The 114,183-nt window shown below is 67.0% G+C and carries 96 protein-coding genes, 3 tRNA genes and 2 pseudogenes (2 of these 101 running past the window's edge); 39 read left to right on the top strand and 62 right to left on the bottom strand.

Annotation, left to right across the window (positions count from 1 at the left end; genetic code table 11):
- A protein-coding gene (smrA, locus tag IMX13_RS01630) for a multidrug efflux ABC transporter SmrA (protein WP_128990033.1) crosses the window boundary here: on the top strand, positions 1 to 768 show its end. 1,065 nt of this gene lie to the left of the window's left edge; only the last 768 of its 1,833 coding nucleotides appear in the window; the start codon falls outside the window, past its left edge; the stop codon is at positions 766 to 768.
- Positions 769 to 868: 100 nt separating this feature from the next.
- Here smrA and IMX13_RS01625 read toward each other — a convergent pair whose 3' ends face one another.
- Positions 869 to 2,677, bottom strand: a complete 1,809-nt coding sequence (locus tag IMX13_RS01625; protein WP_193395608.1) for a DUF885 domain-containing protein — start codon at positions 2,675 to 2,677, stop codon at positions 869 to 871.
- 112 nt (positions 2,678 to 2,789) lie between these two features.
- On the opposite strand from IMX13_RS01625, the gene IMX13_RS01620 reads away from it, so the two are divergent.
- Both IMX13_RS01620 and IMX13_RS01615 read left to right on the top strand, forming a co-directional pair.
- Positions 2,790 to 3,146, top strand: a complete 357-nt coding sequence (locus IMX13_RS01620; protein ID WP_053518787.1) for a GFA family protein — start codon at positions 2,790 to 2,792, stop codon at positions 3,144 to 3,146.
- On the top strand, positions 3,143 to 3,940 hold the full coding sequence (locus tag IMX13_RS01615) for a DUF4349 domain-containing protein (protein WP_319637156.1): 798 nt from the start codon (positions 3,143 to 3,145) through the stop codon (positions 3,938 to 3,940). Before IMX13_RS01620 ends, IMX13_RS01615 begins: the two co-directional genes overlap by 4 nt.
- Positions 3,941 to 3,973: 33 nt before the next feature.
- Here the strand turns inward: IMX13_RS01615 and IMX13_RS01610 are convergent, their stop codons facing one another.
- Both IMX13_RS01610 and IMX13_RS01605 read right to left on the bottom strand, forming a co-directional pair.
- The gene (locus IMX13_RS01610) at positions 3,974 to 4,267 is read right to left on the bottom strand and encodes a hypothetical protein (RefSeq protein ID WP_053518791.1); all 294 of its coding nucleotides are present in this window, start codon (positions 4,265 to 4,267) and stop codon (positions 3,974 to 3,976) included.
- Positions 4,268 to 4,338: 71 nt separating this feature from the next.
- Positions 4,339 to 5,283 carry a LysR substrate-binding domain-containing protein gene (locus IMX13_RS01605; RefSeq protein WP_053518793.1) on the bottom strand — a complete coding sequence of 315 codons (945 nt, stop codon included), beginning with the start codon at positions 5,281 to 5,283 and terminating at the stop codon, positions 4,339 to 4,341.
- A 115-nt stretch (positions 5,284 to 5,398) separates the two neighbouring features.
- Between IMX13_RS01605 and IMX13_RS01600 the strand changes: the two genes are divergently transcribed.
- Positions 5,399 to 6,271 carry a DMT family transporter gene (locus IMX13_RS01600; protein ID WP_065174688.1) on the top strand — a complete coding sequence of 291 codons (873 nt, stop codon included), beginning with the start codon at positions 5,399 to 5,401 and terminating at the stop codon, positions 6,269 to 6,271.
- Positions 6,272 to 6,848: 577 nt separating this feature from the next.
- On the opposite strand, the gene IMX13_RS01595 is transcribed toward IMX13_RS01600, so the two are convergent.
- Both IMX13_RS01595 and IMX13_RS01590 read right to left on the bottom strand, forming a co-directional pair.
- Positions 6,849 to 7,751 carry a peptidylprolyl isomerase gene (locus IMX13_RS01595; protein WP_193395607.1) on the bottom strand — a complete coding sequence of 301 codons (903 nt, stop codon included), beginning with the start codon at positions 7,749 to 7,751 and terminating at the stop codon, positions 6,849 to 6,851.
- Positions 7,752 to 7,881: 130 nt separating this feature from the next.
- Complete coding sequence (locus IMX13_RS01590; RefSeq protein WP_193395606.1) at positions 7,882 to 8,355, bottom strand: lytic transglycosylase; 474 nt, start codon at positions 8,353 to 8,355, stop codon at positions 7,882 to 7,884.
- 214 nt (positions 8,356 to 8,569) lie between these two features.
- Between IMX13_RS01590 and IMX13_RS01585 the strand changes: the two genes are divergently transcribed.
- Both IMX13_RS01585 and IMX13_RS01580 read left to right on the top strand, forming a co-directional pair.
- Complete coding sequence (locus IMX13_RS01585; protein ID WP_111185797.1) at positions 8,570 to 8,935, top strand: PadR family transcriptional regulator; 366 nt, start codon at positions 8,570 to 8,572, stop codon at positions 8,933 to 8,935.
- On the top strand, positions 8,932 to 9,921 hold the full coding sequence (locus IMX13_RS01580) for a sensor domain-containing protein (RefSeq protein ID WP_193395605.1): 990 nt from the start codon (positions 8,932 to 8,934) through the stop codon (positions 9,919 to 9,921). The genes IMX13_RS01585 and IMX13_RS01580 overlap by 4 nt, the downstream gene beginning before the upstream one ends.
- 111 nt (positions 9,922 to 10,032) lie before the next feature.
- On the opposite strand, the gene phaZ is transcribed toward IMX13_RS01580, so the two are convergent.
- Positions 10,033 to 11,337, bottom strand: coding sequence for a polyhydroxyalkanoate depolymerase (gene phaZ / locus IMX13_RS01575; RefSeq protein WP_053519900.1), 1,305 nt, complete (start codon positions 11,335 to 11,337; stop codon positions 10,033 to 10,035).
- 93 nt (positions 11,338 to 11,430) lie between these two features.
- Positions 11,431 to 12,021: a class I SAM-dependent methyltransferase gene (locus IMX13_RS01570; protein ID WP_193395604.1), complete on the bottom strand. Its 591-nt coding sequence runs from the start codon at positions 12,019 to 12,021 to the stop codon at positions 11,431 to 11,433.
- Positions 12,022 to 12,165: 144 nt separating this feature from the next.
- Between IMX13_RS01570 and IMX13_RS01565 the strand changes: the two genes are divergently transcribed.
- Both IMX13_RS01565 and IMX13_RS01560 read left to right on the top strand, forming a co-directional pair.
- Positions 12,166 to 12,621, top strand: a complete 456-nt coding sequence (locus IMX13_RS01565) for a CopD family protein (protein ID WP_193395651.1) — start codon at positions 12,166 to 12,168, stop codon at positions 12,619 to 12,621.
- 230 nt (positions 12,622 to 12,851) lie between these two features.
- On the top strand, positions 12,852 to 15,227 hold the full coding sequence (locus IMX13_RS01560) for an autotransporter outer membrane beta-barrel domain-containing protein (RefSeq protein ID WP_193395603.1): 2,376 nt from the start codon (positions 12,852 to 12,854) through the stop codon (positions 15,225 to 15,227).
- Between the two features lie 121 nt (positions 15,228 to 15,348).
- Here IMX13_RS01560 and IMX13_RS01555 read toward each other — a convergent pair whose 3' ends face one another.
- The 23 genes and pseudogenes from IMX13_RS01555 to IMX13_RS01445 all read right to left on the bottom strand — a co-directional run bounded on the left by IMX13_RS01555 (position 15,349) and on the right by IMX13_RS01445 (position 42,619).
- Positions 15,349 to 16,308 carry an acetyl-CoA carboxylase carboxyltransferase subunit alpha gene (locus IMX13_RS01555; RefSeq protein WP_053519898.1) on the bottom strand — a complete coding sequence of 320 codons (960 nt, stop codon included), beginning with the start codon at positions 16,306 to 16,308 and terminating at the stop codon, positions 15,349 to 15,351.
- Between the two features lie 150 nt (positions 16,309 to 16,458).
- Positions 16,459 to 20,049 carry a DNA polymerase III subunit alpha gene (gene dnaE / locus IMX13_RS01550; protein WP_193395602.1) on the bottom strand — a complete coding sequence of 1,197 codons (3,591 nt, stop codon included), beginning with the start codon at positions 20,047 to 20,049 and terminating at the stop codon, positions 16,459 to 16,461.
- 218 nt (positions 20,050 to 20,267) lie between these two features.
- Positions 20,268 to 20,927 (bottom strand): ribonuclease HII, encoded by a 660-nt coding sequence (locus IMX13_RS01545; protein ID WP_065181173.1) that lies wholly within the window; start codon positions 20,925 to 20,927, stop codon positions 20,268 to 20,270.
- A pseudogene (lpxB, locus tag IMX13_RS01540) lies at positions 20,924 to 22,087 on the bottom strand (lipid-A-disaccharide synthase); the annotation flags it as partial. The pseudogene lpxB and the gene IMX13_RS01545, both read right to left, overlap by 4 nt.
- Positions 22,088 to 22,179: 92 nt before the next feature.
- On the bottom strand, positions 22,180 to 22,971 hold the full coding sequence (lpxA, locus tag IMX13_RS01535) for an acyl-ACP--UDP-N-acetylglucosamine O-acyltransferase (RefSeq protein WP_053519894.1): 792 nt from the start codon (positions 22,969 to 22,971) through the stop codon (positions 22,180 to 22,182).
- Positions 22,972 to 22,989: 18 nt separating this feature from the next.
- Entirely contained in the window at positions 22,990 to 23,448 is a 459-nt protein-coding gene (fabZ, locus tag IMX13_RS01530; protein WP_053519893.1) for a 3-hydroxyacyl-ACP dehydratase FabZ, read from the bottom strand.
- Positions 23,445 to 24,467: a UDP-3-O-(3-hydroxymyristoyl)glucosamine N-acyltransferase gene (gene lpxD / locus IMX13_RS01525; protein WP_193395601.1), complete on the bottom strand. Its 1,023-nt coding sequence runs from the start codon at positions 24,465 to 24,467 to the stop codon at positions 23,445 to 23,447. The genes fabZ and lpxD overlap by 4 nt, the downstream gene beginning before the upstream one ends.
- Positions 24,468 to 24,909: 442 nt before the next feature.
- Positions 24,910 to 27,330 carry an outer membrane protein assembly factor BamA gene (bamA, locus tag IMX13_RS01520; RefSeq protein WP_193395600.1) on the bottom strand — a complete coding sequence of 807 codons (2,421 nt, stop codon included), beginning with the start codon at positions 27,328 to 27,330 and terminating at the stop codon, positions 24,910 to 24,912.
- 74 nt (positions 27,331 to 27,404) lie between these two features.
- Positions 27,405 to 28,763 carry an RIP metalloprotease RseP gene (gene rseP, locus IMX13_RS01515; protein ID WP_053518305.1) on the bottom strand — a complete coding sequence of 453 codons (1,359 nt, stop codon included), beginning with the start codon at positions 28,761 to 28,763 and terminating at the stop codon, positions 27,405 to 27,407.
- Between the two features lie 60 nt (positions 28,764 to 28,823).
- The gene (dxr, locus tag IMX13_RS01510) at positions 28,824 to 30,014 is read right to left on the bottom strand and encodes a 1-deoxy-D-xylulose-5-phosphate reductoisomerase (RefSeq protein ID WP_193395599.1); all 1,191 of its coding nucleotides are present in this window, start codon (positions 30,012 to 30,014) and stop codon (positions 28,824 to 28,826) included.
- Between the two features lie 2 nt (positions 30,015 to 30,016).
- Positions 30,017 to 30,853, bottom strand: coding sequence for a phosphatidate cytidylyltransferase (locus tag IMX13_RS01505; RefSeq protein WP_193395598.1), 837 nt, complete (start codon positions 30,851 to 30,853; stop codon positions 30,017 to 30,019).
- A complete protein-coding gene (uppS, locus tag IMX13_RS01500; protein WP_065174698.1) occupies positions 30,850 to 31,617 on the bottom strand; it encodes a polyprenyl diphosphate synthase in 768 nt (255 codons plus the stop codon). Before uppS ends, IMX13_RS01505 begins: the two co-directional genes overlap by 4 nt.
- A gap of 5 nt (positions 31,618 to 31,622) precedes the next feature.
- Positions 31,623 to 32,177 (bottom strand): ribosome recycling factor, encoded by a 555-nt coding sequence (gene frr, locus IMX13_RS01495; RefSeq protein WP_053518312.1) that lies wholly within the window; start codon positions 32,175 to 32,177, stop codon positions 31,623 to 31,625.
- Positions 32,178 to 32,274: 97 nt separating this feature from the next.
- Positions 32,275 to 33,003 (bottom strand): UMP kinase, encoded by a 729-nt coding sequence (gene pyrH, locus IMX13_RS01490; protein WP_053518314.1) that lies wholly within the window; start codon positions 33,001 to 33,003, stop codon positions 32,275 to 32,277.
- 120 nt (positions 33,004 to 33,123) lie between these two features.
- Entirely contained in the window at positions 33,124 to 34,659 is a 1,536-nt protein-coding gene (locus IMX13_RS01485; protein WP_053518316.1) for a GGDEF domain-containing protein, read from the bottom strand.
- 203 nt (positions 34,660 to 34,862) lie between these two features.
- The gene (gene tsf / locus IMX13_RS01480; protein WP_053518318.1) at positions 34,863 to 35,741 is read right to left on the bottom strand and encodes a translation elongation factor Ts; all 879 of its coding nucleotides are present in this window, start codon (positions 35,739 to 35,741) and stop codon (positions 34,863 to 34,865) included.
- Positions 35,742 to 35,866: 125 nt separating this feature from the next.
- On the bottom strand, positions 35,867 to 36,673 hold the full coding sequence (rpsB, locus tag IMX13_RS01475; RefSeq protein WP_053518321.1) for a 30S ribosomal protein S2: 807 nt from the start codon (positions 36,671 to 36,673) through the stop codon (positions 35,867 to 35,869).
- A gap of 220 nt (positions 36,674 to 36,893) precedes the next feature.
- Positions 36,894 to 37,592: a molecular chaperone gene (locus IMX13_RS01470; RefSeq protein ID WP_193395597.1), complete on the bottom strand. Its 699-nt coding sequence runs from the start codon at positions 37,590 to 37,592 to the stop codon at positions 36,894 to 36,896.
- A 5-nt stretch (positions 37,593 to 37,597) separates the two neighbouring features.
- Positions 37,598 to 37,846: a hypothetical protein gene (locus tag IMX13_RS01465; protein ID WP_229765838.1), complete on the bottom strand. Its 249-nt coding sequence runs from the start codon at positions 37,844 to 37,846 to the stop codon at positions 37,598 to 37,600.
- Between the two features lie 85 nt (positions 37,847 to 37,931).
- On the bottom strand, positions 37,932 to 38,978 hold the full coding sequence (locus IMX13_RS01460; RefSeq protein ID WP_193395596.1) for a spore coat protein U domain-containing protein: 1,047 nt from the start codon (positions 38,976 to 38,978) through the stop codon (positions 37,932 to 37,934).
- The gene (locus IMX13_RS01455; protein WP_164150838.1) at positions 38,975 to 41,329 is read right to left on the bottom strand and encodes a fimbria/pilus outer membrane usher protein; all 2,355 of its coding nucleotides are present in this window, start codon (positions 41,327 to 41,329) and stop codon (positions 38,975 to 38,977) included. Before IMX13_RS01455 ends, IMX13_RS01460 begins: the two co-directional genes overlap by 4 nt.
- A 7-nt stretch (positions 41,330 to 41,336) precedes the next feature.
- Positions 41,337 to 42,089, bottom strand: a complete 753-nt coding sequence (locus IMX13_RS01450; RefSeq protein WP_193395595.1) for a molecular chaperone — start codon at positions 42,087 to 42,089, stop codon at positions 41,337 to 41,339.
- Positions 42,089 to 42,619 carry a spore coat U domain-containing protein gene (locus IMX13_RS01445; protein ID WP_053518329.1) on the bottom strand — a complete coding sequence of 177 codons (531 nt, stop codon included), beginning with the start codon at positions 42,617 to 42,619 and terminating at the stop codon, positions 42,089 to 42,091. Before IMX13_RS01445 ends, IMX13_RS01450 begins: the two co-directional genes overlap by 1 nt.
- Before the next feature lie 240 nt (positions 42,620 to 42,859).
- Between IMX13_RS01445 and map the strand changes: the two genes are divergently transcribed.
- The 8 genes from map to IMX13_RS01405 all read left to right on the top strand — a co-directional run bounded on the left by map (position 42,860) and on the right by IMX13_RS01405 (position 53,243).
- Positions 42,860 to 43,636, top strand: a complete 777-nt coding sequence (map, locus tag IMX13_RS01440) for a type I methionyl aminopeptidase (protein ID WP_111185881.1) — start codon at positions 42,860 to 42,862, stop codon at positions 43,634 to 43,636.
- A gap of 2 nt (positions 43,637 to 43,638) precedes the next feature.
- Positions 43,639 to 46,269 carry a [protein-PII] uridylyltransferase gene (locus IMX13_RS01435; protein WP_193395594.1) on the top strand — a complete coding sequence of 877 codons (2,631 nt, stop codon included), beginning with the start codon at positions 43,639 to 43,641 and terminating at the stop codon, positions 46,267 to 46,269.
- On the top strand, positions 46,269 to 47,318 hold the full coding sequence (gene dapD / locus IMX13_RS01430) for a 2,3,4,5-tetrahydropyridine-2,6-dicarboxylate N-succinyltransferase (RefSeq protein ID WP_053518332.1): 1,050 nt from the start codon (positions 46,269 to 46,271) through the stop codon (positions 47,316 to 47,318). Before IMX13_RS01435 ends, dapD begins: the two co-directional genes overlap by 1 nt.
- Positions 47,319 to 47,320: 2 nt before the next feature.
- Positions 47,321 to 48,187 carry a hypothetical protein gene (locus IMX13_RS01425; RefSeq protein WP_193395593.1) on the top strand — a complete coding sequence of 289 codons (867 nt, stop codon included), beginning with the start codon at positions 47,321 to 47,323 and terminating at the stop codon, positions 48,185 to 48,187.
- A 31-nt stretch (positions 48,188 to 48,218) separates the two neighbouring features.
- Complete coding sequence (locus IMX13_RS01420) at positions 48,219 to 48,590, top strand: arsenate reductase (protein ID WP_180875666.1); 372 nt, start codon at positions 48,219 to 48,221, stop codon at positions 48,588 to 48,590.
- Positions 48,587 to 49,714 carry a succinyl-diaminopimelate desuccinylase gene (gene dapE, locus IMX13_RS01415; RefSeq protein ID WP_193395592.1) on the top strand — a complete coding sequence of 376 codons (1,128 nt, stop codon included), beginning with the start codon at positions 48,587 to 48,589 and terminating at the stop codon, positions 49,712 to 49,714. The genes IMX13_RS01420 and dapE overlap by 4 nt, the downstream gene beginning before the upstream one ends.
- Positions 49,715 to 50,080: 366 nt before the next feature.
- Positions 50,081 to 51,772 carry an asparagine synthase B gene (gene asnB / locus IMX13_RS01410; protein ID WP_193395591.1) on the top strand — a complete coding sequence of 564 codons (1,692 nt, stop codon included), beginning with the start codon at positions 50,081 to 50,083 and terminating at the stop codon, positions 51,770 to 51,772.
- A gap of 82 nt (positions 51,773 to 51,854) precedes the next feature.
- Positions 51,855 to 53,243, top strand: coding sequence for a cation:proton antiporter (locus IMX13_RS01405; protein ID WP_193395590.1), 1,389 nt, complete (start codon positions 51,855 to 51,857; stop codon positions 53,241 to 53,243).
- 82 nt (positions 53,244 to 53,325) lie between these two features.
- Here IMX13_RS01405 and IMX13_RS01400 read toward each other — a convergent pair whose 3' ends face one another.
- Complete coding sequence (locus IMX13_RS01400; protein ID WP_193395589.1) at positions 53,326 to 55,653, bottom strand: penicillin acylase family protein; 2,328 nt, start codon at positions 55,651 to 55,653, stop codon at positions 53,326 to 53,328.
- A gap of 123 nt (positions 55,654 to 55,776) precedes the next feature.
- On the opposite strand from IMX13_RS01400, the gene bfr reads away from it, so the two are divergent.
- Complete coding sequence (bfr, locus tag IMX13_RS01395; RefSeq protein WP_053518345.1) at positions 55,777 to 56,265, top strand: bacterioferritin; 489 nt, start codon at positions 55,777 to 55,779, stop codon at positions 56,263 to 56,265.
- A gap of 429 nt (positions 56,266 to 56,694) precedes the next feature.
- Entirely contained in the window at positions 56,695 to 58,011 is a 1,317-nt protein-coding gene (locus tag IMX13_RS01390; protein WP_193395588.1) for a hypothetical protein, read from the top strand.
- Positions 58,012 to 58,285: 274 nt separating this feature from the next.
- Here the strand turns inward: IMX13_RS01390 and parC are convergent, their stop codons facing one another.
- Positions 58,286 to 60,529, bottom strand: a complete 2,244-nt coding sequence (gene parC, locus IMX13_RS01385) for a DNA topoisomerase IV subunit A (protein ID WP_193395587.1) — start codon at positions 60,527 to 60,529, stop codon at positions 58,286 to 58,288.
- Between the two features lie 59 nt (positions 60,530 to 60,588).
- Positions 60,589 to 61,497 (bottom strand): helix-turn-helix transcriptional regulator, encoded by a 909-nt coding sequence (locus IMX13_RS01380; RefSeq protein ID WP_164150816.1) that lies wholly within the window; start codon positions 61,495 to 61,497, stop codon positions 60,589 to 60,591.
- A 145-nt stretch (positions 61,498 to 61,642) separates the two neighbouring features.
- Here IMX13_RS01380 and emrR point away from each other — a divergent pair, with 145 nt between their 5' ends.
- From emrR to emrB, 4 genes are read left to right on the top strand one after another with little or no spacing between them, the layout of a single operon-like run.
- Complete coding sequence (gene emrR, locus IMX13_RS01375) at positions 61,643 to 62,086, top strand: multidrug efflux system transcriptional regulator EmrR (RefSeq protein ID WP_053518351.1); 444 nt, start codon at positions 61,643 to 61,645, stop codon at positions 62,084 to 62,086.
- A complete protein-coding gene (gene emrC / locus IMX13_RS01370) occupies positions 62,083 to 63,576 on the top strand; it encodes a multidrug efflux transporter outer membrane subunit EmrC (protein ID WP_193395586.1) in 1,494 nt (497 codons plus the stop codon). Before emrR ends, emrC begins: the two co-directional genes overlap by 4 nt.
- A gap of 11 nt (positions 63,577 to 63,587) precedes the next feature.
- Complete coding sequence (gene emrA / locus IMX13_RS01365) at positions 63,588 to 64,766, top strand: multidrug efflux MFS transporter periplasmic adaptor subunit EmrA (protein ID WP_053518354.1); 1,179 nt, start codon at positions 63,588 to 63,590, stop codon at positions 64,764 to 64,766.
- 7 nt (positions 64,767 to 64,773) lie between these two features.
- Positions 64,774 to 66,360 carry a multidrug efflux MFS transporter permease subunit EmrB gene (emrB, locus tag IMX13_RS01360; RefSeq protein ID WP_053518356.1) on the top strand — a complete coding sequence of 529 codons (1,587 nt, stop codon included), beginning with the start codon at positions 64,774 to 64,776 and terminating at the stop codon, positions 66,358 to 66,360.
- Positions 66,361 to 66,536: 176 nt separating this feature from the next.
- Here emrB and IMX13_RS01355 read toward each other — a convergent pair.
- Positions 66,537 to 66,621: transfer RNA gene (locus tag IMX13_RS01355), tRNA-Leu, on the bottom strand.
- A gap of 50 nt (positions 66,622 to 66,671) precedes the next feature.
- Positions 66,672 to 67,571, bottom strand: coding sequence for a LysR family transcriptional regulator (locus tag IMX13_RS01350; RefSeq protein ID WP_193395650.1), 900 nt, complete (start codon positions 67,569 to 67,571; stop codon positions 66,672 to 66,674).
- A gap of 100 nt (positions 67,572 to 67,671) precedes the next feature.
- Between IMX13_RS01350 and IMX13_RS01345 the strand changes: the two genes are divergently transcribed.
- Positions 67,672 to 68,418: a sulfite exporter TauE/SafE family protein gene (locus tag IMX13_RS01345; RefSeq protein WP_193395585.1), complete on the top strand. Its 747-nt coding sequence runs from the start codon at positions 67,672 to 67,674 to the stop codon at positions 68,416 to 68,418.
- Between the two features lie 63 nt (positions 68,419 to 68,481).
- Here IMX13_RS01345 and IMX13_RS01340 read toward each other — a convergent pair.
- Both IMX13_RS01340 and IMX13_RS01335 read right to left on the bottom strand, forming a co-directional pair.
- Positions 68,482 to 68,566: transfer RNA gene (locus IMX13_RS01340), tRNA-Leu, on the bottom strand.
- Positions 68,567 to 68,696: 130 nt separating this feature from the next.
- Positions 68,697 to 68,781 (bottom strand) — tRNA-Leu (locus tag IMX13_RS01335).
- 356 nt (positions 68,782 to 69,137) lie between these two features.
- Between IMX13_RS01335 and rnr the strand changes: the two are divergent.
- From rnr to rlmB, 3 genes and pseudogenes are all read left to right on the top strand, one after another.
- Positions 69,138 to 71,369: pseudogene (gene rnr / locus IMX13_RS01330) on the top strand (ribonuclease R); the annotation flags it as partial.
- Between the two features lie 30 nt (positions 71,370 to 71,399).
- The gene (locus IMX13_RS01325; RefSeq protein ID WP_193395584.1) at positions 71,400 to 71,894 is read left to right on the top strand and encodes a GFA family protein; all 495 of its coding nucleotides are present in this window, start codon (positions 71,400 to 71,402) and stop codon (positions 71,892 to 71,894) included.
- Between the two features lie 92 nt (positions 71,895 to 71,986).
- Complete coding sequence (gene rlmB, locus IMX13_RS01320; protein ID WP_053518184.1) at positions 71,987 to 72,730, top strand: 23S rRNA (guanosine(2251)-2'-O)-methyltransferase RlmB; 744 nt, start codon at positions 71,987 to 71,989, stop codon at positions 72,728 to 72,730.
- A gap of 93 nt (positions 72,731 to 72,823) precedes the next feature.
- Here the strand turns inward: rlmB and IMX13_RS01315 are convergent, their stop codons facing one another.
- From IMX13_RS01315 to IMX13_RS01305, 3 genes are read right to left on the bottom strand one after another with little or no spacing between them, the layout of a single operon-like run.
- Entirely contained in the window at positions 72,824 to 74,263 is a 1,440-nt protein-coding gene (locus IMX13_RS01315; RefSeq protein ID WP_193395583.1) for an efflux transporter outer membrane subunit, read from the bottom strand.
- Positions 74,260 to 76,218, bottom strand: a complete 1,959-nt coding sequence (locus IMX13_RS01310; RefSeq protein WP_193395582.1) for a MacB family efflux pump subunit — start codon at positions 76,216 to 76,218, stop codon at positions 74,260 to 74,262. Before IMX13_RS01310 ends, IMX13_RS01315 begins: the two co-directional genes overlap by 4 nt.
- Positions 76,215 to 77,459 (bottom strand): efflux RND transporter periplasmic adaptor subunit, encoded by a 1,245-nt coding sequence (locus tag IMX13_RS01305; protein ID WP_193395581.1) that lies wholly within the window; start codon positions 77,457 to 77,459, stop codon positions 76,215 to 76,217. Before IMX13_RS01305 ends, IMX13_RS01310 begins: the two co-directional genes overlap by 4 nt.
- A gap of 205 nt (positions 77,460 to 77,664) precedes the next feature.
- Between IMX13_RS01305 and IMX13_RS01300 the strand changes: the two genes are divergently transcribed.
- From IMX13_RS01300 to IMX13_RS01270, 7 genes are all read left to right on the top strand, one after another.
- The gene (locus IMX13_RS01300; RefSeq protein ID WP_053518224.1) at positions 77,665 to 78,393 is read left to right on the top strand and encodes a response regulator; all 729 of its coding nucleotides are present in this window, start codon (positions 77,665 to 77,667) and stop codon (positions 78,391 to 78,393) included.
- Between the two features lie 6 nt (positions 78,394 to 78,399).
- Complete coding sequence (locus IMX13_RS01295; protein WP_053518188.1) at positions 78,400 to 79,809, top strand: ATP-binding protein; 1,410 nt, start codon at positions 78,400 to 78,402, stop codon at positions 79,807 to 79,809.
- Between the two features lie 213 nt (positions 79,810 to 80,022).
- The gene (locus IMX13_RS01290) at positions 80,023 to 81,741 is read left to right on the top strand and encodes a PAAR domain-containing protein (RefSeq protein WP_227255207.1); all 1,719 of its coding nucleotides are present in this window, start codon (positions 80,023 to 80,025) and stop codon (positions 81,739 to 81,741) included.
- A gap of 9 nt (positions 81,742 to 81,750) precedes the next feature.
- Positions 81,751 to 82,512, top strand: coding sequence for a PoNe immunity protein domain-containing protein (locus tag IMX13_RS01285; RefSeq protein WP_193395580.1), 762 nt, complete (start codon positions 81,751 to 81,753; stop codon positions 82,510 to 82,512).
- A gap of 185 nt (positions 82,513 to 82,697) precedes the next feature.
- Entirely contained in the window at positions 82,698 to 83,468 is a 771-nt protein-coding gene (locus IMX13_RS01280; RefSeq protein ID WP_193395579.1) for a PoNe immunity protein domain-containing protein, read from the top strand.
- Positions 83,469 to 83,583: 115 nt separating this feature from the next.
- Positions 83,584 to 84,351 (top strand): PoNe immunity protein domain-containing protein, encoded by a 768-nt coding sequence (locus IMX13_RS01275; protein WP_193395578.1) that lies wholly within the window; start codon positions 83,584 to 83,586, stop codon positions 84,349 to 84,351.
- Between the two features lie 331 nt (positions 84,352 to 84,682).
- Positions 84,683 to 87,709, top strand: a complete 3,027-nt coding sequence (locus tag IMX13_RS01270) for a ligand-binding sensor domain-containing diguanylate cyclase (protein WP_193395648.1) — start codon at positions 84,683 to 84,685, stop codon at positions 87,707 to 87,709.
- A 63-nt stretch (positions 87,710 to 87,772) separates the two neighbouring features.
- On the opposite strand, the gene rnt is transcribed toward IMX13_RS01270, so the two are convergent.
- From rnt to IMX13_RS01195, 15 genes are all read right to left on the bottom strand, one after another.
- Positions 87,773 to 88,357, bottom strand: a complete 585-nt coding sequence (gene rnt, locus IMX13_RS01265) for a ribonuclease T (protein WP_053518226.1) — start codon at positions 88,355 to 88,357, stop codon at positions 87,773 to 87,775.
- A gap of 140 nt (positions 88,358 to 88,497) precedes the next feature.
- A complete protein-coding gene (locus IMX13_RS01260; protein WP_111185747.1) occupies positions 88,498 to 89,028 on the bottom strand; it encodes a DoxX family protein in 531 nt (176 codons plus the stop codon).
- Positions 89,029 to 89,051: 23 nt separating this feature from the next.
- Positions 89,052 to 89,807, bottom strand: a complete 756-nt coding sequence (locus IMX13_RS01255) for a putative DNA-binding domain-containing protein (RefSeq protein WP_128987826.1) — start codon at positions 89,805 to 89,807, stop codon at positions 89,052 to 89,054.
- The gene (locus IMX13_RS01250; RefSeq protein ID WP_193395577.1) at positions 89,800 to 90,678 is read right to left on the bottom strand and encodes a DUF692 domain-containing protein; all 879 of its coding nucleotides are present in this window, start codon (positions 90,676 to 90,678) and stop codon (positions 89,800 to 89,802) included. Before IMX13_RS01250 ends, IMX13_RS01255 begins: the two co-directional genes overlap by 8 nt.
- Positions 90,665 to 91,015: a hypothetical protein gene (locus tag IMX13_RS01245; RefSeq protein ID WP_053518199.1), complete on the bottom strand. Its 351-nt coding sequence runs from the start codon at positions 91,013 to 91,015 to the stop codon at positions 90,665 to 90,667. Before IMX13_RS01245 ends, IMX13_RS01250 begins: the two co-directional genes overlap by 14 nt.
- 257 nt (positions 91,016 to 91,272) lie before the next feature.
- Complete coding sequence (gene phoU / locus IMX13_RS01240; RefSeq protein ID WP_053518201.1) at positions 91,273 to 91,980, bottom strand: phosphate signaling complex protein PhoU; 708 nt, start codon at positions 91,978 to 91,980, stop codon at positions 91,273 to 91,275.
- Between the two features lie 67 nt (positions 91,981 to 92,047).
- The gene (pstB, locus tag IMX13_RS01235; protein ID WP_053518202.1) at positions 92,048 to 92,878 is read right to left on the bottom strand and encodes a phosphate ABC transporter ATP-binding protein PstB; all 831 of its coding nucleotides are present in this window, start codon (positions 92,876 to 92,878) and stop codon (positions 92,048 to 92,050) included.
- Positions 92,879 to 92,897: 19 nt separating this feature from the next.
- Positions 92,898 to 93,761 (bottom strand): phosphate ABC transporter permease PstA, encoded by an 864-nt coding sequence (gene pstA, locus IMX13_RS01230; RefSeq protein ID WP_053518203.1) that lies wholly within the window; start codon positions 93,759 to 93,761, stop codon positions 92,898 to 92,900.
- Entirely contained in the window at positions 93,761 to 94,729 is a 969-nt protein-coding gene (pstC, locus tag IMX13_RS01225; RefSeq protein ID WP_053518204.1) for a phosphate ABC transporter permease subunit PstC, read from the bottom strand. Before pstC ends, pstA begins: the two co-directional genes overlap by 1 nt.
- An 82-nt stretch (positions 94,730 to 94,811) precedes the next feature.
- On the bottom strand, positions 94,812 to 95,900 hold the full coding sequence (gene pstS / locus IMX13_RS01220; protein ID WP_053518206.1) for a phosphate ABC transporter substrate-binding protein PstS: 1,089 nt from the start codon (positions 95,898 to 95,900) through the stop codon (positions 94,812 to 94,814).
- Positions 95,901 to 96,249: 349 nt separating this feature from the next.
- Entirely contained in the window at positions 96,250 to 97,269 is a 1,020-nt protein-coding gene (gene pstS / locus IMX13_RS01215; protein ID WP_053518207.1) for a phosphate ABC transporter substrate-binding protein PstS, read from the bottom strand.
- A gap of 208 nt (positions 97,270 to 97,477) precedes the next feature.
- Complete coding sequence (locus tag IMX13_RS01210; RefSeq protein ID WP_065174723.1) at positions 97,478 to 98,689, bottom strand: OprO/OprP family phosphate-selective porin; 1,212 nt, start codon at positions 98,687 to 98,689, stop codon at positions 97,478 to 97,480.
- A 192-nt stretch (positions 98,690 to 98,881) separates the two neighbouring features.
- Positions 98,882 to 99,571, bottom strand: a complete 690-nt coding sequence (gene nth / locus IMX13_RS01205; protein WP_193395576.1) for an endonuclease III — start codon at positions 99,569 to 99,571, stop codon at positions 98,882 to 98,884.
- A complete protein-coding gene (locus tag IMX13_RS01200) occupies positions 99,571 to 99,924 on the bottom strand; it encodes a hypothetical protein (RefSeq protein ID WP_053518210.1) in 354 nt (117 codons plus the stop codon). The genes nth and IMX13_RS01200 overlap by 1 nt, the downstream gene beginning before the upstream one ends.
- A gap of 4 nt (positions 99,925 to 99,928) precedes the next feature.
- Positions 99,929 to 100,711, bottom strand: a complete 783-nt coding sequence (locus IMX13_RS01195; RefSeq protein WP_065181203.1) for an enoyl-CoA hydratase-related protein — start codon at positions 100,709 to 100,711, stop codon at positions 99,929 to 99,931.
- A 167-nt stretch (positions 100,712 to 100,878) separates the two neighbouring features.
- Between IMX13_RS01195 and IMX13_RS01190 the strand changes: the two genes are divergently transcribed.
- The 3 genes from IMX13_RS01190 (at position 100,879) to IMX13_RS01180 (ending at position 103,458) form a co-directional block, all read left to right on the top strand.
- On the top strand, positions 100,879 to 101,580 hold the full coding sequence (locus IMX13_RS01190; RefSeq protein ID WP_005408797.1) for an FKBP-type peptidyl-prolyl cis-trans isomerase N-terminal domain-containing protein: 702 nt from the start codon (positions 100,879 to 100,881) through the stop codon (positions 101,578 to 101,580).
- Positions 101,581 to 101,755: 175 nt separating this feature from the next.
- Positions 101,756 to 102,559, top strand: coding sequence for a CoA pyrophosphatase (locus IMX13_RS01185; RefSeq protein WP_193395575.1), 804 nt, complete (start codon positions 101,756 to 101,758; stop codon positions 102,557 to 102,559).
- The gene (locus IMX13_RS01180; RefSeq protein ID WP_053518214.1) at positions 102,556 to 103,458 is read left to right on the top strand and encodes a sulfurtransferase; all 903 of its coding nucleotides are present in this window, start codon (positions 102,556 to 102,558) and stop codon (positions 103,456 to 103,458) included. Before IMX13_RS01185 ends, IMX13_RS01180 begins: the two co-directional genes overlap by 4 nt.
- Positions 103,459 to 103,529: 71 nt before the next feature.
- Here IMX13_RS01180 and IMX13_RS01175 read toward each other — a convergent pair whose 3' ends face one another.
- Positions 103,530 to 104,096 (bottom strand): N-acetylmuramoyl-L-alanine amidase, encoded by a 567-nt coding sequence (locus tag IMX13_RS01175; RefSeq protein WP_065174726.1) that lies wholly within the window; start codon positions 104,094 to 104,096, stop codon positions 103,530 to 103,532.
- Positions 104,097 to 104,168: 72 nt separating this feature from the next.
- On the opposite strand from IMX13_RS01175, the gene IMX13_RS01170 reads away from it, so the two are divergent.
- Both IMX13_RS01170 and rlmKL read left to right on the top strand, forming a co-directional pair.
- Positions 104,169 to 104,696 carry an alpha/beta hydrolase gene (locus IMX13_RS01170; protein ID WP_053518227.1) on the top strand — a complete coding sequence of 176 codons (528 nt, stop codon included), beginning with the start codon at positions 104,169 to 104,171 and terminating at the stop codon, positions 104,694 to 104,696.
- Positions 104,697 to 104,841: 145 nt separating this feature from the next.
- Positions 104,842 to 106,980: a bifunctional 23S rRNA (guanine(2069)-N(7))-methyltransferase RlmK/23S rRNA (guanine(2445)-N(2))-methyltransferase RlmL gene (gene rlmKL, locus IMX13_RS01165; RefSeq protein WP_065181385.1), complete on the top strand. Its 2,139-nt coding sequence runs from the start codon at positions 104,842 to 104,844 to the stop codon at positions 106,978 to 106,980.
- Between the two features lie 31 nt (positions 106,981 to 107,011).
- Here the strand turns inward: rlmKL and IMX13_RS01160 are convergent, their stop codons facing one another.
- The 6 genes from IMX13_RS01160 to IMX13_RS01135 form a co-directional block, all read right to left on the bottom strand.
- The gene (locus tag IMX13_RS01160) at positions 107,012 to 107,338 is read right to left on the bottom strand and encodes a DUF3325 domain-containing protein (protein ID WP_065174727.1); all 327 of its coding nucleotides are present in this window, start codon (positions 107,336 to 107,338) and stop codon (positions 107,012 to 107,014) included.
- Positions 107,335 to 108,963 (bottom strand): PepSY-associated TM helix domain-containing protein, encoded by a 1,629-nt coding sequence (locus IMX13_RS01155; protein ID WP_065174728.1) that lies wholly within the window; start codon positions 108,961 to 108,963, stop codon positions 107,335 to 107,337. Before IMX13_RS01155 ends, IMX13_RS01160 begins: the two co-directional genes overlap by 4 nt.
- Entirely contained in the window at positions 108,960 to 109,274 is a 315-nt protein-coding gene (locus IMX13_RS01150) for a DUF3649 domain-containing protein (RefSeq protein WP_053518219.1), read from the bottom strand. Before IMX13_RS01150 ends, IMX13_RS01155 begins: the two co-directional genes overlap by 4 nt.
- A 274-nt stretch (positions 109,275 to 109,548) precedes the next feature.
- A complete protein-coding gene (locus IMX13_RS01145) occupies positions 109,549 to 110,835 on the bottom strand; it encodes a DUF445 family protein (protein ID WP_128987861.1) in 1,287 nt (428 codons plus the stop codon).
- A gap of 115 nt (positions 110,836 to 110,950) precedes the next feature.
- Complete coding sequence (locus IMX13_RS01140) at positions 110,951 to 111,829, bottom strand: plasmid replication/partition related protein (RefSeq protein ID WP_111185731.1); 879 nt, start codon at positions 111,827 to 111,829, stop codon at positions 110,951 to 110,953.
- Between the two features lie 63 nt (positions 111,830 to 111,892).
- Positions 111,893 to 113,245: an aspartate aminotransferase family protein gene (locus IMX13_RS01135; protein ID WP_193395574.1), complete on the bottom strand. Its 1,353-nt coding sequence runs from the start codon at positions 113,243 to 113,245 to the stop codon at positions 111,893 to 111,895.
- A gap of 147 nt (positions 113,246 to 113,392) precedes the next feature.
- Between IMX13_RS01135 and IMX13_RS01130 the strand changes: the two genes are divergently transcribed.
- Positions 113,393 to 114,183: the 5' portion of an aldehyde dehydrogenase gene (locus tag IMX13_RS01130; RefSeq protein WP_111185727.1), read on the top strand. It continues 706 nt past the right edge of the window; the window shows 791 of its 1,497 coding nt (coding positions 1-791); its start codon is at positions 113,393 to 113,395; the stop codon falls past the right edge of the window.

Below are 114,183 nucleotides of genomic sequence, written 5' to 3'. Positions count from 1 at the left end.
GTCACCCAGGGCGGCGTGCACTTCCAGGATGTCCATTTCCACTACGGCAAGAAGGGCGGCGTGATCGCCGGCCTTGACCTGGTGGTGAAGCCGGGCGAGAAGATCGGCCTGGTCGGGCCCTCCGGTGCCGGCAAGTCGACCCTGGTCAATGTGCTGCTGCGGCTGTATGACCTGGAAAGCGGCCGCATCCTGATCGACGGCCAGGACATCGCGCATGTCACACAGGAGAGCCTGCGCCAACAGATCGGCGTGGTGACCCAGGACACCTCGCTGCTGCACCGCTCGATCCGCGACAACCTGCTGTACGGGCGCCCGGATGCCACCGATGATCAGTTGCGTGCTGCGGTCGCCAAGGCGCGTGCGGAAGCGTTCATCGACACGCTGGTGGACGGGCAGGGGCGCCGTGGCTACGACGCACATGTCGGCGAGCGTGGGGTGAAGCTGTCCGGCGGCCAGCGCCAGCGAATCGCCATTGCCCGCGTGCTGCTGAAGGACGCGCCGATCCTGGTGCTGGACGAGGCGACGTCGGCGCTGGATTCCGAAGTGGAAGCCGCGATCCAGGACAGCCTGGACGAACTGATGGGAGGCAAGACGGTGATCGCGATCGCGCATCGGCTGTCGACCATCGCGCGCATGGACCGTCTGGTGGTCATGGACCAGGGCCGGATCGTGGAAACCGGCAGCCATGCCGAGCTGATCGCGGCCGGTGGCTTGTATGCGCGGCTGTGGGCACGGCAGACCGGCGGGTTCGTGGCGGCCGACCAGTAGCCGTTTCGGCTGCGGCCGTTCCGCGCAGGGCGTGGATGCGGCGCAAAGAAGAACGGCCCGGTTGCCCGGGCCGTTCATCATCCACATCCAGCGCAGCCGCTTACTCGATGGGCTGGTCCAGCATCAGCTGGCGGGCGAAGCGCACCGGCGGTGCGCCGTAGGACAGCATCTGGTCGTGGTAGGCCTTCAGGTTGAACTTGTCGCCCAGCTTGTCCTGCATCGCCTTGCGGGTGTCGAAGTGCTCCTGCGCGCCCACGAAGTAGGTCGGCAGCTGCGCCGAGGTCAGCTGCGCGCGCACCCACTTGCCGGCCGCTTCGCTCTCCTGCTGGAACGCGTCGTGGGTCATCAGGTGCATCGCCTTCTCGCGATCCCAGTTGTCCACGTGCACGCCCTGGTCGAGGATGGCGTTGGAGATCGTGCGCAGGTAGAACTTCAGCTGCACCAGGTGGAACAGCGGATCGTTGTCGAGGTAACCCTGCTCCTGCATCATGCGCTCGGTGTAGACCGCCCAGCCTTCGGCGAACAGGCCCGACCGCAGTACTGCGCGCAGGGTGGAGGGGAACTTGGCCGAATGCCAGCCTTCCAGGTAATGGCCCGGCGTGCCCTCATGGATGCTCAGCAGGTGGATCATGCGCGAGTTGTACTCACGCAGGAAGGAATCGACCTGCTTGTCGTTCCAGTCGTCGGGAATCGGCGACACCGCGTAGAAGGTCTTCAGGTTCTTGTCCAGCGGGCCCGGCGAATCGCAGTAGGCCACGGCCACGCCACGCTGGAATTCCGGCATCAGGATGATGTCCACCGGCGCATCCGGCAGCGTCATCAGGTCGTGCTCGCGCACGAACGCGGTGGACTGGTCCAGCGCGGCCTTGGCGTCGTCGACCACCTTGTCACGTGCCGGCTTGTCGGCGTAGGCCAGTTCCAGCGCGGCCTCGATGGCCTTCTGCTGCTGCTCGTCGGTCGGCTGCGCCGGCATCTCCGGCGCGCCCGGCTTGTCCTTCAGCACCGTCTGCGCGATGCCGTACATGTCTTCGCGCACGCGCTTGAGCTCGGCACGCGCGCGCTCACCGATCTCCTGCCGCGACAGCGAAGAACTGAGGGCGAACTTGAGCTTCTGGTCGTACTTCTCCGCGCCGATGCGGAAATCACCCTTCGCGTTCGGCACGAGGGTCTTGTCCAGCCAAGTCTGCTGCTCGTCCACGGCCTTCTTCAGGCCATCGATGGCGGCCTGCAGGCGCTGCTGGTCGGCCTGCGGCAGTTCGCCGATATGCGGGGTGATGAAGGTATCGACGATGCTGAGAATGCCCTTGTTCTGCTTGGCCACCGTCTCGGCATGGATCTTCGGCACACGCGCCGGATCGAGGTTCTCGCGGGCCTGGGCGAAGATCGCCGGCAGCTTTTCCATGCGCGCGGTGGCCGACTTCAGCCGTTCCGGCAGCGGCGCGAACTCGCGTGCCATCAGGCCGTAGATCGCGCTGCCGGCGATGCCGTTGTACAGCTGCGGATCCCACTTGCCGGACTGCAGCACTTCGGCGTTCCAGATTTCCGACTGCAGCTGGTTGCGCAGGATGGCGGCATCGACCTGGTTCTCCCGGCCCAGCTTGGCCACGTCGATCCTGTCCAGCTCGCCCAGCAATGCCTTGTAGGCGGCGACAGTCTTCTGCTGGCCGGCCGCACTCAGGTCGTCGATCTCGCTGTCGTAGCGGTGGTCGCCGATCTGGGTGGCGCTGACCGGGGACAACTGCATCCAGGTGTCCAGGGCGCGCTTGGACAGTTCGGCAAAGGCCGCATCGGCTGCCGCGTCACCGGCCTGCTGGCTGGCGGCGGAGGTGGAACCGGCGGTCGGGGCGTCGGCCTGCTGGCAGCCGGCGAGGGCGGCGACCAGGGCGAGGGCAAGAAGATGCGGGCGCATCGGCATTCCTGTACGGGGTCAAACCCCGAGCATAGGCCGCCAGGGCTGCTTTGTCCCCGTGCCATAGGATTACCATTGGCACCTACACGGACCCGCCAGCGGAGAAAAGGACATGGAATACCAGGGAAGCTGCCATTGCGGCAGAATCGCATTCACGGTGCAGGCCGAGGCCCCGATCAGCGACGTCATCGACTGCAACTGCTCGATGTGCCGCCGCCGCGGCAGCCTGCTGTGGTTTGCGCCGCGCGAGGCATTCCAGCTGCAGACCGATCCAGCCGATGTGGCCACCTACCAGTTCAACAGGCACCACATCGACCACCACCATTGCCGCGAGTGCGGCACTGCACCGTACAGCGAGGCCGTGGATCCGCGCAGCGGTGCGGCCATGGTGGCGGTCAACGTGCGCTGCCTGCCGCAGGTCGACCTGGCCGGCCTGTCGGTGACCTCCTACGACGGAGCCGCAGCGTGACGGTCCGTCATGGATGGGTGGGCGCATTGACCGTGCCGGCACTCGTGCTGGCCCTGGCGGCCTGCGCGAAGGTGGAGCACGCGGCCGGCGGCGGTGGTGTCACAGCCGAAGCCGTGGCGTCGCCCGAAGGCGCCTTCCTGGCCTATGAACACGACGTACAGGTACAGCTGGACGCGGAAGCGATCGCGCCGCGCATCCAGCAGGTCGCGCAGGCCTGCCAGAGTGCGAAGTTCGGCGACTGTGCGGTGCTGCAGGTGGACCAGCGCAGTGGCGATTCGCCCAGCGGCGAGGTCCGTGTGCGCATCGCGCCGAAGGGCGTGGAGCCCCTGATCGGCCTGGCGGGCGAGGGCGGCACACTGCAGTCGCGCACCACCCGCGCCGAGGATCTTGCACAGCAGGTGGCCGATACCGCGTTGACCAAGGCACGGTTGGAGAAGGAACACGCACGTCTGCTCGCCTACCAGGACCGTGGCGGTCTGAAGATCGAGGATCTGCTGGCGATCAGCACGCGCCTGTCGGAGATCGAGGCGGGGGTGGAGCAGGCCAGCAAGGACGCCGCGCAGCAGCGTCGCCGCATCGATACGCAGCTGCTGACGCTGCACTTCGGTACCACCTCCGGCGAGCGCGGCCGCAGCGAGATCGGCGATGCGCTGAGCGAGTCGGGCAGCATCCTCAGTACCAGTATCGCCTTCCTGATCCGTGCGGCGGCTGCATTGCTGCCGGTCGCGGTACTGGTACTGATCGCAGGATGGGGTGTGAGGGCGGGGTTGCGTCGCCGCCGTCGGACGCCGTAACGCGCGGGTTCGCCGGGCCACGCCCGGCGATGCTCAGCCTTCGTCGGTCTCGTATTCGACGAACACGTCCAGCTCCAGCGCAAGCTCCTGCACCGCGTCACGAACCTTCTGCGCGGTGCTTTCGTTGCCCACTTCCACTTCCAGTTCGTGGATGCCCGGACCGATGTCATCGGACAGTCCTGCCGAACTGGAGTCATCGTCGTCCATGTGCGGCATCAGATCGTCGGTTTCCTCGACATGTTCGATGCCTTCCAGGCCCAGCAGCAGGTCGCTGATCGCACGGGCGTCGTCTTCGGTTCCAGTAATGCGCATTCGCAGCAGGGCCATGGCAGATGCAGGTCGTTGTGGAGGTATCCGCAGCGTAGCCAGCGATGGGCAAAGACCGGGTGAGGGCCTGGTCAGCCGGGCGTGGGCGCGCGGCCGAGCAGACTGTCGGGCAGTGCCGGGATCGGTGTGCGGTCGTCCTGTGCCTGGGCCAGCAGCCAATCGATGAACAGGCGTGCGGCAGGGCTGGGCGGCTGGCCTTCGGCATGCACCACGTAATACGCATAGCGGGCCTTCAGGGCGGGCCCAGGCAGCCGCACCACCTCGTAGCGCTGCAGGTAGGGTTGGGCGATGTGGGTGCGCGCCAGCACCGCGCCCATGCCATACACCGCGGCCCGCATCGCATCGGTGCTGTCGGCGAAGGTGTGCATCGGCGGCAGCGGCGAGGGCGGGCGTACGCCCGCATGACGGAACCAGTCGCGCCAGCCCTGCGGCGAGAGATCGGTCAGCAGCGGCAGTTCGGCGATGCGCGCCGGATCGTGCAGGGCTTCCACGCCCGGCAGCGCCGGCGAGGCGACCGGGAACAGGCTGTCGTCCATCAGGTGTTGCGCATGCAGCCCCGGCCACTGGCCCAGGCCATAGCGGATGCCGACCTCCGGTCCGTTGTCGTCGTAGCGGTCCAGGCCGCTGCCGGTGTGCAGTTCCACCCGGATGTGCGGATGCGCCTGGGTGAAGCGCGGCAGGCGTGGCAGCAGCCAGCAGTACGACAGCGAGCGCAGGGTGGTGATGCGCAGCGGCACGCTGTCCGCATCCGGATGCAGATTGTGGGCGACGGCGGCGACATCGGTGAACGCCGCACTGGCGGCGTCGGCCAGCTGCCGGCCTTCGGCGGTCAGCCGCACGCCGCGGGCATGGCGCAGGAACAGGCGGGTTTCCAGCACCTCTTCCAGGCGGCGGACATGGTGGCTGACCGCGCTGGCGGTCAGGTGCAGTTCCTGCGCGGCCTGGGCGAAGTTCTGGTGGCGCGCGGCGACCGCGAACACGGCCAGGGCAGGGAGCAGGGAAGGGCGTAGCTGCATGTCCAGCCTCAAACGATATTTGTGGCTGGCAGCGATACTACGCGCTTGTGCGGCGGGCGTCTGCGTCTGATCCTGTTGCACCAACCGAGGAGTGGATGATGGACGGAGGCAGGGCATGAATGCGGTCCCACAGGCGGCCGAGCGCGACTGGCGCACGCCGCTGGAGTTGACCCTGCTGGGCGCCATCTGGGGGTGCTCGTTCCTGTTCATGCGGGTGGCGGTGCCATCGTTCGGCCCGTTCGCCCTGGTCGAGGTGCGTCTGCTGCTGGGGGCACTGGTACTGCTGCCGTTCCTGTGGCGCGCGCGGGCGCAGTTCCCGCCGCGGCGCTGGCTGTGGCTGGCGCCGATCGGCCTGGTCAACTCGGCGTTGCCGTTTGTGCTGTTCGCCTACGCCGCCGAGCACGCACCGGCGGCGATCGGTGCGATCTGCAATGCGATGACGGTCCTGTTCGCCGCGCTCATCGCCTTCCTGTTCTTCGGCGAGAAGATCGGTGTGCGTCGCGCGGGTGCGTTGCTGGTCGGCTTTGCCGGCGTGGTGGTGCTGGCGACGGCCAAGGTGTCCGGCCTGGGCATCGGCACGGCCGTGCTGGCCGGTGCCGCGGCATCGCTGCTGTACGGCCTGGGGGTGAACCTGGTGAAGCGGCACATGGCAGGCCTGCCGTCCGCTGCCGCAGCGGCGGCGACGCTGTCCTGCGCCTCGCTGTGGATGCTGCCGATGGCGGTGAGCCATTGGCCGCAGGCCGCGATTCCGCTCAAGGCGTGGGGCGCGGCGATTGCCTTGGGCGTGGCCTGCACCGGGCTGGCGTTCCTGATGTTCTACCGTCTGATCGGCCGCATCGGCCCGTCGCGTGCATCCACGGTGACCTACCTGATTCCACTGTTCGGTGCGGCGTTCGCGTGGCTGTTCCTGGGTGAGCCGGTGACGCTGCAGATGCTGATTGCGGGTGCGTTGATTCTGGGTAGCGTGGCGGTGAGTCAGAAGGGCTGAGCGGTTTCGCGCGTGACGCGTGCTGAAGGTGCTTCACTGTTCATGGGCGTCACTTTTCTTTTCGCGCGAAAAGAAAAGTAACCAAAAGAAACGCGCCGCCAAGCCGCGAGCCGCCGTGCTTCGCACGTCGGTCCCCTGCGCTTCTCGGTGAATCAGGGGACGGTGCCGAACTCGCTGCGCTCAGACATCGGCACCTCTTCGCCCCTGATTCCCCTGCGATGCTCGGCTCGCTCAAGGCGGACTGAAGATCAAGTTCAACGGCAACAGCAACAGCAACAGCAACAGCATCCACGCTTGACGTGGATCTGCTGGGTGCAGCTGTGGACTTTGATCTGGGTCCGCCTTGAGCGAGCCGAGCACCGCAGGTCCGGCGAGGGCGAAGAGGCGCGGGTGTCTGAGCGCAGCGAGTTCCCGCGCCGTCCCTCGACGGGCCGAGGAGCGCAGGGTACCGATGCGCAACGCGCATCGGCTCGCGGTCGGCGGAACGTTTCTTTTGGTTACTTTTCTTTGCGTACAAAGAAAAGTAACGCCCATGAACAGTGAAGCACCTTCAGCACGCGTCACGTGCAGGAACCCATCACCGCACCGGCACCGGAACATTGCACAGATCGATATGCCCAGCCGGACGCTTGTAGAAATCATCCACGCGATTGCGTCGCGCCTCCACCGTATCGGCGAAAGTCTTTGAATCAGTACGCAACACCTGGATCGGCGTGCGTTCGGCGGCCGCCACGTCGCTGGCACGGCGGATCGAAATGATCGGCGTGCGCAGCTTCGGGTCTTCATAGAAGCCCATCGGCGCCGGGCCGCGCGGGATCGCGCTGAGCAGTTCCATGCCCTTCAGGACGCGACCGACCAAGGTGATGTTGCGGTCCAGCTGACGTGGCGACTGCCCGGTCACCACGTACAGTTCGGCACCGATGCTGCTGTCCTCGTCGTTGTTGCGACCGGCCCCCAGCATGCCGTAGCAGTGCGCCAGCCAGGCCTTGCCGGCCTGCGGATCCTGTCCGACCGGGAAGCCATCGACGAAACCGGTCTGCGCCGCCCAGCCATCGCGGTCCGGCAGCACGCTCACCTTCAGGCCGGCGCTGGCACGCTCGAACTCGGCCGGCAGCTTGCGCGCGGCACTGCCGAACGGCCTGGCCTTGGCCGGGTCATCGGCGTCGGCATCGCCGAACTGCACGACGAAGTTGTCCTGGGAACGATAGATGCTGGTGCCGTCCCAGAAGTGCTCGTGGGCGAACGTCTGGATGTTGGCGACATGGCGTGGGGCGAACTGGGGTGCCAGCTCGATGATCACCCGCCCGGACGGCAGGTCCATGTACAGCAGGTTGGCCGGGTCCGGGGTGCGCCAGTCGCTGGCCGCCGACGCATCGAGAATCTGCTGCGGGCTGCGGTAGGGCGTGGCGGCGCTGGCCAGCGAGGGCAACAGGCAGGCCAGGGCGAGGGCGGTCAGGGCAAGGCGACGACGGTGCGGCATGGGAACCCCGGAACATGAACGAGGGTTCGATTCTGCGCGACTAGAGACCACATCGCCAAGCGGCATGTAGGGCGATCGCGTCAGCCTGCGCACGGCCTCTTGGCCGATCCAATCGGTCTGGTATCAACGTCTATCTTTCTTCTGCAAGTAGACCGGAGTAATGGCCGAAGACAGGAACAGGCTCGTAGTTGCCTACTGGGTCGTGCGTAGTCGAACACTCTTCCAGATGATGGGGCGAAAAATTTTCCTTGGTTATGGTCAGCCGACCATCTTCGCTGAAGATATAGCAGGTTCCTTCAGCAACGTTGTCGCTCTTTCCAGTGAATTCCCGGTGCACCACCATGCTCAAGAACAGCCTGTCCGGTGTCACTCGTTGGAACTGATACGTCAGACGTTCCCTTAGATGCTCATCCAGAAAGTCAACGCCAATCATTTCTTTGTCCAACAGCATTTGGATAAACGCTGATGGAGTGGTAGGGGAGCCGACGAGAACCGTATAGGGAGCCAGGCTCTCATGTCTCGATTTGGCCTCGGATTCACTGATCATGTTTCGCGCGGATTTCCTTGCAGCAAACCAGAAGTCGCAATAATAAAACTCGGTCATAAGTGGATATTCCCAGGATCGTCTAGCTTGCAGGAGCTGGATCAGCCACTGCGCTGCTGGAAGGGGACGGTATGTCGCGCCAGGAGGGGCAAGCAAGGCAAGAGTGTGACGGCCAGATGGTCTGCCGACCGATCCAAAGGCAGTGTGACTAACGACACATTCGCTATACCGAACTTCGCACTACTGTGGACTTCAACGTAGTGGAGGGCCGGGCATGTCGGAAGACGACATCCACCTGAAGAAGTTCCAGAAGGAGCTCAGCGCCGGAACGGTGTCGCTGGCCCTGCTGGCAGTGCTGGCCCGTACCGGCGAGCCGCTGTACGGATATCTCATCGCCAAGGAGCTGGAGCGCGTGGGCGAGGGCGTGCTGAGTGGCAAGCAGAGCGCGCTGTATCCGGTGCTGCGCAACCTGGAGAGCGGCGGCCTGCTGGAGAGCCATGTCGAGCCCTCCAGCAGCGGGCCTCCCCGGCGCTACTACCGCATCAATGACCGTGGCCGCGAAGTGCTGGCGCAGTGGCGCCAGGCCTGGCAGGCCACCCGTGATTCCGTCGATTCCGTGTTGGAGGGGGTACCGCAATGAACGACCCGAGCCTGGCAGGCCGCGCCCTGCCGACCACCATCCCGCAGTACCTGGCGCAGCTGCGCGCGGCGCTGCAAGGCGCCGATCCGGCGATGGTGCAGGACGCGCTGTATGACGCCGAGGAATACCTGCGTTCCGAGCTGGCCGCCCAGCCCGGCCGCAGCGAGGCGGAGGTGATTGCCGATGTGGCCGGCAGCTACGGTGCGCCAGATGAAGTGGCGGAGATCTACCGCGAAACGGAAGTCACCGTGAACCGCGCATTGCGCACGCCGCGCGCCGACACCGCGCCGGTGCTGCGTGTGGCAGCCGAGGCCAGTGGTGTGGAACCGGCCGCGGCACCGCCGGTGCCGGTGCCGCGCTCGCTGCTGTCGCGCTTCTTTGGCGTGGTGGCCGATCCGCACACCTATGGCGCGCTGTTCTACATGCTGCTGTCGCTGGCCACCGGCATCTTCTTCTTCACCTGGGTGGTGACCGGCCTGTCGCTGTCGCTCGGCCTGCTGATCCTGATCATCGGCGTGCCGTTGACGGTGCTGTTCTTCGGTTCGGTGCGCGGGCTGGCACTGCTGGAGGGGCGCCTGGTCGAGGCGCTGCTGGGCGAGCGCATGCCGCGGCGGCCGCGCTATACCGACCGCAGCCGCAGTTGGCTGCAGCGTATCGGCGACATGTTCACGGACGGCCGCACCTGGCTGACGCTGTTGTACTTCGTGCTGATGCTGCCCTTGGGCATTGTCTACTTCACCATCGCGGTGACGCTGCTGTCGCTGTCGCTGGGACTGATCTGGGCGCCGGTGGCAGCGATCTTCAGCGGGGAAATCCCGGGCGTGTACGTTGATGGCGTGAACGTGCTGCCGATGGCTGCCTCGCCGCTGGTCGGGATCGTGGTCGCCGCGGCGGGTGCCCTGCTGCTGCTGCTGACGCTGCACCTGGCACGCGGCATCGGCAGGCTGCATGGCCTGATCGCCAAGAACCTGCTGGTGCGCCTGTAAGCGACAAGGGGTGGGATCCCTGTTCGCAGAACAGGGCTCTGACTCCGTTCGAGCGGGGTGCCGGGGTCAGAGCCCTTTCTGTTGGAAAGGGATCCGACCCCCGGCGCGGGGTCAGCCCGCCTTGCGGCGCAGCGGGGTGACGTTGCTCTTCTTCTTCGCTTTTGCCGCTGGCGCTTCTGCGTGCGCTGCGAAGAAGTCGCGTACCTTCGGGTACACCACCTCGCGCCAGCGGCGGCCGCTGAAGATGCCGTAATGGCCGGCACCTTCGACGATGAAATGCTCGCGGCGCTCGGCCGGGATGCCCGTACACAGCGCCTGCGCAGCTTCGGTCTGGCCGAGGCCCGCGATATCGTCCAGTTCGCCTTCGATGCTCAGCAGCGCGGTATCGCGGATCGCCGAAGGGTCGACCTTTTCGCCGTTGACCACCCACTCTCCGCGCGGCAGCAGGAAGTCCTGGAAGACCACGCGGATGGTGTCCAGGTAGTACCTGGCAGGCATGTCCAGCACCGCGTTGTACTCATCATAGAAGCGGCGGTGCGCGTCGGCGTCTTCCAGATCGCCCTTGACCAGGTCGGCGTAGAAGTCCCAGTGCGAGCTGAAATGGCGGCTGGGATTCATCGACAGGAAGCCGGCGTGCTGGAGGAAGCCCGGGTACACGCGACGGCCTGCGCCGGGGTAGCCGGCCGGCACGCTGTGGATGACGTTGTTCTCGAACCAGGACAGCGGGTTCTGGGTCGCCAGATTGTTCACCGCGGTGGGGCTGCAGCGTGCGTCGATCGGACCGCCCATCATCACCAGCGTGCGCGGGGTGGGCTCGCCACGGCTGGCCATCAGTGATACCGCAGCCAGCACCGGTACGGTCGGCTGGCACACGCTGACCACGTGAAGGCGCTCGACGCCAAGGTGGCGGATGAACTCCTGGATGTAGGCGATGTAGTCGTCCAGGCCGAAATCACCTTCGCTGGCCGCAACCATGCGCGCATCGACCCAGTCGGTGACATAGACACGATGGTCGCGCAGCAGCGTGCGCACGGTATCGCGCAGCAGCGTGGCGTGATGGCCGGACAGCGGCGCCACCACCAGCACGAAGGGCTGGTTGAGCATGGTGTGCAGCTGGTCGGCTTCGTTGCTGTGACGCTTGAAGCGCAGCAGCTTGCAGAACGGCTTGCTCACTTCCTCGTGCACGACGATCGGCACGCGTTCGCCTTCGACCTCGATTTCGTTGATGCCCCACTCGGGCTTCTCGTAATCCTTGCCGATGCGATGGAACAGTTCGTTGACCGCCGCCAGGCGTTCGGCACCCGGCATCTGCGACCACCAGTGGCCGGGATTGGCGAAGAACTTGGCGTTGGCCTGGGCCTGGTGCACCCAGGGGGCGAGCAGGTTGCGGGTCAGTTCGTGCAGTTGATAGAGCATGACGACCGAATATGTATGGTCATATGTTGCCGCGCAGCATATCCCATCCGGGTGTCCCGCAGGTTAAGTTGGCTGAAAATAATGAATCCGGATTCACATCCGTTCCAGCGCGGCCGCATCGCCTGCCAGGGCGGGGCCGAGCCAGCAGTGCGACCCTGCCGGCTGTAGACCGTGCCGGGCCAGCGTCCGGCGATACCAGCCTGCCGGGCGGGCCTGGAAGCCCTCATGGTCGCCCTCGAATGCGTCCTCCGCGGCGAAGCTCTCCAGGAACGCGATGCCGCCGGTCAGCTCGGCCACGCCGGCCAGGCCGGCGCGCAGCTCGCGGTCGGGCACGTAGTGCATCACGTCCGAGCAGACCAGCAGGTCCACCGGCGCGCACGGCCGCAGCCAGGCAAAGTCGCCGAAGCGGGCCAGATGCAGGTTGCGGGTCCGGCCATAGCGACGCACAGCGTACTCGCTGCTGTCGAAGCCCAGATACTCGACCTTCGGACGCAGTTTCCGCAGCGGCGCGCGCCAGGCCCCCTCGCCGCAGCCGATGTCCAGCACGCTGCGGATCGGCCGCTCCAGGTAGTACTCGGCAGTGGCCACCGCCAATGCCACCTTGCGGGCGAGGCGGGCGCTGCCGCCGATGTCGGCCTGGCGGTACCAGCGCTGGAAGTAGGCGGCGTCGTAGGTCTTGTCCACGCAGAAGGAGGTTTCGTTGAAAACGGTGCCTATCGTACGGCGTTGCCGCTCGCCGTGCGTCGATCGGTCGCGCCGACCGCAGCCGGTACACCGGCACGCCATGCGAGAATGGCCGCCACCTACGCCAGCCGCTGGAGCGAGCGCATGCAGAGCTACTACTGGGTCAAGACCTTCCACATCGTGTTCGTGGTGGCGTGGATGGCGACGGTGTTCTATCTGCCGCGCATCCTGGTGAACCTGGCCGAGGCGGTGGGACAACCCGCGGTGGTCGAGCGCCTGCAGCTGATGGGCCTGCGTCTTTACCGTTTCGGCCACTCGATGTTCGGCCTGGCCTTCGTCCTGGGACTGGTGTTGTGGCTGGGCTACCGGGTCATTCCGGACTTCCCGACGATGGTCGCGCCGGGCGGTGCCGGCTGGCTGCATGCCAAGCTCGGCCTGGTGGTGCTGCTGCTGGTCTACTTCGGCTGGACCGGCCGCCTGCTCAAGGGCGTCGCCAAGGGCCGGCCTCTGCCGTCCTCGCGCGCGCTGCGCTGGATCAACGAAATCCCGCTGCTGGCCTTCATTCCGATCGTCTGGCTGGTGCTGGCCAAACCCTTCTGAGCCGGCGCACATCGCGCACCTCCAGATGAATCGCCGCGTAACCTGACGAGCGGCGCGGCGCTCCTTGCAACAAATTGCATGGGCCCCGCCCGTGCGTCTCCAGATACTGCGCGTCTTCGACACAGCGGCTGCCTGCAACAGTCCCGTCATCGCTCCGCGTGGGTGCGGGCTGGATCGCCAGGTACTGCATGCACGCTGTGCCGCTTACGTGCCCTCTCTGGAGATCCGTCATGAAACATACCCATCGTTCCGCCGCAGGCGGGCGTTCCCTTGCCCTACGTCCGCTCTCGCAGTGCCTGCTGCTGGCACTGGCCCTGCCGTTGGCGCAGCACGCGTTGGCCGGCAACCTCAACGACGAGGACCACGAGGTGGTGCAGGGTGACCCGACCGAAGCATGGTGGGTGACCAATGGGTCCAACCTGACGGTGACCGACGCGTCCACCTACGGCATCAATGCGACCTACGGTTCCAACGTCGTGCTCACCCGTACGGACGTGCTGGTCCGCAACGAGCATGAGAACGTGCACGTGCAATCGGGTTCCAGCCTGATCGCCCATGACAGCCGTTTCGATCTGGGCATGACCCAGTTCAACATCTCGGTTGATTCGTCGGCACGCCTCTACAACACGCGGATCGATTCCATCGGTGGTGCCATCGCCCTGTTCCCGGACTTCCGCGGTGGCCAGGGTGACGTTTACCTGCTGATGGACAATTCGCACCTGGCGGTGGCACACCGCGACAGCACCGCCTGGTACCACAACGTCGGTCTGAGTATGGGCGCGGGCAGGGCTGACATCGTCAACGGTTCGACGGTCCGGGCCAGCCGCAACGGCGCGGTCATGTACTTTGATTACCGCGGCGCGGACAACCTCGTGTTGAACGTCGACAATTCCACCCTGGAGTCGCAGACCGGCCCGGCGATCTGGGTCAATCCCGATGCCGACGTCGACGGCGAATCCGCCGAGATCAACATCCGCAATGGCGCGCGCCTGATTGCCGGTGACGGCACGCTGCTGCTGGTCAAGCACGGCGAGGAAGGGCAGGTCGGCAACGCCGCGGTGCGCTTCAACGTGGAGAACGCGGCGCTGACCGGCGACATCATTGCCGATCGCGCCTCCTACACGGGCCAGCTGGATGTCTCGCTGCGCAACCGCGCCACGCTGATCGGCCGCATCGTCGATGCGAGCTCGGTGGCGGTGGGTGAGCAGAGCACCTGGCAGCTGACCGGCGACAGCAGTGTCGGCCGTCTGCAGCTGGATGCGGGCAGCATGGTCAAGCTGGGCGATGGTGCGGGCGGTTTCAATACGCTGTCACTCGATGAGTTTGTTGGTAACGGCGGCACGCTGGTGTTCAACACGGTGCTTGGCGAGGACGACTCGCAGACCGACCGCCTGGTGATCGCCGGTGATGCGACCGGGCAGGCCAATGTGCGGGTGCTCAACGCCGGCGGCCAGGGCGCGCAGACTGACAAGGGCATCGAGCTGATCGAGATCAACGGCGCGTCCGACGCGCAGTTCGACCTGGTCGGCCGTGCGGTCGGCGGGCAGTACGAGTACTTCCTGTTCAAGGATGAGGCCGACGGCAACTGGTACCTGCGTTCGGAACTGCCGGTGACGCCGCCGGATCCCTGTGACCTGGATCCGTCGCTGCCCGACTGCGACCCGACCGGTCCGATCAATCCGGATCCGAAGCCGGTGCTGCGCCCGGAGACCGGCGCGTACCTGGCCAACCAGTACGCCGCAGGGCAGTTGTTCCGCCTGCAGCGCAGTGATCGCGACGGCAATGCGGCCGTTGCCGAGGGTGTGCACGGCTGGGCACGCGTGGACAGCCAGCAGGCGCGCCTGGGGGCCATGCAGGAGCAGCTGGATCTGCGCACGCAGCGCCATGTGGTGCAGGTGGGCGCAGACGTGGGGCTGTTCGATGAAGGGCGTGGCCGCCTGGGCGTGATGCTCGGTAGTGGGCGTGCTGACAGCACCAGCACCTCGGCGCTGACCGGCTTTGCGGCACGCGGCAAGGTCGCCGGCGTGGCCGCAGGGGTGTACGGCAGCTGGAACAATGACCGCGCCTATGTGGACAGCTGGGTGCAGCACGGCCGCTTCAACAACCGGGTGGAAGGCGATGGCCTGGCCGCGGAGCGCTACGACAGCGACCTGTGGCAGGGTTCGCTGGAGGCGGGTTACCGCTTCGGCGTCGGCACGCTGGGCGACAGCAGGGTCAGCCTGCAGCCGGAGCTGCAGCTGGTCTACACCAACGTCAGCACGGATCGACATACCGAGCAGAACGGCACCGTGGTGCGTGGCCTGGGCGAAAGTGGCCTGTCCGGCCGCCTCGGCCTGCGCCTGGAAGCGGAATCGACCGGCACGCATGGCGCCGTGGTGACCCCGTACCTGACCGCGAACTGGTATCGCGACGCCCGCACGGGTGGCATGGCGTTCGATGACGTGGCCATGGACAGCGACGCGCCGCGCAACCGCTACGCGCTGGGTGCAGGCGCGCGGGTGGAATTCACCAAGGGCTGGACGGGCTGGGGCGGTCTGGACGTGAGCCGCGGTGACTCCGGCTACCGCGAAGTCAGCGCCACGCTGGGCATGTCCTACAACTGGTAAGCAGATCGGCGTACGGCGGGTCCGTACGCGCAGGAACAGGGACGTATCGCCACACGGATGTGGCACCTCTGAAGCCGGGCATTGCCCGGCTTCAGGCGTTACCGTGCAGCGGAAGCAGCGATTACGCGGCCTCGTAGGTGCCGTAGCTGCGCAGGCGCTTGTAGCGCTGCTCCAGCAGTTCCCCGGTGGACAGCTTGTCCAGCGCGTCCAGCTCGTTCAGCAGCACGGCCTTCAGGCGCCGGGCCATCTGCGTCGGGTTGCGGTGGGCGCCGCCGGTCGGCTCGCGCACGACCTTGTCGACCAGGCCCAGGCTCTTCAGGCGCGGGGCGGTCAGGCCCAGCTGTTCGGCCGCGTCCTTGGCCTTGCCGGCGTCCTTCCACAGGATCGAGGCGCAGCCTTCCGGGGTAATGGTCGAATACACCGCGTACTCCAGCATCACGGTGCGGTCGCCCACGCCCAGTGCCAGCGCGCCGCCCGAGCCGCCTTCGCCGATCACGGTGCAGATCACCGGCACCTTCAGTTCGGCCATTTCCATCAGGTTGCGCGCGATCGCTTCGGACTGGCCGCGCGATTCGGCGTCGATGCCCGGCCAGGCGCCGGCGGTGTCGATCAGGGTCAGCACCGGCAGGCCGAAACGCTCGGCCATCTTCATCAGGCGCAGCGCCTTGCGGTAGCCCTCGGGCTTGGGCATGCCGAAGTTGCGCTTGATCTTCTCCTTGGTGTCGCGGCCCTTCTGGTGGCCGATGACCATCACCGCGCGGCCATTGATGCGGGCCAGGCCGCCCATGATGGCCTTGTCGTCGGCAAAGGCGCGATCACCGGCCAGTTCCTGGAACTCATCGAAGATGATGCGGATGTAATCGGCGGTGTAGGGGCGCGACGGGTGGCGGGCCAGCTGCAGCACCTGCCAGGAGGTCAGGTTGCGGAAGATCTGTGCGGTACGCATGCGCAGCTTGTCCTGCAGCGCGTGCACTTCGGCCTCGACATTGACCGCCGGACCGGCACTGGCGTTGCGCAGCTCCTGGATCTTCGCTTCCAGGTCGGCGATGGGTTGCTCGAAGTCGAGGTAGTTCGGATTCATCGGAAGCCGTCGTGTAAAGAAGGAGGAAAGTGTAGCCGAACCCGGTGAAATTCCCCGTACGCCCCTGTCTGGAGCGTACGGAGGGGCTGGCCGGCAGGCAGCGCGCTGCCTTGGCCGCGCCGGCTGGACGCGGGACCTGGCGGGGCGGGATCAGCTGGCCCAGGGCGGGCTGTAGCGCACCTTCAGGGTGCGCACGGCCGGGTCGGCGCGCAGCGCTTCCATCAGCTTCGAGTCGATGCGCACGGCGCTCTGTCCGGAGACGTCGAGCATGCCGGCGATACCGCCGTGCGGGCCCTTCAGCAGCAGGTCCAGGCGCAGGGGCGTGCGGCCGGGGCGATGGCGGTCGAGCAGGGCATCGATGCGCTCCCACACCGGCCGCTGCTGGCGCAGGTCCAGCCGCAGCGACAGGCGCGTAGCGTAGTTGGCGCAGACCTCATCGAAATCCCAGCACTGGCGGATGCGCAGGGCGTAGCCACCGTTGAATTCGTCTTCACGAAGGCCGCCCTTGACCACCAGGATGCGGTCCTTGGTCATCAGGTGGCCGAACTCGGCCAGGGTGTCGGAGAACGCGCTGCACTCCACGCGTCCACGCCCGTCCTCGAGCTGGATGAAGATCTGGCTTTCGCCCTTGCGGCGAACGCCGACCACCTGGCCGGCCAGCACGGTCTGCACTTCCGGCCGCCACCGCTTCTCACCGCCACCACCACCACCGCTGTTGGCGCTCCAGATCTTTTCCACCGCGCCCAGATCGTTGCCGACCAGATCGCGCACGTCGTCGCGCCACGGATCGAATGGATGGCCGCTGAGGTAGAAGCCCAGCGTGTCGCGCTCGCCGTTCAGGCGCTGCAGCAGGGGCCACTCTTCGGCCTCCGGCAGGTCCAGCTGGATCGTCGTCGCGGTCGGGTCCGGCCCACCGAACAGCGAGTTCTGCCCGGAGGCGCGCTCGCGTGCCATCTGCTCGGTGGCCTTGATCACTTCCGGCAGCTGCAGCATCAGCGAGGCGCGGTTGCGGCCCAGCTCATCCAGTGCGCCGCAGTTGATCATCGCTTCCAGGGTGCGCCGGTTGAGCTTGGCCGAGCCGACGCGGGTACAGAAATCGAGCAGGTCGGTGTAGTTTCCGCCCCGCAGCCGCTCGTCCACCACCGCTTCGCAGGCACCCTGGCCGACACCCTTGATCGCACCCAGGCCGTACTGGATGGTGTCCGGCGTGGCTGCCTCGAACATGAAGGCGGACTGGTTCACCTTCGGCGGCAGCACGGTCAGGCCGAGGTTGCGCACCTCGTCGAGGAAGCCGACCACCTTGTCGGTGTTGTCCATGTCCGAAGACAGCGTGGCCGCCATGAACTCGGCCGGGTAATGGCGCTTGAGCCACGCGGTCTGGTAACTGACCAGCGCGTAGGCAGCGGCGTGCGACTTGTTGAAGCCGTAGCCGGCGAACTTCTCCATCAGGTCGAAGATCTCGTCGGCCTTGGGGCCGTCGACGCCGCCCTTGGCCGCACCCTCGCGGAAGATCTCGCGGTGCTTGGCCATTTCCGCCGGCACCTTCTTGCCCATCGCACGGCGCAGCAGGTCGGCGCCGCCCAGCGAGTAGCCGCCGACGATCTGCGCCATCTGCATCACCTGCTCCTGGTACACCATGATGCCGTAGGTGTCCTTGAGGATGGCTTCGGTGCGCGGATCGGGATAGATGATTTCTTCCTGCCCGTGCTTGCGCGCGTTGAAGGACGGAATCAGGTCCATCGGGCCGGGGCGGTACAGCGACACCAGCGCGATCAGGTCTTCGAAACGGTCGGGGCGTGCGTCCTTCAGCAGGCGGCGCATGCCCGAGGATTCGAACTGGAAGACCGCACCGGTGTTGCCGTTGGCGAAGATGTCCTTGTAGGTCGGCGCGTCGTCCAGCGGGATCGCCGCGATGTCCACCGGCGGGATGCCGGCGCGCGCGTGGCGCTTGTTGATCGCCTTCACTGCCCAGTCGATGATGGTCAGCGTGCGCAGGCCAAGGAAGTCGAACTTCACCAGGCCCACTTCTTCCACGTCGTTCTTGTCGAACTGGGTGACCGGATTCTTGCCGATGCCGTTCTCGTCGTGTTCGGCGTACAGCGGGCAGAACTCGCTCAGCGGCTCGGGGCCGATCACCACGCCACCGGCGTGCTTGCCGGCGTTGCGGGTGAGGTCTTCAAGCTGCAGCGCCAGATCGATCAGGTCACGGACATCGTCTTCGGTTTCGTAACGCTGGATCAGCTCGGCCGATGCCATCTCCGAGCCCGGGCCTTCCTTGCCCTTGCCGAGCGCATCCTTCAGGTGGATGCCGAGGATGTTCGGGATCAGCTTGGAGACGCCGTCAACCAGGCCATAGGGGAAACCGAGCACACGGCCGGAATCGCGCACCACGGCCTTGGCGGCCATGGTGCCGTAGGTGATGATCTGGCTGACGCGTTCGCGCCCGTATTTGCGTGCGACGTAGTCGATCACTTCGTCGCGGCGGTCCATGCAGAAATCGATGTCGAAGTCGGGCATCGACACGCGTTCCGGATTCAGGAACCGCTCGAACAGCAGGTTGTAGGGCAGCGGATCCAGGTCGGTGATCTTCAGCGCCCACGCCACCAGCGAACCGGCACCGGAACCACGGCCCGGGCCGATCGGGATGCCCTGGTTCTTGCCCCACTGGATGAAGTCGGCCACGATCAGGAAGTAGCCGGGGAAACCCATCTTGATGATGGTATCGAGCTCGAATTCGAGGCGCTCGAAGTACTCCTCGCGGGTCTTGCCCGGCGCCAGCGGATTCTTCTGCAGGCGTTCTTCCAGGCCGTCGCGCGACATCTTCTGGATCCAGGTATCCAGGGTCTCGTCGTCCGGCACCGGGTAGTTGGGCAGGAAGTAGGTGCCCAGCCGCATCTCGATGTTGCAGCGCTCGGCCAGCGCCAGCGTGTTGTCGATCGCATCGGGGATGTCGGCGAACAGCGCGCACATCTCCTCGGCCGACTTCAGGTACTGCTGGTCACTGTACTCGCGCGGCCGCTTGGGATCGTCCAGCACGCGGCCAGTCGAGATGCACACACGTGCCTCATGCGCGCTGAAGTCCGACGGTGCAAGGAAGCGCACATCGTTGCTGGCCACCACCGGCAGGCCGCGCTGGCCGGCGGCCATCAGCGCGAAGCGGTTGAAGGCCTCCTCGCCATCGCGGCCGGTGCGGGTCAGCTCCAGGTGCAGGCCATCGCCGAACACCCGCTGCCAGTCGGCCAGATGCTGCTCGGCAAGGTCGTGCTTGCCGTCCAGCGCCAGGCGCCCGGCCAGGCTCTCGCGCCCGGCCAGCGCGAACAGGTTGGCGTTGCCCGCCTTCAACCAGTCCGGATGCACGGCGACGCCGCCTTCCGGACGATGGCCCTCCATCCAGGCACGGGTCAGCAGCCGTGACAGGCTCAGGTAGCCTTCGCGGTCGCGGCACAGCAGGGTCATCCGCCACGGGTCCTGGCCCTCCTCGGCGATCATCACGTCGGCGCCGGCGATCGGCTTGATGCCCACGCCTTCGGCTGCCTTGTAGAACTTGATCAGGGCGAACAGATTGTTGAGGTCGGTCACCGCCAGCGCGGGCAGGCCCAGCTCGACCGAGCGTGACAGCAGGTTGGCCTGCTTGGCCTTCTTCGGGTCGGCCTGGTCCGGCTTGGCCGGCACACGGATGGTCGAGTCCGCCAGCGAGAACTCGGTGTGGACGTGGAGATGTACGAAACGGGAGTTGGACATGCCGGACCAGGTTGGAGCGCGGGGGCCCCGGGTGCCGACGGGAGTTCGTCGCCGGGGTCGGGAAGCGCTGGAATGCCCGGTCAGGGTAGCGAGGGCAGGGGGAGGCGACAAGCTCTTGACGGCGCGTCGATTGCGCGAACATGCCGCCGGGCATGGCCCGGCGCTACCGCGGCAATGTGGGCGCACGATGCCGCCGGGCCATGCCCGGCGGCGGTTGTTCAGGCGATGGCCGCGGCCGCCGGGTTTTCCAGGCATTCACGCACCGGGGCGAAACTGCGCCGGTGCTCGCCACAGGGGCCGTGTTCACGCAGTGCCGCCAGGTGGGCCGGAGTGCCGTAGCCCTTGTGCTGGTCGAAACCGTAGTGCGGATGCTGTACGTGCAGGTCCTGCATGTACCGGTCGCGCGACACCTTGGCCAGGATCGAGGCCGCCATGATCGCGCGGTCGATGCCATCGCCACCAACCAGCGCCTGCGCCGGCAGTACCAGCCCCTTCGGAACCACGTTGCCGTCGATGCGGGCGAAGCCGGCCACGTGGGCCACGGCCGCCACCACGTCGCGCATGCCCTGCAGGGTGGCCTGGTAGATGTTCAGGCGGTCGATCGCTGCTACGTCCACCAGCACCACATGCCAGGCCAGGGCGCGATCGATGATTCGATCGTACAGCTGCTCGCGGCGCGCGGCGGTGAGCTGCTTGGAGTCATCCAGGCCGTTGATGCGCGGGCGGGCAGGATCGAATACCACCGCCGCGACGGCGACCGGCCCGGCCAGCGGGCCACGGCCGGCCTCATCGACACCGGCGACCAGGCGGTCCGGTTCAACCCGCAGTGAACCGTCGAACAGGGCCAGGCTGGCTGCGGCGGCGTGGCGGCGGCTCATGCCTTGTCCAGCTCGCGTACCAGCAGCTCGCCGACAGCGTCGGCGGCGCGTGCCGAGGCATTGCGGCGCAGGCGTTCATGCAGGCGCGAATAGGTTCCCTGCAGGTCGGCGGCCCGTTGCGGATGGTCGAACCACTGCTGGATGGCGGCGGCCAGCTTGTCCGGCGTGCAGTCGTGCTGCATCAGCTCCGGTGCCAGGTCCTGGCCGGCCAGGATGTTGGGCAGGGCGAAGCGGTCGACCTTGATCAGGCCCAGCGCCTTGACCAGGCGGTAGGTCAGTTCGTTGACGCGATAGCCGACCACCATCGGCCGCTTCACCAGCATGGCTTCCAGGGTCGCGGTACCGGAGGCGAGCACCACCACGTCGGCGGCGATCATGGCGTCGCGGGCCTGGCCATCAAGCACATGCGAGTAGGCGACCGGCAGCGCCGAACGCGACAGCTGTTCCTCGATCAGGCGACGGCAGGCGGCATTGGCGGCAGGCACCACGACGTGCAGCCCCGGAATCCGTTCGGAAACCTGCCACGCGGCCTCGAAGAACGGCTCGCCCAGGCGCGAGATCTCGCCCAGGCGGCTGCCCGGCAGCACCGCCAGCACCTTCGCCGTGGCCGGCAGGCCCAGCGCGGCACGGGCTTCGTCGCGGTTGCCCTGCAGCGGAATGTCATCGGCCATCGGATGACCGACAAAGCGCGCGTCGATTCCGTGCCGGGCGTAGATGGGGGGTTCCATCGGGAACAGGCACAGCACGAGGTCGGCACTGTTGCCGATCTTCTCGGCGCGCTTCTCGCGCCACGCCCAGACCGAAGGGCTGACGTAATGCACGGTGCGCACGCCACGCTGCTTCAGCCAGCGCTCGATGCCCAGGTTGAAGTCCGGCGCATCGATGCCGATGAACACGTCCGGCTGCCACTCGAGCGCGCGCTGGCGGAAGGCCGAGCGCAGCTTCAACAGGCGCGGCAGGTGGCGCAGGACTTCGGTCAGCCCCATCACCGCCAGTTCGCTGGCGTCGTGCCAGGTCTGGCAACCGGCATTGCGCATGGCATCGCCGCCGATGCCGGCGAACTCGGCGTTCGGGAAGCGGGCCTTCAACTCGCGCACCAGGCCGGCACCGAGCAGGTCGCCGGAGGCCTCACCGGCCACCAGTGCGATCCGCAACGGCCGCTCGCTGAGCACCCGCTGTGCAGGCACGCTGCCGGCCAGGGAGGCCAGCGGAATGACAGCGGCGCCGGCCGGCGCCTGGCCGGGCGTGCTGCTCATCGCAGCAGGGGCCTCTCTGCGTGTTCGATGAACTCCAGCATGGACTTCACGTCCTCGCTGTCGCGCGCCTGTTCAACCAGCTGCTGCTTGGCTTCGGCCAGCGGCAGGCCGGCCACGTACAGGGTCCGGTAGGCACGCTTGATGGCGGAGATGCGTTCGGCATCGAAACCGCGGCGCTTCAGGCCTTCACTGTTGATGCCGCGCGGGCGGCCCAGCGAATCGGAGCCCACCATGGTGAACGGCGGAACATCGCCGTTGGTCAGCGCACCCATGCCGAGGAAGGCGTGGGCGCCGATGCGGCAGAACTGGTGGGCACCGGCGAAGCCGCTGATGATCACGTAGTCGCCGACAGTGACGTGGCCGGCCAGCGTGGTGTTGTTGGAGAACACGCAGGCGTTGCCGACGTGGCAGTCGTGTGCCACATGCGTATAGGCCAGCATCCAGTTGTCGTCACCGATCGTGGTGATGCCACCGCCGCCGCCGGTACCGCGGTTGACGGTGACGAACTCGCGGAACACGTTGCGGTCGCCGATCACCAGTTCGGTGCGTTCACCGGCGAACTTCTTGTCCTGCGGCTCGCCGCCGATGGCTGCGTGGCCGATGAAGCGGTTGTCGCGGCCGATCCGGGTCGGTCCGAGAATGCTGCAGTGTGGGCCGACGACCGTGCCTGCGCCGATGTCCACATCGGCACCGATCAGGGTGAAGGCACCGACCTGCACATCGTCGGCCAGCCGGGCGGACGGGTCGATGACAGCGGTGGGGTGGATCCGTGGGGCGTTGTCAGTCATTCCTGGCTCCGTTATGGCTCAGCCCTTGGCACCGGCGCACATGACCTCGGCAGAGGCCACCACTTCGCCGTTGACCTTGGCTTCGCCGTAGTACCAGCCCATGTTGCGGATCAGCCGCTTCATCTGCACGTCCAGCAGCAGCACATCGCCCGGCACCACCTGCTTGTTGAAGCGGGCGTTCTCCACCTTGACCATGTAGAACAGCTTGGACTGCGCATCGCGGCCGAGCGAGAGCTGGGTCATCACACCGCCGGCCTGCGCCAGTGCCTCGATGATCAGCACGCCGGGCATGATCGGGCGGCCCGGGAAATGGCCCTGGAAGAACGGCTCGTTGATGCTCACGTTCTTCTGGGCAAGGATGCGCTTGGCGTCCACATCCAGCTCGAGGACCTTGTCCACCAGCAGGAACGGGTAGCGGTGCGGGATCAGCTCCTGGATCTGGAGGACATCGATCGGAAGCTGCAGCGTGTCGTTCATTCTTTCTCCTTGCTCACAGCCAGGATGCGCCGGGCCAGCGTATCGAGCTGCTTGAAGCGCGCGGCGTTCTTGCGCCACGTGCGGTTGTCGGTCAACGGGGTGCCGGACGAATACTCGCCCGGCTCATGGATGGAGTTGCGCACCACCGATTTGCCGGTGATCACGACCTTGTCGCAGATCTCCAGGTGGCCGACCACGCCTACGTGGCCGCCGAGCAGGCAGTAACGTCCGATCTTGGCGCTGCCGGCAATGCCGGTGCAGCCAGCGATGGCCGAGTGCGCGCCGATCTGCACGTTGTGTGCGATCTGCACCAGGTTGTCCAGGCGCACGTCTTCGTCCAGCACGGTGTCTTCCAGCGCGCCGCGGTCCACACAGGTGTTGGCGCCGATTTCGCAGTCGTCGCCGATGCGCACGCCGCCAAGCTGCGGCACCTTGATCCACCTGCCCGCGTCCATCGCCAGGCCGAAGCCATCGGCGCCGAGCACGGCGCCGGGGTGGACGCGCACCCGCTTGCCCAGCCGGACGCGGGTGACCAGGGTGACCCGCGCAATCAGTTCGCAGCCCTTGTCCAGGCTGCAATCCTCGCCGATCACGCTGCCGGTGCCGATGATGCAGTTCTCGCCGACCACGCTGCGGGCGCCGATGGACACGAACGGACCGATATGGGCGCTGGCTGCGACCTGGGCGGTGGGATCGATGACGGCGCTGGGATGGATGCCCGGCGGGCGCGTCGGTGCGATGTCGAACAGCGCGGCGATCTTGGCGAAGGTGGTGTACGGGTCCTTGGCCACGAGTGCGGCGCCGGGAGCCGCCTCGGCATCGTCGGCACGCAGCACCACCAGCGAGGCCTGGCTGTCGGCCAGCTGGGTGCGGTAGCGCGGATTGGCGAGGAAGGTCAGCTGGCCAGGGCCGGCATGGGCGAGGGTGGCCACGCCATGGATGGCGGTGGCGGGGTCGCCATGGACCTGCAGGCCGAACTGCTCGGCGAGTTGCTGGGCGGTGTAGGAGGGAGTATTCACGGCGGGAGTTTAACGTGTGACGCCATTGCGGTCATGCGGGGGGGCAGTTGTGCAGCCAACGGCGGGGCCCCTCGCGGCCGGCAGAGCCAGGCTCTTGGGCTGGGTCGGACGGGTCGGGGCTGCGGGGGACGGCGCAAGTACGTCCATGTAGCCTTGATCGCCGCATCCATGCGGCTCACACCCCCGCAGCCCCGACCCGCCCGACCTCTGACAGCGTGGCGCGAGTGCCAGCCGCGGAAAACAGAAAAGATCAAAAGCAGATCGTGCGCTTCAGCCATCCGGGTTAAACGAAAACGCCGGGCAGAGCCCGGCGCTTCGTACCCCGTCTGGTGGAGAGCCCCCCTTCTGTTAAGGGGGGCGCGCCAGCGGCGCGGGGGATAGGGGGTAGGTCGGGACCCGCTGCTTGCGCAGCAAGCCGCGGCGCACCTTCGGTGGTCAGTTCTTAGAACTGCCCGCCGAAGGTGAATTGCAGGCGCTCGATCTTGTCGTCGTCTTCCTTCTTCAGCGGGAACGCATAGCTGATCGAGATCGGACCGACCGGAGCACGCCACAGCAGGGCCACACCGGTGGACACGCGCAGCTCGTTGGCCTTGAAGTTCTTGGTGCCGTTGTAGACGTTGCCGAAGTCGACGAAGGCCGACACGCGCGCCGAGGGGCTGTCGAACAGGCGCGGGAAGTAGGCTTCCACCGAGCCGACCGTCTTCACCGAGCCGCCCAGCGGCTGGCCCTCCGGATAGCCGGCAGTGACTTCGCGCGGGCCCAGCGTGTTGTCCTCGAAGCCGCGCACCGAGTTGGTACCGCCGGCGTAGAAGTTCTCGTAGAACGGCAGGCCGCTGGCGGTCACCGTCTTCACGTAGTCCGGTGAGTTCGGGTTGCAGTTCACGGTCTGCACCGGGTTCGGGTTGGCCGCGGTCGGCTCGGTGTAGCAGAGATCACGCGAGGTGTCCTTGCCGTAGCTGTCGCCGTAGCCGATTTCCGCGCGCGTGTTGATCACCAGCGACGGCATGATCGGCCAGTACTTGGAGATCTGGTAGTTCAGCTTGTAGTACTCGATGGTCGAACCCGGCAGCGTGGTCTCCAGGCCGATGCGCTGGTAGGTACCGCGGGTCGGCATGAAGTAGTCGTTGCGCGAGTCGCGTGCCCAGCCGAGCTCTGTGCGCCACGCATGGAAGGTGCGGCGGCCGACGGCGTTGATGTAGTCGATGATCGATTGCGGCGTTGCGTTCTGGTACGTCGAGATCTGGTTGCTGTCGATGCCGAACATCAGCGAGACCGAGTCGGTTTCGGTCAGCGGCACGCCGAACACCACCTGCGCGGCACCGTTGGTGCTGTTGTACTGCGCGGTGTTGAAGTCGGAGTAGTCCAGTTCGCGCCAGGACAGGTTGTAGCCCAGCGACACGCCGTCATCGGTGAAGTACGGGTTGGTGTAGCTGAAGCCGTAGCGCTGCAGGTAGCTGCTGCGCGAGGCTTCCACCGACACGCGGTTGCCGCCGCCGAGGAAGTTGTTCTGCGACAGCTGCACGGAGGTGGTCATGCCGTAGGACTGCGAGTAGCCCAGGCCGAACACAAAGCTGCCGGAGGTGGTTTCCTTGACGTTGTAGACGACGTCGACCTGGTCGTTGCTGCCGCTGACGGCCGGGGTTTCCACATCCACCGATTCGAAATAGCCCAGGCGCTGCAGGCGGATCTTGGAGCGGTCGATCGCGGCCTGCGAGTACCAGCTGTTCTCGAACTGGCGCATTTCGCGACGCATCACCTCGTCGGAGGTGCGGGTATTGCCGCGGAAGACGATACGACGCACCGACACGCGTGGGCCCGGCACCACCTGCATGTTGATGGCAACGGTCTGGTCAGCACGGTTGGTGGTCGGGATCGGGTTCACCTTGGCGAACGCGTAGCCGATGTTGGACAGCGAGTTGGTGATCGTGTCCGAGCTGAATTCCAGCAGCGCCCGCGAGAAGGTGTCGCCGGACTTCTGGATCACCATGCGCTCCACGTCCTCCTGCGGGAGGATGGTGTCGCCGCTGACCTTGATCTCGGAGATCTTGTACTGCTCACCCTCGGTCACGCCGGCGGTGAGGAACATGTCGCGCTTGTCGGGGCTGATCGACACCTGGGTGGAGTCGATGCTGAAGTCGACGTAGCCACGGTCGAGGTACCACGAGTTCAGCTTTTCCAGGTCGCCGGACAGCTTTTCCTTGGAGTACTGGTCATCGCGGCGGTACCACGAGGCCCAGTTGTGCTCCTTGGATTCCCAGGTTTCCAGGATGTCCTTGCTGTCGTACTTCTCGGTGCCGACCAGGTTGACATGGCGGATCTTGGCCGCCTTGCCTTCCTTGATCGCGATGGCGATGTCCACACGGTTGCGGTCCAGCGGGCTCACCGTCGGGGTGATCTCGACGTTGTACTTGCCGCGGTCGTTGTACTGGCGGCGCAGTTCCTGGGTCACGCGGTCCAGGCTCAGGCGATCGAAGGTGCCACCTTCGGTCAGGCCGATGTCGGACAGGCCCTTGAGCAGCTGGTCGGACTTGATGTCCTTGTTGCCGGTCACGGTCAGCTTGTTGATCGCCGGGCGTTCCTTGACCGTCACCACCAGGATGTTGCCCTGGCGGTCCAGCTGCACGTCCTCAAAGAAGCCGGTCTTGTACAGGGCGCGGATGGTTTCGCCGACCTTGCTGTCGGTGACCGTCTCGCCACGCTCCACCGGCAGGTAGGTGAATACCGTACCCGAGCTGATGCGCTGCAGGCCGTCGACGCGGATGTCGCTGACAGTGAAGGGCTCGGCTGCCTGGGCCAGGGCGGGAGCGCCGGTGACGGCGGCGAGGGCGAGGGCCAGCAGGCGGCGATTGGGGAGTCGCGTCATGTCACGTCCGGTAGGAAGGTCGATTTCATTGGTGCGGGATGCCGACGCTGTAGACGGCAACAACGTGGAAAAGTTCATCGCGGGACCAGGCCGAGGATGTCGTTGTAGAACGCCAACCCCATCAGCCCGGCCAGCAACGCCAGGCCGATGTATTGGCCGGCGGCGATGGCACGCTCGCTCAGCGGGCTGCCCTTGACCAACTCGATAAGGTAATACAGCAGGTGGCCGCCGTCCAAGATCGGGATCGGCAGCAGATTGATGATGCACAGGCTCAGCGACAGCAGCGCGAGGAACTGCAGGAACCAGTCGAGCCCACGTTTGGCCGATACATTGGCCACACGGGCGATGGTGACCGGGCCGGAAACGTTCTGCAGCGAGGCCTTGCCGGTCACGATGCGGGCCATCATGCCCAGCGAGTCGGCGGCCAGCCGGCCGGTTTCACGCACCGCCACGGTGACCGCGTCCAGTGGCCCGTAACGCAGCAGGGTGTCGTAGGCCGGGCTGTAGGTCGTGGGGAAACCGACGCCGATCTGCCAGACCGGCTCGCCCTTGCCGTCCTTGCCCTGGCGCGGAGTCACTTCCAGTGCCAGCCGCTCGCCGCCACGCAGGACTTCGATCATGCCGGGGCCGCCGGTGCGGCCCAGGGCCTGGATTTCGCCGATCACCTGGTCGACGCTGTCAATGCGCTGCCCGTCGATGGCCACGATGAGGTCGCCCGGCTGCAGCTGGCCCGCAACAACGGAATCCGGTGTGAGCCTGTCGACCAGGGCGGGCTGCAGCCATGACTGCCAGTACAGGCCCGCCAGGATCGGCACCCGCCGTTCATCGAAGCCTGCCGGCAGCTGCGACAGCGGCAGGGTACGGGCATGCACCTGATCGCTGCGGTCGATCACGTCCAGCGTGACATCACGACGGTCCATCGCTGCCGCGGTCAGGGCCATGCTGGCCTCGCCCAGGGTGCTGACCGGGCGGTCGTCCACGCGCAGCACGCGGTCACCACTGTTGAGCCCCGCCGTCGCCGCGATGCCGCTGGTGCGGCCGAGGGTGGGCGAATAGTCCTGCTTGCCGATCACGAACATCGCCCACAGCAGCAGGATGCACAGCAGCAGGTTGGCGACCGGCCCGGCAGCAACGATGGCGATGCGCTGCCAGACCGTCTTGTGGTTGAACGCCTGGCCGCGTTCCTGCGGATGCACCTCGACTTCGCGCTCGTCGAGGAATTTCACATAGCCGCCCAGCGGAATCGCAGCAATGGCGAATTCGGTTCCATGCCGGTCGCGCCGTGACCACAGCGGCCGGCCGAAGCCGACAGAGAAGCGCAGCACCTTGACTCCGCACAGGCGGCCGACCCAGTAATGCCCGAGCTCGTGGAAGGTGACCAGCAGCCCCAGGCTGACAATCATCCACCAGACCGATCCGATGAAGTCAGTCATGCAGGCTCACGTTGGCGGGCAGGGGCGGCGTCGTCATGCAGGGCTGGGCAGGCGGGCGGTTCAGGCGGCGTCGATGGCGTTCAGGGTCAGCAGGCGTGCGCGCTGGTCGGCGGACAACAGGACCTCCAGTGTATCGGCTGGCTCGGTCGGCAGTGTTGAAAGAGCGTTAGCAACCAGCGCCGGGATGGTCAGGAAACCGATCCGGCCCTGAAGAAACGCTGAAACGGCCTCTTCGTTGGCGGCGTTCAGCATCGCCGGGGCGGTGCCACCGGCGCGCATCGCCTGCCAGGCCAGCGCCAGGCAGGGGAAGGCCTCGGTATCGGGCGCCTCGAAATCCAGCCGGCCCTGCGCCAGCAGATCCAGCCCGGCCACGCCCGAGGCGATGCGTTGCGGCCAGCCCAGGCCAACGGCCAGGGTGGTGCGCATGTCCGGCAGGCCCATCTGCGCCAGGGTCGAGCCGTCGACGAATTCGACCAGCGAATGGACCAGGCTCTGCGGATGGACCAGCACCTCGATGCGTTCACCCGGCACGGCGAACAGGTGGTGGGCCTCGATCACTTCCAGGCCCTTGTTCATCAGGGTCGCGGAATCGACCGAGATCTTCGGCCCCATCGACCACTTCGGGTGGGCCACGGCCTGGGCCGGGGTGACCTGCGCCAGTTCGGCGCGGCTGCGGCCACGGAACGGGCCACCGGAGGCGGTGAGCAGGATCCGGCGCACCCCGGCGCCTTCGAGGCTGGCGTCGCGCGAGCGCAGGCACTGGAAGATGGCGCTGTGCTCGCTGTCGATCGGGATGATCTCGGCCCCGGCACGTTCGGCGGTACGGGTCAGCAGTTCGCCCGCCAGTACCAGTGATTCCTTGTTCGCCAGCAGGATGAGCTTGCCCGCGGCGGCGGCGGCCAGGGTCGAGGACAGCCCTGCCGCGCCGACGATGGCGGCCACCACGGTGTCGCAGGCGTCACTGGCGGCCAGCTGGTCAAGCGCTGCCTGGCCGGCGTGGGCCTGGGTCGCCAGGCCGGCCTCGCGCAGGCCGTCGCGCAGCGCAGGGTACAGGGCCTCGTCGGCGATCACCGCGTGCAGGGGCTGATGCTGGCGGCACAGCGCAAGCAGCGCCTGCACCTGGCGGCCGGCGGCAAGCACGGTGGCCCGGTAGCGCTGCGGATGGCGCGCGATCACATCCAGGGTGGAGGCACCGATCGATCCGGTGGCGCCGAACACGGCGACCCGGCGCAGGTCTGCTGCTGCATGCATGGTCAGAATCCGAAGATTTCCTTGCCCAGCGCGAACACCGGCACGGCTGCCAGGACGCCGTCGACACGGTCGAGCACGCCACCGTGGCCCGGGATCAGGTTGCCCGAGTCCTTGGCACCGGCATGGCGCTTGATCAGGCTCTCGAACAGATCGCCCAGCACCGAGGCCAGCACGGCGACCACGGACGTGATCAGCAGGCCCGGCAGGTGGGCCAGGTCGATACCGGCCAGCCAGCCCAGGCCGACGGCCACGGCCACGCCGGCCAGCAGGCCGCCGACCAGGCCTTCCCAGGTCTTGTTCGGGCTGATGCGCGGGGCCAGCTTGTGCCTGCCGAAGCGGCGGCCGGCAAAGTAGGCGCCCGAATCGGCGGCCCAGACCAGCGCCAGGGCGGCCAGCAGCCACAGATGCCCCTGCTGGCCGGGCGGGTCGCCGCCGGCGTGGATCAGCACCAGCGCGGCCCAGGCCGGCACGATGGCCAGTGTGCCGGCCAGCAGCTTGAGGATGCGCGCGGGGCTGCCCGGCTGTGCACCGAAGTTGAAGAAGCGCAGCCAGACCAGCGCCGCCAGCCACCAGGCGACGCCGACCAGCGTGGTGATCTGGAACAGCACCAGGGTACTGCCGTCGGCCCACACCAGCAGCACCATCAGCAGCAGGTTCAATACCAGCAGCACGGTGCGCGCCAGGGTGTCTTCGACGTCGGCCAGCTTCAGCCATTCCCACAAGCCGATCAGCAGGACGGCGGCGGCCGCGGCGGCCAGCCATTGCGTCGGCAGCAGCAGGATCGCGGCAATGGCGAGCGGCGCCATGATCAGCGCGGCGAGGACTCGGGTCTTGGTCATGGGCTGGACGTCTCGGTGGCCAGGGCGGCGATCTGGGCGCTGGTCAGGCCGAAGCGGCGCTCACGGCCCGCATAGGCATCCAGCGCCTGTTGCAGCATCGCGGCGTCGAAGTCCGGCCACAGTGCCTCGGTGAACCACAGCTCGGTGTAGGCCAGCTGCCACAGCAGGAAATTGCTGATGCGGGTGTCGCCACCGGTGCGGATGAACAGGTCCGGTGCCGGCAGGTCGGCCAGGGCCATCTGCCGGCCCAGCAGCGCCTCGTCGATCTGTTCGGGCAGCAGGCGCCCGGCCGCCACTTCGGCAGCCAGTGCGCGCGCCGCGCGGGCGATGTCCTGGCGGCCGCCATAGCTGGCGGCGATCGACAGGGTCAGCGTGGTGTTGCCGGCGGTGCGCTGTTCGGCCAGCTGCATGCGGCTGACCAGCGAGGCGCCGAAGCGCTCGCGCTCGCCGATGAAGCGCACGCGCACGCCGCGGCGGTGCAGCTCGTCCACTTCGCGGTCGAGCGCACCCAGGAACAGCTTCATCAACGCATCGACTTCGTCCTGCGGCCGGCCCCAGTTCTCGCTGGAGAAGGCGAACAGGGTCAGCGCCGGGATGCCCAGTTCAAGGCAGCGCTCGATGGTGCGGTTGACCGCGCGCGCGCCGGCACGGTGGCCGATCACGCGCGGGCGGCGGCGCTGCTGTGCCCAGCGTCCGTTGCCATCCATGATGATGGCGACGTGGCGGGGCAGGGCGGCCGGCAGGGGAGGCGGGACTGAAGGCATCGACTTCAGACCGACAACAGTTCCTTTTCCTTGTCCGCGACGACCTTGTCGACATCCTTGATGTTGCTGTCGGTCAGCTTCTGGATATCGTCTTCGCCGCGCTTCTTCTCGTCTTCGCTGATCGCCTTGTCCTTGACCAGCTTGGCGATTTCCTTGTTCGCGTCCTGACGGATGTTGCGGATCGCGATCTTGGCGCCTTCGCCTTCCTTCTGCACCTGCTTGACCAGTTCCTTGCGGCGCTCTTCGGTCGGCGGCGGCATGTTGATGCGGATCGCAGTGCCCAGCGTATTCGGGGTGAACTCGGCGTTGTACAGCCCCTTCTCGATCTCCTTGATCATGCTCTTGTCGAACGGCGTGACCAGCAGCGAGTGGGCGTCGGCGTTGGAGATCGAGGCGACCTGGTTCAGCGGGGTGCTGGCATTGCCGTAGGCATTGACGGTGACGCGGTCCAGCAGGGCCGGAGTAGCACGCCCGGTGCGGATCGAGGTGAGGGTGTGCTTCAGAGCGTCGATGCTCTTGGCCATGCGCGTCTGCGCGTTGTTCTTGATGTCGTTGAGCATCGCCCGGGTCCTGGATGTAACTGGAATCGGGCGATTATAGGCGAATACGGGACGCTGCCGGGCCTGGATCGGCCCGGGCGTCGCCTTGCGCTCAGGCTCAGGCCGGGTCGCGGCCCTGGACCAGGGTGCCGATGTTCTCGCCGCTGAGGATCTTCAGCAGCTCGCCCGGCTGGCCCATGTCGAACACCCGCATCGGCAGATCGCTGTCGCGGGCCAGTGCGAAGGCGGCCGTGTCCATCACTTCCAGGCCGCGGCGGATCACTTCGTCGTAGCTCAGGCTGTCGAAGCGGACCGCGTCGCTGTGCTTGTTCGGATCCTTGTCGTACACGCCATCGACCTTGGTGGCCTTGAGCAGCAGGTCCGCACCGATCTCGATGGCACGCAGGGCTGCGCCGGAATCGGTGGTGAAGAAGGGGCTGCCGACGCCGGCGGCGAAGATCACCAGCCGGCCTTTTTCCAGGTGGCGGATGGCGCGGCGGCGGATGTAGTCCTCGCACACGTCGTTGATCTTGATCGCGCTCATCACGCGGGCCTTGGCGCCCAGCTTCTCCAGGGCGTCCTGCATGGCCAGCGCGTTGATGACGGTGGCCAGCATGCCCATCTGGTCGCCGGTGACCCGGTCCATGCCGCCGGCAGCCAGGCCGGCGCCGCGGAAGATGTTGCCGCCGCCGATCACCAGTGCCACTTCGGCCCCTGCCTGCTGGGCCTCGATCACTTCACGGGCCAGGCGGTTGATGACCTTCGGGTCGATGCCGTAGTCCTCGTCTCCCATCAGCGCCTCCCCGGAGAGTTTCAGCAGGATGCGGCGATAGGCGAGCTTGGACATGGGGACCTCGGGTGCGTGGAAATCGCGGGCGATTCTACGCGCATGCGGCGCCCGGCCAAAGTGTTTTGTGCACTGCGGCGCAAAATCGGCTGGATCGCCCCGCTCATCGGGGCGTCCCGTTCAGCCCGCTTCGAGGCCGGCAGTGGCGGACAGTTCGTCGTGGCCCAGCGCGCCGGGGGAGCGGGCGATCACCCGGTTGCGGCCCAGGTTCTTGGATCGATACAGCACGTCATCGGCGGCGCGCAGCAGGTCCTGCACGTCGGCGAAGCGTTCGTAGCCCCCCTGCGTGGCCACGCCGGCGGAGAAGGTGACGAACAGCGGCCCTCCCTCGAGTTCGGCCATCGGCGTGGCGACGATGTTCGCCAGTACGCGCCGGATCACCTCCAGCGCTACCGATTCGCTGGTATTGGGCAGCAGCGCCACGAACTCCTCGCCACCGAAGCGGGCGACGGTGTCGCTGTTGCGCAGCTGGCCCTGCAGTTTGCCGGCGAAGGCGCGCAGCACCTCGTCGCCGGTCAGATGACCGTGAGCGTCGTTGATCTTCTTGAAGTCGTCCAGGTCGATGAAGGCCACCGACAGCGGCCAGCCATGCCGGCCGGCGCGCAGGAATTCCTGCTCCAGCACCGCTTCCAGCTGGCGCCGGTTGAGTACGCCGGTCAGCGCGTCGCGGTGGGCCTGGTCGGCCAGCCGCTTGGCGCGCGCCTCGAATTCATCGGCGCGTCGGCGTGCCTGGTCGGCATCCTGCAGTTCGCGCAGGTTGCGCAGGGTGGCCAGCTCCTGTGCGTGATCGATCAGTTCGTGCACCCGCGCCGGAGAATTCAGGCCGGCTTCGAACAGGCTGGCGATATCGGGCAGGGCATCGCTGATGCGGGCCAGGACCTGGTCGAAGCGGGCGCTGTCCAGATCCAGGCGGTCATGCACCTGCTGCAGCGCCCGTTCGCGGGCCGCGTCGGCGTCGCCGTCCAGCCAGATGTCGGCGACCGCGCCGGACAGCTGCACGCACGCCTGGAAGGGCGAATCGGCGGCGTCCTCGTCTTCGCTGTGGCTGATGCTCTCCACCAGGTAGCGCGGCAGGCCCCACTGCTCGGCCACCCAGGCGCCGACATCGGCGTGGCTGCAGCCCAGCACGTCGCGCTCGCGGGCAACCAGGTCGAGGTTGTCGCGTGCTTCACGCAGCAGGGGCAGGTAGCGCTCGGCTTCGGCCTGGGCCAGGCACAGCACGCCCATGTCCTGCAGCAGTCCGGCCAGCATCAGTTCTTCCAGGCGGCGCAGCCCGCGCGCCTGGCCGAGCTGGCTGGCGGCCAGTGCACTGAGGATGCTGCGCTTCCAGGCCCGCTGCCGAAGGTCGTGATCGGCACCGCTGCCGGTCAGTCCCTGGGTGACCGTGAAACCCAGCGCCAGACTGATGGTGGCGTTGAGGCCCAGCATGGTCAGTGCCTGGCCGAGATTCTCGATGCGCCGCCGGCTGGCATACAGCGGCGAGTTGGCGATGCGCAGCATGCGGGCGCTGAGCGCCATGTCGATGGCGATGATGTCGGCGGCGGTGGCGATGTCCGCTTCCGGATCCTGGGCCAGTTCGATGATGCGCAGGGCAATACCGGGTGGCGAGGGAAGGTTGCGGCAGAGCGCCAGGGCAGCTGTCAGCTCGGGAGGCATGGCGGATCGTTCAATTCCATTAGGGCAAGAATACCTAGGAATTCATCACAGTCTGCGACTTTCTATCCTGCTATGTGACTGAGGATTCCCTGCGCCGAGTATCGGCCTGATTCGCGCGCAACGCAAAGTTCACCGACGGCATAAAAAAAGAGCCGCGGTTCCCCGCGGCTCCTTCTGGTCGCTTCACAGCCGGAAGGCTGGACTCAGACCTGCATCGCCTTGGCAACTTCGGCGGCGTAGTCTTCCACCACCTTCTCGATGCCTTCGCCGACGACCAGCAGCTGGAAACCAGCGACGTCGGCACCGGCGGCCTTGACCACCTGCTCGACGGTCTTGTCGCCGTCCAGCACATAGGCCTGGCCGTACAGGGTCACTTCGCTGACGATCTTGTTGATCTTGCCGCTGATGATCTTTTCCAGGATATCGGCCGGCTTCGACTTGTCCTTCTCGGACATCTTGGCCAGTTCGATTTCCTTTTCCTTCTCGACGAAGTCGGCCGGAACGTCGGCAGCCTTGTTGTGCGGCGGCTTCAGCGCAGCCACGTGCATGGCCAGGCCGCGGGCCAGTTCGGCGTCGCCGCCGACCAGGTCCACCAGGACGCCGACCTTGCCATTGGTGTGGACGTAGGCACCCACGGTGTTGTTGCCGTCGACCTTGGCGATGCGGCGGATCTGGATGTTCTCACCCAGCTTCTGCACGGCCAGGGCGCGGGCTTCTTCGACGGTCTCGCCGGAGGCCAGCTTGGCGGTCTTCAGCGCTTCGACGTCGGCAGCGCCCGATGCCAGGGCGGCAGCGGCAACGGCGTCGACGAAGGTCTTGAAGTTGACGTCGTTGGCGACGAAGTCGGTTTCCGAGTTGACTTCGACCAGCACGGCCTTGCCGCCGTCCTGTGCCAGGCCCAGACGGCCTTCGGCGGCCACGCGGTCAGCCTTCTTGTCGGCCTTGGCAGCGCCGGACTTGCGCAGCAGTTCCGCCGCAGCGTCGATGTCGCCGGCGGCTTCGGTCAGCGCCTTCTTGCATTCCATCATGCCGGCGCCGGTGCGCTCGCGCAGTTCCTTGACCAGGGAAGCAGTGATTTCCACGGGATTACCTCACGAAAGAAAGGGGTTGGGCCGGCATGGTGGCCGGCCCGTATGACATGGTCCTGTCACGCGCCGAGGGCGGCATGCAGGAGGGGTGGGCGCTGGGGCCCACCCCGGGGCCTGGATCAGGCCTGGGCTTCGTCGCCCTTCTTGGCGGTCTTCTTGGCCGGAGCGCGACGGGCCGGCTTCTCTTCGCCTTCAGCGGCGGCTTCAGCGAACTCTTCCTCGCGCACCGAGGCGGCGTGCGGAGCAGCGGCCTTGCCTTCCAGCACGGCGTCGGCGGCGGCACGGGCGTACAGCTGCACGGCGCGGATGGCGTCGTCGTTGCCCGGGATGGCGTAATCGACCAGCTCCGGGTTGTAGTTGGTATCAACCACGGCGATCACCGGGATGCCGAGCTTCTTGGCTTCCTTGATGGCGATGTCTTCGTGGCCGATGTCGATGACGAAGATGGCGTCCGGCAGACGGTTCATGTCCTTGATGCCGCCCAGCGAGGCTTCCAGCTTGTCGCGCTCGCGACGCAGGCCCAGCACTTCGTGCTTGACCAGCTTCTCGAAGGTGCCGTCGGTTTCACCGGCTTCCAGTTCCTTCAGGCGGGCAACCGACTGCTTGACGGTACGGAAGTTGGTCAGGGTGCCGCCCAGCCAACGCTGGTTCATGAACGGCATGCCGCAACGCTCGGCTTCTTCCTTGATGGTTTCGCGGGCGCTGCGCTTGGTGCCCAGGAACAGGACGGTGCCGCGCTTCTGGGCAACCGACGAGATGAAGTTCATCGCGTCGTTGAACAGCGGGACGGTCTTTTCCAGGTTGATGATGTGGATCTTGCCGCGGGCGCCGAAGATGTACGGAGCCATCTTCGGGTTCCAGTAGCGGGTCTGGTGGCCGAAGTGGACGCCGGCTTCCAGCATCTGACGCATGGTGACCTGGGGCATTGCAGTACTCCTGATATGGAACCAGCGATTCCGCCCGCGGGACAGGTATGCGGGACGCGTGGAAGCGCGATTGGTTCCGGGGTTGGGCTTCCCTGTTGCCTCCGTGGCCGAACTCCTTGCGGAGCACCCCGGCACGGATGGGGGCAGCAGGTGTGGATTCACCGGTGACGTCCGGTGTGGACGGGGTCCCGCGCACGGAGCGTGCAGGACATCCCGGCGATTATAGCCCGGCGGGCGGGTTCACCGCAATTGACGGGTCCCATGTGTCCAGAACGACCTCCCGGCCGTCCTGCAGGCGGGCCCGGAAGCGGCCGCCGAAATAGCCGTCGGGGCGTGCCGGCAGCATCCAGCGCCTTTCCCGTCCTGCCAGCACATAGCCGGCCAGGCCCGGCAGCAGCACGCTGCGATGGCCGCCGGCGGACTCGAATGAAAGCCCGTCCAGGCGCGCATGCAGGCGGCCCGGGTTGTCCAGTCGCAGATGAGTCTGCGACCCGTTGGTTTCGACGCGGGCACGCACGGCCGGGCGCGCTGACGACGCAGCCGCACCCTGGAACAGCGGCAGCGAGTAGCGTGGCAGGCTGCTTCTGCCGGGGGCAAGCACGATACGGTAGGCCTGCTCGGCAGCGACCGGTACGGCGCTGCGGGGCAGCAGCCAGACCCGCTGGCGGGCGCCGGGCGCCAGATCCAGTCGGGTCGGACTGGCCAGGATGCGGTCGCTCGGCTGCAGCCGTTCGGCGTCCAGCTGCTGCTCCCACGCCAGGATCTGCACCTCGCCCTGCCAGCGCTCGGGGCCGGGGTTGTGCAGCCAGAGTTCGGTGCGGCCCCCTTCGGCGGGCAGCTGCAGGGTCGTGGGCAGCAGGTCCAGTGCGGCGGCAGGCAGCCCCGGCAGCAGCAGGAACAGGGCAAGGAGTGCGCGCATCGGCATCAGTAGATGAATGTCGGCGCGGCGGAAGCGTCGTCGGTGGGCGAGGCTGGCGCGGGGGCGAGTTCACGCAGCTGTGCCGGCAGCTGCGGGGCATCGCTGCGCTGGTGCGGAACGGCACACGCGCGGCCGCCGGCATCGCCCTGGCAGGCTTCCACTACGACCAGGCGCACCTGCACCGGGGCTGCCGGCTCGGCCCAGGCCAGGGGGGCGGCGAGCATCATCGCCAGGATCGGAACTGCGCGAACCACCTGTCATCCACCGTGCCGGGATACCTGCTGGACGCTATCGGCCGGGCGCGCCGGATCTGTAGGGGCAGGTGCTCCCGGCACCGGATTAGTAGGTGATCGTCACCTGCACCACATCGTTGTAGGTACCTGCCGGCGGCTGGCCGGTGACCGGCGGCACCCGGCCGTAGATCGTCAGCTGCTGCGCACTGCCGGTACCGGTTCCGCTGGCGGTATCGACCGTGAGCGTGTTGCCCCAGCGCTGGTTGCGTGCGCTGTCGCGGTACAGTTCATAGGCCAGGTAGTAACTGCTGCCCCCGATGGTGGTGCGCATGCGCCGGGTCGGGGTGGCCGGGGGATTGTTCTGGCCGTTGTCCAGGCCGATCTGGAATGCCGTGTTCTTCAGGCAGGTCAGGGTCAGGGTGGCGGTCCGGTCGATGTTGCTGGTGATGCTGCCGGTGACGTTGCCGAAGTCCAGAGGGGTGGTGAGGTAGCTGCCGCACTGTGGCAGCACGGTCGCGGTCGCGGTGAAGCTGAAGGCCGCGCTGGCGCTGTTGGTACCGGTGGCGCCGCCGTTGCAGGTGGCCGGTACGGTGGCGTTGCCGAGCAGCACTTCGTTCCAGGCCCAGGTCAGCACCACGTCGGCGCCGCTGAAGGTGCTGCTGTAGTTGCCCGCGGCCAGCACCTGGTTGGCCGGGATCTGTGCGAACAGCTGGGTGGACTGCGCGCCGCTGCCGCCGACCACCAGCGGCACGTTGTAGGTCATGGTCAGCTCCTGCGCTGGCGGCGTACCGCGGGGAACCAGGCCGGTGACCTGGCTGTAGCCGGCATTGTTGTAGAGCTGGAAGTTCAGGGTGTCGGGAGGGGTGCCGGTACTGGTGCGCAGGGTCCGCCAGGTGCTGCTGCTGCCACCGCCGCTGCCGGCACCGATGCCCACGCACACGCGCACGCCGGTGGTGGCCAGCAGGCTCAGCGCCGCCGTCGTGCAGGTGACGGTGATGTTCAGCGTGGCCGAGGTGGGGCCGGGGGCATTGCTGTTGACGTTGCCGAACGGGAGGGTGGGGTTGGCGGTGGCCGTGCACACCGCCGCCGCGTGCGCCGGTGTGGCGGCCAGCAGGCCGAGCACGAGCAGCAGGCCGAGCAGGGGCACCTTCATGGCGCCACCTCGGGAATGCACGGTACCGGTGCCGGGCGGGGCCGGGCGCCGCTGGCAGCCACTTCCGGTGTGGCCGGCACCTTCACCCGGCACTGGCTGCGGCTGGTGGTGATGTACAGCACGCTGCCCGGCGCCACGTCCTCCAGGTACAGCAGGCCGTCGTAGCCTACGGTGGCCTGGCGACCCTGCGGCAGCTGCACTTCGCTGCCCACCTCCAGCGGTTGTCCGGCCATGTCCTGCAGGACCAGGGTCAGCGACGGCCGCGAGCGCAGATGGAACGTCACGCCGGTGCCGGCGCGCTGGCGGGGTGTCACCCAGTCCTCGACGCGGTCGGCGCGCATGTCCGCCGGCAGGTCGAGAGTGTCGATGGAGACCCGGTTGCGCTGCCACGACAGCAGGGGGCTGACCAGCAGCAGGCCACGGTCGTCGGTGACGCCGATCAGGCGGTTTTCCAGCCGTACCGGGACACCGGCGACGCCGCTGGTGCTGACCACCGCGAAGGCGTCGGAGACCTCGCGGGTGGCAAAGGTGTGCCCGTCCATCCACACCAGGCTGCCGCTGGCGCTGGCATAGGCGTAGTCAATGCCGGCCTGGCGCGATGCGCCGAGCGCGTAACGCCCCACGTCGTTGAGGATGCCGACCTCGGCCAGGCCGCCTGTGCCCTCGTCGCCCCCGCGCACCTGCGCGCGCCAGCCGATGCCGCCGGCACTGCCATCGCCGGGGACCGGCTGGGTGATGTCGGCCACCCAGGCCTGGCTGTCGCCGTTGCGCTGGCTGGAGAGGCTGGCCTGGCGGTTGTTGCCGAGGCTGGCGCTCACTGACAGGTAGATGTTGCGGTCGTCGCTGCTGTCCAGGTTCTGGTTGACCGACAGGTAGGCCGACCAGCGCTGGCTCCAGGTGCGCGACCAGAACAGGCTGGCATAGCGGTTGTCGTCGCCATCGGGGTAGCGCAGCCGCAGGTAGCTTGCGCTCAGCGTTCCCAGCCCCAGCAGATCGAGACCGGCAGTGGCCTGTTCGCTGATGCGCGGGGGCAGGTTGTCCTGCAGCGCGCCCAGATCGCGGTAGTCGCCGTGGGTGCGTACGCTGCGCACATTGAAATTGAAGCGGCGGTTGTTCCAGCTGTAGCCCAGTGCCCATTGGCCGCCCTGCAGGCCCTGCAGGCGGCTGTGCGCGTAGGCGGCATTGAACACGCCGGCCTCACCCGCCAGCCACCAGCCACCGACGCCGGCCTGCAGCAGGCCGCCACCGCCTTCGGCGTGCGCTTCGCCGGTAAAGGTGTCGCTGATGCCACCACGCCAGCTGGCACTGGCCACCGTGCGGCTGTCGTACTCGAAGGAGCGTTCGCCGAACGCTTCGCGCAGTTGTCCGGCACCGACCGACCAGTCCGACAGGCCCTTGGCCAGCAGCTGCTGGGTGCCATAGAAGCTGAAATCCAGCGTCTGCATGCGGCCGAAGGCATCGGTCACCACAACCTGCGCGGTGCCGGTGCCGCTGATGCCCGGCTGTGCCGCCAGCTGGAACGGTCCGACCGGCACCTGGCCGCTGTACTGGCGCAACCCGTCGACGTACAGCTCCACCGTTGACGGCACCACCGCCTCGCCCAGGAAGCCGGGCGTCGGTGTCAGCACGCGGTAGGGCTGCAGCCCGTAGTTGCGTCCGACCTGCACGCCGCCCAGGCGCACCGGCCGGGTCCAGTCGACAAAGCCGCTGTAGAAATCACCTATCTCCAGCGTGGTCGCCGACTCGGGAAAATCCAGTGTCCAGTGCGTATCCAGGCGCACGCTTTCGCTGCGCCAGTGACGGTCGTCCGGCTGCTGGTAGCGACGGGTGACCGCCGTGTTCTCGAAGGTGCCGCTGCCGATGCCGAACAGGCGCAGTTCCGAGCTCAGGGTAAGGTTGCCGAGTGCTTCGATGCGGCTGCCGTACACGTCGTAGTTGAGCAGCAGGCCCGGCGAGGCGCTGCCGGCCGGCGTACGCACCTGCGGGCGGCCGAGCAGGGTGGTGGGCAGGGTCAGCTGGTCCAGCGGCACATCCAGCGCCAGTGTCTGCAGCTGGGCGTCGTAGCGCGCGACCACGCCGCTGATCTGATCCAGAAACACCGGTGCATCGCCGGTGGCGCTGAAGCCGAGCTGGCGCAGCACCTCCGGACTGGCCTGCAGGCGGCCACGTGCTTCAGTGAAGGGCAGCAGGCCGCGCGGCGTGCTGTTCAGTGAGACGTCCAGGTACAGCGTCTGGCTGGCCGTCAGCGGTGTCGGGGGAGGCAGCAGGGCATCGGCGGAGACGCCGGAGATGCCGGACACGTCGGCGGCCGGAGCCGCGGGAACCCACGCGGCAGCGAGCACCGTGCCCACCACCGCCTCAGCGAGCCGGTGGCGGCGATAGCGGTGTCTGCGTCGACTCGCCATTGATCTTGGCCGTGATCTGGTCGTTGTCCCGGTCGACAGCCGTGCGCTCCACGGGCCAGCGCATCACCTGGCCGGGCAGCACATAGCCCAGCAGGCCGGGGTGGACGATACGCGGGCGTTCGACACTGCCCAGCGCCAAGTCGGCGATCTGCGCGTAGCTGTCGCCGGAATTGCCGATCTCGACGCCGCTGCGACCATCGTCCAGCCGCAGCAGGCGTGCCTGCAGGCGCGGTGCCGGCGTGCCCCCAGCCGGCTGGATGAATACCGGGATCGAATAGCGCAGCACGAACTGCATGCCGCTGGCGCGGGTGGCCAGGTCCGGCACTTCGTCGACGATCAGGCGGTAATGCTGCTGGGAGGCCGGTGCCTCGCTGTCCGTGCGCATCACCCGCACCAGCTGCTGCTGGCCTGCGGCCAGTTCCTGCATCGGTGGGGTGGCCAGCAGTCCATCGGCAGGCAGCAGCTGCTCATTGCCATCCTGCTGGACCCAGCGGAACACCCGCACCTGCAGCTTCACCGGCGAGGTCCCGCTGTTGGTCAGCCACAGCTCGGCGGCACGCTGGCGGGGCTCCAGCTGCAGGGTGGTGGGCGCGACCTGCAGACTGGTGGCGGCGGAGGTGGCCATGGCGCTGGCCAGCAGGCAGGCGAGCAACGCCACGCCGGCGGCGCGCCACAGGCGGGGTCGGGACATGGAGGCGTGCTCCATCAATAAGTGATCGTGGCGGTGATCGTATCCAGGTAGTTGCCGGCGGCCGCGTTGTTGGTGCTCAGGTTCAGGATCTGGCCGTAGACGATGTAGGGGACCGCCAGGCCCGTGCCGATGCCGGCCTGGGTATTGGTGCCGGTCGTCGACCCCCAGACCAGGCTGTGTGCCGCGTCGCGGTACAGCTGGTAACCGACGTAGTTGTTGGCGGTCACCGCCGCGTCGGTGTTCTTCATGCGCCGGGTGGTGACGTCGCCGGCCGTACCGGCGTTCGCACCCGCGTTCAGCGCGATCGTATACGGGGTCAGCGCAGAGCACTGGGCGGTCACCGTGCCCTGGCCCAGAGTAGGTATCGCGGTGGTCGATGCGGCGGTACCGAAGTCGACGTTGGTGGCGGCCGCGGCCGTGATGGTGCAGGCCTTGGTGACCACGAGGGTGACGTTGAAGGTGGTGGTATCGGCCGCCAGCGCCGGGCCGGCCAGCAGCAGCGCGGTCATGGCCCCGGCAAGGGAGGAGCGCAGTGGGATTCGCATGGACAACCTCCTTGACCCGAAGGTCCGTTGAACAAGGCGAAGGCGGCACGTTCGGGGCCGCTTCGGCGACGCTGGCGCCAGCTTAGGACCGCCAAGTGTCTGTAATCCGTGATAAACAGGGGCTGCGGAATGTGGGCGCGATCACGCTTTCGCTCGCCTTGCCGGAACTGTGCATGGCCGGGAACGTCCAGTTGGGTGGCGTTCGTTCAGATTGCGGCCGGATCGGCGATAATGGGCGCCATGAGCGTGAATCTGAAAACCCCGCAGGAAATCGAGATGATGCGCATCGCCGGCCGCCTGGCCAGCGAAGTGCTGGACATCGTCACCCCCCACGTCAAGCCCGGTGTCACCACCGAGGAACTGGACCGCATCTGCCATGACCATATCGTCAACGTGCAGGGCGCCATTCCGGCCAACGTCGGCTACCGCGGCTTCCCCAAGACCGTGTGCACCTCGGTCAACAATGTCATCTGCCACGGCATCCCGAGCGAAGGCAAGGTGCTCAAGGACGGCGACATCGTCAACATCGACGTGACCGTCATCAAGGATGGCTGGCACGGCGATACCAGTCGCATGTACTTCGTCGGCACACCGTCGGTGATGGCGCGCCGTCTGGTGGAGACCACCTACGAAGCGATGTGGCGCGGCATCCGCGCGGTACGTCCGGGGGCGACCCTGGGAGACATCGGCCACGCGATCCAGAGCTATGCCGAAGGCGAGCGCTTCAGCGTGGTGCGCGAGTACTGCGGCCACGGCATCGGCAAGGTCTATCACGACGAGCCGCAGGTGGTGCATTACGGTCGCCCGGGGCAGGGCCTTGTGCTGCAGCCGGGCATGACCTTCACCATCGAGCCGATGATCAACGAGGGCACCCGCTACAACAAGGTGCTGCCGGATGGCTGGACCGTGGTGACCAAGGACCGCAAGCTGTCGGCGCAGTGGGAGCACATGATCGCGGTCACCGAGACCGGCGTTGACGTGCTGACCCTGTCGCCGGGCGAATCGCAGGTCTCCTGAGGATGCTGCCGGCGAGTTCGCTGCTGGACACGCCGGCCGCGTCGCTCAACGACCCGGACTGGGCTTCCGCTGCACGGCAGGCCTTGCAGCAGGCCGATGCGCGGCTGTACCGCCGTTTCGACCAGGGCGACAACATCGAGCGCCTGCTGGCGCTGCGCGCGCGCGCGGCTGATCACCTGATCCGGCTGGCGTGGCAGCGCTGCCTGCCGTCCGACAGCGGGCTGTCCCTGTTCGCAGTGGGCGGCTACGGCCGTGGGGAGCTGTTCCCACGTTCTGACATCGATCTGCTGGTGTTCGGCGCGCCGCCAGCGCAGCTCGCCCACGAAGCGGGCCTGGCGCGGTTGTTCGCCCTGCTGTGGGATTGCGGATTGGCGGTCAGCCATGCCGTGCGTTCGGCGGCGCAGTGCCGCGAGGCGGCCGCCGACCAGACCGTGCTGACCGCGCTGATCGAAGCGCGCCCGATCCTGGCCGACGATGCGGCGCGCCGGGCGCTGCGCGAAGCAACCGACGACGACAGCGGACTGTGGCCGGCCCGCACCTTCTTCCTGGCCAAGCTGGAGGAACTGCGCAACCGCCACCAGCGTTTCGGCGATACCGCCGACAACCTCGAGCCCGATCTGAAGGATGGCCCCGGCGGGCTGCGTGATCTCAATACGCTGGGGTGGATGGCGCTGCGCGCGTTCGGCGTTCGCGACCTTGAGGCGCTGGTCGGGCTGGGCCATCTGGGTGCCGACGAAGCCGCGGCGCTCCAGCGGGAGCGCGCGGTGCTGGCGCGCCTGCGCTTCGGCCTGCACCTGGTGGCACGGCGGCCGGAGGAGCGCCTCCGCTTCGATTACCAGAAGACACTGGCCGCGCGGCTGGGTTTTGAGGACGACGCCGAGAACCTGGGCGTCGAGAAGATGATGCAGGGGTTCTATCGCGCCGCTTCGGTGGTGCGCCGGATCAGCGACCGCCTGCTGCAACGCTTCGAGGAGCAGTTCGACGGCGAAGCGCTGCCGGAACCGCTGACCGTGGGTTTCTCGCTGCGCCGCGGCTATCTGGCGGCGAACGAGGCGGCGTGGCCGCGCGGCGACATCGGCCAGGTGTTCGCCCTGTTCGCCGGCTGGGCCAACAACCCGCAGGTGCGTGGCCTGCATTCGCTGACCGCGCGCGCACTGGCCGAGTCGCTGCCGCTGCTGCCCGCCTATGACCAGGCCGATGCCGATGCGCGTGAGCAGTTCATGGCGCTGCTGCGTGGCCAGCGCCCCGTCGACACGCTCTCGCGGATGGCCCGGCTGGGTGTGCTGGGCGAGTGGATTCCCGCGTTCGCCCAGGTCAGCGGGCGCATGCAGTTCGACCTGTTCCACGTCTACACCGTCGATCAGCACACGCTGATGGTTCTGCGCAATATCGGCCAGTTCGCCAGCAGCCGTGCCGACGAGCGCTTCTCGATCGCGCATGAAGTGTGGCCGCGGCTGCGCAAGCCGGAACTGCTGCTGCTGGCCGGGCTGTTCCATGACATTGCCAAGGGCCGCGGCGGCGATCATTCCGAGCTGGGAGCGGTGGATGCGCGCGCGTTCTGCCAGGCGCATGCGCTCAGTGCCTCGGATACCGAACTGGTGGCGTGGCTGGTCGAACAGCACCTGCGCATGTCGGTGACAGCGCAGAAGCAGGACATCGCCGATCCGGCCGTGATCCATCGTTTCGCAACCCTGGTCGGCAGCCGCGACCGCCTCGACTACCTGTACCTGCTGACCTGCGCCGACATCGCCGGCACCAGCCCCAAGCTGTGGAACGCCTGGAAGGACCGGCTGCTGGCCGATCTGTACTTCGCCACGCGGCGCGCACTGCGTGAGGGCCTGGAGCATCCGGTGCCGGCCGCCGAGCGCGTTGCCGAGGCGCGTGACAGCGTGCGCGCGCTGGTACGCGAACAGGGCTATGACGACGCCACGATCGACCGCCAGTTCGCCGTCATGCCTGATGAAGGCTTCATCCGCCTGCGTCCGGAGCAGCTGGCCTGGCAGGCCGCTGCGCTGGTCCCGGTGAAGCAGGGCCAGGCGCTGGTGAAGGTGCGCCGCATCAGCGTCGACGACCCCGCGCTGGAAGTGTTCGTGCATTCGCCGGATCGCGACGGCCTGTTTGCTGCCATCGTGATGACGCTGGACCGCAAGGGCTACGGCATCCATCGCGCACGGGTACTGGACGGCCCCGCGGGCACCATCTTCGATACCTTTGAGGTCAGCCCCGCCGATACCTTCGCCGATGGCAGCAGCGCCAACCTGGAAGCTGCGCTGCGCGAGGCGCTGGCCGGTGACCTGGGCCGTCTGCGCCCGTCGCGGCGGGTGGTGCCGCGGCAGCTGCGTCACTTCCGCTTCGTGCCGCGCATCGAGTTCCGCGATGAGCCCGGCGCAACCCGATTCGCCCTGGTCGCACCCGACCGCCCCGGCCTGCTGGCCGACGTGGCGTTCGTGCTGCGCAACCAGGGCCTGCGCGTGCATGACGCGCGCATTGCCACGTTCGGCGAACGCGCCGAAGACACCTTCGTGATCAGTGACGAACACGACCTCCCCCTGACCGAACCCGCCCGGCAGCAGCTGCATGACGCGATGCTGGCCTGCCTGGACCCTGATCGAAACGCCGGAGACCCCACCTGATGGCCACCAAGCCTGCAAAGAAGACCGCCGCGACCGCCAAGAGCGCGGCGGCCCGAAAGACCACTGCCGCGACGGCCGCAAAGAAGACCGTTGCCCCGGTGAAGAAGGTGGCTGCCGCGAAGAAGCCGGCGCCGAAGAAGGCCCCGGCCAAGAGCGCGGAAGCCGCGCGCGCCGAGACCATCGCCCGCAAGTCGCTGCGCAGGCCGGCCGCGCCGGGCGTGGAAGAACTGAAGTTCGGTATCGAAAGCGCCTTCGAGCGCCGCGCGACGCTGACCCTGCATGAACTGGAGGGCTCGACCCGGGTGCTGGTCAACCGCGTGATCGACGGCCTGGAAAGCGGCGAGTTCCGTGTCGCCGAGCCGGACGGGCAGGGGGGCTGGAAAGTCAACGAATGGCTGAAGAAGGCGGTGCTGCTGTACTTCCGTGTCAATGACATGGCAGTGGTCGACGCCCGTCCGGCCCCGTTCTGGGACAAGGTCGAATCGCGCTTTGCCGGGTACGACGAAGCGAAGTTCCGTCGTGCCGGGGTACGCGTGGTGCCGGGCGCGATCGCGCGCCGGGGTACCTACTTCGGCAAGGATGTGGTGCTGATGCCGAGCTTCACCAACATCGGCGCCCATGTCGGCGAGGGCACCATGGTCGATACCTGGGCCACCGTCGGTTCCTGTGCGCAGATCGGCCAGCATTGCCACCTGTCCGGTGGCGCCGGCATCGGCGGCGTGCTCGAACCGCTGCAGGCCAGCCCGACCATCATCGAAGACCATTGCTTCATCGGCGCGCGTTCGGAAGTGGTGGAGGGCGTAGTGGTCGGCCACCACAGCGTGATCGGCATGGGCGTGTTCCTCAGCCAGAGCACCCGCATCTACAACCGCGCCACCGGCGAGATCACCTACGGCTACATCCCGCCGTACAGCGTGGTGGTGTCGGGCTCGCTGCCGAGCAAGGACGGCACGCACTCGCTGTACTGCGCGGTGATCGTCAAGCAGGTCGATGCCCGCACCCGCAGCAAGACCAGCGTCAACGATCTTCTGCGCGGCCTGGCGGACTGACGATGGCTGCGCCGGACGACCTGGCGCAGTCCGCGATCTACCGGCATCCGTTCGACAACGTGTTCGCGCGGATGCTGCCGCGCCTGCTGCGCGCACCGCGCTGGACCCGGCTGCGCCGCGCGCTGTCGCGGCGCTGGCCGATGCCTGCGCTGGCCAGCGATGTGCGCGATGTTATCTACGCCAGCTGGTGGGTCGATGTGCGTCATGCGCCGTCACCGCCGCCTGGCCATCACTACGTGGTCCATGCCGGTCGTACGCCTTACACCATCCTCAGCTATCGCCACGGCCACTTCGGGCCGGCCCTGGCCGGCCCTCTGCGGGCGCTGATGCCATCGCCGCAGCAGAGCAACTGGCGCTGGTACCTGCGCCGCGACGACGATCCGGACGGCACCCCGGTCGTGCTGTTCGACCGCAACGTGATGGATCAGCTGGCCTTCGTCGCCGGTGCGCGTGCCTTCAGCGATGCCATGCAACCTCATCTCTCCGTGCGCTTCGCACATGTGCTTGGGGCCGATGGCGGCGGCCATACCCTGATCGAAGGTGGGCACGGCAGCGCGCCGGCGCTTCGACTGCAGTGGCAGGTTGCCGCAGGCTGGGACGATGCCACGTGGTCGGCGGCCTTTGGCGGCCATCACGCCCTGCTGCGTTTCCTGACCTGCCAGGACGAGGCCATCGCCCGTACCTGTGACGGGCACTGGGCCAGCACCCGCATCGACCTGCCGGTGGAGCTGACCCATCTGCGGCCGCTGCACCTGCAGGGTACGCTGCAGTGTCCACGCCTGCAGGCGATGGGCGTTGCGCTGCCCGACGGGCTGGCCTTCCACCTGCCACGCGTGCCGTTCCGGGTCGTGTCCGAGCGTCTGTTGTGAGATTCTGCCCCTCTGTTTTCCAGCATTGCCGATGGCCATGAGCACCACTGTCTACGGATTGAAGAACTGCGATACCTGCAAGAAGGCTACCAAGTGGCTGGACCGCTTCGGCGTGCCATACACCTTCGTCGACTACCGCGAGACCAAGCCCGGCCCGGAAACGCTGGTCGAGTGGGCCGCGCAGCTGGGCGGCCTCTCCGCGATGGTCAACCGGTCATCGACCACCTGGCGGCAACTGCCGGACAACCGCAAGGCGGCCGCCTCCGATGCCGAGTGGAAGCTGCTGCTGCGCGAGTACCCGCAGCTGATCAAGCGCCCGCTGGTGGTGACGTCCGACGGCAAGGTCAGCCAGGGATTCAGCGACAACGGGTTCAAGGCGCGCTTCGGCGTGGGTGGCGCGTGAGCGCGGTGCTGGACCTGGCCAGCGAGCTGATCGCACGGCCATCGGTCACGCCGGACGATGCCGGCTGCCAGGCGCTGCTTGCGGAGCGGCTGCAGCGTGCAGGGTTCGACTGCGAGCACCTGCGCCTGGGCGACGTCGACAATCTTTGGGCGACCCATGGCAGCGGTGCGCCGGTGCTGGTCCTGCTGGGCCACACCGACGTGGTGCCACCGGGACCGCGCGAGGCCTGGCAGAGCGATCCGTTCGTCCCGCAGATCCGCGATGGCGTGCTGTACGGCCGTGGCGCGGCCGACATGAAGGGCAGCGTAGCCGCGTTCGTGATCGCGGCCGAGCAGTTCGCCGCAGCCCACCCGCATCATGCGGGAACGCTGGCGGTGCTGCTGACCAGTGACGAGGAGGGCGATGCGATCGACGGCGTGCGCCATGTCGCGCGCCTGTTCGCAGAGCGTGGCCAGCGCATCGACTGGTGCATCACCGGCGAACCCTCGTCGACCGCAACGCTGGGCGATCTGCTCCGCGTCGGCCGCCGCGGCAGCCTGTCGGCGAAGTTGCGCGTGCAGGGTGTGCAGGGCCATGTGGCCTACCCGGAGAAGGCACGCAACCCGATCCACCAGGCGGCGCCGGCGTTGGCCGAACTGAGTGCGCGGCGCTGGGACGAGGGTTACGAGAGCTTTCCGCCGACCAGCCTGCAGATCTCCAACATCCATGCCGGCACCGGTGCCAACAACGTGATTCCGGGCGAGCTGGAAGTGGATTTCAACGTCCGCTACAACCCGCATTGGGATGCGCCGAAACTGGAAGCGGAGATCAGCGCGGTGCTGGACCGTCACGGCCTGCAGTACACGCTGAAGTGGCACCGCAGCGGCGAGCCGTTCTACACGCCCGAAGGCACGCTGCGTGCCGCCGCGCGCGCCGTGCTGGCCGATCACATCGGCGGTGCGCCGGAAGAAAGCACCGGTGGCGGAACGTCCGACGCCCGCTTCATCGCGCCCTTGGGCGCGCAGTGCATCGAAGTGGGACCGGTCAACGCCAGCATTCACCAGGTGGACGAGAACGTGCGTGTGGACGAGCTTGAGGCCCTGCCGGGCCTGTACCTGCGGCTGGTCGAGCGCCTGCTGGTGTGAGGCACGACGCCGGGCATGGCCCGGCGCCGCCCTTGGCCGACGGTAGCGCCGGGCCATGCCCGGCGTACGACGCACCTGGTTGCCAACGCAACTGTTGCGCGGCCCCGGAAACCGGGTTAGGGTCGGGTCATGTCGATCCGCCTGGCCACCGCCGTCAACAACAACCGCAATAATCTGCGCGCGAATAATCGTGCGCGGCCGATGCGGGACTGCGCCCTGGGTAGATAGACAGCAACACACGCCCGGACACCAGAAAACCCGCATCGGCCGATGCGGGTTTTTTTGTGCCCGGGCGCAGCGCTACCCGGGCCTGGATGGCCGGTCGAACACCTTGCCCCTCGTAGAACCGACAACAGGAGTTCCCCCATGTGTTCGATCTTCGCAATCTTCGGCCTGCAGGCCGGTGATGATCTTCCCGCCCTGCGCCGGCATGCGTTGGAGCTGTCGCAGCGGCAGCGTCATCGTGGCCCGGACTGGAGCGGCGTCTACCTTGATGACGGTGCACTGCTGGTGCACGAGCGGCTGGCCATCGTCGATCCGGCGGGTGGCTCGCAGCCGCTGTTGTCGGCGGACGGTCAGCTGGCGCTGGCGGTCAACGGCGAAATCTACAACCATCAGCTGCTCAAGGCCGCGCTGGCCCACCCCTACGACTTCCAGACCGGCTCGGACTGCGAGGTGATCAACGCGCTGTACCGGCAGGGAGGCTCGCCGTCCCGCTGGCTGGAGCAGCTCAACGGCATCTTCGCCTTCGCGCTGTGGGACCGCGATGCCGGTCGCGTACTGGTGGCGCGCGATCCGGTCGGCGTGGTGCCGCTGTACTGGGGGCACGACGCGCAGGGGCGCCTGCGGGTGGCCTCGGAGATGAAAGCGTTGGTGGATACCTGTGCCGACGTTGCCCAGTTCCCGCCGGGTCATTACTACGACAGTGCCAGTGGCGAACTGGTGCGCTACTACCAGCAGCCCTGGCGCGAGTATGCGGACGTTGAAGGGCGCCAGGCCGATCTGGCCGAGCTGCGACAGGCCTTTGAACATGCGGTGGAACGCCAGCTGATGAGCGACGTGCCGTACGGCGTGCTGCTGTCCGGTGGATTGGATTCGTCGCTGGTGGCCGCCGTCGCCGCCCGCTATGCCCGCCGCCGCATCGAGGATGGCGGCCAGAGCGAAGCCTGGTGGCCGCGCCTGCATTCGTTCGCGATCGGGCTGAAGGGATCGCCCGATCTGGCCGCCGCCGCCGTCGCCGCCGAAGCGCTGGGCACCGTGCACCACGGCTTCGAGTACACCTTCGAGGAAGGCCTCGACGTGCTCCCCGAGGTGATCCGCCATATCGAAACCTACGATGTCACCACCATCCGCGCGTCCACGCCGATGTTCCTGCTGGCACGACGGATCAAGGCGATGGGGGTGAAGATGGTGTTGTCCGGCGAAGGCAGCGACGAGATCTTCGGCGGCTACCTGTACTTCCACAAGGCACCGGACGCGCGCGAATTCCACCAGGAGCTGGTGCGCAAGCTCGATGCCCTGCACAACTACGATTGCCTGCGTGCCAACAAGTCGATGATGGCCTGGGGCGTGGAGCCTCGCGTGCCGTTCCTGGACCGCGACTTCCTCGATGTGGCGATGCGCATCGACGCCGCGCACAAGATGGTAGGCAGCGGCTTCGGCGGTCGCCGTATCGAGAAGGCGGTGTTGCGTGAAGCGTTCGATGGCTATCTGCCGGACAGCATCCTGTGGCGCCAGAAGGAGCAGTTCAGCGATGGCGTCGGCTATGGCTGGATCGATGGATTGAAGGCGCACGCCGAGGCGCAGGTCAGCGACCGGGTACTGGCCGCCGCCGACAAGCGCTTCCCGCACAACCCGCCGCAGACCAAGGAGGCGTACTACTATCGCCACCTGTTCGAACAGTTCTTCCCGAGCAGGGCCGCGGCCGAAACGGTCCCGGGTGGAAAATCGATCGCCTGTTCCTCGCCGGCCGCGATTGCCTGGGACGCGAGTTTCGCCGCAGCGGCCGATCCGTCCGGCCGGGCGATTGCCGGGGTACACGAGCAGGCCCTGGCGTGACCGGCAGCGCCGGGCCACGCCCGGCGGGCGCGCAGCGTCGGCGCAGGCAAGGACGTATCATCGCCCCCCTGCACATTGGGGAATGTTCATGGACGTACAGAGCGAGGGCCGGGCGCCGCCGATGAAGTGGGGGTGGCGCTACGTGGCCTGGGCCGGGCTGCCGTTGCTGGCCGGCCTGCTGCTGGCGCGGTATGCCGGGCCGGCGGCGCCTGAAGCGGTCGCACGCGCCACGGTTGCCGACGAAGGCAGCTGGGCCCGGCATCTGTCATCGCCGCTGGGCCTGTTCCTGCTGCAGCTGCTGGTCCTGCTGCTGGTGGCCAAGGGCGCGGGAGCGCTGCTCAAGCGCTTCGGCCAGCCGGCGGTGATCGGCGAAATGGCGGCAGGCCTGATGATGGGCCCGTTGGTGCTGGGCAGCCTGTTGCCGCAGTTGCATGGCGCGCTGTTCCCGGAGGCGTCGCTGGCGCCGTTGGGCCTGCTCAGCCAGCTGGGTGTGCTGATGTTTCTGCTGGTGGCCGGTGCCGAACTCGACCTGGCCGCACTGCGCGGACGACGGCGGTTCGCGTTCACCGTCAGCCATGCCGGTATCGCCGTGCCATTCATGCTGGGCGTGGCCCTGGCGATCTGGCTGTACCCGCAGCACGGTCCGCAGGGCGTGGGCTTCACGTCCTTCGCGCTGTTCGTCGGGATATCGATGAGCATCACGGCATTCCCGGTGCTGCTGCGGATCCTCGCCGATCGCGGCATCACCCATACGCCGCTGGGACAGACCGCCATTGCCTGCGCGGCACTCGGCGACGCCACGGCCTGGTGCCTGCTGGCGCTGATCGTGGCGGCTGCACAGGCCGGTGGCTGGCTGCCGGCAAGCCTCAACCTGCTGGGCGTGGTGGCCTTCGTGGTGCTGATGCTTGGCCTGGTGAGACCGTGGTTTGCCCGCCAGCAGGTCGTGGCAGGACGCGAAGGACGGTGGTTGCTGGGCATCCTGCTGTTGTCGCTGGCCAGTGCGCTGGTGACCGAGATGCTGGGCATCCATGCGTTGTTCGGCGCATTCGCTGCGGGCGTGGCGGTGTCATCCAATGCGCCGCTGCGCGCACTGCTGATGGCCCGCGTCGAGCCGTTCGCGGTGACCCTGCTGCTGCCCCTGTTCTTCGCCATGACCGGCCTGCGCATGCGCGCCGACGCACTGCACGCCGGCGACATCGTGCTGTGTCTGGTGGTGATCGCGGTGGCCACGGCCGGCAAGCTGCTGGGCACATTCAGTGCCGCCCGCAGCACCGGCCTGCCTGCCCGCGAGGCATGGCGGCTGGGAGCGCTGATGAACACGCGCGGCCTGATGGAACTGATCGTGCTCAACCTGGGCTATGAGCTGGGTCTGCTCGGGGATCGCCTGTTCGCGGTACTGGTGATCATGGCACTGGTGACCACTGCGATGACCGGGCCGTTGTTGAACCTGATCGAGCGCCGCCGCACCTGAGCCGGTAGCGCCGGGCCATGCCCGGCGGCTTTGCTGTCCGTCCGCGCTGCGCGCTCGCCGGGCATGGCCCGGCGCTACCCCTCTATCTCGCCGGCACCAGCGTCATCACGTGCTGGGCCTTGCCCGGTAGGAACGGCGAGGGGCGGCCATGCACCCAGTCTTCGTGGCCCGCGCCCCAGTAGGGGGACAGCGGGTGGCCGCTCTGGCCACCGGGCATGTGCACGATGCCGTCGGCTTCGTGACCGGGGGAGACCACCATCCGCTGCGAAGCACCGAAATCCGGGGCCTGCACCCGTGGCATGTCGCGGTCGCCGGGCAACGGCTCGGCCGGCATGCACAACGCGCGGCGTGCGAAGGCGGGCAGGGCGCGACTGACCGGGTGGCAGATCGACGCGGTGTTGCGCTCTCCCCAGCGGCGCTGGGCCAGCGGTCCCTGGCCGGCAAGATCTGCTTCCAGCTCACGTGCGGCCTTCGCCAGCAACGCATCCCAGCTGTCGATACCGGGTGGCAGCAGATGTGCCGGGCGCTGTTCCAGCATCGGCCAGACCACGCCTTCCAGCTCGGGCAGCCGCGGCGGCAGGTAGTCGGCGCCCAGCTGTGCGCGGGCAGGCGCGAGCAGCGCGCCTTCGACCGCATCGAGCACCTTGCCACGGAAGCCGCGGGTGATGCGATAGCTCACCGAGTCCACCGATGCCCGTCCTTCCCAGTGCGCATTGGCTTCATGCAGGCGCTGCAGTGCAGGGTCGCTGCTGTGTGCGGTGATCTGCTGCAGCAGCGCCCACCAGCGTTGCAGCATTACCGCGCGGTCATCGAGCTGGATCGCCAGCAGGTCGTGCTCATCGAAACGGTCCTGGACCGCCAGCAGGTCGCGGATCTGCCGCGCGCGGGCGCCAAGGTCGTAGCCGCCATTGCCGGCCACTGCCAGTGCGGCGCCGTCCAGCACGCGGCCGTTGGCGGTCCACAGACGGTGGTCGGCGGGATCGATCAGTGCGGGGGCAGCGTCGCTGCGCAGCGACCAGGGTGCGCAGGCGTCATTGCGCGCTGGCGCGTAGCCGGCCGCCGCACATCCGGGGCCACGGTCCGGACGGGCGCCGATCAGACGCCAGGCGATGCGCCCACTGCGGTCGCCGATCACCAGGTTCTGTGCAGGAATGCCGGCGCGGTCGGCCACGCGCAGGGCCTGGTCCAGGTCGCCCGCGCGGGCCATGTCGGCGAAATCCAGGCGCACCGCGCCGGGCAGATGTGCGACCCAGCGCAGTGCGTCGCCGCTGCCATCGGCGTGGGTGTGCAGGATCGGCCCCCAGGCGGTCTCGCGCACCGGGAACACCACGTCATCCTGGCCGGCCACGGCGATGCGCTCTTCGTGCACCGTCACCGGGGCAGTGGCCGGTTCGTTGCGGAAATCGGCGGTGTCGATGTAGCTGTTGGTGAATCCCCAGGCGATGTGCCCGTTGCTGCCGACGATGACGGCCGGTAGACCGGGCAGCGAGAAGCCACTGATGTCGACCTGGCCATCGGCCGCCTGCGGATCGGGATAGCGCAGGCGCACGCGGAACCAGAGACCGGGTGCACGCAGGCCCAGGTGCATGTCGTCGGCAACGATCGCACGGCCATCGGCAGTGAGGGCGCCGGCCACGGCGAAGTTGTTGCTGCCCACTGCGCCGGTTTCCACCGGCACGGAGGCGGGCGAGGCGGCCAGCGTGCGCAGATCCAGTTGCCCTGCATCGGGCAGCAGGGCATTGCCGCGCGGCTCGCCGAACAGGGGCGCATCCCATTCGCTGCCCTGGTGCGCGATCAGCGCATGCAGCGCCGGTGGCACCACCGCCTGGATGCGGCTGAGCGCCAGTTCAGTCCGGTTGCCCGGATCCTGCAGATCGGCGTACATGGCCAGCCCCGCCAGCACGCTGTCGCTGGCGGTCCACGGCTGCGGCGCCTGCCGCAGCAGCAGGTAGGCCCACGGGCGCACGAAGAGATCGGCCAGGCCCTGGTTGACCCCATCGACATACGCGTTCACCGCCGCGGCGTTGCTGCCCAGGGCGGCCTCCAGATGGGCTCCGGTCCGCGCGCGCAGGCGATGAACCCGCATGCGCTTGTCCACCTCGATGGCCTTCGGGCCGAACAGCGCAGCCAGTTCGCCGGCCGCGCTGCGCCGCATCAGGTCCATCTCGAAGTAGCGCTCCTGAGCGTGGACACGGCCGAGCGCACGCATGGCGTCGGCCTGGCTGCCCGCGGTGATGGTGACCACGCCCAGCGCGTCGCGCTCGACAGTGACTGCTGCGCTTAGGCCGGGCAGGGCATGTTCACCTTCCAGATCGGCCAGGCTGCCGCGCAGCAGCAGCCACGCTGCCAGGGCCACCACCAGCAGGGTGGCGATCAGCACGCCGAGCAGCCAACGCCATGTACGTCGCATTGCAGGTCCTTTCCGAACGCCGGGGCCGATTGTAGCCGCAGGCGCAACTGCGACTGATTCCGATTAGATCACCGTATCCCGAAATGGGGCACCCTATGCCGCATCGATTCACAGGAGCCCCCCATGAAAGGCAACCCGGACGTCATCGCCTGCCTGAAGGAACTGCTGCGCGGCGAGCTTGCCGCGCGTGACCAGTACTTCATCCACTCCCGCCGTTACGAGGACCAGGGCCTGTTCGCGCTGTATGAGCGCCTGAACCACGAGATGGAGGAAGAGACCCAGCATGCCGACGCGCTGCTGCGCCGCATCCTGTTCCTTGGCGGTGATCCTGACATGCGCCCGCACCTGACCGAGCCGGGTACGACGGTGGAGGAGATGCTGCAGAAGGATCTGGACACCGAGTACGCCGTGCGCAACAACCTCGCCGCCGGCATGAAGCTGTGCGAAGAGAAGGGCGACTACGTGAGCCGCGACATCCTGCTGGCGCAGCTGAAGGACACCGAAGAGGACCACGCCTGGTGGCTGGAGCAGCAGCTGGGCCTGATCAAGCGCATCGGCCTGGAGCTGTACCAGCTGAGCAAGATCGACGGCAGCGGCGCCCCGGCGCACTGAACCGGTACCGTCGCCCGCCAGCACCGGAGCATCGCTCGCCAGCCTTTGCCCGCCAGCCGACAACGAAAAAGCCGGGGAATGACCCGGCTTTTTCGTGTCTGGTGCTGCGTTTCGGTAGCGCCGGGCCATGCCCGGCGGGCAGAGCGGGTCGACCGAGGCCGATGTAGTCGGGGCCGGGATCGGATCCGTTTTCAACGAGAACGGCTCTGACCTCGTTGCATTTGAGGCGGTGATCTGACTTAGGTGGGTCATTTCCACTGCCTCAAATGTCATGCGCGCTGGCACAAGTGATGACGGGCGGAGTGGTTGCGGAAGTCTGGAGTTGAAAGCCGATATCCCCTTGAAATCTAGGTTGACAGGAGAGTCCGTGAGGATTGACCCGTAATGCGGGTTTTGAGACGCTCTTAGCTGCATATTCAGGGAGGGGGTATGGTTGCGCAGTCGATTGAGGACATCAAGGCAAATCTCGAAGGTATTGATGACGATGTAGATGGAGTGGATTCGTCGAAATTGAAAGGTCAGACCTTTGGAGAAGAACTGGAGTTCAGCGCGAAGTCTCTTGTCGCTGGTGTCCGTGCAATAGTCGCAGACATCCGGGGGCAGCTTGGGAAGCCGGAAAGGTTTTTTAGAATTACGACAGTTGCTGAAAGACGATCAATTGCTTCCAATGTTGCAGTCCTAAGAACTGCCTTGCAGCAACAGCAGTTCGGGTCGGTCGCGCAAACATTGCAAGAGCTGAAGGTTGTACTCCGGCCGTTTCAGTTGAGAGGGTCTCCGGAGACAAGAGAACAGTTGGAGAGTGCTGTCGATGATCTCCATCGGCAGATTGCTGCTATTAAGGATGAGCGAAAAAAAATTGCCGAAGAGCAGGCGAAGCTGCTGGATCTTTCTGCTGAAGTATCAGCCAGGCTTGAAGAGTCTGGAGTGCGGCTTAAAGGGATAGAAGATTCCGGATCAACGATGAGTGATGCGCTGACCGAAGCGCAGCAAAAGTTGGATGAGATTGATGAGCTCAAGAGCTCAGCAGCATCTGCTTCGCTGAGTGCGGAGGAGTCTCAGGCGAGCGCAGCGGTAAATAGGCAACTGATCGATGAGTTCGCTAAGAAGATCGCTATGCGAGAGGCTCAACTGGTTGATCAGCAGGTAAAGACAGTGGAGTTCACGGACGCGCTTGCACAGCATCGCGTTGCGATGTCTGAAATTGAGGGGGAAGCCAAGAGGATTATTGAATCTGCTAGGACGGCTCTTTCTTACAAAACCGCAGAGGGCCTGAGTGCGGCTTTCAATGAGCGCTACACAGAAACGAGCGAGGATTCGAAGCGAAAGTTCTGGCTGGTCGCCGCGGGTGTTCTCGTGTTATTGGCAGTGCTGCTTGGTATCTGGATAACGTGGGATACCAAGGTAGCAATTGCGGTAGTTGCGGGGCGTGTATCATTGATTCCGATACTTATCGGTGGTGCGTGGTTCTGTGCGCATCAGTACGTTAAGCTTGCGAATATCGCTGAAGAGTACGCTTACAAGAGTGTACTCTCCAAATCGATCGTCGGATTCTCTGAGCAGATGTCTAGGGAGAATAACGGTGAAAGTGATCACTCGCATTACATACGTACGGTGTTGGCGGAAATTCACACCAATCCGCTGAGAACGCAGGCGAAGAAGGTGGTGTCGAGTGATCGTGCGGGAGAGATCGAAAGTGCTGAGAAATTGCTCAGAGTATTCACGGAGTTTCAGAAAATATTGAAATAGCAGTTGCGTGCAGTTCAATTGCTCCGCACAGGTCGTCGAACCCCCACTCCTGATGCCTCGGTCGATCTGAACCATACCCACCAAATGCAAATAGCCGGGGTTCCCCGGCTATTTGCGTTCAACTGGTCAACAATTGTCGCCTATGCCTTGTCGACCGGCGCCGACCAGGGCGGGTTTCCAGCAGCAACGGCGTGTCGGCCAAGGTTGACGCCTGCCGAAGCGGGAGCCTGGGGTCAGAGCCCTTTCCGTTGGAAAGGGATCCGACCCCGCTGCGTCATTCCACTGACAGGCCTTCGACCTTCTGCCAGCCACGCGGCAGCAGGTGGCCGCGGGTCGCCCGCGCGCCGAGGTAGGCATCGAGCTCGTTGAACTTCAGGCCCATCGTGCGCTGGCCGGCGCGCACCTGCAGGGTCTGCCCCGGCCCGATCGCCACGATGGCGACCACGCGTTCCGTGGCCAGCTTGGCCTTGGGGATCTCGATGATCTTGTTGCCCTTGCCCTTGTCCAGTTCGGGCAGATCGCTGGCCGGAATCGCCAGCAGGTTGCCCGAGCTGGTCACCGCCACGATGCGGTCGCTCTCGACATTGGCGACCACCGCCGGCGGTAGCACCGACGAGCCGGCGGACAGGTTCAGCATCGCCTTGCCGGCCTTGTTGCGGCCGATCAGGTTCTCGAAGCGGGTGACGAAGCCGTAGCCATGGCTGGACGCGAGCACGAAGCGTGCGTCCGGCTCGGCGCTGGCCAGGGTGACGAAGCTGGTGCCGGGCGCCGGCGAGAAACGGCCGGTCAGCGGCTCGCCGTTGCCCCGCGCAGAAGGCAGGGTGTGCACCGCCGTTGAATAGGCCCGGCCTTCGCTGTCCAGGAATGCGACCTGCTGGGTGCTGCGCGCGCGCACGGCGCCCTGCAGCGCATCGCCATCGCGATAGGACAGGGCCGACGCGTCCACGTCATGACCCTTGGCGGCGCGGATCCAGCCCTTCTGCGACAGCACCACCGTCATCGGCTCGCTTGGCACCAGCTCGGTCTCGTCGATGGCCTGCGCCGCCTGGCGCTGGACCAGCGGCGAGCGGCGCTCGTCGCCGAACTTCTTCGCATCGGCTTGCAGCTCGTCGCGGATCAGCTTCTTCAGCTTGGCCTTGCTGTCGAGGATGCCGATGATCTTCTCGCGTTCCTTGGCCAGCTCGCCCTGCTCGCCGCGGATCTTCATTTCCTCCAGGCGGGCCAGCTGCTTCAGCTTGGTCTCCAGGATGTACTCGGCCTGTTCTTCGGACAGGCCGAAGCGCGCGATCAGTGCGGCCTTCGGTTCGTCCTCGGTACGGATGATATGGATCACCTCGTCCAGGTTGAGGAAGGCCACCAGCAGACCTTCCAGCAGGTGCAGGCGGCGTTCGACCTTCTGCAGGCGATGCTGCAGGCGGCGGGTGACGGTGTTGCTGCGGAACGTCAGCCATTCGCTGAGCAGCATCTTCAGGTTCTTCACCTGCGGACGGCCGTCCAGCCCGATCACGTTGAGGTTGACGCGGTAGCTGCGCTCCAGGTCGGTGGTGGCGAACAGGTGGCCCATCAGCTGCTCGGCATCGACGCGGTTCGAGCGCGGCACCAGCACCACCCGCACCGGATTGGCGTGGTCGGATTCATCGCGGATGTCTTCCAGCCACGGCAGCTTCTTGGCGCGCATCTGCGCGGCGATCTGCTCGATCACCTTCGAGGGCGATACCTGGAACGGCAGTGCGGTGACCACGATGTTGCCGGCTTCACGGCTGAACGTCGCGCGCGCACGCACGCTGCCGTTGCCGGTCTCGTACAGGGTGCGCAGATCGTTGGCGGCCGTGATGATCTCGGCGCTGGAGGGATAGTCCGGGCCTTTCACGTGCTCGCACAGGTCGCGCACGGTGGCGTCCGGATCGTCCAGCAGGTGCAGCAGCGCGCTGACGATCTCGTTGAGGTTGTGCGGCGGCACATCGGTGGCCATGCCCACGGCGATGCCCGTGGTGCCGTTGAGCAGCAGGTGCGGCAGGCGGGCCGGCATCCACGTCGGCTCCTGCAGCGTGCCATCGAAGTTGGGCGCCCAGTCGGTGGTGCCCTGGCCCAGCTCGCCCAGCAGCACTTCGGCGATGGGGGTCAGCTTGGATTCGGTGTAGCGCATCGCCGCGAACGACTTCGGGTCGTCGCTGGAGCCGAAGTTGCCCTGGCCCTCGATCAGCGGATAGCGGTAGGAGAACGGCTGGGCCATCAGCACCAGCGCCTCGTAGCACGCGCTGTCGCCGTGCGGGTGGTATTTACCGATGACGTCACCGACGGTGCGTGCGGACTTCTTCGGCTTGGACGCGGCATTCAGCCCCAGCTCGCTCATCGAATAGATGATGCGGCGCTGCACCGGCTTCAGGCCGTCGCCGACGAACGGCAGGGCGCGGTCCAGGACCACGTACATCGAGTAGTCGAGGTAGGCGCGTTCGGCGTACTCGCGCAACGGCAGTTGTTCGAATCCGTGGAACACGGGGCGGGCAAGTTCGGTCATGCGGCGTTGTTACCTATGTCGGGAGGCGGCGACGGCGGTCGCCGCTCGCAATCCTGTGATTATCCGGATGCGGCCGGGGATGCCAAGCCGCGCGCAGGGTCCAGGCCGGTTTCCAGTCCATTCCCGGCCCGCGCCAGGTAGCGCCCGGGCGGCAGGCCGAAATGGCGGCGGAACACGGTGACGAAGGCGCTGGCGCTGCTGAAGCCCAGCGCATGGGCGATATCGGCCACGCTGCGGCCATCGGTCAGCTGCCGCAGCGCTTCGGACAGACGGGCCTGCTGGCGCCACTGCGCGAAGCTCAGCGTGGTCTCGTCGCGGAAGTGGCGGGTCAGGCTTCGCGGCGAAAGCCCGGCCCAATGCGCCCATTCGGCCAGGCTGCGCTCGTCGGAGGGATCGGCCAGCAGCTGCGAGGCGATCTTCAGCAGGCGCCGATCGTGCGGCATCGGCAGGTGCATGCGCTGGCGCGGTGCGGTGCGGATCTCATCCAGCAGAACCTCGATGATGTGCTGGTGCTCGGGCGTGGCGACCTGGTCGAGCGACCAGCCGCAGATCCGGTCCGCCAGTGCCTGCGCCAGCCTGGACAGGCCCAGCACGCAGGGGGCGGCGGGAAGGGCAGTGCAGGCCGGCGCGGCCAGCGCCATGCCCCAGCCACGCAGCGGGCCGTCCAGAGCGACCGTGTGCGGTTCCAAGGGCGGCATCCAGCCGGCCGAACCGGGCGCCAGCGACCACGTTCCATGCGAGGTGCGGGTGGTCAGCAGGCCGCGCTCGACACAGATCAGCTGCGCACGCTGGTGATGGTGCCAGTCGACTTCACGGGCGAGCCCCTGCGGACTGTCGAAGCGGAAACCGACGACCGGCGGGCCATCGTTGCGCTCGAACCAGTCCAGCGCCTCGTTGTGCAGCAGCTGCCGGGCCGGCGCGATGTGCTCCTTGTTCATCCTGTCCGCTGGCTGGAATGTGTCATTCATTGGCTTGATGGTACTACCGGGCCATCCTGGGGCGCCATTAAGGTAGGCGCCTTCACTGATCCAGCCCGCTGCTGCAACACAGCATTCGATGCCAGATCGAATATTTCCATTGAGAAATATTTTTTTTGGAAGAGAATGCACTCCCATGATCTGTCCTGCAACCACTCCCCCCAGCTTCGGCCTGCTGCTGCGCCAGGTGCGCGACGGCCTGGTCCGCCAGCTTGACGCGTCCATGGCCGAAGAAGACCTGGGCATCGGCTTCACCCACTACATCGGGTTGAAGGTGCTCTCGAACATGGCCCCCTGTACCGCCAACGAACTGGCCCAGGCCATCGACCAGGTACCCAGTGCCGTCACCCGCCTGCTGGACAAGCTCGAAGCCCTGGGCTGCGTTCGCCGCGAGGCACATGCGCAGGACCGCCGTGCGCTGCAGATCGTGCTGACCGATGAAGGCCGCGCACTGTGGGCGCGCTTGAAGCTGCGCGGCGACGCGGTGATGGATTACGCCCTGCGCGATCTGTCCGCCGACGAGCGCACGCTGCTGTTGTCCCTCCTGACCCGAATCCGCGATTCCCTGACGACCCCATGAACCCGATCCCGCATTCCTCATTCCGCCGGTCCGGGCGCGCGCTGCTGCTGTCGGCGCTGGCGCTGGCGCTGGCCGCCTGTGCCAGTAGCCGCGGCCTCGAACCGCAGGCCCGCCTGCTCGATGTGGACAGCCTGCACAGCGAGCGCACCCTGGCCGACACCGATCTCAGTGCCACCGGCTTCCCCGCACAGGACTGGTGGAAGGCATTGGGCGATGCGCAGCTGGACGCGCTGATCGCCGAAGGCCTGGCCGGTCATCCGAGCCTGGACGCCGCCGACGCACGTCTGCGCCAGGCGCAGGCCAAGGTCGGTACCGCACGCGCTGACCGCCTGCCCAGTCTCTCCGTTTCCGGCGGCTATACCGGGCTTCGCCTGCCCGAGTCGATGGCCGGCGACGAGATCGGTGGCCACTACGCAGGCAGCAGCCAGGTCGCTTTCGACTTCAGCTACGGCATCGACCTGTGGGGCGGCAAGCGCGCCGGCTGGGAAGCGGCCGTGGATGGCGCGCATGCCGCCACCGTGGAGGCCCAGGCCGCACGCCTGAATCTGTCCACCGGCATCGCCCAGGCCTATGCGGACCTTGCTTACGCGTGGCAGCTCGACGATGTCGCCGAGGAAGAACTGACGCGGTCGCAGAAGTCGCTGGAACTGACCCGGCAGCGTCGCCGCGCTGGCATCGACAGCGATCTGCAGGTGCGCCAGGCCGAAGCCCGCGTGCCCGCCGCGCAACAGCAGGTGCAGGCCGCGCAGCAACGCATCGACGCCGCCCGCACCGCATTGGCCGCCCTGGTCGGCAAGGGCCCCGACCGTGGGCTGACGATCGAGCGTCCGCAGCCGTTGAATCCGACGGCCCTGCAGCTGCCAGGCGTGCTGCCCAGCGAGCTGCTCGGCCGTCGTCCTGACATCGTCGCCGCACGCTGGCGCGTGGAAGCGGCCAACAAGCAGATCAAGGTCGCCAGGACGAAGTTCTACCCGAGCCTCAACCTGACCGCGCTGGCCGGCGTGGTGGCGCCGAATGTCGGCGATCTGCTGCAGAGCAGTTCCACCTTCGCCTACATCGGCCCGGCGCTGAGCCTGCCGATCTTCGAAGGCGGCAAGCTGCGCGCCAACCTGGCCGACACCGATGCGCAGTACGACCTGGCGGTGGCCAATTACAACCAGGCGGTGCTTGACGCACTGCGCGACGTGGCCGACCAGGTCAATGCGGTGCGCTCGCTGGCGCAGCAGGCGCAGTCGCAGCAGCAGGCCGTGGACACTGCGCGTGCAGCGTTCGACCTGGCCGGGCAGCGTTACCGCGCCGGCATCGGCAGCTACCTGGATGTGCTGTCCGCACAGTCCACCCTGCTGCAGTCACAACAGCAGCTGGCCAGCCTGCAGTCGCAGCAGGTGCAGACCTCGGTGCGCCTGAGCAAAGCGCTGGGCGGGGGCTTCCAGCCCAGTGATGCCGATCGCGCGCCGCTTGCCTCCCATTCCGATTCCTCGCATTCCTGAAGATCCCCGCCATGAGCCAGACCCAAGACACTGCGGCCCCGGCCGCCTCCAACCGCCGCAGCAACCTGCTGCGGGGCCTGTTCGTCATCGTCGTGCTGCTGCTTGCCGCACTGGCGCTGTGGTATTTCATGTTCGGCCGTTGGTTCGAAGAAACCGACGATGCCTACGTGCAGGGCAACCTCGTACAGATCACCCCGCTGGTGGCAGGCACCGTGGTCGCCATCAATGCCGATGACGGCATGCGCGTGGAGCGTGGCCAGCTGCTGGTGCAGCTGGACCCGGCCGATACGTCCGTGGCCCTGCAGCAGGCTGAAGCCAACCTGGCCAAGACCGTTCGCCAGACCCGTGGCCTGTATCGCAGCGTGGAAGGCGCGCAGGCAGACCTGAATGCCCGTCAGGTGACCCTGAAGCGCGTGCGCGAGGACTTCGCACGCCGCAGGGATCTGGCCGCCACCGGTGCCATCTCCAACGAAGAACTCGCCCATGCCCGCGATGAGCTGGCGGCGGCGGAAGCAGCGGTGGCCGGTTCGCGCGAGACCGTCGAGCGCAACCGTGCGCTGGTCGACGATACGGTGATCGCCACCCAGCCCGACGTGCAGGCGGCCGCCGCGCAGCTGCGCCAGGCCTACCTCAACAATGCCCGCGCCGGCATCGTCGCGCCGGTCACCGGTTATGTGGCCCGTCGCTCGGTGCAGGTGGGCCAGCGTGTGCAGCCGGGTGCCGCACTGATGGCCGTGGTGCCGACCGAGCAGATGTGGGTCGAGGCCAACTTCAAGGAAACCCAGCTGCGCCACATGCGCCTGGGCCAGGAAGTGGAGCTGAAGTCTGACCTGTACGCCGGCGATGTGAAGTACAAGGGCCGCGTGCAGAGCCTGGGTCTGGGGACCGGCTCGGCGTTCTCGCTGCTGCCGGCGCAGAACGCCAGCGGCAACTGGATCAAGATCGTGCAGCGCGTTCCGGTGCGCATCGCCATCGATGCCAAGCAGCTTGCCGAACATCCGTTGCGTATCGGCCTGTCGATGAAGGCCGAGGTGAGCCTGCGCGACCAGAAGGGCGAGGTGCTGCCGAGCGCCCCGGCCAAGGGCACGGTGTTCGACACCGACGTCTATGCCAAGCAGCTGCATGATGCCGACGAGGTGATCCACTCGATCATCCAGGGCAACGTGCCGCAGCAGTCGAAGGTGGGCTGAGGTCGCCATGTCCGCCCAAGCTCCAGCCGCGCCCGGAAGCCCGGGCGCACCGGCGGCGCCGGGTGCGGCCGCCGGGTTCCTGCCGCCGAGCGTGGCCCTGTGCACCGTGGGCCTGGCGATGGCCTCCTTCATGCAGGTGCTCGACACCACCATCGCCAACGTCTCGCTGCCGACCATCGCCGGCAATCTCGGCGCCAGTTCGCAGCAGGCGACGTGGGTCATCACTTCGTTCGCGGTCAGCACGGCCATCGCACTGCCGCTGACCGGCTGGCTCAGCCGCCGTTTCGGCGAGCGCAAGCTGTTCGTCTGGGCCACGCTGGCCTTCGTCATCACCTCGCTGTTGTGTGGCCTAGCGCAGAGCATGGGCATGCTGGTGGTGTCGCGCGCCCTGCAGGGCTTCGTGGCCGGCCCGATGTATCCGATCACGCAGTCGTTGCTGGTCTCGATCTATCCACGCGAGAAACGCGGGCAGGCGTTGGCGCTGCTGGCGATGATCACCGTGGTCGCGCCGATCTGCGGGCCGATCCTCGGGGGCTGGATCACGGACAACTACAGCTGGGAATGGATCTTCCTGATCAACGTGCCCCTGGGCATCTTCGCCGCGCTGGTGGTGGGCAACCAGCTGAAGGGCCGTCCGGAACACGTGGAGAAGCCGAAGATGGACTACGTCGGCCTGATCACGCTGGTGATCGGCGTCGGCGCACTGCAGCTGGTGCTCGACCTGGGCAACGACGAGGACTGGTTCTCCTCCACCCGGATCGTGGTGCTGGCCTGCGTGGCGGTCGTGGCGCTGACGGTGTTCCTGATCTGGGAACTGACCGACAAGGACCCGATCGTCGACCTGAAACTGTTCCGCCACCGCAACTTCCGCGCCGGCACGCTGGCGATGGTGGTGGCCTATGCCGCATTCTTCAGCGTGGCCCTGCTGATTCCGCAGTGGCTGCAGCGCGACATGGGGTACACGGCGATCTGGGCAGGGCTGGCGACGGCTCCGATCGGCGTGCTGCCGGTGATCATGACGCCGTTCGTGGGCAAGTATGCCTCGCGCTTCGACATGCGCATGCTGGCGACCATCGCCTTCGTGTTCCTGTCGATGACCAGCTTCCTGCGCTCGGGCTTCAATCTGCAGGTGGACTTCCAGCACGTGGCCGGCGTGCAGCTGATCATGGGCATCGGCGTGGCGCTGTTCTTCATGCCGGTTCTACAGATCCTGCTGTCGGATCTGGATGGTCGCGAAATTGCCGCGGGTTCGGGCCTGGCCACGTTCCTGCGCACGCTGGGCGGCAGCTTTGCAGCGTCGCTGACCACCTGGCTGTGGGCGCGTCGCACGCAGGTGCACCACGCCGATCTGACCGAACACATTTCGGCCTATCAGCCGGGCATGCAGGACCAGGTTGCGGCGATGGGGCAGGGTGACCTGCAGCATGGTGCAGCGGTGCTCAACACCATGATCAACCACCAGGCATCGCAGATGGGCTTCAACGACATCTTCTTCCTGCTGGGCTGGATCTTCCTGGCCATCATCACCTTCCTGTGGCTGGCCAAGCCGCCGTTCGGTGCCGGTGCCGGTGCAGCGGCCGGTGGCGGGCACTGAAACTGCCCGCAAACACGGCGCTGTATGTCGACCCCGCCGCAAGGCGGGGTTTTTGTCTGTGGTGAGTTCTGCCAGGCGGCATTCGCGCAACGCGCGGAAGGCGTCGCCATTGCGTTGGCGCTGCGGATTCCGGAAACGAAAAAACCCGCTTTCGCGGGTTTCATCATCATGAGTCGTGGTGCCCAGGAGAGGACTCGAACCTCCACGGTTTTACCCGCTAGTACCTGAAACTAGTGCGTCTACCAATTCCGCCACCTGGGCGACTCAGGAGGGGAATTCTGCGGTACGGCATCGGATGTGTCAACACCATTTCATGCTTTTTTCTCCGCTTCCACGCCGAGGTGCAGCAGCAGGCTGCGCATCGCTGTCGACAGCCGTGTCCAGTCGGCGAAGCAGGCGCACAGGCGGCGCTGTGCCCACGCATCCGCGAGGGGCACTGCCAGCGCCTGTGTCGCGCGGCGGTGCTGGCGCGCGATGGTGCGCGGCACGATACCCACGCCGATGCCGTGACCCACCATGATGCACACGCCTTCGAAGGTCTTCATGCGGATGCGCACGTCCAACCGATGGCCGATGTCGCGTGCCTGCGTTTCGATGTAGGTCTGCAGCGCATTGCCATCGGCCAGCGCGACGAAGGTTTCGCTGGCCACATCGGCGAAGGCCAGCGTGCGACGGGCCGCGAAACGATGGCCTGCGGGCAGCAGCATCACCAGGGGATCCTCGGCAACGACATGGCGTTGCAGGCCGGTTGCCTCGACCGCATCACTGATGATTCCCGCTTCGGCCTGGCCAGCGGTCAGGGCGCGGACCACTTCAGGGCTGGTGCGTTCGTGCAGTTCGACGTGCAGGCGTGGGCGTTCGGCCAGCCAGGGAGCCAACCGGGAAGGCAGGTAGCTGGTCAGTGCGGCGGTGTTGGCATACAGGTGCAGGGTGCCGCGCGCGCCCTTCGCGAAGGCCTGCAGTTCGCCCCGCAGCTGTGCCTGTTGATGCAGGATCTGGCGCGCGTGGTGGGAGAGGGCGGCACCGGCTTCGGTCAGGCTCACGCCGCGCGGGTGACGCACCAGCAGCGCGGTGCCCGCGTCGTTCTCGATCGCCCGCAGGCGTTCGCTGGCAGAGCCCAGCGCCAGGTTCGCCTGCGCGGCGCCTGCGGTGATGCTGCCGGCGTCGGCCACGGCCAGGAACAGGCGCAGGTCGGCGATGTCCATCCGCATGTCACGGCCCTCGTTGCGTGCCGCCTGCCTTCGGGCCAGCCGAAGGGTGAGGCGCATAAGCCGCATTGTGCGCGGAAGGCGCGCCGGTTCCAATGACGGCATGAGCGAGACGACATTCTTCTATGGTCTGCTGGTTGCCGTGTTCATGCTGGCGGGGGTGGTCAAGGGCGTGACCGGCATGGGCCTGCCGACCGTGGCGATGGGCCTGCTGGGAGGGGCGCTGTCGCCGGTGGCGGCGGCGTCGATGCTGTTCATTCCGACCTTCGTCACCAACGCCTGGCAACTGCTGGCCGGGCCATCACTGGGGCCGATCGTGCGACGCCTGTGGCCGATGATGCTGGCCGTGGTGGTGGTGACCCTGGGCGCGGCGACGTTGCTGGTGCGGGTCGACCGCACCTGGTCGCGGGTGGCGCTGGGCGTGGCGCTGGTGGTGTATGCGCTGTATGCCTTGGTTGCGCCGGTGTTCCGTGTGCCGCAGCGGCGTGAGCGTTGGCTGGGGCCGCTGATGGGGGCGCTGTCCGGCGTGGTGACCGGGGCGACCGGTGTGTTCGTGATGCCGGCGGTGCCGTACCTGCAGTCGCTGGGGCTGCAGCGCGAAGAGCTGGTGCAGGCGCTGGGCCTGGCGTTCACGGTGTCGACCCTCTCGTTGACGGGCGGACTGGTGCTGCACGGCGCATTCGGTGTGCAGCAGCTGGGATTGAGCGCGCTGGCGGTGTTGCCGGCGCTGGCGGGCATGTGGCTGGGGCAGGTGATCCGGCAGCGGATCAGTGCGCGGGTGTTCCGCGTGTGCTTCCTGGGCTTCCTGCTGCTGCTGGGCCTGGAGCTGGTGCTGCGACCCCTGTTCTGATCCAGCTGGCTGGCGCCCGGACATGAAAAAACCCGCTTTCGCGGGTTTTTCTCAGTCTCGACGTGGTGCCCAGGAGAGGACTCGAACCTCCACGGTTTTACCCGCTAGTACCTGAAACTAGTGCGTCTACCAATTCCGCCACCTGGGCGTCGAGGAGCGAGATTATGGGGTGCCGTGACGGGGGTGTCAACACCCTTGTGAACGCCCGGCCACGCTGCGGAACGACGGCAGGAAACGCGGGCAAAAAAAATCCCCGCCGAGGCGAGGAGATTTTTCGTTGGTGCCCAGGAGAGGACTCGAACCTCCACGGTTTTACCCGCTAGTACCTGAAACTAGTGCGTCTACCAATTCCGCCACCTGGGCGTTCCAGAGGCGCAATTGTGAAGATGAATCCGCAGGCTGTCAACGACTTCGCGGAGTTTTTTCACGTGGCGCCTGCAAGCGGGTCGCTGACCGGTTCTGCACGCCGTCAGCGGCTACCATGGAGGGCGATGACTACCAAAAAACCAAGCAAGGGCGGGAGCAAGTCCCGCAGCCAGGCCCCGAAGAAGGGCGCCAAGACGGGTGCAGCCCGTACCTCCCAGCCGGGCAAGCCACTGCCGGGCTGGTTCCCGGAACTGGGGGGTGGCGGCGCACCGCCGCGCGGTCGCCCGGGCCGTGGCGGCGACGCCCCGGGACCGGCGCCGGGCCGCAAGCTGCCGCCGGCCGGCAAGGTGATCGAGGATCCCTACGCGTCCCGCGAAGCCGAGAAGTACGAACAGCCCATCGCCAGCCGCGAGGCCATTCTGGCCCTGCTGGAGCGCTGCGAAGGGCCGCAGACTGCCGAGGAGCTGGGTGCCCGCCTGGGCCTGACCGCGCCGGACCGGGCCGAAGCGCTGTCGCGCCGGCTGGGTGCGATGGTCCGTGATGGCCAGCTGGTGCAGAACCGCCGTGGAGGTTTCGCGCCGGTGCAGGCGCTGAGCCTGGTCACCGGTGTGGTGATCGCCAATCCGGAAGGATTCGGGTTCCTGCGCCCAGTCGAGGGCGGTGACGACCTGTTCCTGCCGCCCTATGAAATGCGCAAGGTGATGCACGGCGACAAGGTGCTGGCGCGTGTCACCGGCATCGATCATCGCGGCCGCCGCGAAGGCAGCATCGCCCGCGTGCTCGAGCGCGGCATGACCCGTCTGATCGGTCGCTTCAGCATCGAGATGGGCATCAATTACGTGGTGCCTGATGACAAGCGCGTGCAGCGCAACGTGCAGGTGCCGCCTGATCAGACCGGAGGTGCGCGTGATGGCCAGCTGGTGGTCTGCGAGCTGACGCAGGCGCCGGACAGCCGCCGTCCGCCGATCGGCCGCATCATCGCGGTACTGGGTGACAAGCTGACCGCCTCGCTGGTGGTGGAGACCGCCATCCACGGCCACGAGCTGCCGTTCGAGTTTCCGCAGGAGGTGCTGGACGAGGCCGCCGCGGTGCCGCTGGTGGTCGAGCCGGCGATGATCGGCGACCGCGTCGACCTGCGTCGCACGCCGCTGGTGACCATCGATGGCGAGGATGCCAAGGACTTCGACGATGCGGTGTATTGCGAGCCGAACGCGGAGGGTTTCCGCCTGGTGGTGGCCATCGCCGATGTCTCCAACTATGTGCGTCCGGGCACGCCGCTGGATGAGGAGGCGCAGAAGCGCGCTACCTCGGTGTACTTCCCGGGCTTCGTCGTACCGATGCTGCCGGAGACCCTGTCCAACGGTATCTGCTCGCTGATGCCCAAGGTCGACCGCATGTGCTTCGTCTGCGACATGCAGATCGACCGCGATGGCCAGGTCGTCCACTCGCGCTTCTACGAAGCGGTGATGAATTCGCACGCACGCCTGACCTACACCCAGGTGTGGCAGGCCGTGGGCGAGGACGATGCCGGCGCGAAGGCCGTCATCGGCGATCTGCTGCCCCAGGTGCAGCGCCTGCACCAGCTGTACAAGGTGCTGGCCAAGGCCCGTGCCAAGCGCGGGGCCATCGAGTTCGAGAGCAGCGAAGTGCGCTTCGTGCTGGACAACCGTGGCGAAGTCACCCAGGCGGGCATGCTGGTGCGCAACGACGCGCACAAGCTGATCGAGGAATGCATGATCGCCGCCAACGTGGAGGCGGCCAAGTACCTGCTGTCGCACCATGTGCCGGCGCCGTACCGCGTCCACGAGAAGCCGCCGGAGACCAAGTACGCCGACCTGCTGGAATTCCTCAAGGAGTTCAAGCTGAGCCTGCCGCCGTGGTCGAAGGTGCGCCCCGGTGACTACACCAAGCTGTTGAAGAAGATCCGCGACCGTCCCGATGCCACCCTGCTGGAGTCGGTGCTGCTGCGCAGCCAGAGCCTGGCCGTCTACAGTCCTGACAACCACGGTCACTTCGGGCTCGCGCTGGAGGCGTACGCGCACTTCACTTCGCCGATCCGCCGCTATCCCGATCTGCTGGTGCATCGCGCGATCAAGCATGCGTTGTCGGGCAAGCCGCTGGACAAGTTCACCTACACCGCACGCGAGATGGCAGCGCTGGCGCTGCAGTGCTCCGAGCGCGAGCGCCGCGCTGACGAGGCCGAACGCGAGGTCGACGAGCGTTACCGGGCCGCGTGGATGGAGAAGCATGTCGGCGGCCAGTTCGATGGCGTGATCAGTGGCGTGACCAGCTTCGGTCTGTTCGTGGAACTGGACGATTCCAAGGTGCAGGGCCTGGTCCATGTCACCCAGCTGCCGCAGGACTATTACAAGTTCGATGCGACCCGCAAGACACTGACCGGTGAACGTCGTGGCAGCAGCTACCGGCTGGGTGACCGCGTGCGCATCCTCGTACTGAAGGCCAGCATGGAAGAGCGCAAGATCGACTTCCGGCTGGTCGAACACAAGGGCGAGGAAGAAGAGGCAGGACTGTCGCCGCTGCCCGAACGCGGCAAACCGGCCAAGCGCAGGAAAGAGAAGTACTGATCCGTAGAGCCCGTTCCGGAGGAAAGCAGCATGCAGGGCCAACCCGAGTACAGCGGCGGCTGCCAGTGCGGTGCCATCCGCTTCCAGGTGCGCGGTGAGCTGTCCGACAGTTCGATCTGCCACTGCCGGATGTGCCAGAAGGCCTTTGGCGCGTATTACGCGCCTTTGGTCTCGGTGCGCGGCGTGCAGTTCAGCTGGACCCGCGGCCAGCCGCGCTATTTCCAGTCCTCCAATGTGGTCCGGCGCGGTTTCTGCGGCGACTGCGGCACGCCGCTGACCTATGAAGCCCCCGACGGCATGGCCGTGGCGGCGGGGGCGTTTGACCAGCCGGAACGGTTGCCGCCGACGATCCACTACGGTGTCGAGCGCAAGCTGCCCTTCGTCGATGCCCTGGGCACCCTGCCGGCACGCCGCACGGAGGAGGACGTGGCGGCACTGGACTTCCTGGCTGCGATCGTTTCCCACCAGCATCCCGACCACGACACGCCACACTGGCCGCCGCGCAGCCGTTCAGCCGAAGGGTGAACGGCGGGTAGCGCCGGGCCCTGCCCGGCGAGCGCGAAGCGCGGCCGTCGCCGATGCTCTACCATAGCCACCCCCTTTCCGGTCCCGCCCGCATGAGCAAGAACAGCCAGTGGATCGTCGGCGTCAACGCCGTCGCCTCCTCCATCGAGAACGACGCCGAGAACGTCCGCGAAGTGCTGGTCGAGGCCGGTGCGAAGAATCCACGCCTGACCGAAATCGAAGAGAACGCGCGCCGCAAGGGGATCGATGTCCGCCGGGTCACCGCGCAGGCGCTGGACGGCGTTGGCGGTGCGGTCCGCCACCAGGGCGTGGCCGCGCGCTATGCCGCTGCGCGCACCTACAGCGAGAATGAACTGGAAGGCCTGGTCACTGCCGCTGAAGGCCGGGCCCTGCTGCTGGTGCTGGATGAGGTACAGGACCCGCACAACCTGGGCGCCTGCCTGCGTTCGGCCGCGGCGGCCGGTGCCACTGCGGTGATCATTCCCAAGGACAAGTCGGCGACGGTGAATGCCACCGTGCGCAAGACCTCGGCCGGCGCCGCCGACCGTATCCCGGTGGTGGCGGTGACCAACCTGTCGCGCTGCCTGAAGGATCTGCAGAAGCAGGGCGTGTGGATCTACGGCCTGGCCGGTGAAGCGACCGCGTCGCTGTACGATCTGGACCTGAAGGGCAACATCGCGCTGGTGCTGGGGGGTGAAGCCGACGGCCTGCGCCGCCTGACCCGCGAGAACTGCGATGGACTGGTCAAGATCCCGATGCCGGGCGAGATCGAGAGCCTGAACGTATCGGTCGCCGCGGGTGTCAGCCTGTTCGAGGCCGTGCGCCAGCGCGGCTGATCGTCCCGTGGTAGCGCCGGGCCATGCCCGGCGGATCCAGTCCGACCACGCTCATGGCGTGCCGCGCTCCACGCCGCCGGGCATGGCCCGGCGCTACCCCGCGCTGCCGCCCAGCGCCTTGAACAGCGTCACATCGTTGGTCAACTGGCTCTGCCGGACGCGGGCCAGTGACAACTCCGCATCGCGCCGGGTCTGCTGGGCTTCCAGCCAGGTCCGCAGGTCGGTGGCACCCACGCGGTAGCGCACTTCCTGCATGCGTTCCACTTCCACCGCCTCGTCATACGAGGCCTGCGACGCCGCCACCTGGCGCGCCAGCTGCTCGCGTGCCGACAGCGCGTTGTCCACTTCCGACAGGGCGGTGTACAGCGTCTTGCGGAACCCGGTCGCGGCGATCTGGTAGTTGGTACCGGCCACGTCGGTATCCAGCTGTGCGCGCTGCAGGTTGAGGAAGGGCAGGGACAGGCCGGCACCGAGCGTGGCCACCGGATTGCGCAGGACATCGCCCAGCGAGGTCGCGCTGGAACCGAGGCTGCCGGTCAGGCTCAACGCCGGGTAGTACTGGGTGGCGGTGACCCTGATCGTCTTCAGGCTGTTGCGCAGCCGCAGCTCGGCCGCGCGCAGGTCGGGACGGCGAGCGAGCAGGTCCGCCGGCAGGCCTTCAGCGATGGCAGGGCTGCGTGCCTGCTGCAGGTTCTGCGGCTCGTCCTGTTGCGGCCACGGGGTGCCGTCGAGCAGCACGGTCAGCGCATTGCGCACTTCCACGCGCTGCTGTTCCAGCGCACTCTGCGCAGCGCGCTGCGACTGCAGGTTCTGCAGGGCCTGGCGTACTTCCAGGCGCGAAACCGCACCGGCGTCGAAACGGGCCTGGACCAGTTCGCGGGTGCGTTCCAGCCGCTCCAGGTTGGCCTGGCCGGTGCTGATCGACTGGTTGAGATACGCCAACGCCCAGTACTGGCTGATGGCATCGCCGATCACCAGCAGGGCGGTGTTCTGTCGATCTTCCTCGGTGGCTTCAGCCTCCCAGCGTGCGATGTCGCGCTGGGTCCTGAGCCGGCCCCACAGATCGACTTCCCAGGCCAGCGAAACGCCGGTGGAATAGCTGCGGCGCCAGTCGTCGGCCTGGTCGGTGGCACGGCTGCCGCTGCCACTGACGCCCGACGAGGACGGTTGTGGCCAAAGCGCGTTGCTGGCCAGCCCGGCCTGCAGGCGGGAACGCTGCACGGCCAGGCCGGCGGCGGCAAGGTCACCGTTGGCGGCCAGCGCCCGGGCTACCAGCCGGTCCAGACGTTCATCGCCGAAACCGCTCCACCAGACATCCTCGCGGATGTCGCGGGCAGGCGTATCCAGGCTGCTGCGCGGAGCGTCCACCGGTGCGTTGAGTGCGGCATCGCCACGCCCATAAGCAGCAGCCACGTCGGGATCGGCAACCGGATAACGGCCGACCGAGGCACAGCCGGACAGGGCAATCAGTACGGCGCCGGCCAGCAGCAGGCGCGAGGGAGCAGGAAAGGGGAGCATGGGCATCGTCTTCATTCGCGGGCCAGGGCCTCCACCGGGTCGAGCTGCGCGGCATTGCGCGCGGGAAGGAAGCCGAAGCCCACGCCGATCAGGGTGGAACAGGCAAATGCGGCGATGATCGAAGCGGTGGAGAACAGCACCTGGAAGTCGCTGGCGAAACGTCCGATCATCGAGCCCAGCAGCAGCGCCAGGCCGACGCCGAGCAGGCCGCCGAGCAGGCAGACCAGCACCGCCTCGATCAGGAACTGCTGGCGGATGTCACTCTGCCGCGCACCCACGGCCATGCGCACACCAATCTCGCGGGTCCGCTCGGTGACCGAGACCAGCATGATGTTCATCACGCCGATGCCTCCGACAAGCAGTGCGATGGCGGCGATCGCGCCGATCAGCAGGGTCATCGTGCGCGTGGTCTGCTCGATGGTCTCGCGGATTTCGGCGCTGTTGCTGAGGAAGAAATCCTCGGTACCATGGCGCATCGTCAGCAGGCGGGTGATCGCCTCCTGCGCGGCGTCCATCGGCGTGGCGTCATCCACGCGCACGGTGATGCTGGAGACGTGACTCTGGCCCAGCATGCGTGACATCACGGTCGTGTACGGCACCCAGACGCTGAGACTGGTGCTGCCACCAAAACCGAAGCTCTGCCGCTTGGCAACACCGACCACCCGCACCGGCACGTTGCCGAGCAGGATGACCTGGCCGACAGGATCGACACCGGGGAAGAACTGGGTCTGGGTGTTCTCGTCGATGATCGCGACCTGGGCCAGCCCTCGCACCGCATCGGCATCGAAGAAGCTGCCACTGAGCAGGGTCACGCCCTTGACCCGGAAGAACTGCTCGCCAACGCCGCTGACCTGGGCGGTAGAGGACTGGTTGCGATAACGCGCGGTGACCGAGGTCGACACGCTGGGCGTGGCGCTGTCCACGTAGCTCTGCCGTGAGAGCGCATCGGCATCGCTGGCCTTGAGCGTCTGCACACGTGCAGAGCGCATGTCGCCAAAACCGCGGCCGGGATACACATCGATGGTGTTGGTTCCCAGCGCGCTGATGTTCTGCAGGATCTGCTGCTGCGAGCCGTTGCCGAGCGCGACCACCGAGACCACCGAAGCAATGCCGATGATGATGCCGAGCATGGTCAGGAACGTGCGCAGGCGATGCGCGTTCATCGCCAGCAGGGCCATGCGGAACGCTTCGGTGAAGCGGTCGCGCGCTGCGCGCCAGCTGCTGCCGTGGGCAACACCGGTGCTGGCCTCGCGTCGCGCACGATAGGACGGCGCATCAGGATTGGCGCGGTCGGCGATGATCTCGCCATCGCGGATCTCGATGATGCGCTGGGCATGCTCGGCCACGCTCATGTCGTGGGTGACGATGATGATGGTATGTCCCTCGGCATGCAGCTCGCCCAGGATCGCCATCACCTCTTCGCCGGATTTCGTATCCAGGGCGCCGGTGGGTTCATCGGCCAGGATCACCTCCCCGCCGTTCATCAGTGCACGCGCGATCGACACGCGCTGCTGCTGGCCACCGGACAGCTGGCCCGGCTTGTGATGCATGCGATCGCCCAGCCCGAGCCGTTGCAGCAGCTGCTCGGCCCGCGCGTTGCGTACCGGGCCGGGGCTGCCCGCGTATACCGCCGGCACTTCCACGTTGCCGCGTGCATCCAGGTCACCGAGCAGGTGGTAGCGCTGGAAGATGAAGCCGAAATGCCCGCGCCGCAGTTCGGCCAGCTCGTCCGGCTGCATCCGGCCGGTTTCTCGGCCGGCCACCTGGTAGCTGCCCCGGGTGGGGCGATCCAGGCAGCCGAGGATGTTCATCAGGGTGGACTTGCCCGAACCGGACTGGCCGACGATGGCGACCATTTCGCCGGCGTGGATGTCCAGGTTGACGTCGCGCAGTACGGCAATGACGTCGTCGCCGGCCGGGAACTCGCGTCGCAGGTCACGCAGGCGCAGCAACGGCGCCGTCGTGCTCATCGGCGCGGGCCCATGCCCGGGCCGCCGACGCGCATCTGCATGCCTCCCCGGTTGCCGCCGCCCGCAGACGCTGCCGCGGCGCTGGCCTCGCCGACCACCACGCGTTCGCCTTCCTGCAGGCCTGAGAGGATTTCAGCCGATGCACCGTTGTTGATGCCGACCTTGACCTTGCGCGGTTGTGGCTGGCCCCGATCATCCACCACCCGTACCACGCGCTCGCCGTCGCGGGTCTTCGGCCCCAGTGCCACCGCCGGTACCATCAGCACGCCCTTGGCCTGCTTGAGCAGGACCGACACCTGCGCGGTCATGTCGATGCGCAGGGTGCCGTCCGGGTTCTCCACGTCGAACAGGGCGTTGTAGTACACCGCGCTGCTGGAGCTGGAACTGGAAGAGCTGCTGGAGCTGGACGAGCTTTCATTGGCGATCGATGCCGGTGCCGGATTGATCTGCCGCAGCGTGGCGTGATACTTCCGGTCCGGGTCGCCCAGCGTGGTGAAGTACACCGGCATGCCGGCCTTGATCTTCACAACGTCCGCCTCGGACACCTCGGCATTGACCGTCACCACGTCCAGGCGCGCCAGCATGACGATGGTCGGCGCGGTCTGGTTGGCGTTCACCGTGCGGCCTTCCTCGGCCACCACGGCGACCACGGTGCCGTCCATCGGCGCGGTGATCCGGGTGTAGGCCAGGTTGGCCCGGGCGGTACCCAGCTCGGTTTCGCGACCCTTGATCTGTGCCTCGTAGGACTGCAGCTGGGCGCGCGCGGTTTTCAGCTGTGCTTCGGCGGCATCGTACTCCTGGCGGGAGGTGGCCTCGGCGGCCAGCATCTGCTGCTGGCGTGCGAATTCCAGCTCGGCCTGGCGCAGTGTCGCCTGCTGCACCGCCCGCTGCGCGATCACCTGGTCCAGCGAGGCCTGTGCGTTGAGCACCTGGTTCTGCTGGGTGGTGGCGTCGATCTCGGCGATCAGGTCGCCTTCCTTCACCGTATCGCCCAGCTGCACCTTCAGCGATTTGATCTGGCCGGAGGCCTGCGCACCTACGCTGACCAGCTTGTAGGCGTCGATCACGCCGGTCGCCTCGACGGTCTGTTCGATGTCGCCACGGCCTACGGGGGTGGTGGCCAGGGCCGGCGCGGCCGGCCTGCGCAGCAGCCACCAGGCGGCCACGGCAGCGATCAGGACGAGCAGGGCGGCCAGCATCAGGCGGCCCCGGCGGGTTGCGGGCAACAGGCGGCGGATCACGTGGTGGCTTCACTCTCGGTGCCGCGATGGCGGCGATGGTGGGCATTGTGAAGACCGGGCGATCAACCGCTCAATCCTCAGGGTGTGTCTGTGTGTAACACTGTCGGCGAAAGCGCGTATCGACAGGTATCCGGCCCGCGGGTGGATACAGTGGTACGCATTGGCCAGGATGCGGTTCAGCTCCCGACACGGGATGATCCGCGACATGGAGACTGAAAACCCGATGCATCGACTGCTGATCGTCGACGACGACAACGACATCCGCACCCTGCTGGCCGAACAGCTCGGCCGCGCCGGCTACCAGGTCAGCACGGCGGCCGACGGCACCAGCATGCGCCAGCTGCTGGAGCGCGAACACGTGGACCTGATCGTGCTCGACCTCAACCTGCCGCGCGAGGATGGCCTGACCCTGTGCCGTGACCTGCGCGCTCGCTCGAACACGCCGGTGATCATGCTGACCGCCCGCGCGGAACCGATCGATCGCGTGCTGGGCCTGGAAATGGGCGCCGATGACTATCTGGCCAAGCCGTTCGAGCCGCGCGAGCTGCTGGCGCGCATCCGCAACGTGCTGCGCCGTACCGAAGCCCTGCCGGCCAATCTGGAGCCACTGGCGGTGCGCCGTGCACGATTCTCGCGCTGGGTGTTCGATCTGGAGCACCGCCACCTGGTCGATCCGGACGGGCGCGTGGTGGTGCTGTCCGGCGCGGAGTTCCGCTTGCTGCGGGTATTCATCGCACATGCCAACAAGGTCCTGTCGCGTGAGCAGCTGGTCGCGCTCAGCAGCGGCCGTAACTATGAGGCGCAGGATCGCGCAATCGACCTGCAGGTCAGCCGCCTGCGCAACAAGCTGGGTGACGATGGCGGTCCCGATGGGCTGATCAAGACCGTGCGCAACGAAGGCTATGTCCTCGCCTCGGCCGTCAACCTGGAATAAGCCGCGATGAATCGCCTGCGCCACTTTCTGTCCTCGATGGTCGGGCGGCTGTTCGTGATCCTGCTGCTGGGCATGTCGGTGGCGGCGATCGGCGCGACCATGCTGGCCACCTCCAAGCGGCAGCAGGAGTTCGAGCGGCAGAACCTCAACCGCATCGCCGATCGCCTGCAGGGCTACGTCAATCTGCTCGACGGCAATCCCGAGCTGCGCGAGCGCCTGCTGGAAGTGGGCGGGCCGAGCGTGCGTGCGCTGCAGTCCGGTGCGCGTGTAGGACGTGCCGATGCTGCGCTGATGGAAGTGCTGGAGGACCGCCCGGGCCCGGTCGCGCGGGCGCAGGTGCACTTCACTTCGTTCCGCTCCTGCATTCCCAGGCTGCAGGAACTGCTGCCACCGCCGCCGCCCGGCTACCGCAAGCATCCTCGCGAGCGCGATCCGGCGTTCATCCCGCCCAAATGCCGCGCGGTGGACGTTACCCTCAACGACGGTACGTTGCTGAAGCTGGCACTGGATTCCCCGGCGGTGGCCCACAACGGCATCCTGGCCGTGGACCCGCTGTTCCTGACCCTGCTTGTGCTGGCCATCGCGGTACTGGCCTACATCGTGGCCCGCATGGCCAGCGCACCGCTGCAGGAGCTGGCCGCCGCCGCCGAGGATCTTGGCGACGACCTGCAGCGCGATCCGCTGCCGCTGCGCGGCCCGCGTGAAGTACAGCGCGCCGCCGAGGCCTTCAATGCCATGCAGCACCGCCTGCAGCGACACCTGGCCGAGCGTACGCAGATGCTGGCGGCGATCACCCACGATCTGCAGACACCGCTGACCCGCCTGCGCCTGCGGCTGGAGAACGTGACCGATGAGGCACTGCGCGAGCGCCTGATCGGCGATCTGGCTGCGATGCAGGCACTGGTCCGCGAAGGCCTGGAACTGGCCCGAAGTGCCGAGAGCGCCGAGCAGCGCGCTGCACTGGACCTGGATTCGCTGCTGGAGAGCATCGTCGAGGACACCGCAGAAGGTGGGGCCGATGTCGTCTTCGAGGGCAGGAGCGATGCGGTGCTGATGCTGCGGCCACTGGCGATGCACCGCCTGTTCTCGAACCTGGTGGACAACGCGGTGATGTACGGCCAGCGCGTGCGGGTGCGCATCGAGCGGGGCGGCGGCAGCATCACCGTGGTGGTGGCCGATGATGGCCCCGGCCTGGCCGACGACCAGCTGGAAGCCGTGTTCGACCCGTTCGTGCGGGTGGAGACCTCGCGTTCGCGCGAAACCGGTGGGGCCGGGCTGGGCCTGACCATCGCGCGCGCGCTGGCCGAGAAGGACGGCGCGCGGCTGTGGCTGCGCAACCGTGCCGAGGGCGGACTGGAAGCCGTGGTGCAATGGCCGGCCAGTGCACAGGTGGTGGCGCCGGGTCGGGCAGGCTGAGCAGACGCGGTGGGAGCTGCGTTCCGGCAGGCCCCACGCAAAACTGACGCGATAGCCCTGCCTGCAGCACGATAGGGCGAATGCGTCACCCACGGTAATTGCCTGCGCTGCAAGGCGTTTTACAGGCAGTCGAGGCAATTGCGTCAGCGTTGAATTGCCTGCGCTGCGTGCGGCCGGTCACCTGAAGCCATCGAAGTTCCTTGCGGATGGCAGATGGCACGGATGTGGATCGTGGTGGGCGACGCCACCACGGGCGGCGGGCGGGTGCTGACCGGATCGTCGAATACGGATATCGAAGGCAAGGCCGTCGCCTGCGTGGGCGACAAGGCAACGTGCCCGAAGCATGGCGGCGCGTTCGAGATCGTCACCGGTGACCCGACGCTGATCCTCGATGGCAAGCCGATCGCGCGCGAAGGCGATTCGCTGGCCTGCGGCTGCAGGTTGCTCGGAGGTGCTCAGTCGCTGGTGTATGTGGTTGACGGCGGAGGCGGTGGCGGTGGCGGTGCGTCGGTCTCCGCGGCGCCGGCCGCGCCGGCAGCAGTGAACCTGTGGAACGCCACGCCGCCGCCCAGCGGTTTCGTTGCCCGCGATGCGGTCGCTACGCGCGAGGTCGTGCTGCATTGCCACTACGGCGACCTGGACTGCACGCCCGCGCGCGGTGTCAGTTACCGGGCGACCCTGTCCGATGGCCGCGTGCTCAGCGGCCATCTCGATGACGAAGGTCGTGCACGCCTGCCGCAGGTAAGCGTGGGGCCGGTGCAGGTGATCTACCAGCACGAGGCCGACAGCACCGACTCGGCTGAGATCGAGGCCTGCCGCGAACGCCTTCGCGCGGCCCTGCAGCGCATCGTGCAGCAGACCCGGCAGGATTTTGCTGCGGACTGGCGGCAATGGAACAGTGCCAGCGCTGCGCATCAGGCCTTCCTGATGGAACTGAATCGCATCGAAGGCCAGGCCAGAGGCACATGGGACTGGGCCAGCGGCAGCGTGGAAGCGGTGTGGCAGCTGGCGGTGCTGCGCTTCAAGGCCGATGCGGAACTGCGCGAACTGAGCGGACTGCTGCTGACGGGCGACTGGGACGGGCTGGATGCACGCATCGCGGGGCATCGTGCAGCAGGCGAGCAGGTGCTGGACAAGGCCAGTGCGATCAAGGAGCAGCTGATCCTGCTGTTCGACGACGGCCCGACCTGGCAGCTGTTGGCGGCGTTCCCCGCGGACTGGGCGAAGGCGGTGCCGCCAGACGAGCTGCAGGAGCTGACCCAGCGCTACGGCAGCCAGTTTGCGCTCGATGTCGTGATCAGCGTGCTGCTGGGCGCGTTCAGCGCAGGCACGGCCGGAACCGCCTATGGCGGCGCAACCTGGGCGGCCCGGATCGGGCGGTTGGGGCAGCGTCTGGCAGCGCTGCTGGACGAGCTGGGCGAGGCGTTCACCGCATTGGCGCGGGCATTGCGCTCGCGCAAGCGTCGGCACACGGAAAGCCGGGCGCCGGACGCCGATGGGGTGGTGGAAACCCGGCTGCCGCGCACGCGCGCCGCAGGTGCCGCGTTCGGTGAGGCGAGGGCGCATCAAGCGATGCTGGACAAGGGCCTGACGCCAGTGGGAAAGACCGATGGCGTGTATCGTCCGGGAGAGAATGGCATCGATGGGGTCTACAGCCACCCGGATCCGCCGCCCGACTATGTGATCACCGAAGCGAAGTACAACACGGGCCGGTTGGGTGGACCGTACAGGGACGGTACGCGGCAGATGGACAGCGAATGGATAAACGAGCGTCTTGATTCCAAGGTGGGGGTCGTAGAGGCAAGAAGGATGAGGGATGCGATGAATCAGGGGCGGGTTGAGTCGATTCTGATCAGGGTGGCCGAAGATGGCACGACGCAGTCCTACAAGCTTGGCGTGGACGGAAGGGTGATTGGCCCTTCATCATTTTGAACTGGACCGATGATGCGCGATAGCAGGAAATCCAAGGCATATTTCTCTGGAATCATCGAGTTCCGGCTGGATGAGGTTGCAGAGGTCGTTGATCGTATTGATTCACACAGGTACACCGACGTCGGACGCGCCAATGCATCGAGTTCCGTGTTTTCCCTGCTCCTTCAGATAATGGTCATGCGCTACTCGCGTGGCGACGATCTGGTTGAAGTACTGGGGGGGCTGGAAGAATTGCTGCTTGCAAGGCGGCGCGTTGATCTGTGCGCCGATGCCTTGGGCGCACAGGATCAGATGATTCGTGCAGTGTGGGAGGATCTTCGGCCGGACAGGTACACAAAGTACCTCTGGTGGTTGGCATTCTCGGTTGCCGCGGGTATGGAGGGCTCTTATGTGCGAAGTGCACTTGGCTTGATGAAGCACGCCGGGGAAGACGAGCTTTTCGACAGAGTTGCGATTGCATTGGGAGACACAGGCCGACCCGCTGCCAATCACGTGCTGTATCGCCAGTACCTTCCGCTAGCAAAGGCCGTCGCATCGATCCAGGACCGACCGGGGCTCGTAAAGAAGTTCCTGGATGGCTGGTATGCGGGCAGCCGCAACCTCTATTGGCACGGGAATCACCGTGACGACGACAGCGGCTACATGGGCTACTGGGCCTTTGAGGCCGCGCTGGTCGTGATGCTGTTCGATATCGACGATTCGAGCTTCCGCGACCACGAGTACTACCCGGCCGATCTGGTGGCCTATTACAGGTGTCAATCCGGCGCATGAGCCCGATGGTCAGGCGGCTCAAGCACGAGATGGTCCGGTGTGGTCAGCAGGGGCCGTCGGCAAGGTGCATCGGGGCACGCCGGCTGAGCGCGGCATTCCCCGGGGTGTAGCCGAACATGGAGCGGTAGGGGCTGTCAGAATCGACTGATGCCAGTTTCAGAATCAAGTGGGGGTTTGATTCAATAATGAAAATGCGCGATTCGCGCAAGACAAGAAGCTACTTTGATCGCTGGATCGAGCATGCGGGAGCCTCCATTCATCGAAAGGAATCGAGAATCGTGGGGGATGAATTGCCGCGCAAAGGGCGTGTTCTTGCTGCCTCAAGGCTTTTCGATTCAGTGTTGGGAGTGGTGGTAATGCGATACTCCCGCGGTGATGACATCGAATCAATCAAGGGTGAGGTGAGTTCGCTCCTTGCAGTGCGCGAGAAGATGAGTGAACTCTGCGATCTGCTGGAAACAGGTGAGAGAAGCTACCGCTTCCAGTTCGAGGACATCCGGCAAGATCACTTCGTGCAATGGTTGTGGTGGCTGGCCTTCGCGCTCTCGCTGGACATGGGGCGAGAGTACATTGAACGAAGTTTGACGCTGCTGCAGAACGCCGGAAAAGACGAACTCTTCGACGCGATGGCAGTTGCAATGGGGGATGCGGGCCGACCCGTTTCGACTCAGGTGCTGTATCGCCAGTACCTCCCGCTCATGGAAGCAATCGCCTCACCCTCGGACCGGCCCGGGCTCGTAAAGAAGTTCCTGGACGGCTGGTATGCAGGCAGCCGCAACGTGTACTGGCACGGGAATCACCGTGACGACGACAGCGGCTACATGGGCTGCTGGGCCTTCGAGGCCGCGCTGGTCGTGATGCTGTTCGACATCGACGATGCGAGCTTCCGCGACCACGAGTACTACCCCGCCGATCTGGTGGCTTATTACGGGCGTCGTGCTGGCGCAGGAATCTGATGGTCAGGCTGCTCAGATGTTTGCACCGCGTGCGGGGACGAATCGAGCGCGGCGGCGATGTGATCAGCCTGCGGACGCGTTGTCGGTCCAGCATCAATCTAATCGGTGGCTTACGATGTTGCGGGATACCAAGAAGTCATATGACTACTTCTCGGAAAAAATAGCTTTTCAGTCGCGATCCATTCTTGGCTTCGTGTCTGGTATTCGAGAAGGGCGCTATCCTCCTGAGGGGGCGCTCAAGTGCTCAGGCAGCATTTTTACCAAGCAGCTTCAAGTGATGGTGATGCGTTACTCGAGGGGTGATGACATCGGTGGCCTGTCTGCGGATCTGGACGAGGTTCTCGCCGCTAGAGTCAGGATCAGGCGATGCGCAGACGGACTTCCTTTGGAAGGCCAAGCAACCCGATCTCTGTGGGAGGATCTGCGACTGGATAGATACGTCCAGTATCTTTGGTGGTTGGCATTCACGGTTGCAGTTGGAGCTTCGCGCGACTATCTGCATGAAATGTGGGTATTGATAGGCAATACGGGGAAGGACAAACTTCTCGACAGCGTTGCCGTTGCGTCGGGCGGAGCAAAAAGGTCCATCCCCGATCAATTACTGTATCGGCACTACCTCCCGCTCATGGAAGCAATCGCCTCACCCTCGGACCGGCCCGGGCTCGTAAAGAAGTTCCTGGACGGCTGGTATGCAGGCAGCCGCAACGTGTACTGGCACGGGAATCACCGTGACGACGACAGCGGCTACATGGGCTACTGGGCCTTCGAGGCCGCGCTGGTCGTAATGCTGTTCGACATCGACGATGCGAGCTTCCGCGACCACGAGTACTACCCGGCGGATCTGGTGGCCCATTACAGGCGTCGTGCTGGCGACAGGACGTAGCTGTCCCTCCGCAGAGGCGCCAGGCGAGGGGTCTTCTGGTCCTGCCTGTGGTCACTGCCTGGGCTCGGGAAGGTGTACCGGACCGCGCCCTTGCGCCAGAAATCCGTATCGCCTGCACGGCTGAAACAGAAAGCCCGCCGTTGCTGCCCGGGGAGGGGGGGGCACGGCTGGGCAGGCGCGGCGGGCTGGCGTTTGCCCTATCATTCGCGCATCTCCCCAGACGCCCCCCGATGAGCCAGCCTGTTCCCGTCGGCACGCCGCCCCGCGCTGCTTGGGCATTTCCACCTGCCGCCCCGCCTGGCCGCAGTACCCGGCCGCCACTGCTGCGGTGATGGGCGGGCAGGGGGACGACGGGCGCTGGGTGGAGCGTCACGCGTGGGACTGGAGGGCGGTGCTGCGACACAGCCTTCTGTGGCTGCTGCTGGCTGCTGCATTGCCGTTGCATGCACAGAGCGGTGCACCGCCGCTGCGCGACTACGCCATCGATGTGTGGACCTCGCGCAACGGCCTGCCGCACAACTCGCTGCGCGACATCGCGCAGACGCCGGAAGGCCATCTCTGGTTTGCCACCTGGGAAGGCCTGGTGCGCTACAACGGCCTGGATTTCACCGTGTACGACCGCAGCACGCGGCCCGGGCTGCGCGACAACGGCATCGGCGCGTTGTTCGTCGACCGTCAGGGCGGGCTGTGGATCAGCGACTCGCGCGGCAATGTCAGCCGACGTGGCAGTGATGGCCAGTGGCGTGTGTGGGAGCACCAGCCGGATACCCCGCAGGTACTCATCCAGTCGATGCAGATGGACAGCCAGGGGCGCCTGTGGCTGCTCTACGAAGGCAAGGGCCTGGGTTATCTCGCGCCGGACAAAGGCCTTGTCTATCAGGCGCCGGCTGCCGATCTGCCGATGGCGATGAGCTTCACCAAACTGGTGGTGGATGCGCAGGATCGGGTCTGGGTCGGCACGCTCGATGGCCTGGTACTGCGTGACAACGATGGCGTGCTGAAGCGCGCGCCCGCCGCCTGGGGGCTGGGCGCGGGCAGTGGCCTGTCCTGGCCGTACCGGGCGCCGGACGGTGCGCTGTGGATCGTGGCGGGCGAGCGCCTGTACCGGGTCGAGGATGACCGGCTGGTGCTGGTGCACCGGCTGCCGGGCCAGCTGCACCTGACCTCGATGCTGCAGGACCGCCACGGTGATCTCTGGCTGGGCACCGAGAACCAGGGGCTGCTGCGGATTTCCTCGCATGGACTGGAGCGGCTGCCTGCGGGCCTGAGCCTGCCGGGCGGGCGCGTGGTGAGCCTGCGCGAGGATGACGAGGGCAGCATCTGGGTGGGGGCCAACGGCGGCCTGTACCGCCTGCGCGAGACCCTGTTCAGCAGCTACACCGAGCGCGATGGGCTCAGCGGCGATTACGTGCGCACCGTGCTGGAAGATCGTGACCGCCAGCTGTGGGTGGGCAGTGCCAGTGGCCTGGATCGACAGAATGCCGATGGCCGTTTCCAGGCCATGCCGCTGCACAACCGCGGTGGCAAGGCGCCGTCGGTGCTGAGCCTGGCGCAGGGGCCGGACGGCGATCTCTGGGTGGGAACCTTCGGTGACGGCGTCTACCGCCTGTCCCGGGACGGCCGCCTGCGCCACAACTACGCCGCCGACGATGGCATGCCGGGTGGCAACATCCGCGCGATCAGCGTGGATTCGAGCGGGGCGGTTTGGGCCGGAACGCAGAAGGGAGTGGTGCGCATCGACGGCGACCGGGTGCAGGTGTCGCCGGTGGCGGGCATGCCGACCGGGCTGATCACAGCGCTGGAACACGATCACCAGGGCAACCTGTGGATCGGCACGATCGAGGGCATCCGCGTGCTGCGCGGCAACCGTGTGCAGGCGATCGATCTGGCGCCGCTGGGGGGCGGACGCAGTGTGTTCGGCTTCCACCAGCTCGGTGACGCGATGTGGATCAGCAGTGATCGTGGCCTGTACCGCTGGCAGGGCGGGCGGCTGGCCCGCGTCGGCCTGGAGCAGGGCATGCCGGTCGACGCGGTGTTCCAGCTGGTACCCGACCGGCTGGGCAACGTATGGATCAGCAGCAACCGTGGCGTGCTGCGCACCGACATGGCGACTCTCAATGCCGTGGCCGACGGCCGCGCGCCGCGGGTGAGCGTGGAGCGCTACAACGAGATCGACGGCATGGCCAATGCACAGGCCAACGGCAGCTCCGGCCCCTCGGCGATCCTGCGCCAGGATGGCACCTTCTGGGTGGTCACCGCGGGGGGCCTGAGTACGGTCGATCCGCAGCGCCTGCAGCGCTTCCGCGAACGGCGGGCACCGCCAGCGGCGATCGAGAACGTGCAGGTGGACGGCGCGCCGGTGCACTGGGAGGGCGCCGAACGCAATCTGATTCCCGGTGGTCGTCGCCTCGCGGTGAGCTATGTCGGCCTGAGCTACCTGATGTCGGAACGGATCCGCTACCGCACGCGCCTGGATGGACTGGACAGCGGCTGGGTCGAGCGCGGTCCACAGCGCAGCGTGGAGTTCGTTGGCCTGCCACCGGGCGATTACACGCTGCACGTGGCCGCCGCGCACCCGAGTGGCGCCTGGGGCCAGCAGGAAGCCGTATGGAGCTTCAGCGTGGAGCCGTTCTGGTGGCAACGGCGCAGCGTGCAGGCGCTGGGCGGCATCCTGCTGCTGGCCGGGCTGGTGGCGCTGTACCGCTTCCTGCTGCAGCAGCTGAAGGCCAGCAACCTGCGTCTGGCTCGCCGCGTGGACGAGGCCACCTTCGACCTGCAGGCCCAGACCGTCCATCTGCAGGCGGTGAACCAGGAGAAGACCGAGCTGGCCGAACGCCTCGCACGGCAGGCCGAAGCGTTCGAGCGCCAGGCGCGGGAGGATGCGCTGACCGGATTGGCCAACCGCCGCGGCTTCGATGAAACCCTGGCGCGTGACTTCGCACGATCCCAGCGCAGCGGCCACCCGCTATGCCTGGTGGTGCTGGATATCGATCACTTCAAGGCTGTCAACGATCGCTACAGCCACAGTACCGGTGATGCGGTACTGGTCGAGGTGGCGCGGGTGATCGCCACGGCCTGTCGTGACTCGGACCTGCCTGCGCGCACGGGCGGCGAAGAATTCGCGCTGCTGCTCAACGACACCCGGCTGGAGGAAGCCGCGCAGCTGTGCGCGCGGTTGCGGGGGCTGTTCCATGACCACCCGGACTGGGCGGGCGTGGACGGGCTGAGGGTGACCTTCAGTGCGGGACTGGTCGAACTGGAGGCCGAAGACCGCACCCCGGCCCTGCTGTACCAGCGCGCCGACCGCGCGCTCTACCGTGCCAAGAGCGACGGGCGGGATCGCACGAGCATCGGTTGACGCGCCGGCGGTGCCGGCCCACGGTCGGCACCCACGCCTGCGCGGCGAGAGGGGCGCTGACGGTTACCGCGGCCAGGCGTTGGCGATCGTGCAGAACAGCCGTGCCGTCTGCTCGGTGTCGTACACCGCGCTATGCGCTTCGTTGGCATCCCAGCCCAGTCCCGCCGCATTGGCAGCACGTGCCAGCACCGTCTGTCCGTATGCGATGCCGGCCAGCGTCACCGTGTCGAATACGCTGAAGGGGTGGAACGGATTGCGCTTGTGCCCGGTACGGGCGACGGCGGCATTGACGAAACCGAGGTCGAAATGCGCGTTGTGGCCGACCAGGATTGCGCGCTGACAGCCGTACTTCTTCATCGCGGCGCGAACCGGGGTGAAGATATGGTCCAGCGCGGCGCGCTCTTCCTTGGCCAGCCGGAACGGGTGATCCAGGATGATGCCGGTGACTTCCAGCGACTTCGGATCGATTTCCAGCCCTTCGGCCGGCACGACATGCGCGCTGGCGGTCTGCCCGGGGAAGAGCAGGCCGTTCTCGTCCATCTCGATCGGCACCGCCGCGATCTCCAGCAGCGCGTTGCGCTGGGCGTCGAAGCCGCCGGTCTCCACGTCCACCACCACCGGCAGGAAGCCACGGAAGCGTTGTGACATCGCACGCTGCGCCTGCGGTACTGCGGAAACGGGGGCGACGTCAGGTGCGGGGGTGGGGTCGGTCATGCGTGGATTCTAGCAGAGCGTTCCTGAGCGCCCGGTGCGCGCAGCCGGATGGGGCGTTGCGGGCGGCGCGCCAATCAGCGGCATCGCGGACCGGCTCCCGCCCAGGTGCCCCCGCCAGCGCCATGCCGGGCCAGCAGTGCATCGACGCTCAGCCTGCCGGCGCCAGCGAACAGCAACGGCAGCAGCATCGCCATGAACAGCACGGGCAGTTTGAAGTTGCCGAAGCCTTGGTCGCTGATTGCATACCCCATGGCGAGGTCGCCCAGCGAGTGCCATTCCATCGGCCAGTGCACCGCATGGGTCGCCACCACGGTCAGCACCAGCAGGCTGGCAGCGGCAAAGCGGGTGCCGAAACCGACGAGCAGGCAGGCGGCACCCAGCAGTTCGAACCAAGTGGCCAGTTGCCAGTTCAGCGCGGCCGGCAAGTGGTCGAATGGAAACGGAAAGGCCTGCTGCAGGTCAGCGAACCAGTTCTGGCCGTGCAGTTTCTCGAGGCCGGATTCGAAGTACTCCCAGGCCAGCAGTACGCGCAGGCCCAGCGGGGCCAACCAGGGGGCGAGACGGTCCAGCTGGCCACGCGCGGTGGCCAGGATCGGGTAGTTCATCGGGAATCTCCGGGAGTGGGGCGTCAGGGCGGCGGCGTGATCGGGCCGATTACGCCGGCTTGCAGGAACTGTTGCAGCAGGGCGGCACCGGCCTCGTCCAACGCGTGCTCCTCCAGCCCGTGTGCCAGTGCCAGCTGCCGCAGGTAGGTGTTGCCATCGGCGCCGGGCTGCTCGCCGATGCGGGCCAGCAGATGCACCGCCAGTGGGCTGAGGCTGGCGAAACGCACCTCACCGTCAGCATCGCGCCGGACCAGCAGGCCGGTCGGCTCGGCCGGAGCCGTGCGCGGCGCATCGTCCGCGCCAAGCCGGTGGACCGGCCATTGATACAGCAAGGGCCAGGCCAGCGGCGAACGCTGCAGGGCGACCACCCGCGGATCGATCGCGCCGGCCACCGGCAGCGGCTCGGCCTGCAGCTGGTACAACGCCGTTTCCACCCACTCGTAGTGGGCCAGCTCGGCCAGCGCCGGATGCGGAAGCTGCGGCTGTGCCTGCAGCCACTGCACGAACTCGGCAGCCAGCTCGGTGAACAGCGGACTGCGGCAGCGATGCGTCGCGAAGTAGCTGCGCACCAGGGCACTCCAGCCCGGTTCACCGAGCAGGCGCACGCAGACCGGGAACCCGTTGCTCAACAGACCCAGCAGGTTGTTGAACAGCAGGCGCTGGTACACCGCTACGCGTCGCGGCTCCATGCCGGCCGGCGCGGCCACGGTGTCCGGGTCGCGCAGATGGGCGGTGAACGCGTGCTGCTGCGCACGCAGCCGTTCCGGCGCTTCAGCCATGCGTGCTGCCTCCGGCTGGGTCGGCCTGCAGGCGGCGGATGGTCTGCAGCTCGCTCTGGAGCTCGGCGTATGGGGGGAAGTTGAAGTCGCGTTCGAGCAGGGTGGGGCGGGGGCCGATGCGCGCATAGGTACGTGCAAGCAGCTCCCAGACCGGATCGATCACGGCGCTGCCATGGGTGTCGATCTTCAGGTCCGGCGCTTCATCCAGGTGCCCGGCCACGTGCAGGCAGACGATGCGCTGTGCCGGCAGGCCGGCGATGAACGTGTCGGCGTCGTAGCCATGGTTGCAGGCGTTGACGTAGACGTTGTTGACGTCCAGCAGCAGGTCGCAGTCCGCTTCGGCAAGCACCGCGTTGGTGAAGGACAGTTCGTCCATGGACGGTTCCGGTGCCAGGTAGTAGGACACGTTCTCCACCGCGATGCGCCGGCCGAGCAGGTCCTGCACACGGGCAATGCGCGTGGCGGTATGGCGCACGGCTTCATCGGTGAACGGAATCGGCAGCAGGTCGTACAGATGGCCGTCGTCGCTGCAGTAGCTCAGGTGCTCGCTGTAAAGCGGCACGCGGTACTCGTCCAGGAACCGGCCAACCTGTGCCAGCAGCTGCGTGTCCAGCGGTGCACTGCCGCCCAGCGACAGTGACAGGCCGTGGCAGCTCAGCGGATGCCGCGCCGCCAGTTCGGCCAGTGCATCGCCTGCCGGGCCGCCTACGTGGATCCAGTTTTCCGGTGCACATTCGAGGAAGTCGAAGTCGCCGGCCGGTGCCTCGCGCAGCGCCTGCAGCAGCGCGCGGCGCAGGCCCAACCCGGCGGCCGCCGCGGGAAGCGGCGACCGCCGGTGGACAGCGCTGGCGCGGATGTCAGTGCTTGCCACCGCACTTGCCTTCGCCGCACTTGCCTTCGGCCGCCTTCTTGTCGCCGGTGCTCTTGGCCTTTGCATCGGTGCCGGCGGCGGCCTTGCCCTTGTCGCCACCACACTTGCCTTCGGCGCTCTTGCCATCGGCGCCGCACTTGCCTTCGGCATGCTTGGCGGCGTCGCCGGTACGCGCGTCGGCAGCCTTGGCATCGGTGGCCTTGGCGGCCTGGCCGGCCACCAGATAGCCCTGCGCCAGATCGCTCATGCTCAGAGCCGAAGCGCTGGCCGTCATGCCCAGGCCGGCGACAAGGGCGGTAGCGGTCAGCAGGGACAGGGTCTTGTTGGTACTGCTCATCGGTTGTGCTCCTGGGTGGTGTGGGCGGGTGCCCGGGTGGCCGGCAGAGGTGCCGGTGGAAGCGATCGTGCGCCGATCCTACTCAACGAATCCTCGCAGAGAACTCAAATTTTCGTGAGATTTTCCGCGCAGTCAGGGGGCGGGGCCTTGCCAGGCAGGCGCGGCGCCTTTGGAAATGCTGGAAGGCCCAAAAAGAAAGGCCGCTGTCGCGCGGACAGCGGCCACTCTGGAGTCGACTCCGGTGTTGCAGTGCAGCGTCAGGGCTGACCGGTGCTGGAGGTTTCGTCGCGCTTCTCGCGCGGCGGCAGCGGCTGCTCTCCATGCACGAGGAACCAGACGTTCTCGGCGATGTTGGTGGCGTGGTCGCCCACGCGTTCCAGATTCTTGGCCATGAACAGCAGGTGGGTGCACGGCGTGATGTTGCGCGGATCTTCCATCATGTAGGTCAGCAGTTCGCGGAACAGCGCGGTGTACTGCGCATCCAGGCGCGCGTCATCCTCGCGCAGGGCCAGCGCCGCCTCGGCATCATTGTCGCGGTAGGCCGCGATGGCGCGGCGCACCTGCTGTGCGGCCAGCCGGCCCAGGGCGCGCAGGCCCTGGATCTGCGGCAGCGGCGGCACCTTGCCCAGTGCGATCGAACGCTTGGCAACGTTGGCCGCGTAGTCGCCGATCCGCTCGATGTCGGCGGGGATGCGCAGGCCCGCAAGAATTTCGCGCAGGTCGCGCGCCATCGGGCCGCGCAGCGCAAGGCGCATCACGTCGTGGCTGATCTGCTGCTCCAGTGCATCGATCGCCTCATCGTTGGCGATGATGCGATGGGCGGCGTTCTCATCGCGCTTCTCGATCACGTCCATCGATGCTTCGAGCTGGGCGACGGCCATCTCGCCCATGCGCACGATTTCGGCCACCAGGCGCTGCTGCTCTTCGTCGTAGCTCTTGACGATGTGGTCGTTGGGAAGATTCATGGTTGTTCCGTCATGTAGAGCCGGGCCATGCCCGACTGGCGTTGTCTGTGAAGAAGCCGCGGTCCGGTCAGCCGAAGCGACCGGTGATGTAGTCCTCGGTCTGCTGCTTGGACGGCTGCGAGAAGATCACTTCGGTGCGGTCATGTTCGATCAGGTCGCCCAGGTACATGAAGGCGGTGTAGTCCGATACGCGGGCGGCCTGCTGCATGTTGTGGGTGACGATGACGATGGTGTAATCGTTCTTGAGCTCTTCCACCAGCTGCTCGATGCGGCTGGTGGAGATCGGGTCCAGTGCCGAAGTCGGTTCGTCCAGCAGCAGCACGTCGGGGCGCAGGGCGACGGCGCGGGCGATGCACAGGCGCTGCTGCTGGCCACCGGAAAGACCCAGCGCGCTCTGGTTGAGCTTGTCCTTCACCTCGTCCCACAGCGCGCCCTGACGCAGTGCCTGCTCGACGCGGTCGCTCATCTCACCCTTGGACAGCTTCTCGTGGTGGCGGATGCCGTAGGCCACGTTCTCGAAGATCGTCATCGGGAACGGCACCGGCTTCTGGAACACCATGCCTACTTTGCTGCGCAGCCGGTTCATCGGGAACTTCGGCGACAGGATGTTCTCGCCGTCCAGCAGCACTTCGCCGCGTGCTTCCAGCTTCGGGTACAGCGCGTAGATGCGGTTGAAGATGCGCAGCAGGGTCGACTTGCCGCAACCAGAGGGGCCGATCAGCGCGGTGACGCGCTTTTCCGGGATCTCCAGGTTGATGCCCTTGAGGGCGTGGAATTTGTCGTAGTAGAAGTCCAGGCCACGCGCAGCGAGCTTGACCGGAGCCGGGGTATGCAGGTTCTCGTGCGAGGCCGGCACGGCGATGCGCTGCATCGGCACGGCATTGGAAAGATCGTTCATGGTGGTTTCCACGGAAAGGTCAGTCATGGGAGATGCGGTTGCGCAGCAGGAGGCCGCGGGCGGCGAGGCTGACCAGCAACACGAAGACGGTCAGCACCAGGGCACCGGCCCAGGCCAGCACCTGCCAGGATTCGTACGGGCTGCCGGCGAACTGGTTCATCACCACCGGCACCGAGGCCATCGGCTGGAACACGTTGCTGTTCCAGTACTGGTTGCCGAAGGCAGTGAACAGCAGCGGTGCGGTCTCACCGGAGATGCGGGCCAGCGCCAGCAGGATGCCGGTGATGATGCCGGCCGAGGCGCTGCGGTAGAGCACCTGCACGATCACCTTCCATTGCGGGATGCCCAGCGACAGCGCCGCTTCGCGCATCTGCGAGGGCACCAGGCGCAGCATTTCGTCGGTGGTACGCACCACCACCGGCAGCACGATGAAGGCCAGCGACAGCGCGCCGGCGAAGGCGGAGAACTGGCCGCCGGTCTGCATCACGTACAGGGTGTACACGAACAGGCCCAGCACGATCGACGGGGCCGACAGCAGGATGTCGTTGACGAAGCGGACCACGGTGCCGGCCTTGCGGGCATTGCCGTACTCGGCCAGCCAGGTGCCGGCCAGGACACCCAGCGGGGTGCCGATGCCGATCGCCAGCGCACACATCACCGCGCTGCCGAAGAAGGCGTTGGCCAGGCCGCCTTCCTGCATCGGCGGCGGTGTCATCTTGGTGAACAGGTCCAGGTTGATGCCGGCCAGGCCCTTCGCGGCCAGGGTGAACAGGATCCAGCCCAGGAAGAACAGACCGAACAGCGCGGTGGCGCAGGACAGCGCGATGGCGACGACATTGCCGATGCGGCGGCGCAGGTACAGCGAGTCAGCGGTGGTGGACATCAGTTGCCCTCCTTGCGGGCCAGGCGCATCAGCATCAGGCGGGCGATGGCGAGCACCACGAAGGTGACGATGAACAGGACGAAGCCAAGCAGCAGCAGCGCCGAGCGGTAGGTTTCAGTGGCCTCGCCGAAGTCGTTGGCGATCAGGGCGGCGATGGTGGTGCCCGGCTCCAGCAGTGACGGCGACAGGCGCACGCTGTTGCCGATCACGAAGGCCACGGCCATGGTCTCGCCCAGTGCGCGGCCAAGGCCGAGGAAGACGCCGCCGATCACCGCCGAACGGGTGTAGGGCAGCACGATGTCCCAGCTCACTTCCCACTTGGTCGACCCCAGCGCATAGGCCGATTCCTTCAGGCGGGTCGGTACGGTCAGGAACACCTCGCGCATGACCGAAGAGATGAACGGGATGACCATGATGGCCAGCACGAAGCCGGCGGTCAGCATGCCGATGCCCAGCGGTGGGCCCTGGAAGATCGGGCCGATGACCGGCCATTCGCCCAGCGTTTCGTTGAGGAACGGGGTGACGTACTCGGTCATCACCGGTACCAGCACGAACAGGCCCCACATGCCGTAGATGATGGAGGGAATGCCTGCCAGCAGTTCGATGGCGGTGCCGACCGGCCCCCGCAGCCAGCGTGGCGCCACTTCGGTCAGGAAGAAGGCGATGCCGAAGCTGACCGGCACGGCGATGACCATCGCGATCAGCGCGGTGACCAGGGTGCCGTAGATCGGAGCGAGCGCACCGAACTTGTTTTCGACCGGATTCCAGTCGGAAGAGAAGAAGAAGCTCAGGCCCTGCATCTGCAGGGCATGACGGCCGCCCCACAGCATCGACAGAGCCGCGCAGGCCAGGGCGATCAGGACGAAGATGACGGTGCCGACCAGCACCCATCGGAACAGTTTGTCGTTGCGGGCATCACGCGCGTCACGCGTGGACGGGGCGGCTACAGGCTGGGCGATGGCATTCATGGGGACGGCAGGGCCAGGAAGGGGCGGGGCGGCACGGCGTGGAAGACACGGTGCCCGCACGCGGCGGGCACCGTCGGGTCCATCACTTCAGTTCGGTCGCCCAGTAGGCCTCGATCTGCGTGACCAGTTCGGCCGGCAGCGGCACATAGTGCAGCTCGTTGGCCTGGGCCTGGCCGTTCTCGAAGGCCCACTTGAAGAAGGCCAGGGTGTCCTGGTTGCGCTTGGCATCCTTCGGCTGCTTCTGCATCAGCATGAAGTTGGTGGCGGTGATCGGCCACGCCTGCTCACCCGGGGCATTGGTGATGACCAGATTGAAGTCCTTGGCGCTGGCCCAGTCGGCGCTGGCGGCCGCAGCGGCGAAGGTCTCCGCGCTCGGCTGCACCCAGGTGCCGGCGGCATTCTGCAGCGAGGTGTACGGCATGGCGTTCTGCAGCGCGTAGGCCAGTTCGACGTAGCCGATCGAGCCCTTGATCTGCTTGACGTACGAGGCGACGCCTTCGTTGCCCTTGCCGCCCACACCGTCCGGCCACTGCACCGAAGTGCCTTCGCCGACCTTGCTCTTCCACTCCGGGCTGACCTTGGACAAGTAGTTGGAGAAGTTGAAGGTGGTGCCCGAACCGTCCGAACGGTGGACGATGGTGATCTTGCCGTCCGGCAGGGTCACGCCAGGGTTGGCAGCGACGATCGCCGGGTCGTTCCAGGTCTTGACCTTGCCGAGGAAGATGTCGGCCAGCAGGGCGCCGCTCAGGCGCAGCTTGCCGGCTTCCAGGCCTTCGATGTTGACGACCGGCACCACGCCGCCGATGGCCGACGGGAACTGGGCCAGACCGGCCTGCGCCAGCTCCTCGCTGCTCAGCGGCTTGTCGGACGAGCCGAAGTCGACCGTGCCGGCCTTGATCTGGGCGATGCCGCCGCCGGAACCGATGGACTGGTAGTTGATCTTGGCGCCGGTGCTGGCGTTGTAGTCGGCCGACCACTTCGACACCAGCGGGAAGATGAAGGACGCGCCGGCGCCGGAGACTTCGGCGGTCACCTTCGCACCGGCGGCAGCCGGGGCAGCGGCACCGTCGGCGGCCGGCTGCTGCGCGGCCTGCTTGTCGCCACCGCAGGCCGACAGGCCCAGGGCAATGGCCAGGGAAAGGGCGGCGAGGCCGGCCGAGTGCAGTTTCATGGTCACTCCATAGCGGGGAAGAGCCGACGGCGTCGGCGGATGCGGCTATGAAATGATGTTTTTGTTACAGCCGTATGACGTCCATGACAGAGGTGTCCTGGATCACGTTCCGACAAGGGTTTCACAGGGGCCTCGCCCACTGCGGACACCCCCGGAGACCGCCGCGGCCGCCCGATCTGCGCACCGGCAGGGTTGTCGGGCCGGTGCAGGGTCGAGCCCCACGTCCCCCGGCGACGGCAGGCCGGACCCCACAAACGAGAAGAGCGCGAGATCCCGAGGATCTCGCGCCCGGTGGGGCCGGCGGGGGAGAGAGGACCCGCCGGCCCCGCTCCTGCGGGGGAGGTCTTGCTCAGTACTTCAGGTTCTGGGTCCAGTAGGTCTCGATCTGGCGGACCAGGGTGTCCGGCAGCGGGACGTAATCAAGCTGCTTGGCCTGCTGGTCGCCGTTCCTGTAGATCCAGCGGAAGAACTCCTGCGTGGCCTTGGCACCGGCGACGTTCTTCGGCTGCTTGCGGACCAGGATGAAGTTGGTGGCGGTGATCGGCCACGCATCGGCACCCGGGGCATTGGTCATCACCAGGTAGAAGTCACGGGCATTGGCCCAGTCGGCGCTGGCGGCGGCGGCCGAGAACGAGGCGTCCGACGGCTGCACGATCTTGCCCGCGGCGTTCTTCATTGCCGCGTACGACATCTTGTTCTGCAGCGCATAGGACAGCTCGACGTAGCCGATGCCACCCTTGATCTGCTTGACGTAGGCGGCCACGCCTTCGTTGCCCTTGCCACCGATGCCCGCCGGCCACTGCACCGAGGTGCCTTCACCGACCTTGCTCTTCCACTCCGGGCTGACCTTGGACAGGTAGTTGACGAAGTTGAAGGTGGTGCCCGAACCGTCGGAGCGGTGCACGATGGTGATCTTGCCGCTGGGCAGGGTCAGGCCCGGGTTCAGTGCAGCGATGGCCGGATCGTTCCAGGTGGTGATCTTGCCCAGGAAGATGTTGGCCAGGGTCGGGCCATCGAGCTTCAGCGCACCCGGTGCGACGCCGGCGACGTTGATCACCGGCACCACGCCGCCGATCACCGACGGGAACTGGGCCAGGCCGGCCGCAGCCAGTTCTTCCGGCTTCAGCGGCGCGTCGGAGGAACCAAAATCGACGGTCGCTGCCTTGATCTGGGCAATGCCGCCGCCGGAACCGATCGACTGGTAGTTGACCTTCTTGCCGGTGGCGGTGCTGTAGTCCGCCGACCACTTGGACATCACGGGGTAGATGAAGGAGGCGCCCGCGCCGGTGACATCGGCAGCATTGGCGGCGAACACGGACGACGCGGCCAGGATGGCGACAGCGGCGCGCGACTTGAAGGCGTGGATCACGGGAGAGACTCCTGGGGTGGTCGAAGGGCGGTTGCCCAACGTATCGGTGCACATTCCATAACCATTCCGTGACACGGAAAGGTCTGTCATATGACGCCGGTGTGACATCGGATGAGGGGATCGCGCTGCGTTACAGGCGTCACCGCACGTGGCAAGGGCACGACCGCAGTCGTGCCCTTGCCGGTGCGTGATGCGATGACGCGGGCTCTTACCAGAAGAACTGCGCGCGGGCTTCCAGGATGTTCGGATCGTCATTGACGAAGCCGCGGGCGCTGGAGCTGTACTTCTTGCTGTCGACCTTCACGTAGTTCAGCATCAGCTTGAAGTTCGAGCGCCAGTACCAGTTGGCGCCGACGGTCCACACATCCATCTTGCCGCCGAGCACGCCATCGACGATCGGCGGGCGACCGGCGACCGGGTTCGCGGCCAGGTTGCCGTCGTTGAGGTCCATGTGGTCGTAGCGCACGCCAAGCTGCCACTGGCCGCTGGCCGGGTTGTTCGGCAGGCCGGTGCCGGGCGTGCCACCCTTGTAGCTCCAGGTCTCGCCGGTGACATTCCACAGGCCGCTGATGTAGTAGCCGTCGCTGGTGTAGTTGTCGTGGTCGTAGCGCTTGGCCTTGCTGGTGTAGTACTCGGCCTGGGCCTTGAACGGGCCCTGGAAGTACATGGCTTCGGCGCCGACGGTGCTGATTCGGTCGGTGTCGGTCAGGTTGCCGCTGTCGATCAGGCGGGCGGTGGCCAGGTCGGCGTTCGGACGCGCACGCACGCGCAGGGTGTCGGCGTCGGCGTCGTAGTCCACGTAGCTCAGGCCGAAGTGCAGGACCTGGCCCTTCTCGTTGATTGGAGCCCAGGTGCCACGCGCGCCATAGCCGCTGCCATGGGCCAGGTTGCGGGTCAGCTCGCGGCCGAAGGCGCTGGCGGTGACCGACCAGTTGTCCTGGCCGTAGCTGTAGGCGCCACCCAGGCGGCGGGCGATCGCGTAGGTGTTGGTGACCGCGGCCTTGGAGATGAAGTCGTTGTTCTTGGTGCTGGACAGCTCTTCCAGACTGTTGGGCTGCTTGAACTGGCCGACCTGGATGAAATGGTTGGCATTGCCCAGCAGCTTGTACTTCACGTTGGTGTCGAGGAACTTGTCCGCCTTGGCGTCGTAGCCGAGCACCCACTCCACGTTGCCCGGGCCCTTGCCCTTGAGCACCAGCTCGGCGCGGCGCAGCTCGAACTCGCTGTCCTTGCCGTTGCCGGCATCGCCACCATTGAGGTCCACGACGTCGTTGTGGAACCAGTTGCCGTCGGCCTGGACCAGGCCTTCGAAGGTGATTTCCGAACCGCCGATCACGTCGATGGCGACTTCAGCGTGGGCAGCCGGCACATAGAGCGCAGCGGCCACGGCCACCGTCAGGAGTTGGTGATGCAGTTTCATGGAGAGGAGCCTTGCAGGCAGGTGGGAAGATGCGCGCAGGCTAGAAGGTAAAGATTGCGTAAATGTGACAGTTTCCGCGCGCAGTCTGTCCGCCGCGACCCTTGCCACGACTGGGCCCGGCATTGATGCCGGGCCGATATGACGTGGGGATTGCGCTGCGATGGCATTTACCCGCAGGCGCTGCGGGATGCCTCAGGAGGCCGGTGTCTTGTCCTTGAAGCGGCACAGATCAGCGATCACGCATCCCGGGCAGTCCGGCTTGCGTGCCTTGCAGACGTAGCGTCCGTGCAGTATCAACCAGTGATGTGCGTCGAGCAGGAATTCATCAGGAATCGCCTTGACCAGCCTGTCCTCGACTTCGCGCACGTTCTTTCCCGGCGCCAGTCCCGTGCGGTTCGCAACGCGGAAGATGTGCGTATCCACCGCCATCACAGGTTCGCCGAAAGCCGTGTTGAGCACGACGTTGGCGGTCTTGCGGCCGACGCCGGGCAGGGCTTCCAGTGCCTCGCGTTCGCGTGGTACTTCACCGCCATGTTTCTCCAGCAGGATCGCGCAGGTGGCGATCACGTTTTTCGCCTTGGCGTTGAACAGGCCGATGGTGGCGATGTATTTCTTCAGTCCGTCCTCGCCCAGCGCCAGGATCTGCGCGGGCGTGTTGGCAACGGGGAACAGGCGGCGCGTGGCCTTGTTGACGCCGACATCGGTGGCTTGGGCCGACAAGGCCACCGCCACCAGCAGTTCGAACGGCGAGCTGTATTCCAGTTCGGTCTTCGGATGCGGGTTGAGTTCGCGCAGGCGCGTGAACATTTCCACCACGTCGGCGCGCGGCATGCTGCTGCCACGCCGCGCTGGCACGCGGGCGGCCTTCTTCGCGGTGGCCATCAGCGCTCCTTGCCGGTGGCGCGTGCCTTGGCACGGGCGAGGATGGCGGCAGCGGCGGCGGGCAGCGCAGGTTTCACGTCCGGCGCCGGGCGCGGCGTGCGACGCGCATCGCGTTCGGCGTCGCGGCGGGCCAGGCGCACCGCGCGTGCGCGGTAACGGTCACGTGCGGCCCACGCGCGCTGCAACTGCTGCCGCGCCTGGCTGAGCACCTCCGGCAGTTCCGGGTGCCCGGGAACCTCGTGTGTGTCGCCTTCGTTGGCGACATAGTCCATCAGACCGGCCTGCAGGGCACCATCAAGATCGTCTGCCTGGACCCGGGCGAACAGCAGCGCGGGGTTGGGTCGGGATGCCATGGGGTCAACGGTTCTGGAAGGCGGGGGGACGGCGTTGCAGGAAGGCACCGGTGCCTTCGCGCATATCCTCGGTGGCGAACAGCAGGCCGAACTGCGCGCTTTCGTACTCCAGTCCCGCCTCCAGGCTGCACTCGCCGCCGACGTGGACCGCATCAAGCAGGGCGCGCAGCGCCAAGGGCGCCGAGCGTGCCAGCTGCCGGGCGATGTCCTGCACACGGGTGTCCAGATCGGCCGCCGGCACCACCTCGTTGACGATGCCCAGCGCGAGCGCACGGGCGGCATCGATGGGCGCACCCAGCAGGCACAGTTCCAGGGTGGCAGCCCGGCCGCAGAGGCGCAGCAGGCGCTGGCTGCCGCCGAAGCCGGGGATCAGGCCGAGATTGATCTCCGGCTGGCCGACCTTGGCCGAGTCAGCGGCAACGCGCAGATGGCAGGCCAGCGCCAGTTCCAGGCCGCCGCCGAGGGCAAAACCGTTGACGCGGGCGATGACCGGCTTGGGCATGCGTTCGATCTGACGCATCAGTCCTTGGCCGAGCAGGGAGAAATCACGTCCCTGAACCGCACTGAGTGTGTTCATCTCGGCGATGTCGGCGCCGGCGACGAAGGCCTTCTGGCCGGCACCGGTCAGCACCACCACACGCACCTCGGGGTCGGCCGCGGCGTCCCTGAACGCATCGGCCAGACCCTGCAGGGTCGCGGCATTGAGGGCATTGAGCTTGTCCGGGCGCTGGACGGTCACGGTGCGGATGGCGCCATCGTCGGTGACAGCGATCAGGTCATCGGCCACGGTGAAACTCCTGGAACGTTAAAAAAGAGTGATTTTGAACTCTGCCCGCGCAGACAGGTCATAGCCTGCGTGGTGAGTAGCGGTTACACGTTGTGGCCGTTATCCTAACCCGTCGCCTCAGGGCGGCGCAGAACGTCCCTGAGTTACCACCCCTGGAGAACTGTTTGATGAAGTTGCGTTCTATCGCGGTCGCCGTCGCGGCCCTGGCCCTGACGGGCAATGCCTTCGCCCAGGACGTCTCGTCCGAAAAGGGCAAGCTGAGCTACTACTTCGGTTACGACTACGGCAACAACCTGGCGGAGCTGACCGGTCGTGGTGAGCAGCTGGACATCAACTCGGTGGTGAAGGGTCTGCAGGACGCCTACGCCAAGAAGCAGCCGGCGATCACCGCCGAGCAGCTGAAGCCGGCCGTTGAAGCGTTCCAGAAGCGCGAGCAGGGTCGTGCCCAGGCCGCCAAGGCCGAGTACGAAAAGGCCGCTGCCGAAAACAAGACCAAGAGCGATCAGTTCATCGCGGCGAACAAGGCCAAGGCCGGCGTGCAGTCCCTGCCGAGCGGCGTCCAGTACCGCGTGATCGAAGCCGGCAAGGGTGCCAAGCCGACCCAGGCCAGCACCGTGCAGCTGGAAGTTGCCGGTCCGTTCCCGTACGGCCAGCGCCCGACCGAGGCCCGCCCGGCCCAGCAGATTCCGTCGATCAAGGTCAGCGAAGTCGAAATGAAGGCCATGCGTGAGACCCTGCTGCAGATGCCGGCGGGTTCGAAGTGGGAAGTCACCCTGCCGCCGGACCAGGCGTACGGTGCCGACCCGCGCACCCCGTTCCCGCCGAACGTGGCCGTGCAGTTCGAGATCAAGCTGGTCAGCGTCAAGTAAGCCTCCGCATCAACATCAACGCGCCGGTGATCCCACCGGCGCGTTTTTGTTTGCGCCGCGCGCGGCCGGCAGCATCGAGCCATGCTCGGCGAAGGCGCGCGGCGAAGGACCGCATGCCGCATCTTCAGCCCGCGCAAATTCAGCGCAATCGCGCTACTGTTGCAACGTGCAAACTATGGAAGACCCGGCGCGTGTTGTCGCAAGCCCCTGCATCGGAACGTGCAAGCTGGATGGCAACCGGCTGTGCCGCGGTTGCCGGCGGCACATCGACGAGATCACACGGTGGTCGTCGATGAGCGACAGCGAACGCAGCCACATCCTGCATCGCGTGCTGCCGCTGCGCGAGCAGCTGCAGCAATCGCTGCACGGCTCGCTGGCCGACCATGATCGCCTGTTGCGCGCATTGCATCCGCTGGCCGCCCCGCCCGCCGGTGACGGTTGGAACCGCAGTGAACTGATCGACCTGCTGCCGCCGGGTCCGCCGGTGGAAGCGGCGGTGCTGGCCGGCATCGTGCCGCGTGCCAACGGCGCGCAGGTGATCCTGACCCGTCGCACTGAAACCCTGCGACAGCACGGCGGCCAGGTCGGCTTTCCCGGCGGCCGTACCGAGCCGGATGATCGCGATGCGCTGGCCGCAGCGCTGCGCGAAAGCCAGGAAGAAATCGCGCTGGCGCCTGCGCAGGTGCAGCCGCTGGGCTACCTCGATCCGTTCGTGACCATCACCGGTTACCGTGTCACCCCGGTGGTGGCGGTGGTCGATCCGGATTTCGTGCCCGTGCCGCAGCCCAGTGAAGTGGCCGAGGTGTTCGAGGTGCCACTGGATTACCTGATGGCGGCCGACAACCTGCGCCAGGTCGAAATCAACCATCGTGGCCGCATCCGCCATGTGCTCGAGTACGGCTGGCCTGGCCAGCGGATCTGGGGGGCGACGGCGGCCATTCTCTACAACCTGCGTCGCCGCCTGGAGCAAGTGCAATGAAGCCGATCGATCCGCCGTGGACCACTCTGGTCGATGTCGCCACCCTCGCCGCTGCACTGGGCGAGGACGTGCGCGTGGTCGACGCCCGTGCAACGGCGAGCACCGCCGTGCGTGTGGTCGATGCGCGCGCGTCGCTGGGCGATCCGCAGGCGGGCGAGGGCCAGTACCTGGCCGGTCATGTCCCCGGTGCGGTGTACGCCGATCTCAACCGTGATCTGTCCGACCTCACCCGTGCCGGCCACGGTCGCCACCCGCTGCCGGACAGCGACGCGTTCGCCGCACGGCTGGGTCGCTGGGGTATCGCCCCGGAGACCCAGGTCGTGGTCTACGACGGCAGCGATGGCAGCATGGCCGCCGCGCGCCTGTGGTGGCTGCTGCGCCTGATGGGCCACGCGCGGGTGGCGGTGCTCGATGGAGGCATTGCGGCCTGGCAGGCAGCGGGGCTGCCGCTGGCGACCGGTGCGGGCGAGGTTCCGGCCCAGCCTGCCTATCCGGGGCGCTTTGACACCACGCAGATCGCCAATGCCGACGAGATCACCGCCCGGCTCAAGCATGCGCCGGGCTGGTTGCTGGACGCCCGCGCGGGAGAGCGCTTCCGCGGCGAAGTCGAACCGCTGGATCCGGTGGCCGGCCACGTGCCCGGCGCGGTCAACCGCCCGTTCGCATCCAATGTGCTCGATGGCCGCATGCGCGATACGCAGGAGCTGCGTGCCGAGCTGCAGGGCATCATCGGCAATCGCGATCCGCAGCAGGTCGTACTGATGTGCGGTTCCGGCGTGACGGCGTGCCATCTGCTGCTGGCGATGGAAGCGGCGGGCCTGTCCGGGGCGCGCATCTATGCCGATTCCTGGAGCGGCTGGGTGAGCGACAGCAGCCGACCGGTCGCCAGCGGTACCTGAGACAGAACCGGGGTCAGATCCGTTTTCCCGCGCAGAACGGATCTGCCCCCTTCAGGCGGCAGTCCTGCCGGTTACCCGATCGATTGCAGGGGCACCTTCGCCAGCACTCGTGCCCATGGGAACAACGGCCCCGGATCGCGCTTGCGGGCCACGCTCAACGTCGGATCGTCACTGGCCTGCACCTGTTCCCGGTCCAGCTGGTCGTGGCCGGCGATCCGCTGCAGTGACGGGTAGCGCGCCACCAAGGCCAGCAGCAGCTGTTCCAGGGCCTGCAGCTGCGGCTCGGTGTACGGCTCGTCCATCGCCTGGTGACGGCTGTCGAACCAGTCGGGGTAGCGCCCGCTGTTGACCAGCTCGATGCCCAGCGTCCGTGCGTTCATGCCGCGGACGTGGTGGGCCACGCGCTCAGGTGCCACGTACTGCACGACGCTGCCGTCGCGGTCGATGTAGAAATGGCCGCTGTTGCCGGCGCCGCTGTCGTACAGCACCCGCTCGCCATAGGCACGGGCCGTGGCCAGGTCGGGCAGCTCGGTGCAGTGGATCACCACCATCTCCAGCGTGTCCGGCGCGCGCAGCGGCAGAAGGTCGTGATAGGGCAGGGGCTGCAGCAGCAGGCCGGGCAGGAGCGGGTTGGGCATGCGGCGATGCTAGCATTGCGCAATGAACCTGCATTCTCTTTCGTTGTCGGTGCGCGCCTGCGGAGCGTGCGCATGAGCCGCGGTCACTGCATCCTCTCCCATGGCTTCGAGAGCGGGCCGGAGGCCACCAAGGTCACGGCACTGGCCGAGGTCGCCCAGCGCCTGGGCTGGACCCATGAGCGGCCGGACTACACCGATCTGGACGCGATGAGCGAAGTGAGCCGCGTCGGTGACGTGCCGGGGCGTCTGCAGCGCCTGCTGGAACGCGCTGCACATGCGGCGGCACAAGGGCCGCTGGTGCTGGCGGGTTCCAGCCTGGGCGCCTACATCTCTGCGATCGCCTCGTTGCAGGTACCGGTGGCGGGCCTGTTCCTGATGGTCCCGCCGACCACCATGGGGCCCATGCCGGCGCTGGACGCCGCAGCGGTCCCCACCACCGTGGTCCAGGCCTGGCACGATGATGTTGTGCCTGCCGCCGGGGTGATCGCCTGGGCGCAGGCGCGCTCGGCACAGCTGCTGCTGGTGGACGATGGCCACCGCCTGGAGCGGCACGTGGAGGCATCCGCACACGCCTTCGAGCGCCTGCTGCGCCAACTGTGAAGCCGGGGCGCACGGCGCGCCGGCCCGCATTGACTACAATGGCAGCCCCGCCGCCCCCGGCGCGGGCCTGCCGGCCGTGCCCACGGCCCTCCTTTCCGACTGGCGCGGCTCCCCTGCCGCGCCCGACCACCTGCGAACCGATCCCGTGAAATTCTTCGTCTCCTGCGCCAAGGGCCTGGAATACCTGCTTGCCGATGAACTGTCGGCCCTGGGCCTGGACAAGGCCACTGCCACCATTGCCGGCGTCAATGCCGAGGGCGAGCTGGAGCAGGCGCTGCGGATCGTGATGTGGTCACGTCTGGCCAGCCGCGTACTGTGGCCGATCGACGAGTTCGAATGCCCGGACGAGCAGGCGCTGTATGACGGCGTGCGTGCGCTGCCGTGGCATGAGCACATCAAGCCGGAAATGACCCTGGCGGTGGATGCGCATGTGTCCGGCGACAAGATCACCCACGCCCGCTTTGCCGCGCAGCGGATCAAGGACGCCATCGTCGACCGCATGCGCGATGAGGGCCTGGAGCGGCCGTCGGTCAACACCGATCTGCCGGATGTGCGCGTCAACCTGTCGCTGCGCAAGGGCCGTGCCTCGCTGTCGATCGACCTCGGCGGCGGCCCGCTGCACCGCCGTGGCTGGCGGGGGGCCGCGCACGAAGCGCCGCTGAAGGAGAACCTGGCGGCCGCGTTGCTGCTGCGGGCGCAGTGGCCACGTCTGCATGCCGCCGGTGGTGGCCTGCTGGACCCGATGTGCGGCAGCGGCACGTTGTTGATCGAAGGCGCGCTGATGGCGGCCGACGTCGCGCCGGGCCTGATGCGCCACGGCAGCCTGCCGCCGAGCCGCTGGCTGGGCTTCGACAAGGTGGCCTGGAAGGCGATCCAGAGCGAAGCGCGCGAGCGCGAGGCCACCGGCCTGGCCGCGCTGAAGCCGGTGATCCACGGCAGCGACATCGATCCGACGGCGATCGAAGCGGCACGCGAGAATGCCGAAGTGGCGGGCGTGGCCCACGCCATCCGCTTCACCCGCGCCGACGTATCCGAGCTCACCTCGCCGGAGCAGGAGATCGGTGCGGTGGTCTGCAACCCGCCCTACGACGAGCGCCTGGCCGCCGATCCGGCGCTGTACCGCGCCTTGGGCAACGCGCTGCAGAAGGCGGTGCCGCAGTGGCGCGCCAGCCTGCTGTGCGGCAACGACGAGCTGGCCTTCGCCACGGGTCTTCGTGCGGCCAAGAAGTACCAGATGTTCAATGGCGCGCTGGAATGCGCGCTGATCGTCTGCGACCCGATCGCGGTGCCGGGGCGTGATCCGGCACAGCCGCGGGAGCTGAGCGAAGGTGCGCAGATGGTGGCCAACCGCCTGCGCAAGAACCTGAAGAAGTTCAAGAGCTGGCGCGCGCGCGAGGACATCACCTGCTTCCGCGCCTACGATGCGGACCTGCCGGAATACGCGGCGGCCATCGATGTCTACGAAGAGGACGGTGGACAGCGCCGTACCTTCCTGCACGTGCAGGAATACGCTGCACCGGCGGCGATTCCCGAGAACGACGTGCGCCGCCGCCGCAACGAACTGCTGGCCGCCGCGCGTGAGGTATTCGGCGTGCCGCCCGAACAGGTATCGATGAAGTCACGCGAGCGTGGCAAGGGCGGCAGCAAGTACGGCCGTTTCGAGCAGCGCGACGAGTTCGTGGTGGTGCGCGAGAATCATGCGCTGCTGCAGGTGAACCTGTTCGACTATCTCGATACCGGCCTGTTCCTGGACCATCGCCCGCTGCGCCGGATGATGGCCGAGCAGGTGCGTGGCAAGCGCTTCCTCAACCTGTTCTGCTACACCGGCGTGGCCAGCGTGCAGGCAGCCGTGGCCGGCGCGGCCAGCACCACCAGTGTCGACCTGTCCGCTACCTACCTGCAATGGTGCTACGACAACCTGGCCCTGAATGGTCAGGGCGGCAACCAGCATCTTCTGGTGCAGGCCGATGCGATGGCCTGGTTGGAAGCCGACCGCGGACAGTACGATGTGATCTTCTGCGATCCGCCGACGTTCTCCAACTCCGCCCGCGCCGATGATTTCGATGTGCAGCGCGAGCAGCTGCGGCTGCTGCGTGCAGCGGTGGCACGGCTGGCACCGGCAGGCGTTCTGTACTTCTCCAACAACTTCCGCCGTTTCAAGCTGGAAGAGAACGCGATCGCCGAGTTCGCCCAGTGCCGTGAGATCACTGCGCGTACCATCGGTCCGGACTTCGAGCGCAACGCACGCATCCACCGTGCGTGGGAGTTGAAGCGTTTGGGTTGAAGGTTCGCCGGGCATGGCCCGGCGCTACCGGCTATGCCAGCGCCACCACCAGGCCCAGCAACGGCAGGGTGATCGCCAGCGGCACGATCCACCGCGGGCGGTAGGGATACAGCCCGAACGACAGCGTCACGCCGCCCACCGTCATCACGCCCAGCCACTGCACCGGGCCCATGGCCCAGCCATGGTCGGCAACGCACAGGGCGAAGGTGACCGCCAGCAGCGACCAGCCCAGAACCCGCCACTGGGCGCGCCGTGCCGGAACGGCGGCTTTGCCGTGCAGATCGTGCTGGTGCCTTTCCATTGCCAGCGACAATGCGGTGAACGCGGAGAAGGAAAGCGCCAGCGCCAGCAGCATCATGCGCTGGCCTCCACTTCGGTGGCTTCGGTCGGTGCCCTGGGCGCAACGGTTGCCGCGGCACGTTTTTTCTTCTCGGCCGCAGACAGCGGTGGCGTCCAGCGCTGCATGCGCCAGCCGCACAGCGCCAGCATCGCACCGAAGGCGATCATCGACAGGTCGAAGCCCGCCAGCACCCAGTCGCCGCTGCGCAGGGTAATGCCCAGATGGGCGTGGGTGGTCAGCGCGTTGACCACCGGAACCAGCGCGAATGCGGCTGCGCCCAGGTACAGCTGCCACGTCCACATCACCCGCTTCGGCCAGACGAACGCGGCCAGCAGGGCGCCGCCCCACGCATAGAAGAACACGTTGGCTTCGGCATTGGAGCGATCGGCCAGATCCAGCGGCAGCAGCCGATTGCCCCAGAAGTAGGCGGCAAAGGCGATCGGCAGGCCGGCCACGGTACCGATGTTCAACGCATCGACCAGGCGCAGGCCGAAGCCGGTGCGCCCGCTCTTGGCATGCTTCGGTCGTTCCTTCACTGCCCACAGCACCACGCCACTGGCCACCATCAGGCAGCCGACCAGGCCGGACAGGAAGAACAGCGCACGCAGCCCCCAGTCGGCGAAGCGCGCCAGGTGCAGGCCATACAGCACGCCACGGGTGGCGGTGGCACCACCGGAGGCCGGGGTCTGTTCCAGCAGCCTGCCGTCCACCATGTCGTAACGCAGCGAAGGCGTGTCGATGGAAAGACGCTTTCCGTCACGCTGGCGGATGTCGATGACCGCGTTGCGCGCGCCCGGATTGGACACGGTGAAGCCGGCCACTTCGGCGCCATGCCAGTGGGCGCGCGCATCGTCCAGCAGGCGGGCGATCGGCAGCGGCGCGGCGCGGCCTTCGGCCGGCGCGGTTACTTCAGGCAGGCCACCGAAGGCTTCGCTGAAGAATTTGTCCTCATCCTGCGGGTAGGCCACTTTCACGCCCCAGGGCAGGTACATGATCATCAGGGTGACGATGCCCGTGTAGGTGATCATCGCGTGGTAGGGCAGCGCCATCACCGCGCTGACATTGTGGAAATCCAGCCAGGAGCGCAGGCCCTTGTCTTTGCGGAAAGTGAAGAAGTCCTTGAAGATCTTCTTGTGGGTGATCACCCCGGTGATGATGGCCACCAGCATGAACATGGCGCAGAAGCCGACCAGGTAACGGGCCCACAGCACGGGGATGTAGTGCAGGTCGAAATGCAGGCGGTAGAAGAAATCTCCGCCGCGCGTCTGGCGGGCGTTCAGTTCGTCGCCGGTGTTCGGGTCGAGCGTGGCATCGCCGAAGGCACCGCGGCGGCCACGGCTTGGATCGGCCAGCTCGGGTGGCAGGCGCCAGAACAGCTGCATGGCCGGGTTGCGCGGCTGCGGCAGGGTCACGAACCAGGTCTGGGCCTGCGCCGCATGGGTCTGCAGGTAGTCCACGCTGCGTTGCGCGGCCACATCGATGCTGACGGTGCTGGCCGGCAGTTCCGGGCGCATCCAGCGGCTGATCTCTTCACGGTAGTAGCTTGCGGTACCGGCCATGAAGATCAGCAGCAGCAGCCAGCCGACCAGCAGGCCGGTCCAGGTGTGCAGCCAGGCCATCGACTGGCGGAATCCGTTCTTCATGCCCAGGCTCCCATCAGCCGCGCGATGCCGGCCATCAGCAGGGCAGGGGCTAGGATGCCGATCCACGCACGCAGGGCACTGCGGGTGGCGAATGCCCACAGCGCGGCACAGGCGGCAACCAGGATGGCCAGCAGCATGCCGGTCAGCACGGTCTGGCCCCGCGCGCCCGGCAGGACGACGGCACAGAACACGCCGGTCATGGAGGCCAGCGCATAGCCACCGAAGATCGCGGCCAGCGAGCGCGACAGGATGCCCCAGCGCGGGTTGCGGAAGAAAACACGGGAGCTGGCGGTTGCGGGCGAGCGGTCCACGGTGGTCCTGTCGGTCGGGGAGAGGATCGAACGCGCATGCGGCCCCCTTGCGCCCCGCGCACGTCGCCCAGCGTGTCCCATCAATGCAGCGCTGCCCGCGCAGACGGGCAGCCGGAGGTCAGGGCTGTACATGGCACCGGACAGGTCTTCCTTGCCCGTGCGGCCAAGCGCACCACCGATCAGTAAATGATAGGCATTCGCATTCTGTTAATCAAGGCTGCGTGACGAAAGAGGAGTCGTTCCGTGCCCACGCAGCAGGTCAGCGGACCCACGCTCAGAAGCGGAACACCACCGTTGCCGCGTGCAGCAGCAGGCCGATCAGGCCGCCAACCAGCGTGCCGTTGAAGCGGATGAACTGCAGATCGCGCCCGACGCTCAGTTCCAGCTGCTCGACCAGATGGCGCTCGTCCCAGCCCCTGACCGTCTGTGCGATGTGCGTGGTGACCCCCTCGCGCAGTCGCCCGGTCAGGCGCTGTGCGCCTTCCAGCAGATGCTGGTTCAGTGCATCGCGCAGTGCCGGGTCGGACTGCAGGGTGCTTCCCAGCGAGGCGAGGCTGCGCTGCAGGTGGCCGACCAGCGCCGAATCCTCGCGCTGCAGGTCGGCGCGCAGACTGGCGTGGATGCGTGCCCAGAGCCCCTGCACGTACTCCTGCAGGGCAGGATGGTCGATCATCTCCTGCTTGAGCTGTTCGATGCGCTCGGCCAGCGCCGGGTCTTCGCGCAGGCGCTGGACGTAGTTGCCCAGCCACGCCTCGTAATCCTGCCGCAGCGGATGCTGCGGCTCGGCCAGTACCTGCTGCAGCTCCTCCAGCACGGCGCGTGCCAGCCGCTCGGCCAGGCTGTCACCGATCTCGTCGATGGGTTTCACCCAGTTCACCGTGCTTGAGAGCGTCGGCCATTCGCGCTGGATGTAGCGCACGATCAGCTGCGACGCGCGCTCCTTCACTTCCGGCTGCTCCAGCCAGCGTCCCAGTCTCTGCAGGCCCTCGTCCAGCACACGCTGGTGGCGCCCGTCGGCGGTCAGCAGGGCAAGCAGCTCGCCGGCGGTGGATGCCGCGTTCCACTGTCGCAACTGCTGCACCACGAACGCGTGCAGCTGCCGGCGCACGGCGCGTTCATCGAAGAAGTCCAGTGCCTGCAACGCCCAGCCGCGTGCCATGTCGGCCAGCATGCGTGCGCGTGCCGGTTCGGCCAGCCAACTGCCGAGACGGCCAGCCGGATCGAACACCTTCAGCTTGGCCAGCAGCACCTGTGGTTCCAGGAACTGATCGCGCACGAACAGCGCCAGGCTGTCGCCGATGCGCTCCTTGCTGCGCGGAATGATGGCGGTATGGGGAATCGGCAGGCCCATCGGCCTGCGGAACAGGGCGACCACCGCGAACCAGTCTGCCAGCGCGCCCACCGCTGCCGCCTCGCAGAAGGCGGATACCCAGGCCCAGGCGCCGCGCTCGCCCTGCCAGTGGCTGACCGCAAAACCGGCCAACATCAACACCAGCAGGCCCAGGGCGATGGCTTTCAGGCGTCGCAGCTGGGCGCGGCGCGGATCGATTGCGGACGTCATGGCGGCAGTCTAACCGCCACCGGATGATGCCGGCGCATCGGTAGCGCCGGGCCATGCCCGGCGGCTTTTCAGAGCCCGCTGCGCTCGCCGGGCATCGCCCAGCGCTACCCATTCGTTACAGCGCTTCCAGCTGCCTGCGCAATGCCGCCAGCTGCGTGCGCAGGGCATCGTTCTCGCGAGTGAGCGCGACGACGCGTCGGCGCAGCGCCGGCGCATCCTCACCCAACTGCTCCAGCGCGGACAGCACTTCCGCATCGCGCAGGGCGATCTCGTCCTCGCTGGGCTCCTCGAACGCCATTTCCGCCGGTTCTGGCTTCGCCGCGCGCGGCTTGCGCTTGGACTCGCGTACGCGCTTGGCGGCCTGCTTCAGTTCGTCCTTGCCGCCTGCGGCTGCCGCGCGCTGCTCTTCCTCGGGCAGGTCGGCCACGGCCGCGGCCGCGCTGATCGAGATCACGCCGGCCTTGACCGCTTCCACGACTTCGGCGGCGGCCTGCGCGTGAATGCGTTCGATCATCCCGACCTGGCTGGTGCTCAGCTTCGCTTCGCGGGCCAGTTCCGCACGGCTGAGTTTCGGCGCGGGTTCCCACGGTGGGCTGTCTTCACCGGCATCGTCGGCCGATGCGGCGGTGCCATCGCTTTCGCGTTGCAGCTGGGCCTGCTCGATCTGCTTGCGTGCCGACAGGATGTCGCGCTTGCGCAGGGCCAGCACGCCGCGCTGGAAATCGGACACGCTGCGGCGGCCCAGGTGCTGTTCGATCATCCACAGGTGCACGTCCTCCATGCTCTGGAAGCGGCTGTTCTGCACCGTGTTGAACGGCAGGCCATGCTTCTGGCAGATGCCGTAGCGGTTATGGCCATCCACCAGGACATCGCCCCACAGTACCAGTGCATCGCGGCAGCCCTCGGCGAGGATGCTGCGCTCCAGCGCCTCATGTTCGTCGGGCGTGAGCGGGTCGATGTAGGCCTTGAGTTCTTCTTTGACGACGATGTCCATGGGCACGGCAACGGGCAGGAACGGAACCGACCATTGTACCTGCTTGCTGTCGCCGGCCCGGGCTTACGCGGTGGCCCGGATCATCTCGCCCAGAGTGCTGGTGATCTGGTCGATCTGGGGCTTGTCCACGATCAGCGGCGGCGACAGCGCGATGATGTCGCCCGTACAGCGCACCAGCAGTCCGCCGTCGTGGAAACAGCGCCGGTAGACCTCGTGACCACGGCTGCCCGGAGCATCCTTGCGCGGGGCCAGCTCGACCGCACCGACCAGTCCGAAGTTGCGGATGTCGATCACGTTGGGGAGCCCCTGCAGGGCGTGCAGCTGCTCCTGCCAGTACTCGCCCAGTTCGATGGCGCGCTCGAACAGGCGCTCCTCTGCATAGACGTCGAGTGTGGCCAGGGCTGCCGCGCAGGCCAGCGGGTGCCCCGAATAGGTATAGCCATGGAACAGCTCGATGGCCTGTGCCGGGCCCTGCATCAGGCCGGCGTGCACCGCATCGCTGGCCAGCACGCCACCCAGCGGAACCGCGCCGTTGCTGACTCCCTTGGCAAAGGTCAGCAGGTCCGGCGTGACGCCGAAACGCTGCGCGGCGAACGGCATGCCGACCCGGCCGAAACCGGTGATGACCTCGTCAAACACCAGCAGGATGCCGTGCTGGTCGCAGATCTCCCGCAGCCGCTGCAGATAGCCGGGCGCAGGCAGGATCACTCCCGCAGAACCGGCGATGGGCTCGACGAACACGGCCGCAATGGTGGACGCGTCGTGCAGGGCGATCAGCCGCTCCAGATCGTCGGCCAGTTCCGCGCCCTGGCGCGGCAGGCCCTTGCTGAACGCGTTGCGCTGCAGATCCAGGGTGTGCCGCAGATAGTCCACGCCCCCCAGCTGCAGGCCGAACTGGCGGCGGTTGTTGGGCAGGCCGCCGAGCGCCATGCCGCCGAAGCCCACACCGTGATAAGCCTTCTCGCGGCTGATGAAACGGGTACGCTGGCCTTCGCCGCGCTGGCGGTGATAGGCCAGCACGATCTTCATTGCGGTATCCACCGCCTCGGAGCCCGAGTTGGTGAAGAACACGTGGTTGAGCCCGGCCGGAGCCAGCGCGGCCAGACGCTGCGCCAGCGCGAATGCCGGTGGCGAACCCATCTGGAAGGCGGGTGAGTAATCCAGGGTGCGTGCCTGTTCGACAATCGCCTCGACGATGCGCGGGCGGGCGTGGCCGGCATTGCAGCACCACAGGCCGGCGGTGCCATCGAGAACCTGGCGCCCGTCCACGTCTTCGTAATGCATGCCTTCGGCCCGTACCAGCATGCGTGGCGCGCCCTTGAACTGGCGGTTGGCGGTGAAGGGCATCCAGTACGCCTCCAGGGAGTCGGGGCGCTGGATGGCCAGCTCGTGCACGTCGCTCGCGGGGTTCTTCATGCCGGTTCCGTCGGGTCCGATGCAGGGACTGTAGCGCAGCCGTCATCGCCCGGACCATGCCCGCCGTGCACACGGGGCATGGCCTGTCACGGCGAGGTCGCGGCGGCACCGGTATAACCGGAACGACACGCACTGCAGGATCCTGTCATGGCCGATTTCCCCGACCGCAGCCACTGGCAGGCGCTGGCCGGCCAGCTCTCCATTCCCGGCCAGGCCTTCATCGCGGGCCGCTACGTGGATGCCGCCAGCGGTGCCCGCTTCGACTGCGTCAGCCCGATCGACGGCCGCGTGCTTGGCACCGTCGCCGACTGCGACGCGCAGGACGTGGAGCGTGCCGTGCAGGTGGCACGGCGCGCCTTCGAGGCCGGCCACTGGTCGCAGGTGAGCCCTGCGCAACGCAAGCGCGTGCTGCTGGCATTGGCGGCGCTGGTGGAAGCGCATGCCGACGAACTGGCCCTGCTGGAAACGCTGGACATGGGCAAGCCGGTGCGCGATGCACGGCGCATCGACCTGCCGGGCGTGGTGCGTTGCCTGGCCTGGACCGCAGAGGCGGTGGACAAGCTGTACGGAGAGATCGCACCGACCGGCCCCCAGGAGCTGGGCCTGGTCACGCGTGAGCCTGCGGGTGTGGTCGGCGCCATCGTGCCGTGGAACTTCCCGTTGCTGATGGCCTGCTGGAAGATCGCGCCGGCGCTGGCCATGGGCAATTCGGTGATCCTCAAGCCTTCCGAGCGCTCGCCGCTGACGGCGTTGCGGCTGGCAGCGCTGGCCAGCGAGGCCGGTCTGCCTGATGGCGTGCTCAACGTTCTGCCGGGCGATGGTGCCCGCGTGGGCGAGCCGCTGGCGCTGCACAGGGATGTCGACGTGCTGGCCTTCACCGGCTCCACCGCCACCGGCGCCAAGCTGCTTGAGCATGCCGGGCGCTCCAATCTGAAGCG

Origin of the sequence: Stenotrophomonas sp. B2, assembly GCF_014947095.1 — a bacterium.
Lineage (GTDB): Bacteria > Pseudomonadota > Gammaproteobacteria > Xanthomonadales > Xanthomonadaceae > Stenotrophomonas > Stenotrophomonas maltophilia_P.
The sequence above is the reverse complement of the archived record's forward strand: the minus strand, read 5'-3'. Positions and strand labels throughout refer to the sequence as shown.

Excerpts from the sequence above, each read along its gene's own strand:
- IMX13_RS01625 (WP_193395608.1), bottom strand. The coding sequence starts at position 2,677 with ATGCGCCCGCATCTTCTTGCCCTCGCCCTGGTCGCCGCCCTCGCCGGC.
- IMX13_RS01620 (WP_053518787.1), top strand. The coding sequence starts at position 2,790 with ATGGAATACCAGGGAAGCTGCCATTGCGGCAGAATCGCATTCACGGTG.
- IMX13_RS01610 (WP_053518791.1), bottom strand. The coding sequence starts at position 4,267 with ATGGCCCTGCTGCGAATGCGCATTACTGGAACCGAAGACGACGCCCGT.
- IMX13_RS01605 (WP_053518793.1), bottom strand. The coding sequence starts at position 5,283 with ATGCAGCTACGCCCTTCCCTGCTCCCTGCCCTGGCCGTGTTCGCGGTC.
- IMX13_RS01600 (WP_065174688.1), top strand. The coding sequence starts at position 5,399 with ATGAATGCGGTCCCACAGGCGGCCGAGCGCGACTGGCGCACGCCGCTG.
- IMX13_RS01595 (WP_193395607.1), bottom strand. The coding sequence starts at position 7,751 with ATGCCGCACCGTCGTCGCCTTGCCCTGACCGCCCTCGCCCTGGCCTGC.
- IMX13_RS01590 (WP_193395606.1), bottom strand. The coding sequence starts at position 8,355 with ATGACCGAGTTTTATTATTGCGACTTCTGGTTTGCTGCAAGGAAATCC.
- IMX13_RS01585 (WP_111185797.1), top strand. The coding sequence starts at position 8,570 with ATGTCGGAAGACGACATCCACCTGAAGAAGTTCCAGAAGGAGCTCAGC.
- IMX13_RS01580 (WP_193395605.1), top strand. The coding sequence starts at position 8,932 with ATGAACGACCCGAGCCTGGCAGGCCGCGCCCTGCCGACCACCATCCCG.
- phaZ (WP_053519900.1), bottom strand. The coding sequence starts at position 11,337 with ATGCTCTATCAACTGCACGAACTGACCCGCAACCTGCTCGCCCCCTGG.
- IMX13_RS01565 (WP_193395651.1), top strand. The coding sequence starts at position 12,166 with ATGCAGAGCTACTACTGGGTCAAGACCTTCCACATCGTGTTCGTGGTG.
- IMX13_RS01560 (WP_193395603.1), top strand. The coding sequence starts at position 12,852 with ATGAAACATACCCATCGTTCCGCCGCAGGCGGGCGTTCCCTTGCCCTA.
- IMX13_RS01555 (WP_053519898.1), bottom strand. The coding sequence starts at position 16,308 with ATGAATCCGAACTACCTCGACTTCGAGCAACCCATCGCCGACCTGGAA.
- dnaE (WP_193395602.1), bottom strand. The coding sequence starts at position 20,049 with ATGTCCAACTCCCGTTTCGTACATCTCCACGTCCACACCGAGTTCTCG.
- IMX13_RS01545 (WP_065181173.1), bottom strand. The coding sequence starts at position 20,927 with ATGAGCCGCCGCCACGCCGCCGCAGCCAGCCTGGCCCTGTTCGACGGT.
- lpxA (WP_053519894.1), bottom strand. The coding sequence starts at position 22,971 with ATGACTGACAACGCCCCACGGATCCACCCCACCGCTGTCATCGACCCG.
- fabZ (WP_053519893.1), bottom strand. The coding sequence starts at position 23,448 with ATGAACGACACGCTGCAGCTTCCGATCGATGTCCTCCAGATCCAGGAG.
- bamA (WP_193395600.1), bottom strand. The coding sequence starts at position 27,330 with ATGACGCGACTCCCCAATCGCCGCCTGCTGGCCCTCGCCCTCGCCGCC.
- rseP (WP_053518305.1), bottom strand. The coding sequence starts at position 28,763 with ATGACTGACTTCATCGGATCGGTCTGGTGGATGATTGTCAGCCTGGGG.
- dxr (WP_193395599.1), bottom strand. The coding sequence starts at position 30,014 with ATGCATGCAGCAGCAGACCTGCGCCGGGTCGCCGTGTTCGGCGCCACC.
- IMX13_RS01505 (WP_193395598.1), bottom strand. The coding sequence starts at position 30,853 with ATGACCAAGACCCGAGTCCTCGCCGCGCTGATCATGGCGCCGCTCGCC.
- uppS (WP_065174698.1), bottom strand. The coding sequence starts at position 31,617 with ATGCCTTCAGTCCCGCCTCCCCTGCCGGCCGCCCTGCCCCGCCACGTC.
- frr (WP_053518312.1), bottom strand. The coding sequence starts at position 32,177 with ATGCTCAACGACATCAAGAACAACGCGCAGACGCGCATGGCCAAGAGC.
- pyrH (WP_053518314.1), bottom strand. The coding sequence starts at position 33,003 with ATGTCCAAGCTCGCCTATCGCCGCATCCTGCTGAAACTCTCCGGGGAG.
- IMX13_RS01485 (WP_053518316.1), bottom strand. The coding sequence starts at position 34,659 with ATGCCTCCCGAGCTGACAGCTGCCCTGGCGCTCTGCCGCAACCTTCCC.
- rpsB (WP_053518321.1), bottom strand. The coding sequence starts at position 36,673 with ATGCCCCAGGTCACCATGCGTCAGATGCTGGAAGCCGGCGTCCACTTC.
- IMX13_RS01470 (WP_193395597.1), bottom strand. The coding sequence starts at position 37,592 with ATGCGCGCACTCCTTGCCCTGTTCCTGCTGCTGCCGGGGCTGCCTGCC.
- IMX13_RS01460 (WP_193395596.1), bottom strand. The coding sequence starts at position 38,978 with ATGAAGGTGCCCCTGCTCGGCCTGCTGCTCGTGCTCGGCCTGCTGGCC.
- IMX13_RS01450 (WP_193395595.1), bottom strand. The coding sequence starts at position 42,089 with ATGGAGCACGCCTCCATGTCCCGACCCCGCCTGTGGCGCGCCGCCGGC.
- IMX13_RS01445 (WP_053518329.1), bottom strand. The coding sequence starts at position 42,619 with ATGCGAATCCCACTGCGCTCCTCCCTTGCCGGGGCCATGACCGCGCTG.
- map (WP_111185881.1), top strand. The coding sequence starts at position 42,860 with ATGAGCGTGAATCTGAAAACCCCGCAGGAAATCGAGATGATGCGCATC.
- IMX13_RS01435 (WP_193395594.1), top strand. The coding sequence starts at position 43,639 with ATGCTGCCGGCGAGTTCGCTGCTGGACACGCCGGCCGCGTCGCTCAAC.
- dapD (WP_053518332.1), top strand. The coding sequence starts at position 46,269 with ATGGCCACCAAGCCTGCAAAGAAGACCGCCGCGACCGCCAAGAGCGCG.
- IMX13_RS01425 (WP_193395593.1), top strand. The coding sequence starts at position 47,321 with ATGGCTGCGCCGGACGACCTGGCGCAGTCCGCGATCTACCGGCATCCG.
- IMX13_RS01420 (WP_180875666.1), top strand. The coding sequence starts at position 48,219 with ATGGCCATGAGCACCACTGTCTACGGATTGAAGAACTGCGATACCTGC.
- asnB (WP_193395591.1), top strand. The coding sequence starts at position 50,081 with ATGTGTTCGATCTTCGCAATCTTCGGCCTGCAGGCCGGTGATGATCTT.
- IMX13_RS01405 (WP_193395590.1), top strand. The coding sequence starts at position 51,855 with ATGTTCATGGACGTACAGAGCGAGGGCCGGGCGCCGCCGATGAAGTGG.
- IMX13_RS01400 (WP_193395589.1), bottom strand. The coding sequence starts at position 55,653 with ATGCGACGTACATGGCGTTGGCTGCTCGGCGTGCTGATCGCCACCCTG.
- bfr (WP_053518345.1), top strand. The coding sequence starts at position 55,777 with ATGAAAGGCAACCCGGACGTCATCGCCTGCCTGAAGGAACTGCTGCGC.
- IMX13_RS01390 (WP_193395588.1), top strand. The coding sequence starts at position 56,695 with ATGGTTGCGCAGTCGATTGAGGACATCAAGGCAAATCTCGAAGGTATT.
- parC (WP_193395587.1), bottom strand. The coding sequence starts at position 60,529 with ATGACCGAACTTGCCCGCCCCGTGTTCCACGGATTCGAACAACTGCCG.
- IMX13_RS01380 (WP_164150816.1), bottom strand. The coding sequence starts at position 61,497 with ATGAATGACACATTCCAGCCAGCGGACAGGATGAACAAGGAGCACATC.
- emrR (WP_053518351.1), top strand. The coding sequence starts at position 61,643 with ATGATCTGTCCTGCAACCACTCCCCCCAGCTTCGGCCTGCTGCTGCGC.
- emrC (WP_193395586.1), top strand. The coding sequence starts at position 62,083 with ATGAACCCGATCCCGCATTCCTCATTCCGCCGGTCCGGGCGCGCGCTG.
- emrA (WP_053518354.1), top strand. The coding sequence starts at position 63,588 with ATGAGCCAGACCCAAGACACTGCGGCCCCGGCCGCCTCCAACCGCCGC.
- emrB (WP_053518356.1), top strand. The coding sequence starts at position 64,774 with ATGTCCGCCCAAGCTCCAGCCGCGCCCGGAAGCCCGGGCGCACCGGCG.
- IMX13_RS01350 (WP_193395650.1), bottom strand. The coding sequence starts at position 67,571 with ATGCGGATGGACATCGCCGACCTGCGCCTGTTCCTGGCCGTGGCCGAC.
- IMX13_RS01345 (WP_193395585.1), top strand. The coding sequence starts at position 67,672 with ATGAGCGAGACGACATTCTTCTATGGTCTGCTGGTTGCCGTGTTCATG.
- IMX13_RS01325 (WP_193395584.1), top strand. The coding sequence starts at position 71,400 with ATGCAGGGCCAACCCGAGTACAGCGGCGGCTGCCAGTGCGGTGCCATC.
- rlmB (WP_053518184.1), top strand. The coding sequence starts at position 71,987 with ATGAGCAAGAACAGCCAGTGGATCGTCGGCGTCAACGCCGTCGCCTCC.
- IMX13_RS01315 (WP_193395583.1), bottom strand. The coding sequence starts at position 74,263 with ATGAAGACGATGCCCATGCTCCCCTTTCCTGCTCCCTCGCGCCTGCTG.
- IMX13_RS01310 (WP_193395582.1), bottom strand. The coding sequence starts at position 76,218 with ATGAGCACGACGGCGCCGTTGCTGCGCCTGCGTGACCTGCGACGCGAG.
- IMX13_RS01300 (WP_053518224.1), top strand. The coding sequence starts at position 77,665 with ATGGAGACTGAAAACCCGATGCATCGACTGCTGATCGTCGACGACGAC.
- IMX13_RS01295 (WP_053518188.1), top strand. The coding sequence starts at position 78,400 with ATGAATCGCCTGCGCCACTTTCTGTCCTCGATGGTCGGGCGGCTGTTC.
- IMX13_RS01290 (WP_227255207.1), top strand. The coding sequence starts at position 80,023 with ATGGCACGGATGTGGATCGTGGTGGGCGACGCCACCACGGGCGGCGGG.
- IMX13_RS01285 (WP_193395580.1), top strand. The coding sequence starts at position 81,751 with ATGATGCGCGATAGCAGGAAATCCAAGGCATATTTCTCTGGAATCATC.
- IMX13_RS01280 (WP_193395579.1), top strand. The coding sequence starts at position 82,698 with ATGAAAATGCGCGATTCGCGCAAGACAAGAAGCTACTTTGATCGCTGG.
- IMX13_RS01275 (WP_193395578.1), top strand. The coding sequence starts at position 83,584 with ATGTTGCGGGATACCAAGAAGTCATATGACTACTTCTCGGAAAAAATA.
- IMX13_RS01270 (WP_193395648.1), top strand. The coding sequence starts at position 84,683 with ATGGGCGGGCAGGGGGACGACGGGCGCTGGGTGGAGCGTCACGCGTGG.
- rnt (WP_053518226.1), bottom strand. The coding sequence starts at position 88,357 with ATGTCACAACGCTTCCGTGGCTTCCTGCCGGTGGTGGTGGACGTGGAG.
- IMX13_RS01260 (WP_111185747.1), bottom strand. The coding sequence starts at position 89,028 with ATGAACTACCCGATCCTGGCCACCGCGCGTGGCCAGCTGGACCGTCTC.
- IMX13_RS01255 (WP_128987826.1), bottom strand. The coding sequence starts at position 89,807 with ATGGCTGAAGCGCCGGAACGGCTGCGTGCGCAGCAGCACGCGTTCACC.
- IMX13_RS01245 (WP_053518199.1), bottom strand. The coding sequence starts at position 91,015 with ATGAGCAGTACCAACAAGACCCTGTCCCTGCTGACCGCTACCGCCCTT.
- phoU (WP_053518201.1), bottom strand. The coding sequence starts at position 91,980 with ATGAATCTTCCCAACGACCACATCGTCAAGAGCTACGACGAAGAGCAG.
- pstB (WP_053518202.1), bottom strand. The coding sequence starts at position 92,878 with ATGAACGATCTTTCCAATGCCGTGCCGATGCAGCGCATCGCCGTGCCG.
- pstA (WP_053518203.1), bottom strand. The coding sequence starts at position 93,761 with ATGTCCACCACCGCTGACTCGCTGTACCTGCGCCGCCGCATCGGCAAT.
- pstC (WP_053518204.1), bottom strand. The coding sequence starts at position 94,729 with ATGAATGCCATCGCCCAGCCTGTAGCCGCCCCGTCCACGCGTGACGCG.
- pstS (WP_053518206.1), bottom strand. The coding sequence starts at position 95,900 with ATGAAACTGCACTCGGCCGGCCTCGCCGCCCTTTCCCTGGCCATTGCC.
- IMX13_RS01210 (WP_065174723.1), bottom strand. The coding sequence starts at position 98,689 with ATGAAACTGCATCACCAACTCCTGACGGTGGCCGTGGCCGCTGCGCTC.
- nth (WP_193395576.1), bottom strand. The coding sequence starts at position 99,571 with ATGGCCACCGCGAAGAAGGCCGCCCGCGTGCCAGCGCGGCGTGGCAGC.
- IMX13_RS01200 (WP_053518210.1), bottom strand. The coding sequence starts at position 99,924 with ATGGCATCCCGACCCAACCCCGCGCTGCTGTTCGCCCGGGTCCAGGCA.
- IMX13_RS01190 (WP_005408797.1), top strand. The coding sequence starts at position 100,879 with ATGAAGTTGCGTTCTATCGCGGTCGCCGTCGCGGCCCTGGCCCTGACG.
- IMX13_RS01185 (WP_193395575.1), top strand. The coding sequence starts at position 101,756 with ATGGAAGACCCGGCGCGTGTTGTCGCAAGCCCCTGCATCGGAACGTGC.
- IMX13_RS01180 (WP_053518214.1), top strand. The coding sequence starts at position 102,556 with ATGAAGCCGATCGATCCGCCGTGGACCACTCTGGTCGATGTCGCCACC.
- IMX13_RS01175 (WP_065174726.1), bottom strand. The coding sequence starts at position 104,096 with ATGCCCAACCCGCTCCTGCCCGGCCTGCTGCTGCAGCCCCTGCCCTAT.
- IMX13_RS01170 (WP_053518227.1), top strand. The coding sequence starts at position 104,169 with ATGAGCCGCGGTCACTGCATCCTCTCCCATGGCTTCGAGAGCGGGCCG.
- IMX13_RS01160 (WP_065174727.1), bottom strand. The coding sequence starts at position 107,338 with ATGATGCTGCTGGCGCTGGCGCTTTCCTTCTCCGCGTTCACCGCATTG.
- IMX13_RS01155 (WP_065174728.1), bottom strand. The coding sequence starts at position 108,963 with ATGAAGAACGGATTCCGCCAGTCGATGGCCTGGCTGCACACCTGGACC.
- IMX13_RS01145 (WP_128987861.1), bottom strand. The coding sequence starts at position 110,835 with ATGACGTCCGCAATCGATCCGCGCCGCGCCCAGCTGCGACGCCTGAAA.
- IMX13_RS01140 (WP_111185731.1), bottom strand. The coding sequence starts at position 111,829 with ATGGACATCGTCGTCAAAGAAGAACTCAAGGCCTACATCGACCCGCTC.
- IMX13_RS01135 (WP_193395574.1), bottom strand. The coding sequence starts at position 113,245 with ATGAAGAACCCCGCGAGCGACGTGCACGAGCTGGCCATCCAGCGCCCC.